We start from the raw sequence: 115,343 nt of genomic DNA, 5'->3' as shown, positions 1-115,343 counted from the left end.
GCGACCCGGGCCCGCGCACCCAGTTCCGCCAGTTCGGCGACCAGCTCCGCAACGCCCGCCGCCGCGTCGCCGCGACGCGATACCAGCAGCAACTGCCGGACCCCGTGCGATACAACCAGATGCCGGGCGGTCACCGCGCCGAGGCCGCTGGTACCACCGGTGATCAGTACGGTGCCGGACCCGAAGGCACCGCTGCGCCCGGTCGCGGTATCGGCGGCCGGTGGCTCGGCCGGGGTCAACCGGGGTACCGACAGCTGCGAATCACGCACGGCCACCTGCGGTTCCCCGGTATCCAGCACGCTGCGCAGGATTGCGGGGTCCAGTCCGCCGTCGTGGTCCAGCAGCAGGAACCGGCCGGGATGCTCGGACTGCGCACTGCGCACCAGACCGGCCACCGCGGCGGCGACCGGGTCCACCGGGGCGCCGGGTAGCGCCGCCGCACCGCGGGTGGCGACCACGAGCCGGATATCGGCCGTCCGTTCGGCGGCCAGCCAGGCCCGCAGCATCGCCAGGGTCGTGTGTACCGCGGCCCGGACCGCGTTCGCCCGGCCGGCCTCCGGCGCAGTGAGGTCGAGCACCTCCGGCGCAGCGGAATCGAGCACCTCCGGCGCGGCGGAATCGAGCACCTCCGGCGCGGCGGAATCGAGCACCTCCGGCGCGGCGGGATCGGGCAGCGACCACACCACGGTATCCGGGAGGACCTCGGCCGCGACGAGTTCCGCCGTATCGGCGAAGTGACGGTCGATGCCCGGTACGCGCACCGCCCCCAGCACCGCCGGTGCCAGGACTCCGCTTCCCGCGGTGGGTGTTCGGGCCGGTACCCAGCGCAGGACCAGCGGTGCCGGACCCGCCTTCGCACCGGCGGCGGCAAGTGCCTCCGGAGTCACCCCGCGCGCGGTCACCGACTCGACCGACGCCACGAACGCGCCGGTGCCGTCGGCGATATCGATACCGATCTGTCCGTCCCCGCGTGAGACCACGCGGGCCCGCGCGGCCGCGACACCGGCCTGCCCCAGCCGAACCCCGGCGAACGAGAAGGGTAGCGGCACCTGCCCGGCCGCGACCTCACCGGTCAAGCCGTCGACGGCCGCGTGCAGGCAGGAATCCAGCAGAGCCGGGTGCACGCCGAAGCCCGCGACCGGACCGCTCGCGCTCTCGTCGAGGGTGACCTCGGCGAAGGTCTCGGTCCCCCGTTTCCAGAGGGCGGTGACGCCCCGGAAGGCCGGACCGTAGTCGAAACCGCGTTCGGCCAGGCGGTCGTAGAAGGCGGTGTCGTCCACCCGCTGGGCACCCGGCGGCGGCCACGCCTGCTCGTGCCACACCGGGGCGGACTCGGGGGCAGCGGCCAGGACACCGCTGGCGTGCAGCACCCACGGTGTCGCGGCAGGCGACTCGGTTCCACTCGCGCGGGAATGGATCTCGAACGCGCGCCGCCCGGAGCCGTCCGCCCCGGCCAGACCCACCTGGATATCCACTTCGGCTCCCGCGGCGATCACCAGCGGGGCGGCCAGTACGAGGTCCGCGACGGTATCCAGTTCCAGTCGCGCACCGGCGGCCGCCGCCATCTCCACGAACGCGGTACCCGGGAGCAGTACCGAACCGAGCACCGCGTGGTCGGCCAGCCACGGATGGGTGCGCAGCGACAGCACTCCGGTGAACAGCCATTCGTCCTTCGCCGCGAGCGGTACCGCGGCGGTGAGCAACGGATGCCCGAACGAACCGGTCGCCGGCTCGGGCGCCGGCTGCGGCCAGTACCGCTGCCGGCGGAAAGCGTAGGTGGGCAGGTCGACCCGGTGTGCCCGGCGCCCGGCGAATACGGGCGCCCAGTCCACCGGCGCGCCCGCCACCGCCAGCTGTGCGAGAACCGACACCAGCCCACGGACCTCGTCGACCGATCGGCGCGCCGCCGCGGCGACCACCGACCTGTCCTCGACATCCGGGGATTCGGCCAGGCATTCGCGGGTCATCGCGGTCAGCACCGCATCGGGTCCCACTTCGACGAAGGTCCGGACCCCCGACCCCACCAGCGCGTCCACGCCGGGCGCGAACCGTACGCATTCCCGTACCTGGTCCACCCAGTGCTCCGGGTCGGTGAGTTCCGCCGCGACCAGCGCGCCGGAAAGGTTCGACACCAGCGGCAACAGCGGTTCCCGGTAGGTCAGGCTCCGGGCCACCGCACGGAACTCGTCGAGCATCGGTTCCATGAGCTCGGAATGGAACGCGTGACTGACTCGCAGCCGGGCGGTCCGCACACCTTCGTCGGTGAACCGCTCCTCGATCTCCTCGATCGCCTCCTCGGTACCGGAGAACACCACCGACGACGGCCCGTTCAGCGCCGCGACCGACACCCGGCCGAGATAACCGAACGCGACCTCGGTCGCCTCGGTCTCGGTCACGGCGACGGCCACCATGGCGCCGCCTTCGGGCAGTGCGCCCATGAGCCGGCCGCGTGCCGCGACCAGTGCGCAGGCGTCCGGCAGCGACCACACTCCGGCCACGCAGGCCGCCGCGAGCTCGCCGATCGAATGCCCGGTCACCAGGTCCGGTACCACTGCGAAGGATTCCAGCAGCCGGAACATCGCCACCTCGAAGGCGAACAACGCCGGTTGGGTCCACTCCGTCCGGTCCAGGACCCCGGCCGGATCCTCGAACATCACTTCCCGCAGCGATCCACCCAGCAACGGATCGAACTCCGCGCACAATTCGTCCAGCGCCGCCGCGAACACCGGGAACGCCGCCGAGAGCGCGCGACCCATCCCCACTCGCTGCGCACCCTGACCGGTGAACAGGAAAGCCGTCCGACCGGCGACCGGGCCGCCCGCGAACACGCCCGGCCTCGCCGTGCCGCCGGCCAGCGCGGTCAATCCCGCCAGCAGTTCGGCTCGATCGGCGCCGAGCACCAGCGCGCGCCGGTTCAGCTCCGCCCGTGAATCCAGCAGCGACCGGGCCACCGACCACAGCTCGGCCGCCGGCCGGTCCGCCAGCAGATCCCGCAGCCGCTGGGCCTGTGCCCGCAGTGCCTCATCGGATTTCGCGGAGACCCGCAGCGGCACCACCCCGATATCGACCGCCCCCGCCGGATCCGTATCGGCTGCCACCGGTGCGGTGGGGGCCTCCTCGACGATCACGTGCGCGTTGGTCCCGCTGATCCCGAACGAGGACACCCCGGCCCGCCGTACCCGGCCGGCCGCCGCGGGCCACTCCCGGGCCTCGGTGAGCACCTCGACCGATCCGGCCGACCAGTCCACGTGCGGGGACAGTTCGTCCACGTGCAGGGTGCGCGGCAGTTCCTCGTGCCGCAGTGCCTGCACCATCTTGATGACACCACCGACACCGGCGGCGGCCTGGGTGTGCCCGATATTCGATTTCAGCGAGCCGATCCGCAGCGGTTCGGGCCGCTCACGGCCATAGGCGCTGAGCAGTGCCTGCGCTTCGATCGGATCCCCGAGCGCAGTACCCGTACCGTGCGCCTCGACCACGTCCACATCCGCCGGCACCAGTCCGGCGTCGGCGAGCGCGGCCGCGATGACCCGCTCCTGTGACGGCCCGTTCGGCGCGGTCAGGCCGTTGCTCGCACCGTCCTGGTTCACCGCCGAACCACGGATGACGGCCAGGACCCGGTGACCGGCACGCTGGGCGTCGGACAACCGTTCCAGCACCAGCACACCCGCGCCCTCGGCCCAGGCGACCCCGTCGGCGGCGGCCGAGAAGGATTTGCACCGGCCGTCGGCGGCCAGCCCGCGCTGCCGCGAGAAGTCCACGAACACCGACGGAGTCGACATCACCGTCGCACCGCCGACCAGCGCCAGCGTGCTCTCCCCGGCCCGCAGCGCGCGGCACGCCGTATGCAGTGCGACCAGCGACGAGGAACAGGCGGTGTCCATGGTCACCGCCGGGCCCTCCAGGCCGAGCGCGTAGGACACCCGGCCCGAAACCACGCTGCCCGCCGCACCGGTAGCGATATAGCCCTCCATCTCGGGCCCCGCCCGGCGGGTCAGTACGTCGTAGTCCTGGTACATCACCCCGGTGTAGACACCGGTATCGCTGCCCCGCAGCGAGGTGGGGTCGATACCGGCGTGTTCGATCGCCTCCCAGGACACTTCGAGCAGCAACCGCTGCTGCGGGTCCATGGCGACCGCCTCACGCGGTCCGATACCGAAGAATCCGGCATCGAATTCGGCCGCGTCCAGCAGGAATCCGCCCTCCCGCACGTACGAGGTGCCCGGATGCGCCGGATCCGGATCGAAGAGCCGCTCCAGATCCCAGCCGCGGTCCGCGGGGAACCCGGTGATCGCGTCCCGGCCCGCGGCCACGAGATCCCAGAGCTGGTCCGGGGATTCGACACCCCCGGGATACCGGCAGGCCATACCGACGATGGCGATCGGTTCCTCGGTACGGGTCCGCCGCGCTGCCCGGGCGACGGTCGTCGTGGCACCGTCGAGTTCGGAGCGCACATAGCGGGCGATGGCCGCGGCGGTCGGATAGTCGAAGGCCAGGGTCGAGGGCAGCCGGAGACCGGTCGCCTTGCCCAGCCGGTTACGGAACTCCACCGCGCCCAGCGAATCGAAACCGAGTTCGCTGAACGGCTTCTCGACCTCGATCAGCGCGCCGGACGCATAGCCCAGCACCGCCGCGACCTGATCGCGGACGAAATCGAGCACGATGGCGTCGTGTTTGTCGGCGGGCGCCCCGGCCAGCCGGCGCGGCAGGTCACCGCCGCCCCCTTCGGCGCGGCGCGACCGCGGAACCAGCGAACGCACCAACCCGGGCAGCAGCCCCGCGCGCACCTGGAGCGACAGCGCCGCCGTATCGAAATCGACGGCGGCGACGAAAGGTGTCGCCGTCCCGCCCGCTCGGTCGAAGAACGCGAGTCCGTCGGCGGCCGCCAGCGAACGCAGGCCCATCCGGGCCATCCGCTCCGTGGCGCCCGCCGCCAGCGTCGCGGTCATCCCGCCGCTCTGCTCCCACGGTCCCCAGGCCACCGATACCGCGGCGAGCCCGGCGTGGGCGCGGCGCCGCGCCAGTGCGTCCAGTACGGAGTTCGCCGCCGCGTAGTTGCCCTGTCCCGGCGAGCCGAGTACCGCCGCGATCGAGGAGAACAGCACGAACGCCGACAGGTCGAGACCGGCGGTGAGCTCGTGCAGATGCAAGGCCGCGTCCACCTTCGGCGCGAGCACGGTATCGATCTGTTCCGGGGTCAAGGTGTCGAGGGTCGCGTCGGCCAGCACACCGGCCGCGTGTACGACGGCCGTCAGCGCCGGGCCGGTGGCCGCGATCTCGTCGAGTACCGCGGCCAGCGCGGCCCGGTCGCCCACATCGCAGGCACGTACCCGCACATTCGCGCCCAGTCCGGTCAGTTCGGCGACGAGTTCGGCCGCGCCCTCGGCCTTCTCGCCACGCCGGGACACCAGGACCAGGTCGGTCACCCCGTGCGCACCGGCGATATGGCGCGCGACCAGTGCGCCCAGCCCGCCGGTCCCACCGGTGATCAGAACCGAGCCCGATCCGAGATCGGTCCCCGGCCCCGGCGCCTCGTACCGGGCCAGGCGCGGCACCAGCAGGGCGCCCGCCCGGACCGCGAACTGTTCGTCCTCGGCACCGAGTGCGGCGCCGATCAGTTCGGCGGTGACCTCGGCACCGGGTTCGGTGTCCAGCAGTACGATCCGCCCGGGATTCTCCGACTGCGCACTGCGCAGCAGACCCCAGGTCGCCGCGGCCGTCAGATCCGGTTCCTCGCCCGGCAGGCCCGCACCACCCTGGGTGACGACCACCAGCCGGGCGGTTCCCGCGGTGGGCAGGCGCAGCCAGGCCCGGACGGCAGTGGTCACCTCGTGGACTCGTTCGCGTATCGCGCGCGCCGGATCCGCCGCATCGACCGGATCCGGCCGGACACACCAGACCACCGCGTCCGGCTGTGGTTCTCCCGCAACGGATCCGGAATCGCCGGCGGTCCGGGCGGCATCGATCAGCGCGGACATATCCGGGTAGGTCCCGGCAAAACCGGCCGTCGCCGGCAGCCCGGCCGCTGTCAGGACGAGAGCGCCCTCGGTCCGCGCCGCGGATTCGGGTGCGGTCCACTGCACCTCGTAGAGCGGGCGCGATCCCGCGGCCCGCCCCTGGCCGAGTACCCGGCTGTTCACCGGGCGGGCCTGTAGCGCCGCCACCGTCAGGACCGGTTCACCGGCGGCGTCGAAGGTTTCGACCCGCAGCGTTTCCGCGCCGGTACGCCGGATCCGCACCCGGACCGCCGAGGCGCCGGGACGGAACAACCGCACCCCGTTGAACGAGAACGGCAGCGGCAGTTCGTCCTGCGGCAGCTCGGCGATCCAGGCGTGCACGCCGGCGTGCAGCGCGGCGTCCAGCAGCGCCGGATGGATCCCGAAACGGGCCGCGTCGGTGTCGAGTTCGGCGGGCAGCGCCACCTCGGCGAGAATGTCCTCGCCTGTCTGCCACAGCTGCCGCACGCCCTGGAAGGCGGGCCCGTAGCCGAAACCGCGGGCGGCGAGTTCGTCGTAGAGGGTTTCGCCGGAGGTCGATCCGCTCTCGGGCAGCGGCTCCGCGTCGTCGATCGCGCCCGCCCCGACCCGCACACCCGGTGCCAGCACACCGCGGGCGTGGATGCTGCCGGAATCACCGGCCGGCTGTTCCCCCGCGACCCGCGAGGCGACCACGAAGCGCCGCCGCCCGTCGGGATCCGGTGCCTCGACACCGACCTGGATATCGACCGCGCTACCGGCGTCCAGCCGCAGCGGTGCCTCCAGCACCAGTTCGTCGATCAGTTCGGTGCCCAGCCGGGCACCTGCCGCCAGCGCCAGTTCCACGAAACCGGTGCCCGGCAGCAGTACCGTGTCGAAGACCTGATGGTCGGCCACCCACGGCTGCGCGTCGATCGCGAGCCGGCCGGTGAACAACCATTCGTCCTTCCCGGGCAACGCCGTCACCGCGGCCAGCAGCGGATGGTCGGCGGCCCGCAGACCGAGCCGGCCCACATCGCCGGTCTCCGCGCCGGCCGGTAACCAGTACCGGGTCCGCTGGAAGGCGTAACTCGGCAACGGAACCCGGTGCGGAGACCGGCCCGCGTACAGCGGTTCCCAGCGCACGGGCGAACCGGCCGCGAACGCGGCGCCCAGGAAGGTGGTGAACCACGCGACCTCGTCGGTGCCGCGACGGGCGGCGGCGGCCACCAGCGACCGCGCATCGATATCGGGTTCGGTGGCCAGGCACTGCCGCGCCATCGCCGACAGCGCGGCATCCGGGCCCAGTTCCAGGAACCGCCGGGTACCGGTCGCCATCAGGGTCCGGATACCCGGTGCGAACCGGACGGCCCACCGGACCTGCCGGACCCAGTGTTCCGGTGTGGTCAGTTCCGCTTCGGCCAGTACACCGCTCATATCGGAGACGACCGGGATCGCCGGCGTGTGATAGGTCATCCGGGCGGCGACCGCGCGGAATTCGTCGAGCATGGGATCCATTCGCGCCGAATGGAAGGCGTGACTCACCCGAAGCCGGGTCGTCTTGCGACCGCGTTCGGCGAAGAGCCGCTCGATCTCCTCGACCGCGTCCTCGTCACCGGAGAGCACCACCGAGTACACACCGTTCACGGCGGCCAGCGACAGCCGCTCGCCGTACCCGGTGAGGGCCGTGGTGGCCTCGTCCTCGGATACCGCGACCGCGACCATCGCCCCGCCGGCCGGGAGGGCACCCATCAACCGGCCGCGAGCGGCCACCAGCGCGCAGGCGTCGGACAGCGACCAGACTCCCGCCACATAGGCCGCCACGAGCTCGCCGATCGAATGCCCCAGCAGCACATCCGGAGTGGGTCCGAACGACGTCACCAGGCGGTACATCGCGACCTCGAACGCGAACAGGGCCGGTTGGGTGAACTCCGTCCGGTCCAGTACCCCGCCGGGATCGGTGAACATCACCTCTCGAAGCGAGCGGCCCAGCAGCGGATCGAATTCCGCGCAGACCTCGTCGAGTGCCGCCGCGAACACCGGGAACGCCGCGTAGAGTTCGCGACCCATCCCCACCCGCTGCGCACCCTGACCGGTGAACAGGAACGCGGTACGCCCACTCCCGGCCGCACCGGCGACCACCCCGGCCGCGTCCGAGGTGTCGCCCTCGGCGAGCGCGGCCAGACCGGCCAGCAACTCCGTCCGGTCCCGCCCCACCACCACGCCGCGGTGGTCCAGCAGGGCCCGGGAGCTGGTCAGGGACCAGGACACATCCCACAGGCCGGTGCCGGTATCGGCGAGCATGTGCTCGTGCAGCGAGCGGGCCTGCGCCCGGAGCCCGGCCTCGGATCTGGCCGAGACGACCCACGGAACGACCGCCGAAGTGATCGTCGGCTCGGCCACCGGCAGATCCGGTCCGGCAACCGCGGGATCGTCCGCCACCGGTTCGTCTCCGGCCTCCGGCGCCGGAGTCTGTTCCACCGCCGGTTCGGCCGGCGGTTCCTCGATGATCACGTGCGTATTGGTGCCACTGACACCGAAGGACGAGACACCCGCCCGGCGCACCCGCTCCCCGGCCGGCCACGGCTCCGCCTCGGTCAGCAACCGCACCGTCGCGGAGTCCCACTCCACATGGGGGGTGGGCGCATCCACGTGCAGGGTGCGCGGCAGGGATTCGTGGCGCATGGCCTGCACCATCTTGATCACACCACCCACCCCCGCCGCCGCCGAGGTATGACCGATATTCGACTTCAACGACCCCAACCGGAACGGACCACTCCCACCCCGCGACCCGTACACATTGATCAACGCCCGCGCCTCGATCGGATCACCCAGCATCGTCCCGGTACCGTGCGCCTCCACCGCATCGATATCGGACGGTTCGAGACCGGCACTCGCGAGAGCAGCGGCGATCACGCGTTCCTGCGAGGGACCGTTGGGGGCGGTCAGCCCGTTGCTGGCACCGTCCTGGTTGACCGCGGTCCCCCGGACCACCGCCAGCACCGTATGCCCCGACCGCCGCGCATCCGACAGCCGTTCCAGCACCAACATGCCGAGACCCTCGGAGAAACCGGTCCCATCAGCCCCCGCCGCGAACGCCTTACACCGCGCATCCACCGACAACGCCCGCTGCCGCGCAAAAGCGATCAACAACGACGGATCCGACATCACCGTCACCCCACCCGCCAACGCCAGCGACGTATCCCCCTGCCGCAACGCCTGACACGCCAGATGCAACGCCACCAACGACGACGAACACGCCGTATCCACCGACAGGGTCGGGCCCTTGAAACCGAAGGTGTAGGACACCCGCCCGGAGAGCACGCAGCTGGCCGCGCCCAGGTAGGCGTGGCCTTCCGATTCGGCCGTCAGTTCCGGCGAACCGACGCGCGGACCGTAGTACTGGTGGAACACACCGGCGAAGAACCCGGTATCGCTACCGCGCAACGAGACCGGGTCTATCCCGGCGTCCTCCAGCGCCTCCCACGACGCCTCCAGCATCAACCGCTGCTGCGGATCCATCACCGCGGCCTCGCGCGGGCCGATCCCGAAGAAACCGGCATCGAAATCCGGTGCGGAGTGCAGGAATCCGCCCTCCCGGGTGTAGATGGTGCCCGGGACATCGGGGTCCGGGTCGTAGAGCCGGTCCAGATCCCAGCCGCGATCGGCGGGCAGCGGCCCCACCGCGTCGGTACCGGCGTCGACCAGTTCCCACAGTTGTGCGGGTGTGCGGACCTCACCGGGATAGCGACAGCTCATCCCGACGATGGCGATGGGTTCGCGGGCCCGGTCCTCGAGCTCACCGATGTGTTTGTTGGCTGCGCGCAGGTCTCCGGTCAGTTTCCGCAGATACCGGGTGAGCCGTTCTTCGTTGCTCATGCTCGGCCGAACTCCTCATCGATCAGATCCAAAAGCTCGTCGCTCGAATGCGCGGCGAGGTCGTCGTATTCGTCGGCCGGCCAGTGGCCGCCCAGATGCGTTCGCAGCCGGTCGCCGATCCCCAGCAACGCGGTGACCGTCGCGTCGTCGGCACCGGCGGTGGCCAGCACCCGGTCGAGAAGGTCCGTGAGCCGGGCCAGATCGTCGGTGGCGGCGGCCGTTTCGGCGGGCGGGGCCGCCGCGACCGTCGCGGCCAGCTGCTCGTGCAGATATCCGGCCATATCCGCCAGCGTCGGATAGTCGAAGACCAGGGTCGACGGCAATTGCAGACCGGTGACCTTGGACAGCCGGTTCCGGAAATCCACCCCGCCCAGCGAATCGAAGCCGAGCTCGTCGAAGCCCTGCTCGGGCCGGATATCGGCAGCCGACGGATGGCCGAGCACCGCCGCGGCCTGGTCGAGCACCAGATCGACGACGGCCTGCTCCCGTTTGTCCGCCGGAATCCGCTCCAGCGCGAACCCCCGGGACCGGTTGCGCTGGGCACCCGGCCGGTCCGGGCTCCGGAGGAACCCGTGTAGTGCGGCGGGCACCGTATCCGCCTGTCCCGTCCGGCGCAGGGTCTGCGCGTCGAAGGACAGCGGCACCACCACCGGATCCGGACCACCGCCGGCGACGGTATCGAACAACCGCAGCCCGTCCGCGCGGCCGAGCGGATGCACCCCGGCACGGGCCAGCCGGGCGATACCGGCGTCATCGAGGGTGCCGGCCATACCGCCGGTCCCCGCTCGCTCCCACAGACCCCAGGCGAGCGCGACCGCCGGCAGCCCGTCGGCCCGGCGCCGTTTCGCCAGTGCGTCGAGGAAGCTGTTGGCGGCCGCGTAATTGCCCTGGCCCGCCGAGCCGAGCACGCCGGCGATGGAGGAGAACAGGACGAACGCCGAGAGATCGGCTTCCCGGGTGGCCTCGTGCAGGATCCAGGCCGCGTCGGCTTTCGAGGTGAGGACATGATCGGTTCGCTCGGCCGTCAGCGAGGCGATCGTCGCGTCGTCGAGCGTGCCGGCCGCGTGGATCACAGCCGTCAGCGGCCGGTCGGCCGGGACCGCGGCGAGCAGCTCCCGCACCGCGTCCCGGTCGGCGACGTCACAGGCCGCGATCCGCGGCAGCGCGCCCGCCGCCGCCAATTCCGCGCTCAGTTCCGCAGCACCCGCCGCGTTCGTGCCGCTCCGCGACACCAGCAGCAGATCCCGGATCCCGTATTCGGCGACCAGATGCCGGGCCAGCACCGCGCCCAGTCCGCCGGTGCCGCCGGTGATCAGCACCGTGCCGGAACCGAATTCCGGTCGGGCCGTGACCACCGTCTCGCGGGCGACCAACCGCGGCACGAACGCGGTCCCGCCCCGCACCGCGAGATCGGCGGCACCGGTCGCGAGAGCCCGCCGGACCACCTCGGCCGGGACCGGCCCGTCGGCGGCGGCCAGATCGAGCAGCACGATCTGCCCCGGGTACTCGGCCTGCGCGCTGCGGACCAGCCCGGCCGCCGCGGCGGCGGCGAGATCCGGTACCTCACCGGGCAGTCCGGCGGCGTCGCCGGTGAGCACCACGAGCCGGGTACCGGCGGCGGCACCGCTGTCCTGCCATGTCTGCAACATCCGCAGTGCCGCATGCACTCGGGCACGGGTCGCATCGGCGATATCACCGCCCGGCGCCGCCGCGTCGCCGGCGAGCGACCACAGCACCGCCGCGGGCAGTTCGCCCGGACGGCCGGCGACCGCGGCCGGATCCGGGAACCGGTCCGCCACCTCGGTCACCGGTACCGATCCGAGCGCCGCGAGGGCACCGGTGAACGGCTCGGCACCCGGCCCCGCCTCGGTCCACTCCGGCCGCAGGGCCGTCGCCGTCGCCGTCGACGAACCCCGCAACTTGTCGACGTCGTAGGTGCGCATCACGGCTTCGTCGATGGAGACCACCGGGTTTCCGTCGGCGTCCATCGCGATGATGGCGATGGCGTCCGCGCCCTTCGACACGGCCATCACCCGCAGCGGGCCCGGTCGCGCCACCTCGTGGAATCGGGCACCGGCCCAGCGGAACAGCAGCTTGCCGACGCTCGGGTCGCCGTCGAGCTCCGGCCACATCAGGCAGGCGAGGCCGGCGTGCCCGAGCCCGTCCATGAGCCCCGGGTGCACGGTGAAATCCTCCGGATCCACGGCGGGATCCAGCGCGACCTCCGAGAAGACGGTGTCACCACGGCGCCAGGCGCGATCGGTACCGCAGAACGACGGGCCGTATTCGAGCCCGGCCGCCGCCGCGATATGCGCCGGAATCCAGTCCGGATCCACGGGTTCGGCGTCGCGCGGTGGCCAGGGTTCGGCGCGCAACCGGTCGAGCAGCGGTTCGGCCACCGGCCGCTCCCCGGCCAGGATGCCGCTGGCATTGCGCACCCATTCCGCGCCGTCACCGGCGACGCGGTAGTGGAAAGTGAAGTGGCGGCGGCCCGTTTCGTCGGCCTCGTCCACCAACACCTGCAGTTCGATCGCGCCGTCCGCCGGCGGCAGCACCGGCGCCTCCAGGGTGAGTTCCTCCACCCCGGCGCAGCCGAATCGCGGGCCCGCGACCAGCAGCATCTCCAGTAGCGCGGTACTGGGTACGACCATCACCCCGTGGCTGGCGTGATCGGCCAGCCACGGATGGGTGCGGGCCGACAACCGCCCGGTGAGCAACCATTCGTCCTTGCCCGCGAGCCGCACCGCATCGGTCAGCACCGGGTGACCCGAGCCGCTCGCGGCGATCTCGGCCGGCGGCCGCAACCAATAACGCTGATGCTGGAAGGCATAGGTGGGCAGCGGTACCCGCGATACCGCGCGCCCCGCATACAGCGGCCGCCAGTCGACCGGCAGCCCGGCCACCTGCGCCCGCGCCAGCGCGGCCACGAACTGGGCGGGTTCGGCCGCGGCCCGGCGGGCCGCGGCGATCACTGTCGATTTCGCCTCGGCACCCGGGATCTCGGCCAGACACTGCCGAGTCATCGCGGTGAGGACGGCGTCCGGTCCGATCTCCAGGAACCGTCGCACCCCGGCAGCAACGAGCGTTTCGACACCCGGCGCGAACCGGACGCAGCCACGCACCTGCGCGACCCAGTGCTCCGGATCGGTGAGCTCGGCTCCGGCGACCGCACCGGTGAGGTTCGAGACGACCGGGATCGCCGGCTGATGATAGGTCAGCCCGGCCGCCACGGCCCGGAATTCGTCGAGCATCGGTTCCATCAGCGCCGAATGGAACGCGTGGCTCACCCGCAATCGGCTGCTCTTGTACCCCGCGTCGACGGCGCGGCGCTCCACCTCGGCCACCGCGTCGGCGGCGCCGGAGAACACCACTGCCGCCGGTCCGTTCACCGCCGCGATCGACAACCGGTCGCCGTATCCGGCGATCAGCTCGGCCGCTGCGGTCTCGCCGACCGCGACCGCCGTCATGGCGCCGCCCGCCGGGAGCGCACCCATCAGCCGGCCGCGCGCGGCCACCAGGCGGCAGGCATCGGACAGCGACCACACCCCGGACACATAGGCGGCCACGAGTTCGCCGATCGAATGGCCGATGACCATATCGGGCACCAGCCCGAACGATTCGACCAGTCGGTACAGCGCCACCTCGTAGGCGAAGAGCGCGGGCTGGGTGAATTCGGTCCGGTCCAGTGCCGCCGGATCGGCCGGCTCGAACACCAGATCCTTCGGCGAACGCCCCAGCAGCGGCTCGAATTCCGCGCAGACCTCGTCGAACGCCGCGGCGAAGACGCGGTACGAACGGTACAGGTCCGCCCCCATACCGATACGCTGCGCACCCTGCCCGGTGAACAGGAAGGCGGTCTTACCCGCGCCGGTGACGCCTTCGGCCACGGTGGCCGATTCGGTCCCGGCGGCGAGATCGCCGAGCCCGGCGAGCAACTCGGCGCGATCCGCGCCCACGACCGCGGCCCGCCACTCCAACTGCGCACGGGTTTCGACCAGCGCGGCCGCGAGATCGCGGGCCGGGGTGTCCGGCCGGGTGGACCACCAGTTCCGCAGCCGCTCGGCCTGGGCCCGCAACCCGGCCTGGGACGTACCCGAAACCAGCAGCGCGACCGGTGACTCCGGCACTTCCCCGGTCGCCGGTGCCGACGGCTCGGCCGAGACACCGGGCGCGGGTGCTTCTTCCAGGATGACGTGCGAATTTGTACCGCTGACCCCGAACGACGAGACCCCGGCCCGCCGGACCCGCCCGCCGGCCGGCCACGGCTGCGCCGCGGTCAGCACCTCGACATCCCCGCTGGACCAGTCCACGTGCGGGCTGGTCTCCTCCGCGTGCAGGGTGCGCGGCAGCATCTCGTGCCGCATCGCCTGCACCATCTTGATCACCCCGCCCACTCCGGCGGCGGCCACCGTATGGCCGATATTGGATTTGAGCGAACCGATACGCAGTGGCCGACCGGCCCGGTCACCGCCGTAGGCGGCGATCAGCGCCTGCGCCTCGATCGGGTCACCGAGTTTCGTTCCCGTACCGTGCGCCTCCACCGCGTCCACATCCGCGGGTTCCAGCCCCGCGTCGGCCAGCGCCGCCGCGATCACCCGCTCCTGCGACGGACCGTTCGGCGCGGTCAGACCGTTGCTCGCCCCGTCCTGGTTCACCGCCGTGCCGCGCACCAGCGCCAGAATGTTGTGACCGTTGCGGCGGGCGTCGGAGAGTCGCTCCAGCACCAGCACCCCGACGCCCTCGGCGAAGGCGACGCCGTCGGCGTCGGCGGAGAACGCCTTGCAGCGGCCGTCCGGCGAAAGCCCGCGCTGCCGCGCGAAATCGACGTACAGATAGGGGCTGGCCGCCACGGTCACCCCGCTGGCCAGCGCCATCGAACTCTCGCCGCGGCGCAGGGCCTGACATGCCAGATGCAGGGCGACCAGCGAGGACGAGCACGCGGTATCGACCGTCATGGCGGGTCCCTCGAGACCGAAGACGTAGGCCACCCGGCCGGATACGACACTGTTGGTGGTGCCGGTGAGCCGATAGCCCTCCAGATCACCCACCACCCGATCGACGTACCCCGAATAGCCCGCGCCGGCGAACACTCCGGCATCGCTACCGCGCAGCGATGCGGGATCGATTCCGGCGTCCTCCAGGGCTTCCCACGACACCTCGAGCAGCAGCCGCTGCTGCGGGTCCATCGCCGAAGCCTCCCGCGGGCCGATACCGAAGAATCCCGGATCGAAATCGCCCGCGTCGTAGAGGAACCCGCCGCGCCGCGTGTACACGGTTCCGGGTTTGTCGGCGTCCTCGTCGAACAGGCGCTCGAGATCCCAGCCACGATCGGCCGGGAAATCACCGGTGGCGTCGCGCCCGGCGGCGACCAGATCCCACAGCCCGTCGGCCGATTCGGCACCACCGGGGAAACGGCAGGCCATGCCCACGATAGCGATCGGCTCGTCCACCCGCGCCCGCCGCACGGCCTTCTTCGCCGGAGCACCGGACTCCGGGACCACCCGGGCCAGTACCAGTTTCGCCACCGCCTGCGGCGTCGGATGATCGAAGACGAGCGTGGACGGCAAGGTCAGACCGGAGGCCTTGCTCAGCCGGTTCCGGAATTCCACCGCGCCCAGCGAGTCCAGGCCGATCTCGTCGAACCGCTGATCGGGGCGGATATCGTTGCCCGAATCGTGGCCGAGTACTGCCGCCACCTGGTCACGGACCAGTTCGAGCACCAGATCCGCGCGCTGGGCCTCGGCTACCTCGGCGAGTGCGGCACCGAGCGTCCCGGCCGCGTGCACCACGGCGCTGTCGGGCTTCGCCGTACGCGCTGCCCGGCGCACCAGGCCGCGCAGCACCACCGGTACTGCGTCCGGATCGGTTTCCCGGCGCACCGCACCCGGATCGAAACGCAGCGGTACCAGCCGGGATTCGGTGCCTGCCAGTGCCGCGTCGAAGAGCCGGCGGCCGTCGGTCTCGCTCAGCGGGCTCAGCCCCAGCCGGTTCCACCGCGCCACCGCGACCCGGTCCAGTCCGCCGGTCATCCCGCTGCCCTGGTCCCAGGGACCCCAGGCCAGCGAGACCGCCGGCGCCCCGGCGGCCCGCCGCCGTTGAGCGAGCGCGTCCAGGAAACTGTTGGCCGCCGCGTAGTTCCCCTGACCGGCCGAACCCAATGCGGCAGCGACCGACGAGAACAGGACGAAGGCCGCGATCTCGCGATCGCGGGTCAGTTCGTCCAGCCACCAGGCACCGTCCACTTTCGGTGCCGCGACCCGGTCCACCTGCGCGCCGGTCAGCGTTTCGACGGTCGCGTCCTCCAGTACACCGGCCGTGTGCAGGATCGCCAGCGGCCGGTCGGATCCGATCCCGTCGAGCAGGCTCCGGACCGCGTCCCGGTCGGCCACATCACAGGCCACCACCCGGGTCCGGGCACCGGCCGCGGCCAGTTCGGCGACCAGTTCCGCGGCGCCCGGCGCGTCGAGGCCCCGGCGTGAGGTGAGCACCAGCTGCCGCACCCCGTATTCGGCCACCAGATGGCGGGCGAACAGCGCACCCAGCCCGCCGGTGCCCCCGGTGATCAGCACCGTCGCGTCCGGCGGTAGCGACCCCGCACCGCTACCGCCGGACGTCGCGGCCCGGACCAGGCGCGGTACCAGCGGTTGTCCCGCCCGGAGCGCGACCTGGGGTTCACCGCAACGCAGCGCCGCGACGAGGCGGTCACCGTCCACCGGCCGCTCCGGCTCCGCGTCGACGAGTACGAACCGCCCGGGATTCTCCGTCTGCGCGACACCGGCCAGACCCCGGATCGCCGCCGCACGCAGATCCGGGACCTCCCCGGGCAGCCCGGCGCCACCGGCGGTCACCACGACCAGGCGTGTCCCGGCGAGACGCTCCTCGGCGAGGAACGACCGGAATGCGGCGAGCGCGTCGCGCACCCCCGCCCGTACCTCGACCGGCGCACCGGGCGCCGCGCTCGCGGCCTGCCAGACCAGGACATCCGGTACCCGCTCGGCCACGGCCGCCGCGGCCGCGGTCGCGAACCGCATCTCGATTCCCGCGGTCTGCGCCTCCCCCAACAGCGCGAGCGACCACGATGTCTGCTCGTCCCCGCCGGTCGCCGCCGGTTCCCAGCGCACCTGATGCAGATTCGCCGCCTCACCGGGCAGCGTGGCGCGGAATTCCGCGACGTCGTACCGACGCATCACGACCGCGTCGACGGAGACGATCGGCTCGCCGGCCGGATCGACGGTCGCCACCGCGACGGTTTCCGGACCGGTCGCGACCGCGATCACCCGCAGGGTCGTGACCTCGGATCGGCGGCCGGCCGCGGATCCGTGGAAGCGCGCACCGCCCCAGCGGAACAGCAGCCGGCCGGTATCGGGGTCGCCGTCGCCGTCACCGCAGAGCAGCCGCGAGAAACCGGCGTGCATGACCATGTCCAGCAGCGCCGGATGTAGGAGATGGCGTCCGGCTTCCGGTGCCGCCGCGGTGTCCAGCGCGATCTCGGAGAACACGGTATCCCCGCGCTGCCAGGCCGCCCGGACGCCGATGAACGCCGGGCCGTACTCGAGACCGGTGTCCTTGGCGATCAGTGCCGGAAGTCGCGCGCTGTCCAGCTGTTCGGCATCCACCGGGGGCCAGGGCTCGTCGCGCAACTGCGCAGACAGATCAGGCGCCTCGGCGGGGACCGCGGCGAGCGCGCCCGTCGCATTGTGTACCCATTCGTCCGCACCCGCGGCGCGGAAATAGAACTCGAACGGGCGGCGGCCCTGTGCGTCGGCGGCCTGCACCAGTACCTGCAACTCGATCTCGTCGTCGCCGGTGGGCAGGATCGGCGCCTGCAGAGTGAGCTCGTCGACCGTGCCGCAGCCGATCCGGGCCCCGGCCACCAGCAGCATCTCGATCATGGTCGCACTCGGCAGCACGACCACGCCGTAGGTCATATGGTCGGCCACCCACGGATGGGTGCGCAGCGAGAAACGTCCGGTGAACAGCCATTCGTCGGAGCCCGCGAGCCCGACCACCCCGGTGAGGATCGGGTGTTCGAACGAGCCGACCCCGGTATCGCCACCGGAGTTCAGCCAGAAGCGCCGACGCTGGAAAGCATAGGACGGCAGGGCGATCCGGCGCGGCGTGCGGCCGGCGAACCAGGTCCGCCAGTCCACCGGCACTCCGGCGATATGGAGCTGCGCCAGCGCGGTGACGAACTGGGTGACCTCGGCTTCCTCTGGTGCCCGATCCCCCGTCGCGACCGGACGGCGCGCGGCCGCGGCCACCGTCGAGGCGGATTCGACCTCCGGATCCTCGGCCAGGCACCGCCGGGTGGCGGCGGCCAGTACGGCATCCGGTCCCACCTCCACGAAACGCCGGACACCGGCCGTGACCGCCGCGTCGACCCCGGGCGCGAACCGGACGCAACCGCGCACCTGCCGCACCCAGTGCTCCGGATCGGTCAGGGTGTCCCGGTCGATCTCACCGGAGACGTTCGACACCACGGCCCGGTTCGGCCGGGCGTAGGAGATACCCGCGGCCACCGTCCGGAATTCGTCGAGCATGGGATCCATCCGTGCCGAATGGAAAGCGTGGCTCACCCGCAGCCGGTTGGTCTTCACCCCCTGGGCGGCGAGCCGGACCTCGATCTCGGAGACGGCGTCCTCGTCGCCGGAGAGCACGGTCGAGGCCGGATCGTTGACGGCGGCGACCGAGATCCGGCCCGGGAAATCGGCCGCCAGTTCGTTCGCCGCGGTTTCGGTTACGGCCACCGCCAGCATCGCGCCGCCCACCGGCAACGCCCCCATCAACCGGCCGCGCGCGGCCACCAGCGCGCACGCATCCGGCAGCGACCACACCCCGGCCGCGTAGGCGGCGGCCAGTTCGCCGATCGAATGCCCGATCAGCACGTCCGGTGTGACACCGAACGATTCCAGCAGCCGCAGGATGGCCACTTCGAACGCGAAAAGCGCGGGTTGGGTGAACTCGGTACGTCCGAGAACACCGTCGGCGTCGGTGAACATCACCTCGCGCAGGGAACGGCCCAGCAGCGGGTCGAACTGCGCGCACACCTCGTCCAGTGCCGTCGCGAACACCGGGAAGGTCCGGTACAGCCCCGCACCCATGCCCGCCCGCTGCGCACCCTGACCGGTGAACAGGAAGGCCGTCCGGCCCGAACCCGTCCGGCCCTCCAGGATTCCGGGTGCCCCGGCCGCCACCTCGGCCAGCCCGGCGAGCAGTTCGCCGCGATCGCGTCCCGGCACCACGGCTCGCTGTTCCAGCAGCGCGCGCGAGGTCGCGAGGGAGTAGGCGAGGTCGTGCGGATCGGCCTCGGGCCCGGCGAGCAGCTGCTGCCGCAGTCGCTCCGCCTGGCCGCGCAGCGCTTCCCCGGATTTCGCCGAGAGTACGAGCGGAACCAGATCCGTCGCTGCGGCCGGCGCGACCGGTGCGGTGTCGTCCGCCGGAGCGGCCGGTTCGGCCGGCGCTTCCTCGAGGATCACGTGGGTATTGGTGCCGCTGACACCGAAGGACGAGACACCCGCCCGGCGCACCCGCTCCCCGGCCGGCCACGGCTCCGCCTCGGTCAGCAACCGCACCGTCGCGGGGTCCCACTCCACATGCGGGGACGGCGCGTCCACGTGCAGTGTCTTCGGCAACACTCCGTGCCGCATGGCCTGCACCATCTTGATCACACCACCCACCCCCGCCGCCGCCGAGGTATGACCGATATTCGACTTCAACGACCCCAACCGGAACGGACCACTCCCACCCCGCGACCCGTACACATTGATCAACGCCCGCGCCTCGATCGGATCACCCAGCATCGTCCCGGTACCGTGCGCCTCCACCGCATCGATATCGGACGGTTCGAGACCGGCACTCGCGAGAGCAGCGGCGATCACGCGTTCCTGCGAGGGACCGTTGGGGGCGGTCAGCCCGTTGCTGGCACCGTCCTGGTTGACCGCGGTCCCCCGGACCACCGCCAGCACCGTATGCCCCGACCGCCGCGCATCCGACAGCCGTTCCAGCACCAACATGCCGAGACCCTCGGAGAAACCGGTCCCATCAGCCCCCGCCGCGAACGCCTTACACCGCGCATCCACCGACAACGCCCGCTGCCGCGCAAAAGCGATCAACAACGACGGATCCGACATCACCGTCACCCCACCCGCCAACGCCAGCGACGTATCCCCCTGCCGCAACGCCTGACACGCCAGATGCAACGCCACCAACGACGACGAACACGCCGTATCCACCGAGACCGCCGGCCCTTTGAGACCCAGCGTGTAGGCGATGCGGCCGGACAGCACACTGTTGGATACGCCGAGATAGGCGTGCCCCTCGGTCTCCGCGGAGATATTCGCCGACCCGACGCGCGGCCCGTAGTTCTGGTGGATCACCCCCGCGAACACCCCGGTATCGCCACCGCGCAGCGACCCCGGATCGATGCCCGCGTCCTCCAGCGCCTCCCACGCCGCCTCCAGCATCAACCGCTGCTGCGGATCCATCGCCGCGGCCTCGCGCGGGCCGATGCCGAAGAAGGCGGCGTCGAAATCGCCGATGGCGTCGAGGAACCCGCCCTCCCGCGTATACACCGTGCCCGGCACATCGGGATCCGGGTCGAACAGCCGATCCAGATCCCAGCCCCGGTCCGCGGGGTAGTCGCCCACCGCGTCCACCCCGCCCGCGGTCAGCTCCCACAGTTGGGCGGGCGTCCGCACTCCACCGGGGTAGCGGCAGGCCATGCCGACGATCGCGATCGGTTCCCGCGACCGGTCGGTGAGCTCGCGCAGCTGCTGTTTGGTGTCGTAGAGCTCTTTCGCGGTCTTCTTGAGATACCGGCGTAGCTCGTCGTTGTCGGCCATCGGGGTGGAGCTCCTGATCGTGCTGGTTCAGCTGAGGTTGTCGATGAAGTCGAACAGCTCGCGGTCGTCCGCGGTGTCGAGGTTTTCTGCGGTGTCGGCGTCCGGATCGAACTCCCCCGGGGCGGTGCCCTCGAGTTCGCGCAACAGCGCGGACAGCCGGTTCACCAGGCCGGTCCGGTCGGCGGGTGCCAGATCGGCCGCCGCGCAACTGTCCGCCAGCGCCTCGATCTCGGCCGTGATCCGCGCTACCGGATCCTCGACCGGGGCGATCTCCCGGCGGAGATGACCCGCCAGCGCCGCCGGTGTCGGATAGTCGAACATGGCGGTCGCGGGCAACTGGGTACCGACCGCGGTGCGCAACCGGTTACGGAACTCCATCACCCCGAGCGAATCGAACCCGATCTCGCTGAACGGTTGATCGGGTGCGGTCGCGTCCGCGCTGCTGTGCCCGAGCACGGCCGCCGCCTGGACCCGGATCACCTCGAGGATGATCCGTTCCTGTTCCGCGGGCGGGCGCCCGGCCAGCTGTGCCGCGAGATCCGGCGACTCCGCGGTGCGCTCGGTCGCGCGTCGCCGTGCCGGGCGGATGAGCCCGCGCATCACGGCCCGCACGTCGGCGCGATCCTGTTCGGCGAGTGCGTCGCGGTCGATCCGCACCGCGGCGAATACCGCGTCACCGCCCGCGAGCGCCGCGTCGAACATCGCCGTACCCTCGGCGGGCCCCACCGGCACCAGACCTTCCCGGCGCAGCCGCGCGAGATCGGCCGCGCCGAGCGCCGCGGTCATTCCACTGCCCTGCTGCCAGGGGCCCCACACCAGCGAGGTCGCGGGCAGACCCAGCAGCTGCCGGTGCCGGGCCAGCGCGTCGAGGAACATATTCGCCGCGGCGTAGTTCGCCTGCCCCGGATTGCCGATCACTCCGGCGATCGAGGAGTAGAGCACGAAGGCCGACAGATCCAGATCCGCGGTGGCCTCGTGCAGATTCCACGCCGCGTCGACCTTCGGCCGCAGCACCGTCGCGAACTGTTCCGGTGTCATACCGGTGAGCAGGCCGTCGGCCAGCACGCCCGCGGCATGCACCACGGCGGTCAGCGGATGCGCCGCCGGTATCGCGGCCAGGACCGCCTCCAGGGCGGCCCGGTCGGCCGCGTCGCAGGCCACCACTTCCACCTCCGCGCCGAGCGCGGACAGTTCGGCGGTGAGCTCGGCGGCGCCCGGCGTGTCCGGACCGCGCCGGCCCGCCAGGATCAGCCTGCGGGCCCCGTACGCGGTGACCAGATGCCGGGCGGCGATCGCGCCCAGACTACCGGTGCCGCCGGTGATCAGCACCGTGCCGCCGGGCCGCAACGGCACGGGAACGGTGAGCACGTTCTTACCGATATGCCGGGCCTGACCGAGATATCGGTAAGCCTCCGGGGCCTGCCGCAGATCCCATGCGGTGGTGCGGGCCGGCGCCAGCGATCCGGCCTCGAAGAGTGCGACGAGCGCGGTGAGGATCTCGCCGAGCCGGGCCGGGCCGACCTCCATCAACATGAAGCTGTGGTAGTCCACGCCGGGATGTTCGGCTGCCACGATGTCGGGGTCGCGGCGGTCGAGCATGCCCATCTCCACGAACCGCCCGCCGCGCGGCAGCAGCCGCAGCGAAGCGTCCACGAATTCGCCGGCCAGCGAGTCGAGCACGATATCGGCCCCGCGTCCGCCGGTCGCCGCCAGGAACTCGGTTTCGAAATCGAGCGTGCGCGAATCGCCGATCGCCCAATCGTCGAAACCGAGCTCGCGTAGCACCTCCCATTTGGGCGTGCTGGCCGTGACCAGCGTCCGCAGTCCCAGATGCCGGGCCAGCTGGATCGCCGCCAGGCCGACACCGCCGGTCGCCGCGTGCAACAGCAGCGTCTCCCCGGGCCGGGCCGCGGCCAGATCCACCAGACCGTAATAGGCGGTGGCGTAGACGATCGGCACCGCCGCCGCCTGTGCGAACGACCAGCCGCGCGGTATCCGCGCGAGCAACCGCTGATCGGTCACGGCGACCGAGCCGACCCCGGGGATCAGCCCGAACACCCGGTCACCCGGCGCGAAGCCGGTGACATCGGCGGCGACCTCGAGCACGACACCCGCGCCCTCGCCGCCGATCCGGCCGTGCGGGTCGGGATAGGTACTCAGCGCGATGAGGACATCGCGGAAGTTCAGCCCGACCGCGCGCATCCCGATCCGGACCTGGCCGGGCGCCAGCGGTGCCGGTGCCTCGGAGTCGTGGATGATCCGGAAGTTCTCCGCCGCCAATGTGCCCTTGTCGCGCAGGGTGAGTGCCCAGGGCCGGGTCTCGGCCGGTGCGACGGCGAATTCCGCCGCGCCCGCGCGCCGGATCCGCGGTACGTAGGCCGTCGCGCCGCGCAGGGCGAGCTGGGGTTCGCCGGTGTGCGCGACGGCCACGGCCACCCCGGACCGGTATTCGGTCCGATCGTCCAGATCGACCAGCAGGATCCGGTCCGGGTGCTCGCTCTGCGCGGTCCGCAGCAGACCCCAGCCGGCCGCCGCGGCCGGATCGACCGCTTCACCCGGGTGCACGCCCACCGCCCGTTCCGTCACCGCCACGACCGCACGGTCGCCGGCCAGCAACCGCCGAATGCGCGCGCCCAGTTCGACCACCGATTCGAGGACCACCGCCGGCAGGTCCGAACTGCCCCGGTCCACCGGCTCGAAGCGCAGTACCGTCACCTCTCGGCCGCCGACGGTGACGTTCTCGCCGTCGGGCACGACAGTCCAGACCCCGGTCTCCGGACTCGCGGCCGCCGCCGGGAGTTCGAGCCAGGCGAATTCGTAACCCGTCCCTTCGGCCGGGCGCCGGGCGGCACCCAGAGCATCGGTGGCCAGCGGACGGAGAGTCAGCGCGCCGATCTCGGCCACGACCAGACCCGCCGGATCGGCCAGTGTCAGCGCGACCCGGTCCCCGTCCGCGGCACCGGCGGAGGTGGCCCGGATCCGCAGTGTGGCGGCCCCCGTCGCGTACAGCGCGACGTTCTCCCAGACGAACGGGACCACGACCGCACCGTCCCCGGCGGCGGGCGCCAGACCGCCGCGCAGTACCGAATGCAGCGCCGCGTCCAGCAGCGCCGGATGCACCCCGAAATCGGCATGTTCGGCGCGCACCGGTTCCGGTAGCGCGACCTCGGCGAACACCTCCGCGCCGCGCCGCCACAGTGCGGTCAGGCCGCGGAAGGCCGGCCCGTACCCGTAACCCTGCTCGGCCAGCTCGGTGTAGGTGTCCTCGACAGTGACCGCTGTCGCGCCCGACGGTGGCCAGTTCGCCAGGTCCGCGTCGAACGCACCCGCCGCCGGCGCGGCGGTGATCGTGCCGGTAGCGTGCCGGATCCATTCGGCCGGATCCGTGCCGGCCCCGGCGGATTCGTTCTCGGCTCCGGCTTGCGAATACACCGAGACCGTGCGGGTCCCGCCCTCGCCCGGACCGGACGCAACCACCCGCAACGTCACCGCCCCGGTCTCCGGAATCGGCAGCGGCGCTTCGATCACCAGCTCCGCCAGTCGCGGGCAGTCGACCGCGGCACCCACGTGCAACGCCATCTCCACCAGCGCCGCCCCGGGCAGCAGTGCCACCCCGGCGACCGCATGATCGGCCAGCCACGGATGTCCGGAGCGGGTCAACCGCCCGGTGAACACCACTTCGGCGGAATCCGGCAGCCGGATCATCGCGCCCAGCAGCGGATGACCCGGATCGGTCATACCCGCCTGCCGGACATCGGGCACCGCGGCCGTCCGCGCCCAGTAGCGCTGACGCTGGAAGGCGTAGGTCGGCAGGTCCACCCGATGAGCGGGCAGTTCACCGAACAGCGGCGTCCAGTCCACCCCGAGCCCACCGATATGCGCCCACGCCAGCGCCGCGACGAACTGTGACACCTCGGAGCCACTGCGCCGCGCGCTCGCGACGACCGTCGACCGGGCCTCGATATCCGGGGTCTCGGCCAGCGTCTGCCGGGTCATGGCCGTCAGCACCGCGTCGGGCCCGAGTTCGACGAACCGGCGCGCACCGGCCGCGACCGCGGCGTCGATCCCGGGCGCGAACCGGACACAGCCACGGATCTGGTCGGCCCAGTACTGGGGTTCACGCAGTTCGCCGGCGGCCACGGCCGCAGTCAGATTCGACACGATCGGCAGCAGCGGTTCCCGGAAGGCGATATCCGCCGCCACCGCCCGGAACTCGTCGAGCACCGGTTCCATCAGTACCGAATGGAAGGCGTGGCTCACCCGCAGCCGGGAGGTCTTCACCCCGGCCGCGGCGAATTCGGCTTCGATCTCCTCGATTCCGGATACCGCGCCGGACAGCACCACCGCGGCCGGCCCGTTCACCGCGGCCACCGACACCTGTGCGCCGTAACCGGCGATCGCCGCGTGCGCGGCCGCCTCGGTCACCGCGACCGCGAGCATCGCCCCGCCTTCGGGCAGCGCCCCCATGAGCCGGCCCCGGGCCGCCACCAGCGCACAGGCGTCCGGCAGCGACCAGATACCGGCCACACAGGCGGCCGCGAGCTCGCCGATACTGTGGCCGATCAGCAGATCCGGTGCGACACCGCAGGATTCCAGCAACCGGAACATCGCGATCTCGTACGCGAACAGCGCGGGCTGGGTGAACTCCGTCCGATCCAGCACCCCACCGGGATCGCCGAACATCACCTCTTTCAACGACTGCGTAGCCGGCGGTGCCGCAGGGTCCGGACCGTCGTGGCCCGCGCTCGCCGGTCCACCCGCTCGCTGCGGCCCGGAACCGGACCACAGCAACGAATCGAATATCGCGCACACCTCGTCCAGTGCCGCCGCGAACACCGGGAACGCCGCATAGAGTTCACGACCCATCCCCACCCGCTGCGCACCCTGACCGGTGAACAGGAACGCCGTCTGCCCGGGCACCGCCGAGCCCTGGATCGTCCCCGGCGCCCCGGCCGCCACCTCGGCCAGTCCGGCGATCAGTTCGTCGCGATCGGCTCCGACGACCACTGCCCGCCGTTCGAGCAGCGCGCGCGATCCGGCCAGCGTCCGCGCCACTGCCCGGATATCGGCATCGGGGCGGGCGGCCACCCAGGCCCGCAGGCGTTCGGCCTGCGCCCGCAGCGCCGTATCCGATTTCGCCGAGAGCACCCACGGCACGACAGTCGGGCCGGGCTGTCCGGGCCGCGCCGCCGACCCGGGGATCCCCGGCACCGCGGCGGGCTCCGCAACCCCGGGCGCCCCGGCGCCACCGGGGATTGCGGCCGGGAGCGCGGCGACCACCGGCGCCTCCTCGAGGATCACATGCGCGTTGGTCCCGCTGATACCGAACGACGAGACACCGGCCCGGCGCACCCGCCCGTTCGCCGGCCACGGCCGCGCTTCGGTCAGCAACCGGACCTCCCCGGCCGACCAATCCACGTGCGGGCTCGGCTCGTCCGCGTGCAGGGTCCGGGGCAGGAGCTCGTGCCGCAGTGCCTGCACCATCTTGATCACCCCGCCCACACCCGAAGCGGCCTGGGTGTGACCGATATTCGATTTGAGCGCGCCCAGCCGCAGCGGTTCGCCCGCGCGATCGTGTCCGTAAGCGGCCAGCAGTGCATGGGCTTCGATCGGATCGCCCAGAGCGGTGCCGGTCCCGTGCGCTTCCACGACATCGATATCGGCCGACCGGACCCCGGCGTTCGCCAGCGCCGCCGCGATCACCCGCTCCTGGGAGGGACCGTTCGGCGCGGTCAAGCCGTTGCTGGCACCGTCCTGGTTGATCGCGCTGCCCCGCACCACGGCCAGCACCTCGTGGCCGAGCCGCCGGGCGTCGGACAGACGTTCCACCACCAGCACCGCCGCGCCCTCGGACCAGGCCACCCCGTCGGCGGCCGCCGAGAAGGATTTGCAGCGCCCGTCCCGGGCCAGTCCGCGCTGCCGGGAGAACTCCTGGAACACCATCGGTGTGGCCATCACCGTCGCACCGCCCACCAGCGCCAGCGAGCTCTCCCCCTGGCGCAGCGCCCGGCAGGCCAGATGCAGCGCGACCAGGGAGGACGAACAGGCGGTGTCCACGGTGATCGCGGGCCCTTCCAGACCCAGCGCGTAGGCCACCCGGCCCGACACCACACTGCCCACCGCGCCGGTGACCACATATCCCTCGACCTCGGGTCCGGCCTGGCGGGTCACGGTCTCGTAGTCCTGATACATCACGCCGGTGTAGACACCGGTATCGCTGCCGCGCAGCGAGGTCGGGTCGATACCGGCGTGTTCGATCGCCTCCCACGACACCTCGAGCAACAGTCGCTGCTGCGGATCCATCGCCGCCGCCTCGCGCGGACCGATCCCGAAGAATCCGGCGTCGAAATCGGCTGCGTCGTACAGGAATCCGCCGCGCCGCGCGTACACGGTCCCGGGCTTGTCCGGGTCCGGATCGAACAGTCGTTCCAGATCCCAGCCGCGGTCGGCCGGAAATTCACCCGTCGCGTCCGTGCCCGCGGCCACCAGATCCCACAGATCCGCCGCCGAACCCACCCCGCCCGGGAACCGGCACGCCATACCCACGATCGCGATGGGCTCGTCCACCGGTACCGGCCGCGCTGTATCAGGAGTTTTCGCCGGGGTACCGGTGGTCGCGGGTGGCGCCACCCGGTCCAGGACCAGCCGCGTCACGGCGGCGGGCGTCGGATGATCGAACACCAGGGTGGAGGGCAGCCGCACACCGGTGGCCTCGGCCAGCCGGTTCCGGAACTCCACGCCGCCCAGCGAATCGAATCCGATCTCGTCGAACCGCTGTTCGGGCCCGATATCGGCGGCCGACGCGTGCCCGAGCACCGCGGCCGCCTGCGCGAGCACCACCTCCAGGACAGCCGCCGACCGCCGGGCCGGGGGCAACCCGGTCAGCCGGTCCCCCAATGCGCCGGTCGCCGCGCCGGACCGGGCGCCGCGCACCGCGGGGCGCAGATAGCCGCGTAACACCACCGGGACCGCGGCCGGGTCCGACTCCCGCCGAAGAGTATCCGGGTCGAATGCGAGCGGGACCAGTCGTGCTTCCGGCCGACCGACAGCCAGGTCGAACAACCGGAGGCCCGCGGCCACGTCGAGCTGTTCCAGCCCCATCCGGCGCCACCGCGCCGTCGCGACGCTATCCAGCGCACCGGTCATGCCGCTGCCCTGATCCCAGGGCCCCCACGCGAGCGCCACCCCCGCCGACCCGGCCGCTCGGCGCCGCTGTGCCAGCGCGTCGAGGAAACCGTTGGCCGCGGCGTAATTACCCTGTCCCGCCGAGCCGATCAGCCCGGCCACCGAGGAGAACACCACGAACGCCGAGACCGGCCGGTCCCGAGTCGCCTCGGCCAGATTCCAGGCGCCGTCGACCTTGGGCGCCAAAACCTGGTCCACCTGCGCTCCGGTGAGTGTGCCGACGGTTCCGTCCGCCAGTACACCGGCCGTGTGGACGATCGCCAAGGGTTGTCCGGGATCGATTCCGGCCACGAGATCGCCCACCGCGGCGGGTTCGGTGACATCGCAGGCGACCACGCGCGCCCGGGCTCCCGCCTGTTCCAGTTCGTCCACCAGTTCGGCGGCCCCGTCCGCCGCCGGTCCCCGGCGTGAGGTGAGCACCAACCGGCGTACACCGTGCGCGGCCACCAGATGGCGGGCGAACAACGCGCCCAGGCCCCCGGTACCGCCTGTGATCAGCACTGTGGCATCCGCGAAGGAAACCCGCTCCGCCGCCGCGGGTCCGACCCGGGTCAGCCGCGGGACCGAGATCTGCGCTCCGCGCACCGCGACCTGTGGTTCGCCGCTGCCCAATACCGCCCGGATCCGCTCGGCATCCACCGGATCGCCGGGCGCCTCGTCGACGAGCACGAATCGGCCCGGATTCTCCGACTGTGCCGAACGCACCAGTCCGCGGACCGCGGCGGCCGCGAGATCCGGATCCTCTCCCGGCAGGCCCGCACCGCCCGTGGTGACGACCACCAGCCGGCTCCCGGCCACGGCTCCTTCGGCCGGCCAGGACCGGAGTACCGCGAGCGCCGCGTGCACTCGGGCCCGCACTCGTTCCGGTTCACCGGACCACCGGCGGTCCGCCGGATCGGCGTCCCGCCACACCACCACCTCCGGGATATCCCCCGCGGCGGCGAGAGCGGCCACCGTCGGCCGGCTCGTCTCGATACCGGAAACGGTCGTATCCCCGAGCACCGCGGCCGATACCGGTGCGGCCGCCACGGCGGCGACCGGCGCCCAGGTCGTCTCGTACAGATCGGCCGTACCGGTCGCGGCGCCGAGCGTCTCGAGGGTGACCGGTCGGAAGGTCACGGTGGCGGCCGTGGCCACCGGCGCGTTCTGCGCGTCCAGCAGGGTCAGCGCGATACGCCGCTCACCGGCCGCGGCTGCGGTCACCGTCAGCCGGACCCGCGCCGACGCGGCACCGGCCCGGTGCAACTCGACCGTGTCCCACGAATACGGCACCAGGATCTGGCCCGGCTCCGCGAGTTCGACAGCGCCGCCGAGGAGCAGGGCGTGCAACGCCGCGTCCAGCAGCGCCGGGTGCACACCGAACCGGGCCGCGGACTGCTGTGCCGGACCGGGTAGCGCCACCTCTGCGAATATTTCGTCGCCGCGCCGCCACAGCGAGGTCAGCCCGCGGAACTGCGGCCCGTAACCGTAACCGTGCCCGGCGAGTTCGGCGTACCCGTCCGCGAGCGACACCGACTGCGCGTCCGCCGGTGGCCAGCTCTCCGGGAATGCCGCCGGTTCGTGTGTCGCGGCCGCCGCGACCAGTGTTCCCGTCGCGTGGCGGACCCAGTCCGCGGGCGCGGACCCGCCGGTGCGCTGTGGCCGGGAATGCACCGATACCGCCCGCGCGCCGCGGGCATCGGGTTCGCCGGCCAGCACCCGCAGTTCCACCGCGTCCTGCGCCGGAAGCGCGAGTGGCGCGGTGACCACCAGATCGGCCAGTCGCGGACTACCGGTCAGCGCACCCAGATGCAGCGCCCAGTCGACGAACGCGGTTCCCGGCACCAGCACGGCATCGCCGATCACATGATCGGCCAGCCACGGCTGCGCCGAGAGCGACAGCCGGCCGGTCAGGACCACGCCGGCGGAATCGGGCAGCCAGACCGCCGCACCCAGCAGCGGGTGCCCGGCCTCGTCGAGACCCGCGGCCACCACATCACCGGAACCGTCGGGGGTCAGCCAATACCGCCGGTGTTCGAACGCGTAGGTGGGCAACGGTGTCCGCCCCGGCGCCGCCCCCGGGAACAGCGGCCGCCAATCGACCGCCACCCCCGCGGTGTGCAACCGCGTCAGCGCCGTCACGAACTGGCCCACCTCATCGGCCGACCGACGGGCAGCCGCCGTCACCGCGACCTCCGATTCGGCGTCGGACCGTTCCGCCAGTGTGCCGCGCACCATCGCCGCGAGGACCGCGTCGGGGCCCACTTCGACGAAGCGGCGTACCCCCTGGGTCAGCGCGGTCGCCACCCCGGGCGCGAAACGGACGCAGCCGCGCACCTGACGCACCCAGTACTCGGGGTCGGTCACCGCCTCGCCCACCGGTTCCCCGGTCAGGTTCGACACGATCGGCAGCTGCGGCTGCCGGTAGGTCACCGCCGCGGCCACCGCGCGGAACTCGTTCAGCATCGGATCCATCCGCGCCGAATGGAACGCGTGACTCACCCGCAGCCGGTTGGTCCGCACGCCCGCGTCGGTCAGTTCGCGTTCGATCTCCGCGATCGCCTCGGCATCACCGGACAGCACCGTCGAGGCCGGATCGTTGATCGCGGCCACCCCGACCCGGTCGGCCCGGACGCCGATGGCGGCCACCGCGTCCGCCTCGCCGAGAGCGGTCGCGAGCATGGCACCGCCCGCGGGCAGCGCCCCCATCAACCGGCCGCGTGCCGCCACCAGCGCACACGCGTCCGGCAGCGACCACACCCCCGCCACATACGCCGCGGCGAGTTCACCGATGGAGTGCCCGAGCAGCAGATCCGGTGTCACGCCGAACGATTCGAGCAGCCGGAACAGTGCGACCTCGAACGCGAAGAGGGCAGGTTGGGTGAATTCCGTCCGGTTCAGCACACCGTCCGGGTCGGTGAACACGAGTTCGCGCAACGAGAGGCCGAGCAGCGGATCGAACGCGGCGCAGAGCTCGTCCCAGGCGGTCGCGAACACCGGGAAGGCGCGGTACAGGTCCGCACCCATCCCGGCACGCTGGGCGCCCTGCCCGGTGAAGAGGAAAGCGGTCCCGCCGGAAACGGTCTGTCCTGCCACGATCCCGGCCGGATCCGACCCCGCGGCGAAATCGGCCAGCAGCGCGACGAGTTGTTCCCGGTCGGCACCGGCGACCCCGGCCCGATGGGAGAATCCGGCCCGCGTCTCGATCAGGGCCCGCGCGACGGCGGCCGGATCGGCGCCGGGCCGCTCGATCAGCCACTGCCGCAGCCGCCCGGCCTGCGCCCGCAGCGCCGCCGGAGATTTCGCCGAGATCAGCAACGGTAGTTTCCCGGGGGTGTCCTCGGGGGCGACATCGACGGTCACGGCCGGTTCGACCGGCGCCTCCTCGAGGATCACATGCGCATTGGTGCCGCTGATCCCGAACGACGAGATTCCCGCGCGCCGGACCCGCGCCGACATCGGCCACGGTTCGGCCTCGGTCAGCAACCGCACCGACCCGGCCGACCAGTCCACATGCGGGGTCGGCGCATCCACGTGCAGCGTGCGTGGCAGGGTCTCGTGCCGCAGTGCGGCCACCATCTTGATCACGCCGCCGATACCGGCCGCCGCGACGGCGTGCCCGATATTCGATTTCAGCGAACCGATCCGCAACGGTTCGGCGCGCTCGGATCCGTAGGCGGCGATCAGGGCCTGCGCCTCGATCGGATCACCCAGCGTCGTCCCCGTCCCGTGCGCCTCCACCGCGTCCACATCCGCGGGCCGCAGCCCCGCATCGGCCAGCGCCGCCGCGATCACCCGCTCCTGCGACGGGCCGTTGGGCGCGGTCAGACCGTTGCTCGCCCCGTCCTGGTTCACCGCGGCACCCCGGATCACGGCCAGCACCTCGTGCCCGCGGCTGCGCGCCTCCGACAACCGTTCGAGCACCAGCACCCCGACGCCCTCGGACCACGCGACACCGTCGGCGGCCGCCGCGAACGCCTTGCAGCGGCCGTCCGGCGCCAGTCCGCGCTGCCGGGAGAAATCCACGAACAGGCTCGGGCTCGCCGAAACGCTCACCCCACCCGCCAACGCCAGCGAGGTCTCGCCCCGCCGCAGTGCCTGACACGCCAGGTGCAGCGCGACCAGCGACGACGAGCACGCGGTATCCACGGTGACCGCGGGACCTTCCAGCCCGAATACGTAGGCGACCCGGCCGGATATCACGCTGTGCGAGGTCCCGGTGAGCCGGAAGCCCTCGTATTCGCCGGTCACACCGCGCCGGTAACCCGAGGAGGACGCACCGACATAGACACCCGCGTCGGTACCGCGCAGGACGGCCGGATCGATACCGGCGTCCTCGAGTGCCTCCCAGGACGCCTCCAGCATCAGCCGCTGCTGTGGATCCATCGCGGCCGCCTCGCGGGGGCCGATACCGAAGAATCCCGCATCGAAATCCGCTGCACCGGTGAGGAATCCGCCTGCCCGGGTGTACACCGTGCCGGGCCGGTCCGGGTCCGGATCGAACAGCCGATCCAGCTCCCAGCCCCGGTCGGTCGGAAACGGGGTGATCGCGTCACGGCCCGCGGCGAGCAGTTCCCACAGATCCTCGGCCGAGGACACCCCGCCGGGGAAGCGGCAGCCGATACCGACGATGGCGATCGGTTCCTCCGACCGCACCCGGGCCGGAACCCGGCTCACGGCCGGGGCCGCGCCTTCCAGCCGAGCGCGCAGCAACCGGGCCACCGCCAGCGGGGTCGGCCGGTCGAAGATCAAGGTCGCGGGCAGGGTCAGCCCGGTCGCCGCGACCAACCGGTTGCGCAGTTGCTGCCCGGTCAGCGAATCGAATCCGAACGCGGTGAAGGGCCGGTCGGGGTGGATCTCACCGGCGGAGTCGTGGCCGAGTACCGCGGCTGCCTCCCGCGCGACGATCCCCAGCAGCAGCGGTTCACGCTCCCGTTCGGTGGCGGCGGACAGCCGGGCCGCGAGTGGGCTGTCCGGTACCGGCGCGGTCTCGTCCTCGGCCGGTATGCCCGGATCCTGTTCCGCCGCATCGATATCCGCGACCGCGGACAACGCCGGCTGCGGTAGCGCCGTGATCGCGGGCGTCCAGCACCGGCGCCGCTGGAAGGCGTAGACCGGCAGGTCCACCCGATCGAATGCCCGGGTTTCCGGCACCGGCACCACATCGAACCCCGCGCAGTACGCCTGCGCCACCGCCGTCGCGAACTGCGCGGATCCGCCCTGGTCACGGCGCAGCGTCCCCAGTACCGCGACCCGGTCGGCCCGGCCCGCCGTATCCGCGCCCAGTTCGATCGCCGGTACCAGCACCGGATGGGGGCTGATCTCGACGAACGCGTTCATATCCGCCGCCAGCAACGCATCGATCGCCGCGGCGAACCGCACCTCCTCGCGCAACCCCCGGTACCAATACCCCGCGTCCAGGGCCGCGGTGTCCAGGAATTCCGCGGTCACGGTCGAGAAGAACGGCACCGTCCCGGTTCCGGGACGTACCGGGGCCAGATCGGCCAGGACCCGGTCCCGGATCTGTTCGACCGCCGCCGAATGCGACGCGTAATCCACCGGAATCCTTCTGGCCCACACGCCTTCGGCGGCACAACCGTCGAGGAATTCGCCGAGCGCGTCCGCCGCACCGGAGACCACGGTCTGTCCCGGACCGTTGACCGCCGCCACCGACAGCCGGCCGCCGAAGGCCGCCAGCCGTCGCGCCACCTCGGGCGCCGACGACCCGACCGAGGCCATCCCGCCCGAACCCGCCAGCACCTCCGCGACGGCCCGGGAACGCAGCGCCACCACCCGGGCTCCATCGGCCAGGGACAGACCACCCGCTACGACCGCCGCCGCGATCTCGCCCTGCGAATGACCGACGACGGCCGCGGGATGCACCCCGGCGGCCTGCCACATCCGGGCCAGCGATACCAGCATCGCGAACAGGGCCGGTTGCACGACCTCCACCCGTTCCAGCGATGCCGCGCCCGGAGCACCGCGCAACACCTCGGTCAGCGACCAGTCGACGTAGGGTGCCAGCGCCGTTTCGCATTCCGCGATCGCCGCGGCGAACACCGCGCTCGACGCCAGCAGCCCGGCGCCCATGCCCAGCCACTGGCTGCCCTGCCCGGGGAAGACGAAGACCGCGCGCCGCTCGGCGGCACGGCCGGTGACCACGGCGTCGGTACCGGATTCGGCCGCGGGCTCGAGCAGTGCGGCCAGACCGGCACTCATCCGGGTGCTGTCGGACCCCACCACTGCCGCCCGCCACTCCAGCGGAGTGCGGGTGTACCACAGCGATTTCGCGATATCGGTCGCGTCGAGCTCCGTGCTCCCGGCCAGCCGTTCCCGCAACCGCGCCGCCTGGTCTCGCAGCGCGGCCGGGGTATGACCGGACAGCACCCAGGTCACCGGTGGTTCATCGGCCGTGTCTGCCCGGTGCTGCGCGGCGGGCACCGTGGCGGGGGCCTCCTGCAGGACCAGATGCGCATTCGTCCCACCCATACCGAAGGACGACACCCCCGCACGCCGCGGCGCACCGGCTCCGGCGCCCGCGACGGACCATTCCTCGGCGTCGGTCGGGACCCGTAACCCGAGTTCCGCCAATGGGATCCGCGGATTCGGCGATACGAAGTTCAGGCTTGGTGCGAGCTCCCGGTGCCGCAGGCACAGGGCGGTTTTGATCAGTCCGGCGATTCCGGCGGCGCTGTCCAGATGGCCGATATTGGTTTTCACCGAGCCGACCCGCAGCCGGGCGGTCTCGCCGCGCCCGGTCCCGTAGATCTGCCCGAGCGCCGCCGCCTCGACCGGATCGCCTGCGGGTGTTCCGGTGCCGTGCAGTTCGACGTAGTCCACGGTCGCCGGGGCTACCGCGGCGGCCGCGAGCGCGTCCCGCAGGACCGCCACCTGCGCGGTCGTACTCGGGGCGCTGAGTACCCGCCGCTCGTTCCCGCTGTTGACCGCGCTGCCGCGGATCACCGCATAGACCCGGTCGCCGTCTGCGACGGCGCGGGCCAGCGGTTTGAGCACCACCATGCCGCCGCCCTCGCCGCGGACGGTGCCGTCGGCGCGGCTGTCGAAGGTGAAGCATCGGCCCGACGGCGAATGGGCGCCGAACTGTTCGTAGCGCGCGCCGCTCAACGGCGACAGGATGAGATTTATCCCGCCCGCCAGCGCGACCGCGGATTCGCCGCTGCGCAGCGACTCACAGGCCAGATGCACCGCGACCAGGGACGAGGACTGGCCGCTGTCCACGACGAGACTCGGACCGGTGAATCCGTAATGGTTGGAGATGCGGTTGGCCGTCACGCCCCGCCCGACCCCGGGCAGCGAATAGCGGCCGATCGCCGCGACCCCCTGCGCGGCCACCAGCTCCGCGAAATCGGTACCCGATCCGGCCAGGAACACCCCGACCCGGCCGCCGTCGCGGTCCCGGTATCCCGCGTCTTCCAGTGCCTCCCAGCTCAGTTCGAGACCGAGCAGCTGCTGTGGGTCGATCGCACGCGCCTCGTTGGGCGATACCCCGAAGAATCCGGCGTCGAATTCCGAAGCCGATTCGAGGAAACCGGCCGTTTCACCCAGACCCGCGCGATCGGCGGGCGCCGCACCGATGGCGTCGCGCCCTTCGCGCAGCAGCCGCCAGAACGCGTCCAGATCGGCGGCGCCGGGCATCCGGCACGACATACCGACAATGGCGATCTCATTCGCCGACTCGACCATGGGTTTCCTCTATCTTGCCGAATTCGCTGAAAAGCTCTGTGGGGTGATCGATATGACCGCCGGCGGCGGCGAACGCCGGAGCAGTCGGCGCCGGACGCGCCGTTCAGGAGGGCGGCTCCCCGGCCGGCTCGCTGATCGAGCCCAGCCATTGCCGCAGCCGATCGGCCACCACCGGTATCGCGGCGTCGATGACGGTGAGGTGGTCCGCCGGAATCTCGACGGTGGCGCCGCGATGCTGCCAGGCCGGGATCGGTTCCGGCAGAGCCAGGCCCGGCATCGCGGTGGTGGCCCGCAGCACCAGGGTCGGGGCGGCGATCGGCCGCGCCGGACGGCTGCCGTAGACCCTGGCGTAATCGGCCATCACCACCAGCGAGCGATCGTCCACGGCGATCAGTTCGTGGCCGCTGTCCAGGGCCAGGCCGAGCGCGCTGGCGAACACCGCGCGATTGCCCGCTTCGTCGTCGGGTGAGTAGGTGTCGATCATCGCGACCCCCAGCGGTGCCCGCCCCCGTTCGGTGAGCCGGCCCGCGAGCCCGTGCGCGAGTGCCCCGCCGATCGAGTATCCGGCCAGGACGAACGCACCGCTCCCGACCGTGTCCAGGGTGATATCGGCGAGCTGGTCGAGTAGCCCGTCCCACGACGAGGGCAGCGGTTGCCCCGGCCGGGTGCCGGGTAGCCACAGCGCGTGCACACCGAACTCGGGCCCGAGTTCGCGGGCCAGTTTCCCGAACTGGTGCGGCCCGTTGCCGATCAGGAAGGACGGCACACAGACCACGGTGGGACCACTGCCGCCGCGGGCGAGCAGCATCGGCTTACCGATATCCCCCGGCTCGGCCGGCCGGTCGAACGCGACGGTCAGTTCCGCGCTCTGCATCAACAGCGGCAGCACCTCGTCCACGACACCGCGCTCGTGGGCGGCCACGACCAATTCGGTGAGGCTGCCCCGCGGACCGGACGTCGTGGCGGGCGCCCCCGTCGGTTCGGGCTCGGCGGCGGCGAGTTTCGCGCTCAGCATCTCCGCGACCGCAGCCGCGGTGGGATATTCGAAGACCAGCGTCGAAGGCAGGGTCAGGCCGGTGATCGCGGCCAGCCGGTTGCGGAATTCGACCCCGCCCAGCGAATCGAAGCCCAGTTCGGCGAACAGGGCGTCGGGGTCCACATCCGCCCCGGAACTGTGTCCCAGCACGAGCGCGGCCAGCGCGCGTATCTCGTGCAGGACCAGGCCGTAGTGCTCGGAAGCGGGCGCCGTCGCGATCCGCTGCGCGAGCGAACCGGATTCGGCCACCGGCAGGTCGGCGGCCGGGGTGCGCACGATATCGCGCAGCACCGGCGGCAGCACCCCCGAACGGGCGAGCGCGGTGAGCGCCTCGGTGTCCAGGAGCGCGGTGAGCACCAGGGAGTGGTCCCCGGCCAGCGCCCGGTCGAACAGGGCCAGACCGGTTTCCGCGCCGATCGGCAGCAGACCGAGCCGGGTGCGGATCTGGCGCACCATATGCTCGGCACCCGCCTCGCCGAGCCCGGCCGCCATCCCGATCGTCCACAGCCCCCAGGCCAGCGAATGCGCGGGCAGCCCGGCCGCGCGCCGCTGATGGGCGAGCGCGTCGAGGAAGCGGTTCGCCGCCGCGTAGTTGCCCTGCCCCTGCCCGCCGAGCAGTGGGGCGGCCGAGGAGAACATCACGAAGGCCGAGAGATCGTGGTCGCGGGTGAGTTCGTGCAGATTCAGCGCCGCATCGATCTTCGGCCGCAGCACCCGGTCCAGTTGATCCGGGGTGAGCGTTTCGATCGTGCCGTCGTCGATCACGCCCGCGCTGTGCACCACCGCGCTCAGCGGATACTCGGGATCGAGTGACTCCAGCAGCCCGGCCAACGCCACTCGGTCGGCGACATCACAGGCGGCGACCCGGACCCGGGCACCCGCGGCGGTGAGTTCGGCGACCAGATCGGCGGCACCCGCGGCGGCGGTCCCGCGCCGGGAGACCAGCAGCAGTTCCCGCACGCCGTGCGCCGCGACCAGATGCCGTGCCACCAGCGCACCCAGTCCGCCGGTGCCGCCGGTGATCAGCACCGTACCGGTACCGAAGGTCACCGGTCCGGTATCGGGCGCCGCGGCTGCCCGCACCAGCCGGGGTACCAGCGCACCGGAGTCCCGGACCGCCACCCGCGGCTCGCCCAGCGCCACGGCCTCGAGCACCGCGCGGGCGGTCAGTGGACTCGTTCCGGTCCGGTCGAGCTGCACGATCCGTCCCGGGTACTCCGCCTGCGCGCAGGCCAGCAGCCCGGAAACGGCCGCAGCGGCCGGATCGCAGATCTCGCCGGGGATCTCGGCGGCGTCACCGGTCAGCGCGACCAGGGTGCGGTCCCGGGTCCGGTCGTCGGCGAACCAGTCGCGGACCGCGGTCAGTGCGGCCGCGACCCGCGCCCGCGCCGCCGCGGCGCCGGCCCCGGGTATATCGGTCTCGTCTGTACGCCAGACCACGATCCGGGGCGAGTCGGGGGCCGCGAGCAGCGCCCCGAGGTCCGGGTATTCCACGGTGGCACCGGAAACGGGCACCGTGCCCACCACGGCCACCACGTCGCGCGGGACCGCGGCCGGAGCCGGAGCGGGGGTCCAGGCGAGGGTGTAGAGCGGTTCGGCGCCGCTGCGGGACCGGTGCAGCATCCGGGTGTCGACCGGGCGGGCCAGCACCGAATCGATGCTGATCACGGCACGACCGGCGGTGTCGACCGCGTCGACACGCACCGAATCGGTATCGACCAGCCCGACCCGCACCCGCACCGCACCGGCGCCGGGCCGGTACAGCCGGACGCCGGTATAGGAGAAGGGCAGCGGCACCTTCCCGGCGTCGGTATCGGCGAGACGATCCAGTGCCGGATGGAAGGTGGCGTCCAGCAGTGCCGGATGGATCCGGAACGGCTGTCCGTCCAGTCCCTCGGGCAGCTGCAGTTCCGCATACACCTCGGTATCGGATGTCCAGGCCGCCCGGACATCCTGGAAGGCCGGCCCGTAACCGAACCCCATCTCGGTCAGGCGTTCGTACAGCCGCACCGGGTCCAATGGTTCGGCCCCCGCCGGCGGCCACGCCCGGCCGTCGAAAGCGGGTACGGCAGCACCGCTCGCGGCCGGGGCCAGGACACCGACCGCGTGGGTCGTCCACGCGGTATCGCCCACCTGATCACCGACGGCACGGGAGTGCACTGCGAAGCGGCGGGCGCCGTCGGCCGCGGCGGCCTCCGCCACGACCTGGATATCCACCGCGGTGTCCGCGTCGAGCAACAGGGGTGCCTCGAGGACCAGCTCCCGGATCGTTTCCGCCGCCAGCCGGTGTCCGGCGTGCAGAGCCAGTTCGACGAACCCGGTCCCCGGTACCAGCACCGTCCCGAACACCGCGTGATCGGCGAGCCACGGCCGGGTCCGGGTGGAGATCTGCCCGGTGAACAGCCATTCGTCCCGCCCCGCCACCGCCTGCGCGGCACTGAGCAGATGTCCCGAGGACGCCCGCGCCGCACCGGATACCGCGTCCAGCCAGTACCGCTGCCGCTGAAAAGCATAGGTGGGCAGCTCGACCCGGTCGGTGTCCCGGCCCGCGAAGAGCGGCTGCCACTGCACCTCGACACCCGCGTTGTGGGCCTGCGCGAGCAGCCGGGTGAACTGGGTGACCTCGTCGGTCGTCCGCCGGGCCGCGGCCGCGACGAGCGATCCCGCCTCGATCTCCGGATGCTCGGCCAGGCATTCCCGGGTCATCGCGGTCAATACCGCGTCCGGACCCAGCTCCAGGAAACGCCGCGCTCCGGCCGCCACGAGCGTGTCGACCCCCGGCGCGAAACGTACACAGGCCCGGACCTGCTCCACCCAGTAGGCGGGTTCGGACGGTTGCGCCCCGGCCGCCGCGTCCGAGGTGGGGACGAAGCGGATCGACGGCGACCGGTAGACCAGGCCTTCGGCCACCGTCCGGAACTCTGCCAGCATCGGTTCCATCAGCACCGAGTGGAAGGCGTGACTCACCCGCAGTCGTGAACTGCGCACACCGTCGCCGGCCAGCGTCTTCTCGACCGCGTCGACCGCATCGGCCGACCCGGAGAACACCACCGACCGCGGACCGTTGACCGCGGCCAGTGACAGGCTCTCCGGATGTTCGGCCAGCAGATCCGCCGCCCGCGCCTCGGTGATCGCCGCGGCCAGCATCGCGCCGCCCGACGGCAGCGCGCCCATGAGCCGGCCCCGGGCCGCCACCAGCGCGCAGGCATCCGCCGCCGACCACAGGCCCGCCAGATGGGCCGCGGCCAGTTCGCCGATCGAGTGTCCGGCGAGCAGATCCGGCGTGATGCCGAAGGATTCGACCAGCCGGAACAGCGCGACCTCGTAGGCGAACAGGGCCGGCTGGGTGAACTCCGTCCGATTCAGCAGGTCGGCCGAATCGGCGGCGAACATCAGCTCACGCAACGAGCGCCCGAGGATAGGGTCGAAATGCGCGCACATCTCGTCCAGCGCCGCCGCGAACACCGGGAAGGCACCGTAGAGCTCCCGGCCCATCCCGGCCCGCTGGGCGCCCTGGCCGGTGCACAGGAAAACCGTACGACCGGGTTTCGGTTCCGTCGCATCCGCCGCGACCGCCCCCGAGGCCAGATCGGCCAGTCCCGCCAGCAGTTGGTCCCGATCGGCGCCGACCACCGCACCGCGGCGATCCCACCGGGTCCGGTTGCCGGCCAAGGTGGCCGCGACGCTCCACAGATCGGTGGTGGGCCGGCCGAGCAGATGGCGCCGCAGCCGATCGGCCTGCGCGCGCAATGCTTCGCCGGTGCGCGCCGAGATCAGCAACGGCACCACGGCGGTATCGACGGCCGGATCGGCCGGCGGAGTCTGCTCGCCGGCCGGTTCCACCGGTGCCTCTTCGATGATGACGTGCGCGTTCGTACCGCTGATCCCGAACGACGACACCCCGGCCCGGCGTGCCCGGCCGGCGACCGCGGGCCACACCTCGGCCTCGGTCAGCACTCGTACCTCACCCGCCGACCAGTCGACATGCGGTGACAATTCGTCCGCGTGCAGTGATTTCGGCAGCAGCTGATGCCGCAACGCCTGCACCACCTTGATCACACCCCCGACGCCCGAGGCCGCCTGCGAATGCCCGATATTCGATTTCAGTGAGCCGATCCGCAGCGGCCGGCCTCCACGTCCCTGCCCGTAGGCGGCGAGCAGCGCCTGGGCTTCGATCGGATCGCCGAGCGCGGTGCCCGTCCCGTGTGCCTCCACCGCGTCCACATCCACCGGCCGCAGGCCGGCATCGGCCAGAGCCGACGCGAGTACCCGCTCCTGTGAGAGACCGTTCGGGGCGGTCAGACCGTTGCTGGCACCGTCCTGGTTCACCGCCGAACCGCGCACGATGCCCAGCACGGTATGTCCGGCGCGGCGCGCGTCCGACAATCGCTCCAGCACCACCACTCCGACACCGTCGGCCCAGGCCACACCGTCGGCGGCGGCCGAGAACGATTTGCACCTGCCGTCCGGGGCCAGGCCGCGCTGCCGCGAGAAGTCCAGGTAGAGCGTGGGCGTCGCCATCACGGTCACCCCACCGGCCAGGACCAGTGACGTCTCGCCCTTGCGCAGCGCCTGACAGGCCAGGTGGATCGCCACCAGCGAGGACGAACAGGCGGTATCCACGGTCACCGCCGGGCCTTCCAGCCCGAGCGAATACGACACCCGCCCGGAGGCCACACTGGCCGCCGAGCCGATGGATACATAGCCCTCCGCGGCGGGCCCCGACTCCTTGGCGATGGTTCCGTAGTCCTGGTAGGCCACGCCCGTGATCACGCCGGTATCGCTACCGCGCAGCGATACCGGATCGATTCCCGCGTGCTCGAGCGCTTCCCAGGAGACCTCGAGCAACAATCGCTGCTGCGGGTCCATCGCCACCGCTTCGCGCGGGCTGATCCCGAAGAACCCGGCATCGAAATCGCCTGCTCTGTCGAGGAATCCGCCCTCCCGGGTGTAGACCTTCCCGAACTTGTCCGGATCCGGGTCGAACAGTCCCGTCAGATCCCAGCCCCGGTCGGTGGGGAAACCGGACACCGCGTCGGTACCGTTGGCGACGAGATCCCAGAGGTCGGCCGGGGATTCGACCCCGCCCGGGTACCGGCAACCCATCCCGACGATCGCGATCGGCTCGTCGAGTTTCTCCCGCAATTTCGCCAGGTCGTCACGAGTCGTCATGAGCTCGACAGTGACCTTTTTCAGATACTCCAACGTCCGGTCGGAAGAGCCACCGGTGCCTTTGTCCATGTACCACATCCACAAAACTCGAAAAGGGGTTGCCAGGAAGCCCGGGCCGGATGGAGGTCCGGTTTCCAGGAAAATTTTTCGTGCAGTTGTGACAGATTCCTGCTACCCCGGCATTTCTAAATACGGAGTAAAGTTCTGCCATTCGTACGGTAGACCGTTCCGGCTCCGCTGCCGGAGCGGTCTCCTCGAGTTCTTCTCGTCCTGCCGCCGAGCGGCGAGTATCTCAACCGCGCAGGACCGGGCGTATTCGTGTGCGGTACGAGGTTCGTCCAGTTTCCCGCACATACAGTGAATCGTCGATGACGGTTACGCGAAATCCATTGCCCGTCCGTTTCGTCCGGGTAAACGACTCAGGGGCAACACCATCGAATTCACGCGCACAACTCGCGGCCATCAGAACCACATTCCCGTCCCAACAACGAAACCACTTCTCGATCGAAATCCCCGGCACCGGAGAATCCGTGAGTCCGCCGACGGGATCCATCGGCTGCGCAATCACAATGCCATCGCGGTCGAATTCCCGCAACCAGCCCGCTACCGGAAACCGACTCTTCCTCCGAACGACACTGCCGCGCAATGTAAAAAATTTCTCGATGTGGACACCGTCGCCCGCCGCGCCGCCCGAACGACGGGCTCCACCGCACTCCACCGGAGCCCCCGGCCGTTCACCCGTGGACCGCATCCGCGGCCCACGGACCGCCGCCACCGTCACCGGACCCGACCGGATGATCGGATCCGTCACCTCGACCTCACGCTCGAACTCTCCACATCGCACACATCTGAAAACCGACCGATTAACCCGGTCACTGATGAGTGTGGCAGAGCGCGCCACGATTTGCAGCTCGGACCCCGGCACAACATCGCCGCAGGACATCCCCTCGACCCCGGAAGCTCGCCCGACCTGCACATTCCGCCTCGCCGCTGGCCGATCGCCACCCACCGAGCCCGGCCGGATATCCGCCTCGATCGGCGGGCGATAGATATTCCGAGCGGGTGACACCGGATCGGCCGCCCACGCATACCGCGCAGGGGCCCGGCCCTGCGACGCGACTCCGGTGTCCCGGCAGCCGAATCGCCGCGGTGCAGTCGTCGGCCGCACACCACAGACGGATCGATCGGGGTACTGCCACTCGCGCGCGGTGGCGACCGCCGTCGTCTCACTGGTCATACTGCTCCTTCGGCGGGTCGTCCCTCACACGCCACCAAGGACAATTTCGCTGATCGTATCGGCCTTCCCACTGCTGGTTATGCCTGAGCATGAGATGCGTCGCACGGTGCCGGACCGGAGCGCACTACCGGACAATTCTTGCCGTGACCCACCGTTGCGCCGACGAACCCGCAGGACGCCGGACGGTCGATGCCACCCACCTACCGCCTGTCTTCTATCGGCTCTGGTGGTCGTTCACCACCGCGCAGCTGGGTAGCGCCGTCGGGGCGGGCGCACTGCCCCTGGTCGCGATCCTGCTGGCCGGTGCCTCGGATCTGCAGGTATCCCTGATGGCGGCCCTCGCCGGTGTCACGGCTGCCGCGGTCGCGCTACCGCTGGGCCCCTTCCTCGAATTCCGGAGCAAGCGCGGCGTCATGACAGCTACCGGCTGGGCGGCATTCGCCGCGCTGGTCTCGGTGCCGATCGCCGCCTGGTTCGACCTGCTCACCTACCCGCAACTGTGCCTGGTCGCCGCGACGCAGACCCTGTGCGGTATCGCCTTCGGTGCCGCCCGCGACGCCCACTTGAAAGTACTGGTCCCCGAACCGCAACGGGTCCGGGCGGCGAGCCGGCTGGAAGCCACCTTCTGGACCGCGACCATGCTGGGCGGCCCACTCGGCGGGCTGCTCGTCGCGGTATTCGGCACCACGACCACGCTCGTGATCGACGCGCTCGGACAGCTGGCCGCCGCGTGCGGTATCCGCCGGATCCGGACGCCGGAAACAATCCCCGCGCGCCCGGACGGCGCGCGCCCCGTCCGATCCGAGATCCGGGCCGGCTGGACCTTCATCGCCGCCCGCCCCATCCTGCACCGGCTGTTCTGGAACGCGATGCTCTTCGGTGGATCCCTGGTGCTCATCACACCGCTGCTGGCGCTGCTCATGCTCCGCGAACTGGGTTTCGCGCCATGGCAGTACGGACTGGCGCTCGGCCTGCCCGGCCTCGGCGGCCTGCTGGGATCGTGGTGCGCACCGCGTCTCGTCGCCCGGTTCGGCGAGCGAGTGATCCTGCTCGGCTTCGGCACCGCACGCACCTGCTGGCCGGGTCTGGTGGTTCTCGCGGGTCCCGGCCCGCTCGGGCTCACCGTGATCCTGTGCGCCGAAACCCTGCTGCTCTTCTGCGCCGGTGTGTTCAACCCGCTGTTCGCCGCCTACCGGATGAACCACACCGCCGACGACCATATGGTGCGGGTGGGCACCGCCTGGTCGATCAGCGCGAAATGCGTGCAACCGGCGTTCATCGCCCTCGGCGGGTTGCTCGCGGCGGCCATCGGAATTCGCGCCGCGATCGGCCTCGCCGCACTGGCGCTGCTCGCCAGTTCCGCCCTGCTGCCCTGGCGGGCAGGCGATATGTATCCGCTCCCGGCAGCGGGCGGATCGCGTTCAGGGCTCGATGAGACCCGCCCGGATGGCGTACCGGGTCAGCGCGAGCCGATCACGTAACCCGAGCTTCTGCAGGACATTGGCCCGGTGCCGGTCCACGGTCTTGACACTGATGAACAGGTCGGTGGCGATCTCACGGGAGGAGAAACCCTCGGCGACCAGTTTGACGATCTCCTCCTCGCGTGGGGTGAGCAGGCTGCGCGGCAGCGGCTCGTCCCGGTCGGCCTGCTGCAACCAGTCGCGGATCAGCGAATTCACCGCACCCGGATACAGATACGATTCACCGCGCAGTGTCGCCCGGCAGGCTTCGAGCAGATCGCGGTCGGCCACCGATTTCAGCACATACCCCGAGGCGCCGACCCGCAACGATTCGAAGAAGTACTGCTCGTTGTCGTACATCGACAACATCAGGATCCGCACCTCCGGTGCGGCGCGGTGGATTTCCCGGGCCGCCTGGATACCGGTCATCCGCGGCATGGCGATATCCAGGATCGCGAGATCGACCGGAACGTGACCGACCCGCTGGACGGCCTCGTACCCGTTGGCGGCCTCGGCGACGACCACCAGATCCGGTTCGGCGTCGAGGATCATCCGTAGTCCGGAGCGGACCAGCGCATGATCATCGGCGAGCAGTACTCGGGCCGGCTCCGGGCTCGTCACGGCGAACTCCTCGCACCTCGATGCGGTACTTCGAGGCATACGTCGGTGCCGTGCCCCGGCGGCGATTCGATGGTGAGGGTCGCGTTCACCAGCAGGGCGCGCTCCCGCATCCCACGGATACCGGAACCGTCGGCGGACACGGCGCCGCGACCGTCGTCGGTCACCCGCAGCACCAGCGAATCGCCGCGCACCCGCAGGCTCAACCCGACCCGGCGCGCATCGGCGTGCCGGGCGATATTGGTCAGACTCTCCTGGGCCACCCGATAGCAGACGAGTTCGATATCAGGCGCGAGCCGCGGTAGTTTCCGGTCGATATCACGCGTCACCCCGATACCGGCGGTCGAGCTGAATTCGCTGCACAGGGCGCTCAGCGCACTGGACAGGCCGAGATCGTCGAGGACATCGGGTCGGAGCCGCCGAGCGATCCCGCGGACCTCGTCCAGGCAGGCGCGCACGGTTTCCTGTGCGCCGTGCAGTACATCCACGACATCGGCGGGCGCGCGGTCGGCGGCACGTTTCATCGACAGCAGCGCTACCGTCAGGCTCTGGCCGATCTCGTCGTGCAGTTCCCGGGCGATTCGCTGGCGTTCGCCCTCCTGGGCGGCCAGCGCCGACGCACTGGCCGCCGCCCGCTCGGATTCGAGCCGGTCGACCATCGCGTTGAAGGAGTCGATCACCCGGGACAGATCACCGTTGCCCCGATCGTCGAGCCGGCCGCTGCGTCGCAGCGGGTCCACTCGGCGCATCGAGACGACCAGCTGGTCCAGCGGCGCCAGGCTCGACCGCAACAGGAAGGCATTGGCCGCCAGTATCACCGCGAGCCCCACGGCCAGCACCGGTATCTCGGTGAGCCGCACCCGGGACGACACCGTCGCCGGTGAGACCGCCAGCACCAGGGTGCCGAGGGTGAACACCAGCCCGTTGATGAGGAAGATCCGCCGGAACAGCGCGTCGACCGGGGTCCGGGTATGCCGCCGGAACAGGCCGTTTCCACCATCCGGACGGTCCATGCCCTCAGTGTGGCCGCCCGCGCGCGGGCTGTCCATGGGGCGTGACACCCATCTTCCGGCCCGGCCGTTACACAGCTCCGGCCACCGGAGATGGGTACCGGCACCGATAGCCGGCGACACCCCGATGCGCCGAGACTCGACCAGGAGACAACCGGCCGCGGGAGGAGCGTTCCACGTGGAGATCGACCGCGGCACCGCACCGGGCCAGGGCACCGTGCACCACCTGCTGACACGCAGCGGTGACCGGTTCGCGCTGGTCACCGGCACCGACGGCACGAAACATATCCACGTCTACCGCACGACCCGCGACGAACCCGTCCACTCCATCGCCCTGGGTCGCGACGAAGCCGATCAGCTCGCCGAACTGCTGCACAGCAGCCCCCTCCCCGACCGGGTGGCCCGGCTGGAACGGTTGATGGAACGGCTCACCGGCGACAGGTCGCGGTCGTGACCACTCTCTCCCCGCACGCGCGACGGGACCATCCGATGCAAGCACACGAGATCGCCGTCCAACTGCCGACCGTCCGCACCGGCGATCCCGTCGCCAAGGCCATGCGGCTGATGGTGGTGAACCGGTTGCCCGGCCTCATCGTGGTCGACGGCGCCCACCGGCCCGTGGCGGTACTACCCGGCACCCAGGTGCTGCGGCTGGCGATACCCAGCTCTTATCAGAACGATCCCGCGCTGGTGCGCACCATCGACGAACTGCACGCCGAACTGTTCTGGCGGGAACCCGGCGATCTGACCGTGGGCGATTGCCTACCGCGACACGCGCCGCGGCCGGCCGTGGTCCACCGCGATGCCACGCTGCTCGAGATCGCCGCCCTGATGGCCCAGCGGCACAGTCCGCTGGTCGCCGTCGTCGACCGCGCGTACACCCTGGTGGGCGGTATCACCCTCGAACGGCTGCTGATCAGCCTGGCCGTCGCCGGCCCCGACGACTGATCCGCCGCGAGCAGGGGAGGTGCGCCGATGAACCAGATCCTGGCGGTCACGGTATTCGTCGGGGCGTTCTGGTTCATCGCCACCGAACGCGCGGACAAGGTCAAGGTCGTACTGATCGCGGCCGGCCTGATGACCGTCCTCGGCCTGGTGCCCGGCGAGGAGGTCTTCTACAACGCCCATGTCGGCATCGACTGGAATGTGATCTTCCTGTTGCTCGGCATGATGATCATCGTCGGCGTCGTCAAACACACCGGCCTGTTCGACTTCCTCGCCATCTGGGCCGCCAAACGCTCCCGCGGCAGCCCGTTCCGGCTGCTGGTGATGCTGATGATCATCACCGCGGTCGCGTCACCGCTGCTCGACAATGTCACCATCATCATGCTGGTCGCGCCGGTCACCATCGTGGTGTGCGGGCGCCTGGGTTTCGCCGCGCAACCGTTCCTGATCGCCGAGGTGCTGGCCGCCAATATCGGCGGTGCGGCAACCCTGGTGGGCGATCCGCCCAATATCATCATCGGCAGCCGGGCCGGCCTGAGTTTCAACGATTTCCTGCTGCACATGGCCCCCGCCGTGGCGGTGATCTTCGCCCTGTTCGTCCTGTTCACCCGCTGGCTGTTCCGGTCGCATCTGCGCGAACGCTCCGAACACATCGAGACGGTGGCGGCCCTGCAGGAACGCCGTGCCATCACCGACCCGCAGCTGCTCACCCGCGCCCTGCTCGTACTCACCGGAGTCGTGGTGGGTTTCGGCCTCCACTCGCTCCTGCATGTGGCCCCGTCGATCATCGCGCTGCTGGGCGCGGGCGCCATGGTGCTGATCTCCGGGCTCGATATCGGTGACATCCTACGCGAGGTCGAATGGGGAACGCTGGTCTTCTTCATGGGCCTGTTCGTGATGGTCGCCGGGCTCGTGCACACCGGTGTCATCGATCTCCTCGGCGACGCCGCGGTCGCCGCCTTCGGCGACAATCCGCTGTTCGCCTCGGCAGTACTGGTTTTCGGATCCGCCGTCGTCGCCTCGTTCATCGACAACATTCCGTATACGACCACCATGGCCCCGGTGGTGGAGGGCCTGGTCGAACAGACTCCCGATCCCGGTCAGGGCCGGGCGCTGTGGTGGGCCTTCGCCTTCGGCGCGGATTTCAGCGGCAACGGCACCGCGGTCGCCGCGAGTGCCAATGTGGTCGCCCTCGATATCGCCCGGCGGGCCGGACACCGGATCACATTCTGGCAGTTCACCAGGTACGGCATCGTGGTCACCGCGCTCAGCGCCGTACTCGCCTGGGTCTATGTGGTGGTCCGGTACTTCTGACCGGCCGGCTACACCGCGACGCGGCCGGTCTCCGCATCGGGTAGCGGCGGAAGTTCCAGATTCTCCCGGAAGGTGGCGCCGCGGTAGTCGGATCCGGCGATATCGCGGCGGCGCAGTTCCGGCAGCAGCCCGTTGGTGACGAAATCACGGGTCCGGGGATCGTCGAGACCTCCGACAGTGACGATATCGAGAACCCCGGCGCGATAGCGTTCCTCGATCGCGTCGGCCAGTTGTTCCGGTGTTCCCGCCGCCGACCAGTGGCCGGTGTGCCGTGCTTCCAGGATCAGTTCGCGCAGCGTACGCCCGGAGGCCGCGAGCCGGGCGAAGATCTCCACCCGGCCCCGGCGGCGGTGCACCGAATCCGATTCGGGTATCAGGCTTTCCGGCAGCGCTCGATCCAAGGGGAGCTCGGAGAGATCCACACCGCCGCCCAGCATATCCTCGAGCAGCCGGCGGCCCGCCTCGAAATCGTAGGATTCCTCCTGCTCACGGACCAGCCGCGCGGCTTCGGCTTCGGTGGCGCCGTAGGTGGCGTGGAACGAACTGAAGATCAGCGGCAGCCCCGCCGGGCGGCCCAGTTCCCGGGCGCGGGCCCGGATCCTGCGGGTAAAGGTGAGAGCGTCGTCGAATGTGGTGAGCGAGGTGAACACGACCTCGGCGTAGCGGGCGCCGAGTTCCACCCCGCCCGCCGACTGGCCCGCCTGGAACTGCACCGGCCGTCCCTGCGGCAGCGGCGGAATGTTCAGCGGACCGCGCACGGTGAAATGGTCACCTCGATAGTCGATCGGACGCACCCGGTCCGGATCGAGTACGGCGCCACCGCGGCCGTCCGGGGTGAGCGCGCCGCGTCCCCACGAATCGAACAGCGCGTGCACCACTTCCAGGGATTCGGCCGCCCGCGCGTACCGGTGTTCCGGGCTCGGCAACTCCTGGTCGCCGTAGTTCTCCTCGCCGAGCGAGGAGGTCACCGCGTTCCAGGCCGAGCGCCCATTGCTCACATGGTCGAGAGTGCCGAACAACCGGGCCAGGTTGTAGGGGTGCTGAAAAGTGGTGGTGACGGTGGCGATCAGACCGATCTGCGTTGTCACCGCGCTCAGCGCCGAAAGGTAGACCAGCGGCTCCTGCGCGCCGATCGCCCCCTGCGCGCCGAAGCTGAGCAGATCGGCGGCGAAGAGCGCGTCGATCCGGTGCTCCTCGGCGACCTTCGCGACCGCGATCGCGGTATCCAGGGTCGAGCGGGCCGGATCCACGGCCGCGGCGTACACATCGGCGCCGCCGCTGACTCCGGTGACCGTTTTCAGATGCCGTCGAGGTCTGCTGCGCGATACCACCTTCCGACGATAAGCCGCTGGTGGGGACACCGGACAGTCTTCCGCTCAGGATGATTCCGGCAGGGCTCGACGCAGCGGCCGAGTGGCGGACCGGCACTGCGCCACGTATTGCGCTACTCCGACGATCCGGATCCGACCCCCGCCGCGCTCAACTGCTCGCTCAGCTACCTGCGCAAAGCCCTGGAGACCGCGGACACCACGCCGGGACGCCTGTTGCGCACCGTGCGTATCGAGCGGGCCCGGGACCGTTTACGCGATCCGGCCCGGAGCATCGAGGAGATCGGCTACCGGTCCGGATTCCGCTCGACCCCCACGTTCCGCCAGAACTTCATCCGGCATTTCGGGATGACTCCCGATCGGATGCGGGAGTTCCTGCGCTCCCCGGAGGCAGGCTCGGGAACACCGTGACCGGCAGCGGACTCGCGGTCACGAATCGCCGGATGCCACCGGGGCCGCTCGCGCAGCGCCTGATCCGCGATCAGGTCAACCGGCGGATATCACCGCGCACTCGGTAGAAACCGCCGCGCGCCGATTCCGCCACCCCGTCCACCACGTAGCGGGTCCCGGCCTGCCGGATATCCCGGGGGAACTGCACGTTCCACTCCCGCCGGTAACCGGGCGAGACGATGTGGACCCGCAGCCGCCCACCCACATCGATACATTCGACGACCACGCCGCCTCCCGCGTCGGTGACCACCTCCACCGTGCTGCTCGGCACCACCGGGGCGAGCTGCGGTGCCTTCACCGAGACGGTCTGCGGGAGCACCCCCTGTTCGGCGTCGCGGACCGCCGTTTCGCTCACATCCAGGCAGGCCAGGGTTCCGGCCGTGGTGACCAGGTACAGCCGGTCGTCGTGATACTGCATCGAATAGGCGGATCCGCAACCGGTGCCGAGTTTCCACAGCCGGCGGCCGTCGGCGTCGAAGCAGTACACCGACGAGTAGTTGTCACCGGCGAAAACGTAGCGCCCGTCCGGTGAGGCCGCACAGGAGTAGACGGCGGCGTCGCACTGGAAGGCCCGGTCGGCGCGGCCGCCCTTGTCCAGCATCCGGACCTGGTTGCGGGCGGTCCCGGCATAGACCGCGCCGGACTCCTGCCAGCCGAAGAGCACCGCGCCACCGGTCCCCCGATGCCACCGGTGGTCACCACTGGCCAGATCGTATTTGGTGACCCCGCCCGAATGCCCGTGATACACCCCGTCCGCGTCGATTCGCACCATCCAGCCCGAATCGCCCTCGCTGCGCCGGGCCCACAGCGATTCCTCCTCGTGGTCGATCACGGTGAGGCCGCCCTGCACATCGGAGACGCCGAGAATGCCGTCGTGGATATCGAGCCAGTAGATATCCACGTCGGCGGCGATATCGTAGGCCGCGCGCGGCACCTTGCCCGACAGGTCGTAGACCCGGCCGTCGTCGCAACCCGCGTAGATCCAGAAGTCGTCGGCGACGATACATTTCACCGCATCCGGCAGGCGGAAGCGGCCGGTGACCTCGCCCGACGGGGTGAGCGTGAAGACGTCGCCGCTCTCGTTGCCGACCCAGCAGCGTTCGGCGTCGATGAAGATACCGAAGGCCGCGGCGCCGGAATCGAAGGTCCACAGCACCGGTGCGGTGCGGGCGGTGGAACGTCCGCTGCTGATCGCCCGCCGGGTGGCCGGCCGCGCCGCCCGGGCGCCCGCGACCGCGGGGGCGTAGCCCTTGCGGACCTTCTCCCCGATCTTCTTCTGGGCCGCCGCCTGCGCCTTCTGTGTATCGGCGAAGGAGCTGACCTTGCTCTGCCCGTGGTCACCGATCCGGCCGTACCGGATCGTCACCTGGGTGCCGTCCACGGCGACCTCGTAGAACTTGTGGGCCGATCCTCCTTCTTCCGACAGTTCGAGATAGGTCGTGGTTGCCGTGGTCATACTCGGTCCCGCTCGTCGTCGTTGTGCTTCGACGCGAAAATTAGCAACCGGCACCGACATACGGAACACCCTCGAACCGGGTCACGACACGCGTGCCGGTGGCGGGGTCGCGGTCCCGCACGGCATCGACCATGACGCTGCTCACATCGCGTGACGAACCGGCGTCCGGTCTCGTCCGGGGTTTGTAGGAACCCGAGAGAAGCGGAGCCCACCCATGTCCCAGCAGCACACCCGTGTGGTCGTGATCGGCGGCGGATACGCCGGAACTCTGGCGGCCAACCGTCTGCGCCGGCGACCGGATCTCGAGACGACCCTGGTCAACCCGCGCCCGGAATTCGTCGAGCGGATCCGGCTGCACCAGCTCGTCGCCGGTACCGCCACCGCAACCGCCGGTTACGACACTCTCCTGGGCGACGGGGTCCGTCTGCTCGTGGATACCGCCACGCGGATCGACACCGCTACCCGCACCGTACTGCTCGCCAGTGGTGCGGATCTGGCCTACGACTACCTGGTCTACGCGGTGGGAAGCACCACCGCGCCGGGATCCGCGGTGCCCGGTGTCGCCGAATTCGCCTATACGGTAGCCGAACTCGAACAGGCCGGGCGGCTGCGCGACGCCGTGGCCCGAGCGGCCGGGAACGCCGTCGTCACGGTCGTGGGCGCCGGTCTGACCGGGCTCGAAACAGCCACCGAACTCGCCGAACAGGGCCGGACCGTGCGATTGATCTGCGGCGGTGTGCCCGGACCCGCCCTCAGCGCGCCGGGACGTCGTTCGGCGACCGCGCGATTGCGCCGGCTCGGTGTGCAGATCCACACCACCGCGGTCGTCACCGAGGTACGGGCCGATGCCGTGGTCCTCGACAACGGCCGGATACTGGCGAGCGCGGTGACCATCTGGACGGCGGGTTTCGGGGTTCCCGAGCTGGCGCGCGCCAGTGGCCTGAGCACCGATGCGCTGGGCCGGTTGCACACCGACGAAACGCTCACCAGCGTCGACGACGATCGGGTGGTCGCGGCGGGAGATGCCGCGGCGCCCTCGGGACGGCCGCTGCGGATGAGCTGTCAGGCCGCGATCCCGCTGGGGGCCCAGGCAGCCGACACCGTGCTGAGCCGTATCGCCGGCGCTTCGCCTGCTCCGATCGACCAGGCATTCGTCGGTTCGGCGGTGAGCCTGGGGCGGCACGGCGGGCTCATCCAGATCGCACGTCGCGACGACACACCGGTGAACCTCTTCTTGGCCGGGCGGATCGCCGCCGTCGTCAAAGAGACGATCTGCCGGGGCACACTGTGGCAGATACGGCGCGAGGCGACGAAGCCCGGCTCCTCGATCTGGGTGAAGGGCGGCCGCGGGCCTGCCGGTGCAGTGTCCGGCCTGCGTTCTGGGACGTGAGTTCCGAGCGCTGCGCACGCCGGGCACGGCCGCCGAGTGTCGTGTCCCCAGGGATAGGAATTCAGGAGTGCCACAGGTTTGCTATAACTCCAGGACAATGCGCACGGCAAGGCCCGAGAGGCACAGTGGTTCGCGCTCTTTTCACACTGACCAGCCCGCACCACCCCGTTATGCTCACCATCGTGCGGATAATTTGCCTGGGTAATTAAATGGCGACGCGATGGCCTATCACCGAATTGCGATGTGCCACTTGATAGCCGGGCAGTATCGGTGCGGACATCGGCGGTAATGGCAGTGCGGGCATTGCCTGGATTCCGGAGCACTCACACGGCGCTCCGGTAGCGGGAAGAGAACAGATGGAAGTTATCGAACGCGACCTCCTCGACCAGATCACCTCTGTGGTGGTCGACGGGGCGGTGCACAATATCGGCCTGCTCAAGGACTTCCACCGGAATCCCACGCTGGCGGCGTTCGTTCCCGATCTCGCCCGGGTCTCCATCAGCTGGGTACGACTGCAACCCGGCGAAGAACTCTCGGTACACGAACATCCGACCAAGAGCATGATCATCATCGCCGAGGGCACCGGCCGGACGATGGGCGATGCCGTCACCGATATCCGGTCCGGCGATATCGTCGTCGTGCCCCCGGGGTCCCGACACGGTTTCGTCGGCACCGAACCGAGCGGATTCTGGGCGCTGTCCATGCAGTTCGAGGGCACCGGCCTGTACGAGGACCCGGACAACGCCCGGGTCACCTTCGCCGCCGACCGACCCGATATAGCCGCGGTCCGCGCCGAGAACGACAAGTACATGCGAGCCTACGAGGACAACGAACTCGTCCGGCTGATCCGAAATATCGATGCGCAACCGGCCGCTGTGCGCGAGAGCCTGCTCGATCATCTACAGGGGTGGTCCAATGCGTTCCAGCGCGTTATCGCGGCCCGGATCGTCGGCGAGGGCGACAGCCCCGCCCGCGACCTGGCCGATGAGCACCTGGTCGAGGAGGTCGGCCATCATCGCCTGCTGGCCGAGATCCGCGACGGACGCGATCCGCGCTGGGACCCGGTGATCGCCGCGGTGTCCTCGTGGTTTCTCGACCGGATGACCACCGGTTCCAGCGTGGAGCGCACCGTGCTGGCGCATCTGGTCCTCGAGGGCAGCGGCATGATCTTCCACGCCGCCGGTGTGCATGCCTTCGCGGCCAGCGAGTACTTCCGGTTGCACGACGGTGCCGACGCCGAACATCTGGAAATGGGCTACCGCGAACTCGCCGAACGCCGCGACTGGACGCCGGACCAAGTAAGTGACACCCTGCGCCGGGGCTGGCAGATGATGGAGTTGTTGTGCGACCGGATCGCCGACCGTGCCCGAGTCGCCGACCTCGCCGGCCATGTCCGCTGAGCGATCACCGTTCGCGGATCTGGAACTGCGCATCCTGACCGCGATATTCCAGCGCGACAAGATCGCGATGGCCGAGCTGATGCACCCCGGCGGTTACGGATTCGACGCGACGATGGGGCTGGTGAGCCAGCAGTCGCTGATAGCGGGAATAGACGCATTGGCCCCGGGCGCGCATTACGTCGCCGACGATATCCGGGTGGTCGACGCCGGTCCGCACGCCACGGCACTCACCTACCGGCTTCGGCAGTGGGGCGAATTCGGCGGTTCCACGCTGCCCGCGGTCGTGTTCTGCAGCAGTGTCTGGCGGAACGGGCCGACGGGCTGGCAGGCCGTGTTCCATCACGAGACACCAGCCCGTACGACCTGACAGCTCGAAGGTTCGACCATGGAGACAACACACAGTCCGCGGATGCGGACCGCCGTGCACTCGCCGCAGGAGCACTCCGATACCGGACCCTGGCGGCGAGCGTGGTGCCGGCTATACGACACCCCGGCCGGTGATGTCCGGCTCGGGCGGATAGTGCACTGGCGCGCCGTGGCCGAGCACCTCGGCACCGGCGTGACGCTGGATCGAGATCGCGCCCTGGTCACCCGCGGCTTCTTCTATCAACCCCATACGCCGCCGCCCGATATCGCCGATATCCGCGCGGACCGCGCGGCGGCCGCGCGGCTCGGCGCCCGCTGGGTGCTGTATCCGGTGATCCGGCTCGACGCGGTCGGCGTGCTCGCCGACCTCGGGGCCACCGTCCTGCCGTGGTTCCTCGAAGCGGAGTACGTTGCGCGCGACGAGATCGACCGGGATCTGCGGACCCTGCTGGGCGGAAAGCGGTTTCGCGATCTGCGCCGGCTGGTCCGCCGGGCGGACGAACAGTACAGCTGGGAAGTTTTCACCGGCGCCGAGATCGACGACGAGGTGCTGTCCTCGTTCGACCGGCTGCATCGGATGAACCTCGCCAAATACGGGCACCGGCACAATCATTTCGCGCTGCCGATCCTGCGGGATCTGGGCGCCTCCGCGCTGCGCGATCGGTTGACGGTGTTCCGGCGGCGCGGAGCCGACGGTGCACCCGTACAGGCCGTCCTGGCCTTGCGCGGCACCGATCCCGGCACGCTCGACCTGCTCGTACACGGGATAGACCACGCGATCGTGCCGGCCACACAGAATCTGTACGCGGCCGCGCTGTATCGCATCTATCGCTGGGGGCAGGCACGCGGTGTCCGCAGGTTCGCGCTGGGCCGCGGCGCCGAGCGCGTGAAACTGGATCTGGGCGCGAATCGGTTCCATGTGGTGGCCAACGCGCTGCTCCACGCCGACGGAGCCGATCCCGCCGCGGCGGGTGCCGGACCGCTGCGCGATGCCGCGCGGGCCGCGATCGAACGCCCGCTGCGCGAACTGGGATCGATCACCGGGCGCCGGGGTCGGACCGGCACGGTCCGGTTGCCGGGCGGTGCGCTGTGAGCGGCCTCGCGACGGCGGGCGCCGTGGCAGCGGTCTGGCTGGACGGCGAACTGGTCGAACCCGCAACCGCCACCCTGCCGGTGCTCAGTTTCGGCCTGCACAACGCCATCTGCGTTTTCGAGGGGATCCGGGTACATGCCGGCCGTCCCTTCGCGGTATCCGAACATGCCGAGCGATTACATCTCTCGGCCGATGCCGTGGGGATGCCGCTGCCCTGGTCGGTGGCAGAGGTCGAGTCGGCCGTCGAGACCGCGGTGGCGGCCGCCGGATGCGCGGAGGCGTATGTCCGGCCGGTGGCCTGGCGGGGTGCGGAGAAGATCGGTATCGATTATTCGGGCACCAGTGTCCATCTGGCGGTGGGTGTGGTCCGCTGGCCGGCGGCCACCGGAGCACGGCCGCCCCTGCGCCTCACTGTTTCGCAGTGGCGGCGGCCCGCCCCGACGATGGCGCCGGTACAGGCGAAGACATCGGCGAATTATCTCGTCGGCTCGCTGGCGCTCGCGCAGGCCCATCGGGACGGCTACGACGACGCGGTACTGCTCGACCACCGCGGCTATATCGCGGAGGCCACCGGAGCGAACATATTCCTCGTCACCGAGGGCGAGCTCATCACCCCGGTCGCCGATACCTTCCTCGACGGGATCACCCGCCGGACGGTGCTGCGCCTGGCCGAGCGGATCGGGATCCCGACCCGGGTCACCCGGGTGACCCGCGCGGATCTCGCCGCAGCCGACGAGGTCTTCCTCACCGGCACGGCATCCGGCGTGGCCCCGGTAGCGCAGGTCGCCGAAACGACCTACCCGGCGGCGCGGCCGTGTACCCGGATCCTCGCCGATGCCTACCTACGGCTCGTTCACGACCATCGCACCGAGGAGACGCCACGAATACCATCGGCATAGTCGGTACCGGAATATCGGCCCTGCACCTGGCCCTGCTCCTCCAGCAGCACGGGGTACCCGCCACCCTCTACACCGACCGGACCCCGGCCCAGATCCGCGACGGCCGCCTGCCGAACAACGTATGCCGTTTCGGCCGGACCCGGGAGCGCGAGCGAGCACTGGGAATCGACCACTGGAACTTTCCGGATTTCGGCATGAGCTGCGCGCATGTCCGCGTCCGCGACGAGCCACCCATCGCCTTCCGCGGCGATCTGCGCAGCCAGGCCGCGTTCGTCGACTTCCGGCTGTATCTTCCGCGGTTGCTCGCCGACTATCGCGAGCGCGGCGGTGCGGTGGTCGAGGTCGCGGACGCCCGGACCGCACTGACCCGTTTCGGCGCGGACCACGCGTTGATGGTGGTGGCCACCGGAGGCCGCGGCCTGGCCGACGAACTCTTCCCGCGGATACCGGAACGCAGTGCCGACCGCCCCGAGCGACTGCTGCTGGCAGGCCTGTTCCACGGTGTGGCCCACACCGATCCGATGGGAATGCATCTGGAGATCGTTCCCGGCGTCGGCGAAATCTTCCAGACACCGGTGCATTCGCTGATCGGACGGGTCGCGGGCATCACCTTCGAAGCCGTGCCGGGCGGTCGTTGGAGCGATAGCGTCGGCCGCAACTATTACAACGACGCCCGGGCGTGCGCCGACGCGGTGCGAGAGCTGACCGCCGGTACCGAGATCGCCGAACGTCTCGATCCGCGGCAGTTCGCGCTCACTCGCCCGCTGGACCTGTTGCAGGGCACGGTCACCTCCACCGTGCGGGTGCCGTGGGCTCGGTTGGGGCCCGGCCGGTATGCGGTCGCGGTCGGTGACGCCGCCGTGCTCAACGACCCGGTGACCGGGCAGGGCGGCAATCTCGCAGTCGCGGCGGCATGGGAACTGGGCCGGGCCATTGTCGAGGAGCGGATCTTCGACGAACGCTTCTGCCGTGGTTGGGCGGACCGGATGTGGGAGATGAGCCGGGATGTCACCGAATGGACCGCCTCGGCGCTCGGCCCACCACCCGATCAGGTGTTCGACGTATTCCGTGCGGCCGCGAAACACCAAGAGGTCGCGGACGCCTACCTCGACAACTTCGACGATCCGCGGGCGATGTGGTCGGCGATGGCGACGGCACCACGCGCGGCCGCCTTCCTGGACCGGGTGACCGCGGGAATCGGCGCGCAGGTGCCCGATCGCGCCGTCGTCGACCGGGAGCGCCGTCTGCTCGACGCACTCGGATCCGGTCGACCGCACGCGATTTCGGTTCTCATGGCACCCGACGGCGTACTGGTCGACGAGCACGGCTGCCACTCTCCGGCCGACCGGCCGGTCGATCCGGGCGCGTCCGGCCCGCCGGTCGGCCTGTCGGTGGTCCGGCTGGCCGATACCGCCGAGCTGGTCACCTACCGGCAGCGGGATCGGCACTGTTCGACGGTGTGGCGACGCGATCCCGTGACCGGCTGGGCCGCCGCCGTCCACCACCGGTCCCCGAACCCCGAGGAGCAGTAGTGTCCGTGCGCTCGATACCGGTCCGCGGCGAAGTGCTCGCGCCCGGACAACCGGGTTACGACGAAGCCAGGCGCATCTGGAAGGGCTTGGATCGCAGGCCGTCTCGTATCGTCCGGTGTGCCGACACCGCGGACCTGCGGAACCTGGTCGGCTATGCGGCCGGGCAGGGACTTCCGCTCGCGATAGCGGGGGCCGGCCACGATATCGCCGCCCGCTCCATGCCCGACGACGCGATCGTGGCGTCCACCGCCGCCCTGACCCACGTGGCGATAGACACCGAACGGCACCTGGCCGTGGTCGCGCCGGGCGCCCGCTGGGGAGATGTGGTGACGGCGGCCGCGCGGTACGGTCTCGCGACCACGGGCGCGTCGGTCGCCACCGTGGGCGTGGCCGGATTCGCGCTGCACGGCGGGCTCGGCTGGCTCATGCGTGGACTCGGCACCGCCTGCGACAACATCCGCGAACTCGAAGTGGTGACCGCCGACGGAGAATTACGGCGGGTCGCTCAGGACGACGAACCCGATCTCTTCTGGGCAATGCGCGGCGCGGGATCGAATTTCGGCGCCGTCACCTCGCTGACCCTGCAGCTGTACCCGATCGACCGGGTAACGGCCGGAATGATGCTGTACCCGGGCGAGGCCGCCGCCGGTGTACTGGACGCCTACCGCACCATCACCGCCGGCGCCGGCGACGAATTGGTGACGCATTTCTATTACAACGGAAGCCCGGACGGTTCCCACAGCACCGGGATCGGGCTGTGTCACACCGGCGATCCGGCGGACCTCGCGGCGATTCTGGCACCGCTGGCACCGCTGGGCCGGCCGATCCACGATTCGGTGCGGGAAATGGGCATCGACGAGTTGCAGGCGGTGCACGACAGCAGCACCCCGCGCGGCGCCCGCTACCATCTGCGCGCCCACTACCTGACGGAATTGGACGACAGCGTCTGCGCGACCGTGCTCGCGGGCTGTCGTACCGTCACCGCGCCCTTCACCCAGATCTTCGTGGAACACATGGGCGGTGCTGTCGCCCGGGCGCCGCTCACCGGCAGCGCATTCGGCGGACGGCACGCGGGCTACTCGTTCCTCGTCATCAACGGCTGGGACTCCCCCGCCGAAGATACCGACCGGATCGCCTGGACCCGCGGATTCGGGGACGCGATCGCCGCGCACGCGGCACCCGGCGCCTATGTCAACTATCTGGACTACGACGAGGATCACCGGATACCCGGCGCCTACGGTGCCGCGTATCCCCGGCTGCGAGCGCTCAAACGCCGCTATGACCCGGCCAATATGTTCAGGTTCAACCGCAATATTCCACCGGAGGCCGACGATGCCGCTCACTGACAAGGTCGCCCTGATCACCGGGGCATCGCGCGGTATCGGGGCGGCGACTGCCGTCGAACTCGCCGGTCGCGGCGCGACGGTCGTCCTGGACTACCAGGACGAGAGCTATCGCGCCGAGGCCGAGGAGGTCGCGGGCCGGATCACCGCGGCGGGTGGCCGGGTCCGGCTGATGGCGGCCGATATTCGTGACGACCGGCAGCGCCGGGCGCTGATCGGCAGTGTGGCCGAACACGAAGGGCGACTCGATATCCTCGTCAACAATGCCGCAATCTATACCCGGCGGGCAACCGAGCAGATCGACGACCAGCACCTCACCGACCATCTGCACAACAATGTGCACGGCGCGATTCTCACGACGGTAGCCGCGACGGGGCAGGGGCTGCTCGGGACGGGCGGGCGCATCGTCTACATCTCCTCGGGTCTGGCCCGGCGCCTGGCCCCGACGAGCACCGCCTACGCGGCGTCCAAGGCGGCCGTAGAAGCGGCAGCGCGGTGCCAGGCCGCCGAATTCGGTCCACGCGGGATCACGGTCAATGCGCTGGCACCCGGAATCGTCGAGACCGCGCAACTGGCGGGCAGCCTGCCACCGGGGCCCGAACGTGACGCCCTGATCGCGGCGACCGCGCTGGGCCGGATCGGACAGCCGATCGATATCGCTCGCGTGGTCGCCTTTCTGGCCTCCCCGGACTCCGGATGGATAACCGGACAGGTCATCGATGTGGACGGCGGTCTCCGGTAACGCGATACCCGGTGCCCGCTCCGCGCCGGCGGGTATCGCGCCGAGCGGAACGGTAACCGGGCAGATGTCACTATCCAGGATCGGCCCGAATCCAATAGCGGTCGTCCGGAATAGGACCTGCCGGTACCGGTGTTGCCGCGGCCATGGCACTCAACGCACCGATCGGGATAGCTCTCACTCCGCGGCCGTTCGCGCCGAACGCGGTCGACGATGTCCTCGACCGAGCCCGTCACCTCCAGCAGCTCGGAATCGATCGCGCCTGGTTCGCCCAGCGTTTCGACGTCGATTCGCTGTCGCTGGCGGCGGTGGTCGGCTCGGCGGTACCGGGCTTGCATGTCGGGACCTCGGTGGTGCCGATCAATCCACGCCATCCGCTCGTGGTGGCGAGCCAGGCACAGACGGCCCACGCGGCGAGCCACCGCCGGTTCACCCTCGGGATCGGGCTGGGGGCCCGGGCGCTGGAAGAGCCCGCGTTCGGGATCACCACCGAGCGTCCGATCCGCCGGTTGCGCGAGTACCTGACCGTCCTGCGTTCGGTACTCACCACGGGAACAGCCGATTTCACCGGACAGACCGTCACCGCCGCTCCCCCGCTACCGGCGGCCGTCGCCGGCGGTGACCGTCCCGATATCGTCGTCGCGGCCATGGGCCCGCAGGCCGTCGCCGCCGCCGGCGAGCTCGCCGACGGGATCGTCCCCTTCCTCGCCGGGCCGCGCACCCTCGCCGGCGAGATCGTGCCGCGCCTCACGAAAGCCGCCGCGGCCGCCGGCCGGCCGCGGCCCCGGGTGATCGCGGGTGTGGCGGTGGTGGTGACCGCGAACCCCGACCGGGCCAGGGCCCGCGCGGCCGAACAGATGGCCTTCTACGACCCGATCCCGTCCTATCGCGCGGTCCTGGACAGCGAAGGTGTCGCCACCGCGGCCGAACTGGCGATCATCGGCACCGAAGCCGAGGTCGAGGCGCAACTGCGCCGGTACGTGGAGGCCGGCGCGACCGAACTGCTCGTCACCCAGACCGAGCTCGGCGGTGCCGAGGACGAACTGGCGACCTGGCGTTTCCTCGGCGCGCTGGGCGGTATTGCGACCTGACCCGGCCGCCGGATTTCGATCACGCCGCGCGCAACCCTGCCCGCCACCGGCCGCACCGGATATCGTCCTGCTCCTGCCGTTCGCCGACGATCGGCTCGGTGCCCTGGCCGGGCGGAAGTGTGGAGTGTGGCGTGACCGATCTGGGGCGATTCGGCAGGGGTGCGCGATGACGGCGACCGATATCGCGCCGGCCGCCTCCGCCGCGGAACCGGCTCCGCTCCCGCACCGCGACGGCTACCGGCGGTGGGTCCGGCCGGTGGCCACCCGGTCGGCCGCGCTGGTCCTGGTGCTGGTGCTCTGGGTCCTGGTGACCGTCGCGGGCCTCGTCGACCCGCTGTATCTGCCGTCGCCCCAGGCAGTCTGGGACGCCTTCGTCCGTGCCAACAGCCGGCACCCGATCGCGCCGGGTGTCGACCGGATCGTGGTCGGTGAGCAGAACTACTATCTCTGGGAGCATCTGCTCGCCAGCCTGCAACGCATAGGTGCCGGAGTCGGCCTGGCCGTCGTGGTCGGACCGCTGACCGGTTTCCTGATGGGCATGCTGGCACCGGTGCGGCTGCTCACCGAACCGATCCTGAACTTCCTGCGCGCCCTGCCCCCGCTGGGCTATATCGGGTTGCTGATCGTCTGGTTCGGCATCGGCGACGTCTCGAAGATCTGGCTGCTGTTCCTGGCCGCCTTCCCGCCCATCGCGATCGCCACCCTGAACGGCGTCACCGGCGTCAGAAAGGACTATCTCCACGCGGCGCGTTCGCTGGGTGCCGGCCGGGTCCAGGTGATCACCCGGGTGGTCCTGCCCGCGACCCTGCCCGAGGTCATCAGCGGTATCCGTCTCGCCACGGCGTTCGCCTGGACCACCGTGGTCGCCGCCGAACTCAACAACGGCATCCCCGGTATCGGCGGACTCGCCTATATCTCCGGCACCCAGCTGGACACCCCCCTGACCATCGCCTGCATCATCGTCATCGGCTGCGCGGCGCTGGTCCTCGATTCGCTGCTGAAACTGGCCGGTGACGTGGCGGTTCCCTGGAAAGGCAGAGTATGAAACGCACACTTCGCGCGGTCCTGGCGCTGGTCGTCGCCCTCGGCGCCGCCACCACCGCGGGCTGCGTCGAATCCGGTCGCGGCGACAGTGGCGCGCAGAGCGGGGAAACCGCCTGCCCGTTCGCGCCGGACACCAGCGTGACAGCGACCGCCCGCATCGGCTACCAGGCGATCCCCAATGCCGACCTCTACGTCAAGGACCGCGGACTGCTGGAGGCGTGCCTGCCGAACGCGACCGTCACCTGGAATCAGTTCTCCTCCGGCGCCGATGTGGTACAGGCGTTCGGCGCGGGAAGTATCGATATCGGCACCCTCGGGTCCAGCCCGGCGACCAAGGCGGTCTCCGCGCCGCTGAACCTGCCGGTGCGGGTGCTGTGGATCCACGATGTGATCGGGAAATCGGAATCGCTGGTGGTCCAGGACAAGGCGATCACCTCGCTCGCGGGTCTGCGGGGTAAGCGGGTCGCGACACCGTTCGGCAGTACCGCGCACTACAGTCTGCTCGCCGCGCTGGGCAGGGCCGGCTTGTCCGGTCAGGTGAACCTGGTCAATATGCAGCCCGGCGCGATCCCCGGCGCCTGGACCGGTGGCCAGATCGACGCCGCGTGGGTCTGGGATCCGACGCTGTCGAAGCTCACCGAAGCCGGCGGCACCGTGCTCACTTCCAGCGCCGAGACCGCGGCCCAGGGCGCCCCGACCTTCGATGTCGCCGCCGCGACAACGGCCTTCCTGGACCGGAACAGCGCCTTCGCCGCGGTATGGGCGAAGGTCCAGAACTACGCTGTCGGCCTCCTGCGCGACAACCCGCGGGAGGCCGCTGTACCGCTGGGCGCCCAACTCGGTATCGCCCCGGACCGGGTGCAACCGCAGCTGGCCGGATACACCTACCCCACCGCCGCCGAGCAGGCCGGACCGGAATACCTGGGCGGTCGTTTCGCCGGCGCCCTGCACAACACCGCGGAATTCCTGTTGAGCCAGGGCGGTATCGAGGTGGTCGGCAGCGAACGTGACTACCGTGATGCGGTCTATCCGGACGCGGCGCGAGCAGCGGCGCAATGACAACGACCGCGCACCGGGTGGCCCTGTCCTCGGTCAGCATGAGTTACCCGGGCGGGGACGCACCCGTCCAGGTTCTCGCACCCACCGATCTGACCGTCGCCGACGGTGAATTCGTCTGTGTGGTCGGTCCGTCGGGCTGCGGTAAGACCACCCTGCTGCACATCCTGGCCGGATTCACCGAACCCACCGGCGGCACGATCCGGGTCGGCGGGGAACCGGTCACCGGGCCGGACCCCGATCGCGGCGTGGTCTTCCAGCAGCCGACCCTCTACCCCTGGTTGTCGGTGCGGCGAAACGTCGAATTCGGTCCCCGGGCTCGCGGTATCGCGCGCGCCCGGCGCCGGGCCGAGGCCGACCGGCTGCTGCGCCTCGTCGGGCTCGACCATCTCGGCGACCGGCGTCCCTACGAACTGTCCGGCGGTCAGCAGCAGCGTGTCCAGATCGCCCGGGTCCTGATCAACGACCCGCAAATCATCCTCATGGACGAACCCTTCGGCGCCTTGGACGCCCTCACCAGGGAAAAGCTCCAGAACGAACTGCGCACGCTGTGGCGCGAACGCCGTAAAACGGTCCTGTTCGTCACCCACAGCATCGACGAGGCGCTCTTGCTGGGCACCCGGGTGATCGTTATGGGCGCGCAGCCCGGCCGGATCATCTACGACGAACCGACCGCCTTCCGGACAGCCTCCGGCGAAGCAGATTTCACGGCGGTACGCGCGGACCCCGGCTTCACCACCATGCGCGACGAAGTCGCCCGGCATATCTACACCGCGCACGCCTGAGCGGATGCCGCTCGTCCCGACCGATCGGTGCGCGATGTCCGCGATGTCGTAGCGGCCCGGCGATCACCGGGCGCCCCTTCCGTATCCGGTTTCCGCGCCGAGTACGGCCACCCGGACCACCTCTCCGCGCCTGGTTCGGCGCGTAACCGCCGCATACGACGGCCGACGGGTCTCCCGGACCGACTGCCGCCCTCATTCGCTACAGGGATCTCCCACGCATGAGGCATTATCGAAGTCTGGGTCCACTTGATCGGCCGGCCCGTCGATGGATCCAGGATCGGGATCGGGGATGGCCGACCGGGCCGGAACCCAGCTGCGAGCATCCGTGGTCCGGCCCGTCGGGGTAGTGAGGTCGAGTTGAACAACGGGATTCTCAGGGCCACCTCGCGGGTCACCGACGGGTTGGTCGGCAAACTGAAAGACGCGTCCGATCACATCGCGAACCGCGTGTACCGGGATACGTTCGTCAACGGTATCGCGAAGAACGCCGATCACCTGTCCGAGGCCGATATCCACAGCAGTGGTCAATTCGGCAAAGATGGATTCGATCGTACCGACGCCGCCGGCACGGCGCTGAATCGAACCGGGGGTTCGGCCGATGAATACCTGAAGAGGATGTACGGGGATCGGTATCATACGGACGGCTCGGACCAGGCGCGCGAGTACGCGCGTTCGCTGGCATCATTACCCGACCTCTACCATCGCACTGTCGCGGCTCATATGAAGGAATATCCCGATGGGGGGATATGGCTCGGCGACGCCCGCTTGCACGACCTCGGCCATACAGCCTGGTCGGCAACGAAACTCCGGGACCAGCGGCCCGGCGGATGGCCGGAGGGTACGACCTGGGACGATGTCGGCGGCATGTACAGCGATAGTTTTCGGGCGCTGCTCGTCGGAAAAACACAACACTCCAGAGAAGACACCGCGCCGCACGAATTCGGCCACGCTTTGGACGATGCTCTCGGGAGGCCGAGTAAGGAACCGGTGTTTTCTCAGTTCCACACCATGGTGCTTCGCCACATCCAAGCGACGAGCCCCAACATTGCCGAGTATTTTGCCCGGCCCGGCGAGGCCGGGAAGCGCGAGCTGTTCGCCGAGGGTATCGCCTGGCGCGACAGAAACCTGCAGAATCAGCCCGACGGCGTCAACAGCATCGAACAACCGGAGTTCTACGGCTCGGTCGCCGCGGGTCGCCATCTGACGTCCTTTTATCGGGCGCTGGAGCGAGAATTGGGGATCACGCGATGAATGGCGAGCACCCGTTGGCCCGGCGTCTCGACGACGGGCGCATACTGCTGCGCTACTTCGGGCAAGATCTCGACGGCGATATCGACGGCTCGATCGTCATCGGCCCCGAGGACCCCACCTACCGTGACTGGGATGCCGAGATCGCGCGCTGGGAGCAGAGCCCGCAACCGGTCGACGACACGAACGACTACATACCCATCGACTACGAAAACCTGAACATACTTCCGAGAAAACGTCCAGACGATCGCGACTGCTCCACATGATCGCCGAGCCGCCGTGATCGGAGTCGGGCACCGTCCGGCCGCCTGCCGGTATGGGCTGCGGCGCGGCCCGGCCGGTCGCCTGCGCCATCTCGGCCTGCCGGTCCGGACACGAACCCGGGCGATCCGATCGGATGTCGCGCCCAGGCCGCTCGGTCGACGACCGAGCGGCGTAGCGGAGCGCGGCTCAGATCGCGATACAGGCGGAGCCGGTGTCGATGCCGGTACCGACGTCGACCACCTGCCGGGTTTCGGGCCATGCGTCGGGCTGTACGGCGTAGATGTAGGTGATGCCCGGCCGTGACGGCGTCCAGGACACCTTGGCCTCGCCACCGGAGGGCATCGCGTCGGCGAAGCCGGTGGGACCCTGGCCCTCCTCGAAGAAGTACACCCGATCGGTGTTGTCGTCGACCGTCACGCTCACGGTATAGGTACAGTTCGTTCCGTAGCGATGGGCACCGACGGTGGCCGACGGCAGAATGCCGATACTGGTGACAGTCGCCGAGGCCGGCGGTGCGACCAGGGCCGTCGCGCTCGCGACGATTCCGACCGCAGCCGCGCCGACAGCGAAACGGACTGCTCCGGGCGCTTCGATAAAACGTGTCATCGTGGATCCATCTCCTGCATAGGGAAACTCCGAAAACTCTTGTCCTCGAAGCCGAGTGCGACAGATGTCGACGCCCCCGCCGGACAATCGGCACGACGGACCGCTCCGTTACCGACCGTTGCGCCACCTCGCGCACCGTCCGGCCGGGGGCGCGGCCGACCGATGGCCGCGACGCTTCTTCCGCGCCGCGAGCGCGATCGGGGACGACTCCGAAACGGCCGAACAGACGATTCTGTCCGATACGGACCCTCTCGTCCGGTCTCCGATATCGGGACAGGCGGAGGTCACGGAAAAGGCGTAGTGCAGAATTTTCGGCACCGGCAGGAGTGGTGTTGGAATTCGGAAGATTGAAGAACCTGGTACGCGGGCTGCGCGACGGTCTGGTGGATACGACGCGGGGGATGAGCACCGGCGCCGCGGGTATCAGCCGGAAAGGTGCGGGATTCGCGCGCGACTCCGCGCACCTGCCCGCAGCCGATCGCGACGGTGCGGAAGTCGTGTCGAAGCTGGATTCCGCCACCACCGAGCCGGGCCGGGGCCGGGTGAGCGACCGATCGGACCACCGAGAGCCACCACCGAGCCCCGTCGCCACCCAGATCACCGAGCGTGACGTCGAGGTGATGCGGAGAATTACGGCCGGGACAGGTTTCTTCGAGAGAATCAACCGGGGACTCCGGAGAGGTACCCTCGACCGAGCCGACCGGGAATTCGTCGAACAACTCCGTACGGCAGTCGCGAAATTGCGGACCTATTCCGGGAAGGTATATCGCGGCGCGCAACTCTATCCGGATGATCTGGCGCGTTATCAAAAGGGCAATATCGTCACAGAGCCCGCCTTCACCAGCACCAGCAGACTCAAAAGCCGTGCCTTCGGCGGGAATACGCGTTTCACGATCCGCTCGAGTACCGGAAAGCGTTTGGAAAGATACTCCTCGAAACCCCACGAGAAGGAGGTGATCTTCCCACCCGGCACCCGTTTCGAGGTCGTCGACGTGCGCTACAACAAGCACTGGTGCAGGACCGAGATCGAGATGGTGGACCGGGGTATACCCGGGTAGGCGACGGACGGCCGGACAGGTACGAGGCGCGATTTCCGCCCACGGAAGGATGTCCGGCAGTTCACCCGCTCCTAGGCTTGTCGCCATGACCGGCACCGCGGGTTCACTACCCCGCTACTTTCCGAAATGGATGGATCGGCTGGGCGCCCGGTTCCTGGACCCGTTGATGCGGCGGCTCGCCCCGTCCCTGCCGGGCTTCGCCGTGGTCGAACACGTCGGCCGGCGGACGGGCAGGCAGTACGCGACGCCGGTCAGTATCTACGGCAAGGACCGGCTGCTGGCAGTCGTACTGTTGCACGGCGAGACCGATTGGGTCAGAAATGTCGTCGCCGCCGGGCACGCCCGGGTCCGGCACCGCGGCGATACGCTCACCGTGCGCGACCCTCGTATCGTCGGGCCACGGGAGGCCACGGCCGAGGTGCCGCGTCTCGCGCGCCTGGGCAATCGGATCGCCGGGATCATCGTCTTCCGTATCGGCTGATTCCGGGCCCGCGGCGCGATGTCCATCGATCGCCCGGTCCGATTACCGCCAGCGGTCCGTTCGTCGATACTCGACAGTGGACCCTATGACCGGAACTTCCACACCATCTGCGGTGCTCGTCCTCGAAGGTATGTATCGCGCCGAAGCGGAATATCTCGCCGCCGGTGGTCCCGGCGCCGCCTCGTTCGGCATCCTCGAACCGTTCTTCGCCCCCGATGTGGAACTGCGGCAGGCGGACAGTCTTCCGTACGGCGGAATCTGGCGAGGTCACGCGGGTTTGGAGCGTTTCTTTCGCGTGATGAGCGCGACCTGGGACCGATTCGAGATGGCCGAGCAGACGATCCTCTCCGATACCGACCCGCTCGTCGTCCTGACCCGCGTCCAGGCGCGCTCGCGGGCTACCGGCCGCGATATCGATTTCCCGATCCTGCAGACGATCACTGTCCGCGGCGGCCGGATCAGCGAAGTCCGTCCGTTCTACTGGGACACCGCCGCGATCGCCGATGCCTGTTCACCGGTAACCGGTGCCCCCGGCCCGGAGCACCAGGCATAGACACCGGCACCTGATTCGTCGCACGAAGTACCGCCGCGCGGTTCCGGATCCGGACAGTCGCCCGGCGTACGGGCAGCGCCGGTCCGAACCGGTCTCGCTCGGTCTGCCGGGAACTCACTCGAACGCGCGGAGGTTCTCCTCGGCCCACTGCCGGAAGGCCCGCGCGGGTGATCCGGTGATCCGCGGGACCGTGTCACGAACGCGCGGCAGCTCGTCGCCGACATCGCCGCCGGTCACATCGAGAACAGCATCGGCGCCGTCTGCTCCGAACACTGCTGCCATCGCCGGGCGCGCCTGCGCCCGAGTGATCTCGACGATCTCGATATCCCGGTTCAGCAGCGTGGCGATGGTCTCGAGCTGCCGCCGCGCGGTGATGGGCGCGGGTCCGGTCAGGGCATACCGTCGTCCCCGGTGGCCGGGCTCGGTCAGCGCGGCACCGGCCACCGCCGCGATATCGCCCGGATGAACCGTGGGAAGTCCGATATCGGGGTACGGCAACCGAACCGGTTCGTGCGCGCGGATCGCGGGCGCCCACAGCAGGGCATTCGAAGCGAACTGGGTCGGACGCAGGATCGTCCAGTCCATTCCGCTCGCCTCGAGCAGTTTCTCGACAGCCGCGTTTTCGTCGGCGGGGCCGAGATGGGGATGGGTCTGCACGGTGATCGAGGACACCAGCACCACATGGCCGACCCCGGCGCGGCGGGCGGCGGCGAGGATCTCGGCATCCGGGCCGATCCGGGACAGCAGGAACACCGACCGCACCCCGTCGAACGCGCGCTCCAGGGCGGAGGCGTCGGCGAGATCGCCCTCGACGGCTTCGATCCCCGCCGGGTATACCGCCGCGGCGATATCGCGGGTGAGCGCGCGGACCGGCGCGGCGCCGGACGCGGCAAGCCATTTCACCAGCGAACTCCCGATGTTCCCGCCGGCCCCGGTGATCAGTATCATGCGTTTCTCCCTGTGCGGTGTTCTGTTCGCACCAACGCTAAAACCTCAACCTTAATCAAGGTCAACTGCACATCGCGCGCACGCTGGTCACCGGTGCCGACCAACAGCGGCAGAGCATTCGCACCGAGTGCGTCCGGCCCGGAATCCGATCTGTCTGCGCGTCCATGCAGCCTCACACCGGACGGGCCGCCGCCCACGATCACCGGGCAGCGGAGAACCACTCAGAACAGACCGAGGATGTCATCCAGGTTCTTCGCGAGCGCCGAGTGGATTTCGCCGTTGGCCCTCATCTCCATCAATTCGGCACGGGTCAGCCACGCCGCAGCTACGGTCTCATGACCGTCCACCGTCAAACCGGACTTTTCCGGAACAGTCGCGGCATGAGTGGTATAGGTCCAGCCCTTCGGGCCGCGCGCCACATGCTCGCCCACCGGCTTCGCGGTGTCCAGGTACTTCTGGTCGATATCCTTCAGTTCCTCGACCGTCTCCCGCGCAGCGCCCTGGGCCGTCGTTTCCAGCTCGTTCTTCGCTCCTCCGGGAAGCTGCCAATTGTTCTGCGAGAAACCGGGACCGGTCTTGGTCATCAGGAAGGTCTCGACACCGTTGTCGTCGACGTGTCGAAAGATCAGACCCGCCGCACCGAACTTGCCCCATACTCCGGGAACGACGTAGCCGTCGCCGCTCCTGCCCCGATCGGCAGCAGCAAGGACCTGGAATGGGCTCGGTTCCGCATTCTCGGATGAGGTTTCTACCTTCGAACTGGAAAACGACTTCGGGGGCCCGGAGGCTCTGTTCATGCGGCCCACATCGGCGGTCCTCGGCGGCCGGATCTCGCGTCGGGCCGGAGGCGAAGTCGTCGACCGACTCGGAGAGGTCCTCCGGTTCACAGCTCCACACCGCTCGGAGCACCGCACAGACCATCGGCTCACCGGCACTGTTCGGACCCGCGTTCCGCATTGTTCCCACAGCGGCGGGCGAAGGGACACGCGCGGGGCGGGTGGATCTCGAACCGAGGATTGACCGGTAACGAATCCGATCACTGTCACCACGCTGCCGACCGGCGAAAATCTGCTGATCAGCGAACATTTCCCCATAATCTGTCGGTCGACGATCCCGCGGGCCCGGGCCAGGGTAACACCAGCGATACGGCCGTCGAAATGCGCCGGAGAAGGCTGTGATCCGCCGTACGGCGGTTCAGGTCTGCTCGGTGAACTGGTCTCGGGCGCGCAACCCCAGGCGCCGATAGACGGGCCCACCGCCGGTGGATGCTTGCAAGACCGCGATGCGCTGGTCTCGGTCGCGAGCCGTTCGGAGTACCGCGAGCGTTGTCGCACCCGTAGCCACGGCGGCGGCAGGCGGCCGGCGCTTTCCAAGGCGCTGTTACGTCGGCCGATCGAACGGCGTCTTGTGTTCGTTCACGGCAATGACGCCACTCTCAGACAGCTAGGACGAATTCATGGAACCCCGTTTCACCCTCACCGATAATGCCCTCGGCGCGAGATTCGCCAAGCGATTCGGCAATGCCAGCATGGTCATCCTCCAGTCGGCGCTGCCCAAGGCCACTCAGGATCTGATCGCGCTGCGGGTGAGCCAGATCAACGGCTGCGCTTGGTGCACCGACGTGCACAGCAAGGATCTCGCGCACGCCGGCGAACCGGCGGTGCGCGTCGGGCTGGTCGCCACGTGGCGCGAGGCCTCGGTGTACACCGAAGCCGAGCGAGCCGCGCTCGCGTTGGCCGAAGAGGGCACCCGCCTTGCCGACTCCTCGCCGGGGGTGTCCGACGAGACCTGGGCGCAGGCGCGGCGGCACTACGACGATGACGGGATCGCCGCGCTGGTCGCCCTGATCGCACAGATCAACGCCGCCAACCGGCTCGGCGTGATCGTGCGGCAGCAGGGCGGCTCCTACGAGCCCGGCCTGTACGCCGATATCACCGGCTGATCAGCGGGAACCGGTCCGGCCCGGGACGCGACCGACCGGGCCGACGGCAGCCCGGGCCGAAACCGGCCCTTCCACATCGAATTCCGGCCAATCGGTTGCGAGCGAACGGCCGAACACCGTTGTTCAGCAGACGGTTTCATCGACCGATGCGTACCGGCCGGACAGCGGATACGTGGGTTGCTTCATACAACTACAACTGCCGACAGATCTTGCGCGCTACCGGCGCAGACAGCCCGACGGGTACGGCCGCACCTACCGCCGCGGCTCAGCACGAGAGAACACCCCCCGCAACCCGGGCGAACACCTCACCTGACGGCCTCGACACGCCGAAACGATCCCGCGGTCGGCACTTCTCAACACATCGACAAGTAATGAACACCCATTTCATCTGCAGCACAAGGCAATACAGCAGATACGGTGACTTGCTGCCGCCTGCTGGATCGGAGAGAATGCCGCCGCCGAGACCGAGAGATGTGAGGTGATCGCCTGTTGGGCAGCGGCGAACCCGCCGCAACAATGCGGCAGGTGACGAACCGGATCGACACCGCTTTGTACCGCTCCACCGAATGGTTCAGCGGCAGACTCGACGAGACCGCGCGCCTGACAGAGATCACACCGCGAACCTTCTCCGGGAAAGATGTGTCGGCAGCGAGTCGCGTTCGGCTGCTCGGCGACCAGGGATCCGGAACAACCGGCAATGGCCCGCCAGAGCGCTTCCGCACCGGTCCCGAGCGGGCCACGGGCGCGGACCGACCCTCGAGACCGCACACCCGGTGGGACCGAGCAGATGAACCTGCCGCGGCGCGCGAACTGCACACTCGCACCACCGCCGGCGATCCGGTGGATGTGGCCACCGGCGAAGTCCTCCTCGCCGAAACGGATGTCCTGCTGCCGGGCGTGCTGGCGATGCGCTTGATGCGCATCCATCTGTCTTCCTACACGGCGGGCCGGAGCTTCGGCCGGAACTGGGCGTCGACACTCGATCAGCGGCTCGAAGTGGGAGATCAGCACATCGCAGTGTTCGGAGAAGACGGATCGATCCTTCTGTTCCCCTACCCGTGCACAACGACCCCGGTCACTGCCGATACACCGACAACGTCGTACGCACTGAGCTATACCGAACCCGGTGACTATCAGCTGGAAGACGCGCGCACCGGACTGCGCCGATCGTATCGACGGGGCACGGCAGACCGGGCAAGGCATGGAATCTACCCATTGGTAGCGCTGGCCGACCGCCACGGAAATCAGATCACTTTCCGGCGCAACGTATTCGGCGATGTGGATTCGATCGTGCACAGCTGCGGATACCGAGTAGTGGTGAAAACGGATCCGTGCGGCACGGTTCGCGCTTTCGACCTGGTCGATCCGACCGCGCCTGCGGCGACGGTGCGCATACGAACCTTCGACTACAACCCGCACGGCATGCTACGACAGGTGTCGAGCGCGCTCGACACCGAAATGTCATTCGAGTACAGCGACGACGCGCAACTGACCGCGTGGACCGATGGCGCCGGCTACACATACCGCTTCCACTACGACGAGCGCGGTCGCTGTGTCGCGCAGGGTGGTAGCGATGGATCGCTGGCAGCCACGTTCCGTTATCGACCGACCATCGACGGCGGCCAGATCACCGAGTACCGCAACTCGCTCGGCGCGATCACCACTTTCCATATGGATGCCTTGCTGAGGGTCACGGCAGTCACCGACCCGACAGGCGCCGTCACCGCTCACTCTTTCGATCAGGCCGGGCGGCCCGTCGTCCGCACCGATCCGCTCGGCGGGATCACCCGGATCGAATACGGCATGCACGGGGATATCACCTCGGTCACTCGAGCCGACGGCTCCACCATGTCGGCGACCTACTGTGCTCCCGGGCTGCCCTCGCGGATAACGCAATACGACGGCCGATTCTGGTCGTATACCTACGGGTCCACCGGACGACCCGACACCGTCACCGACCCATGCGGCGCTACGACGCACTACCGCTGGCACCCGAACGGTGCCCTTGCCGCGGTGGTCGATCCAGCGGGCGGGGTGACCCGTTACGATACCGACTCGGCCGGATTACCGATCGCGGTCACCGACGCGCTCGGAACCGTTCATCGATACCGCTACGACGCGTTCGGCAGGTTGACCCACATCGTCGACCCGAGTGGTGCTCACACGCGGATGGAATGGACCCGCAATGGCAAACTCGCGCGCAGAATCTTCCCGGACGAGACCGTCGAAACATGGCGTTACCACCACGCCGACACCGCGATCGAGCACATCGACCCGATGGAACGCACGACCCGGTACATCTTCGGTCCGTTCGGTCGGCTCACCGCCCGAATCGGCGCCGATCGAGCGACCACATCCTTCGAATACGACACCGAACTGCGACTCACAACGATCACCGATCCGCTGAACAGGCGGTGGCGGTACACCTATGATCCAGCAGGTCGTTTGGTATCGGAGCGCGATTACGACGGAAGAACACTCGGTTACCGCTACGATCCGGCCGGCCGACTGATCGCCAAGGTCAACGGAGCAGGTGAACAGACCACCTACCATTACGACCGGCTCGCCAATCTCGTGGCTCAACACAATGACGCCGGTGCAGCATGTTTCACTTACGATGCGATGGACCGACTCGTCGTAGCGGCCAACGCGGACGCGACGGTCACGTTCGACCGGGACGCCCTGGGCCGGATCACCGTCGAGACGTGCAACGGTCGCACCGTGCGCTCGACCTACGATGTGAACGGCCACCGCACCGGTCGGATCGGTCCGACAGGCGTTCCGGTCCGATGGCAGCGCGACAGCGTCGGCCGCGTCGTGCGCACCACCGTCGGCACCGACACAATCACCTCCACCTATGACGCGCTCGGCAGGGAATCGCGCCGCCGACTCGGCGACATGCTGATTCTCCGACAAGAATTCACCCCCGCAGGCATGCTCGCCCGGCAGATCATCGACCCTCCGCAAGAGCGGAGCACCGCAGATCACCGGCACGGTCTCGAGGACATCCTCCTCGACCGCGCCTATAGCTACCGCATCGACAACACCGTCGCGCACATCAGCGACAGAGCTGAGGGTGTACGCCGATATTCACTGGATGCCGGCCACCGGGTCACCGCGGTCAGCGGGCCCGGCCGGACAGAGACCTACCGCTACGACGACGCCGGAAACATTGTGGGCATCGGGCTTTCCGGTCACGCCGACAGGAGCCCCACTCCGTGGCACGCCGCAGCGAACGCGAGTATCGACGACCTCTGCTACACCGGAACCCGGCTCGAGAGGGCAGGCGCCGTCCGATACCGCTACGACGGACAGAACCGGCTCGTCCAGCGGGTGGACCCACACACACCGTCGGAATCGCGCTACCGATGGGATTGTGACGATCGGCTCCGCGCGGCCACGGCATCCGACGGCACCAACTGGACCTACCATTACGACCCGTTCGGGCGGCGGATCGGAAAGACCCAGCACTCCAGCGACGGCCGAACCATCCTCGAGCGCATCGTGTTCAGCTGGGACCGAGATCAGCTCGCCGAACAAACGACATCGACCGGCGCGACGACGACCTGGACCCACGATCAGCGTACCGGCGCGCCGACGAGCCAGCGACACCACACCACCGGCGACGGCGGCTACACGTTCCACTGCATCGTCACCGATCTCGTGGGAACCCCCACGCATCTCGTCGATCCGCGCACCCATCGGATCGTCGGCCGTGCGAAAGTCACCCTCTGGGGTGTCGCCACCTGGATGGGTGCCGATACCCCGCTACGGTTTCCCGGTCAGTACTGCGACACCGAGACCGACCTTCACTACAACAGGTTTCGGTACTACGATCCGCGGACAGCGCGATATATCAGTACCGATCCGCTCGGGCTCGCGCCCGCACCCGACCCCACGGCGTATCCCAGCGATCCATTACGCGAGAGCGACCCGTTCGGTCTCGATCCGAAGCAGGTCGATCTCTTCCACGGAACCGATGCGATCAACGCCGCGGCGATCAGAGCCAACGGGGTGGACCCGAGTCGTCCCTCTTACCCCCGTGACTTCGGTTGCGGTTTCTACACCACTCGGGAAAGGGGGCAGGCCGACGAGTGGGCGTCCTGGTACGACTCACCGGTGGTGCTGCATTTCCGGCTCAGTCTGCAAGACCTGAACACGCTGCCTTCTCGGCTGTTCACCATCGATGATCGAGAGCTGGCCGAGTTCGTCCGGCACTATCGAAGCGGCGCGACCGACACCCCCTACGACATGGTAGAAGGGCCGCTGCTACTCAACCCGAAGCCGTTCCTACAGGGCGCGCCGCCGGTCTGGGCCGGAAACCAGGTAGTGTTCTTCAACAACACCGGCCCGCTGCTGGACTCCGCACTGCAAGCATGAGGCATCGTCGTGACCGAGTTCCTGACACCAGCCACCCCCGAGGTGCTCGAGCTGTTCGCCGATACCGCCACCGAAATGGTGTTGTTGTTCGGCATCTCGCGGGCCGAAGCGGTCGCCAGGATCAACGCGAAGTGGGAAGGCCGACAGTTCCTTCGACCGAACGAACTGATCCTGCACCAGGACGGCCGCTACTGGGCACAATTCATCTACTGCGGCGGACACGTACCCGATTGGTCCGCCACCGCCGATCGTTCGGCCTGGATTCCCGTCCCTCGACCACCGCTCGATTCCCCGAACTGGACCCTCGGCCCCCCACCGGATCCCAGCCATATTCGGGACACCTGAATCATCCATAAGCACTGACCGGGCCGCCCGACCGGATCCGGCGAAAACGACGTCGTGTGGGCCAGCGAGATCACCGCTGCGACTTACGGAGAAGCTGACATGTATTCGCGCGCGATGCGCGATGATCACTCCGAACGGCTGCCGGGATGGTCGGTGGCCGATCATACGTGTACCACCTCGACGCCGTCGGCCTGGCGGTACGGGCTCGGCGTCAAGGGTTGTCGCCGTGCGGTTCTTGCTCTGCCTCGGTGTGGCGGTTCGTCGATTCGGGCCACGCGATCGCCCAGACCAGCACCGCCAGCGGCAACCCGACCGCGACCGCGAACCCGAGAGCGATCAACGCCCGGACCGCACGGCGGACCAGCGCGCGAACGACAATCTGGGTAGCACCGTTTCCACGTCGGCCACGTCCATGACCCGGTTCAGCTCCAGGGGGCCGAGGTGTTCCGGACCGGGCATCACGACGGCATCGACGTCGGCCGCGCGTACCTGGTCGAACAGCGGGAGCACCGAAGACACCTCCGGCCAGATCACCAGGTAGCCGAGGTGGCGCGCCAGACGTTGCACCTGTGCCCGGTCCCATGCCAGCGAAGTACTGACGTCCAGATCCACGTATCCGAGTGCGGTCGGCCGGTTGCGCATCGGGTGCCCCCTGTCCCTGTGTCCCCTGCGGTCGCTGGTGTGCGCCCGCCGCCGGGGACTCGAACGACCGGCGTCGGGGCGTAGGTGAATCGTGCGCGCCGCGTATCGGGCGCGCCGGTGGACGCGAACCACTCTGCAAGGTAGGGAGATTCCCCCTACTCGAGACGCTGGTGAGGTCCCACCAGCAGCCTTATCCTGGGGTTACCTCTTCGCGGGTGACATCTCCCCCGGCCGACGGGCCGGGGGTATCCGCGAAGTAGATCCACCCGCGAAGAAGGCAGGCCGCCATGCCGACCCCTGACGAACTCGCCGCACGCGCGATTGGCGAGCGCATCCAGAACATCCGCACCCGCACCGGCCGCACACGTGCCGTTGTCGCCGGTCTGGTCGGCCGGTCCGAGGACTGGCTACGTGATGTCGAGAAAGGCCGTCTCCAGCACCCGCCGGGGCTGGACATGTTGCTACGGATCGGGCAGGCGCTCGGTGTACGGGACTTGACCGAGATAACCGGCGACCATGAGTTGCTGGTCGGCATCTCGCGCCGCGCCGGCCACCCCGTCGTGCCGGCCATCCGCGAAGCGATAGAGGGTGTCGACCTCGCACCGGCACCGTCACCGGTCGACCCCGCCGAACTCGCCGCGCGGGTCGACCGCGCCTGGCGATTGTGGCACACTTCGGCGACGCCGCGCGCCGATGCCGGCGCGATGCTGCCCGAACTGATCCGCGACGGCCGCCGCGCGCTGCGCACACTCGACGGCCAGGAACGCCGCGCCGCCGCCGCCGCACTGTCAGGTGCCTACGCTCTGTCCGAACAAGTCCTCGCCTGGGTCGCCGACGCGCCGCTGTTGTGGCTCGCCGCCGACCGGTGCATGTCGGCCGCCGAGATCGCCGACGACCCGGTATCGCTCGCGGCAGCGTCGTGGGTACTCGGCAATGTCTGGCGCTCGACGGGCCGCGAGGAAGACGCCTACCGTCTTGCGTCCGGTGCTGTGGCACTACTGCAACCCCACCTGGAGGGCGACCAGGACGCACAAGCGCTCTGGGGTGCCTGCCAACTGCACGGCGCGATTACCGCCGCCCGCATCGGCCGCGAAGGTGACGCGCTACGCGGTATAGACCAGGCAATGGGAATGGCGCGTGCACTGCCAGCTGGATCGGCGCACTCGTGGACCCTGTTCGGCGTTGCGAACACTGAAATCAGTGCTGTGTCGGTGCAGGTCGACCTACGCAGGTCCGGCGGAGCCTTGGACGCAGCAACAGCCGTCGACCCCGATGCGGTGCCGTCGGTGGACCGACGGTCGCGGCTGTGGCTCGAGCTGTCCCGCGCATACGCGCAACAGCGAGATTGGCTCGGCACGCTCGGCGCGCTGCGTACCGGCACCGCCGTCAGCGAAGAGTCGATGAGGTGCCATCCGTTGGCGCGGTCGCTGGCGGCCGACTTGGTCACACACGGCGGTCGGCTGAACGAGCGCGAATCGCGGGCGCTCGCGGCGCGGCTCGGCGTCACTGCCTGAACCCGACACCACCTCGAAAACAATCAGTGGGATAGCAGTTCGGCAACCGCTTATCCCACTACTGTCCCGCGACCGCTTTTCGATCTCTCGGTCACAGCTCGAATAATCCAGATCTTTGCTTTGTGGGGCGGGTGGGGCTCGAACCCACGACCAATGGATTATGAGTCCACGGCTCTAACCGACTGAGCTACCGCCCCTCGCTGCGACCTGGGGCCGCAACTGTCGGATGGTACCCGGTCGGCGTGACGGGGGCCAGTCGATCGGCCGGGGCGGCTCTTGTGAGCCATCGGGACGCACCGGCGACGTCAGCGTGAGATCGTTACCGAAGCGAAGGAGGGCATGTGGCCGGGTTGTTCGTACGGGTATTGCAGGCGCATCAGTGGTTGTACGAGCAGAGCGGCGGGCTGGTGGGGCATCGGCTGCTGTTCGGGAATCCGACCCTGTTGCTGCGGACTGTGGGGCGGAAGACGGGCCGGGAGCGGACGGCCGCGCTGACCTACGCCAGGGACGGTGCGGACTATCTGGTCACCGCGTCGAACGGCGGGTCGCCGCGGCCGCCGGGATGGCTGGCGAATCTGAAGGCGCGGCCGGAGTGCGAAATCCGAGTCGGGCGGCGCGCGTTTCCGGTTCGGGCCCGAGCCACTCTGCCCGACGATCCGGAGTACGCGCGCCGCTGGGGGTTGGTGGACGCGGTGAACAAGGGCCGGTACAGCGAGTACCAGCAGAAGACGAAGCGTCCGATTGCGGTGGTGGTGCTATCGCCCGCGAATGCGAGTCAGTCGGAGTAGCTCTCCGAGCCGGCCCGCACACGCGCTCTCGGCGGACGAAGGTCCTCCGGCGGGCGGCTGGCGAGATGGACAACGGAGGCAACGAGAATCAGGATTGCGAGCACTACCAATGCGGTAACCACGGCACGCACAGTAACGATCGCAAGATGGCGCCGCACCCGATAACCGTCTACGGCGTGTCGGAGGGATCCCGTTCAGCGAGCAGCGAATACGATTCGTTTCGGTTTCTTCCGTCACACCGGGTAATGGTCGAATATTTTGGGGCGCAATGTGAATCGGCTCGATACAGTGTGAAATCACCGGGTTTCAACATATATCAAATCGGTATAAATTGGACGGACTGCGGGCTTTTCGGCGCAATGAGTCCGGGGGACGGATCCCCGCGCGCGACCCGCCCGTGCGTGCAGTCTCACAATCCACCTCGGCGCATCCGCCCGAAACATTACACGCAACTACAGGTTACAGCCAACAGGCCGAGTCCGCGGGGACAGGGTTCGAATACTCGGCGGATCGGTCAGCTGCCGCCTCCACCTCCGCCACCACAGCCCCCACCGCCGCCTCCGCCCCCACAACTACTGCCCCCACCGCAGCCGCTGCCGGACGAGCCGCTGTCACCGGAACTCCAACCGCCGGAACCGCTGTCGCTCCCACCGCCGGAACCGCCGTCGGCGAACCAGACACCACTGGACGAGGAGTATCCGCCGCGCCGCCGGTTGTTGCCGCGCGGCGAACTGGTCTTGACGATCACCACCACGATTCCCACCACGATCGCGATACAGCCGAACCCGAATACCAGCAGAATGATCAACGGAGCCAGATCCATTACTCAACGGTAGCGGAGGAAACCCTCTAGTACAGAGGGTTTTTCAGCCGGAGCGCACGTCCGGTGACCCGAATTCGGCTCCGGATGCGCACGACGGATCCACGTGCCGAAATTCCGGACTCCGTGCATGAAATGCCCGCGGGGCGTGAGGGGATAATGGCAAGGTGTTCACCTTCGCTCCGTTCCGACGTCCCCCCGCTGTCGACCCGGCCGCGGTGGAGCGCGCGGTCGGGGAGCTCGAACTCCCCGAGGCCGTCTACAAGACCTGCCCGTGGGAACCGCGCGACCTGGTGTCCACCGGCCTGCGCCAATGGTTGCGCTGCTGCGGCGCGGCGATGGCGGACGGCCAGGTGATCGGAATGCCGTCGCATGCGGTCGACGAGGCGTGGCACGGCTTGATCCTGTGCACCCGGCGGTACGCGCGGTTCTGCGACCGCGCCTACGGACAGTTCCTGCACCATTACCCGGACGGCGACCCGACGGCGGATACCGGGCACGGCGATATGGCGAGTCAGCTCGGCCGGACCGTGGTGGCGTGGTCGCTGGTGGCACGGCCGGGTGAAGAGTGCGTGCTGTGGGATCTGGATTCCCGGCTGGGGCTGGAACAGCCCTGGGGTGTCCCCGCGACGCGAGTGGCGGCGATCGAGACCACTCTGCGGCAGCACGCCGCCGGCGAGTGATCCGCTACCGGTCCGCTATATACGCCCTAATCGGGCAATCCGGATTAATCAGGCCGATACTTCTGCGGTATCTTCGGCGGGGTGAGTTACTCAGCCGTCGCAGCGGCCACCACCGAACTTGCCCTGATGCCGGGTTTTCTGGACCCGGTCAACCTGCTCAATTCCTTCGGCACCTGGGTGCTGCTGGGCCTGCTCGTCGTGGTGTTCATCGAATCGGGCCTGCTCTTCCCGCTACTTCCCGGTGATTCGCTGCTGTTCACGGCGGGACTCATCGCGGCGTCGAAATCCGCGGAGATCGAACCCTTCGCACCGATCGGGCTGCTCCTGGTCCTGATCCCGCTGGCGGCGATCGCGGGCGACCAGGTGGGCTACCTGATCGGCACCAAGGGCGGTACCGCGCTGTTCAGAAACGACGACGCGAAGATCTTCAAGAAGTCCTATATCGACGAATCGCATGCGTTCTTCGAGAAGCACGGGCCGATCACCATCGTGCTCGCCCGGTTCGTGCCGATCGTGCGGACCTTCGCGCCGCTGGTGGCGGGCGCGGCGAAGATGAAGTACTCGGTGTTCCTCACCTACAACGTGGTCGGCGGGGTGCTGTGGGGTGCGGGCGTCACGATGCTGGGCTACCTGCTCGGTCAGATCGCGATCGTGCGCGACAATGTCGACCTGATCTTCGTGCTCATCGTGGCCGTTTCGGTACTGCCGATCGCATGGGAGGTGGCCAAACGCTACCGGTCCGGCGGCGGGAAATCCGCCACGGCGGGCGACGACGAAACGGCCGATCACCCGACCGCCTGACCTCGCAGGCGGCCGGGGCTCCGGTCAGCGCACCAGGCGGCGCAGCAGCTTGTTACCGAACAGCGTGCCGATGGTCTTCTCCAGCGTGGCGGCGGTGGCCTCGCTGTAGGGGTACCAGATGCTCTCCTTCTTCTGGCCCCACCGGTCGAGCAGCACCGGTTGCGGGTGGGTGAAGCCGCGCAGTGCGTCGCGGCCGTTGACCGCGCCCAGACCGCTGTCCTTGCGGCCACCGAACGGCGCCTCGGCGACGCCGTAGATCACCGACGCGTCGTTCTGCACCACCGAGCCGGTCTTGAGCTGTTTGGCCAGGCGCACGACCTTGGCCTTGTCCTTGGTGAACACGCTGCCGCTGAGACCGTACTGGCAGTCGTTGGCCAGCCGCACCGCCTCTTCCTCGTCCCGGACGCGCATGATCGCCACGATCGGTCCGAAGGTCTCCTGCTGCATGATGTCCATATCGTGGGTGACGTCCACGACGACCGTCGGCTTGAAGAACACACCGTCGGCCGTATCGGATTCGCCGCCGAGCAGGATGGTGGCGCCCTTGGCCAAGGCATCCTCGACATGCTTCTCGACGATCTCGAGCTGCCGGTCCCAGAACAGCGGGCCGACATCCTTGCCGACGGCGCCGTAGGTGACCTCGGCGGCGCGTTTGCGCACCTCTTCGATGAACTTGTCGGCGATGCTCTCCACGACGTAGATCCGCTCGACGCCGACGCAGACCTGGCCGGTGTTGAACATCGACAGGTACACCGCGCCGAGTGAAGCCCGATCCAGATCGGCATCGGCGCAGACGATCATCGCGTCCTTGCCGCCGAGTTCCATGGTGCAGGGGATGAGCCGCCCCGCGCACGCGGCGGCGATCTTCTTTCCGGTGGCGACGCTGCCGGTGAACGAGATCTTGTCGATATCACCGTCGACCAGCGCCGCGCCGGTCTCGCCGTCACCGTGCACGACCTGCAGGACATCCTCGGGGACACCGGCCTCGTGCAGGACCTTGACCGCCCATTCGCCCGAATGCGGGGTGACCTCGGAGGGTTTGAGGACTACCGAGTTGCCGGCGAGCAGTGCCTGCGCGACCGGGTTCAGGGAGAGGATGAACGGGCCGTTCCAGGGGGTGATCACCCCGACCACACCCAGCGGCTGATAGTTGATGACGAGTTTCTTCAGCGGCAGCATGTAGCCGTGCAGGCGGCGCTTCTCGTCGGCCAGATCCTTGGGCGCGCGACCGCTCCAGTGGTTCAGGAAATCGCAGGCGGGCACCATTTCCACGGCCAGCGCCTCGACTCGCGGTTTACCGGTCTCCTGCATCACCGTTTCGACGATCTCGTCGCGGCGGGCCAGCAGCACCGATACCGCGTTACCGATGATCGCGGCACGTTCGGCGACCGGCCGGGCGGCCCAGCCGGGCTGGGCGGCGCGCGCCGTGGCCAGGACCGCGGCCACATCGTCGGCCGTGCTCACCTCGATCTCGCCGACGCGCTCACGGGTAGCGGGGCTGCGCAGCTCGAGCCGCCGGCGACCCTCGGCGGTCGGCTCCAGCTGTTCAACGATGGCCATGGTGATCTCTCCTCACCGGAGGAATTGGAACAGGTTCTACTTGATTCGGAGCTTACGTCATACCTGTGGGCGACGCACCGGGGATCACCCGAACACTCCAGGACTTCCCAGAATGGATCTATCAAGCGATTCAATCAAGTGATTGACATAGACCGTCGCACGCGACACGATCGAAACGTGGTCCAGTGCCGGACCGCGCACCCGATCGGCAGGAGACCGATGACAGCCGAGCCTCCGGACGCGAGTCTCACCGCGCCCTACAGCATCGAATTCCCGTACAACCGAACTGTCGGCGAGAAGATCGGCACGTTCCTCGGCGGCCTGCGCGACGGCGAGCTCTACGGGGTGCGCGCCGCCTCCGGCGCGGTGCTCTGCCCCGCGCTGGAGTTCGATCCGGTCACCGCCGCCCCCACCGGCGAACTGGTCCGGCTGACACCCGCGGGCACGGTCACGAACTGGACCTGGGTACCCACCCGGCCGGGCGACGATATCGAAGCCGATCATTTCGCCTGGGCCCTGATCACCATCGACGGCACCGAAAACGGTTTCTTCCACGCCGTCGATACCGGTGGCGATCCGTCCCGCCTCACCCCCGGCCTGCGGGTGGCACCCCGCTGGCGCGCGGAACGGGTCGGCAGTATCCGCGATATCGTCTGCTTCGAACCGGTGGAGGCGTGATGAGCACCCTGCCCACTCCTGTCGAATCCTTCACCAGTCCACACAAAGTGGACTACACCTTCGTCGCCGGAACCGGCCGCTCGGCGTTCCTGCGCGGCTTGCAGGAACGGCGGCTACTCGCCCGGCGCTGCCCCGGTTGCGAACGCGTCTACCTGCCCGCACCCGAATTCTGCTCGCGCTGCCTCGCCGAACTCTGCGAGCCGTTCGAACTCGACGGCACCGGGGTGGTGAAAACGTTCTGCGTGGTGAACTTCCCGTTCCCCGGACAGATGATCGACCCGCCCTATCTGGTGGCCTATATCCAGGTGGACGGCGCCGACACCACGCTCATGCATCTGGTCGGTGATGTCGAACCCGCCGATGTGCATATCGGCCTGCGCGTGGAACCGGTGTGGTGCGCCGAGGAGGACCTGGACACATCCATGAACAGCATCCGCTACTACCGGCCGATCACGGGAGGTTCCGATGCGTGATATCGCGGTGGTGGCCTTCGCACAGTCGCCGGGCATGTCGGCCGACCGGCAAGACGATATGGCCGAGATCCTGCTGCCGGTGATGCGCGAGGCGCTCGCCTCGGCAGGCATCGAGCGCACCGAGGTCGATTTCTGGGCCTCAGGGAGCCACGATTTCCACGAGGGCCGGACCTTCGCCTATATCGAATCGCTCGACGCGGTGGGCGCGTGGCCGCCGATCTCGGAATCCCATGTGGAGATGGACGCCGCCTGGGCCGCCTACGAGGCGTGGTCCTGGTTGCAGCTCGGCGAGGGCGAGATCGCGGTGGTCTACGGGGTCGGCCGCGGATCACTGGCCGCCGATCTCGACCAGGTGGCCGGCACCCAGCTCGACCCCTACTTCCTGGCTCCGCTGCGGCCGCATCAGGACGCACTCGCCGCCCTCCAAGCGCAGGCTCTGATCACCGCCGGGGCAGTCGACGAGAAGCAGCTGGCGGAGGTGGTGGTCCGGGCGCGGGCCGCCGCGGTGGGCAATCCGGGCGCGCAGGTGTCCGGGGACGTGACGGTGGACGAGTTGCTGGCGGCCCCGTATCTGGCTTCACCCCTGCGCGAGCACGATCGCGGGCCGATCGGTGATGCCGCCGCGGTGATCGTGCTCGCGGCCGGCGATACCGCGCGGCGGCTGGCGCAGCGTCCGGCCTGGGTGCGCGGCGCCGACCACCGGATGGATACGCACTATCCGGGCACCCGCGATCTGACCCGGATCGACACAGTGACGCTGGCAGCGGAGAAAGCCGCGGCACAGGCCGGTTTCGCGGCACGCGAGGTCCAGATCGCCGAGCTGCACACCGAGTACAGCTATCAGGAACCGTTGCTCACGCAGGCACTCGAATTGTCCGAGGCCACGGTCAATCCCGGCGGCGGGCCACTGGTCGCCCGGCCCACCACCGCCACCGGTCTCATCCGGATCGGCGCGGCGGCACAGCACATCCTGACCGGTCGCGCGGACCGCACGCTGGCACACGCCACCAGCGGACCCGCGCTCCAGCAGAACATGATCTGCCTATTGGAGGGAGACCGGTGAAACTCGCGGTCGTCGGAATCGGACAGAGCAAACAGGCCAAGAAGCGCAAGGTCACCATCGGGGCGATGGTGCGCGAAGCCGTCGACGAGGCCATGGCCGACGCCGAACTGGAATTCGGGGATATCGACGCGATCGTGCTGTCGAAAACACCCGACCTGTTCGACGGTGTGATGAATCCGGAGCTGTATCTGGCCGATGCCATGGGCGCGCGCGGACTACCGGTGACCCGGGTGTTCACCGGGGGCAGTGTGGGTGGACACGCCGCGATCTACGGCGCGCATCTGGTGCAGGCCGGGCTGGCGCGGCGGGTGCTGGTGGTCGCGTACTCGAAAGAGTCCGAGGGCGATTTCACCTGGGCGCTCTCGCGCGGACTGCCGTTCAGCGCGCAACTCGGCGCCGGGGCGGGCGCGCATTTCGCGCCGGTGATCCGGGAGTACATCCGCCGGTCGGCGGCGCCCGAGCACATCGGCTGGCAGATCGCGGTCAACCACCGGCTCAATGCCACCCGCAATCCGTACGCGCATCTCCAACTGCCCGATATCACCGTGGAGCAGGTACGCGAATCCCGGATGCTGTGGGACCCGATCCGCTTCCTGGAATCCTGCCCGTCATCGGACGGTTCGTGCGCGGTGGTGATCACCGGCGAGGGCGACGCACACCACACCGGCCGGCCGGCCGCCTGGATCCACGGGATGTCCTGGCGTACCGAGACCGGGCATTTCGCCGGACGCGACGAAGTGAACCCGGAGGCCGGGCGGCAGTGCGCCGCCGAGGCCTACCGGCAGGCCGGGATCACCGATCCGGCGCGCGAGATCGACACCGCCGAGCTGTACATCCCCTACAGCTGGTTCGAACCGATCTGGCTGGAGAACGTCGGGCTGGCCGAGGTCGGCGCCGGATGGAAGGTGGTCGACTCCGGCCGCACCGCGTTCGGCGGTGAGCTGCCGATCAACCCGTCCGGTGGCGTACTGTCCGGAAATCCCACAGGCGCAACGGGTCTGATCCGGTTCGCCGAGGCCGCCATGCAGGTACGCGGTACCGCGGGCGAACATCAGGTGCCCGACGCGCGCCGGGCCGTCGGGCACGCCATGGGCGGGGCCGCGCAGTTCCACGCGCTGTGGGTGGTCGGCTCCGAACCACCGCAGTCCTGATGCGATACCTCCGCCTTCGCAACGGCCTCCACGGGCCGCATCTACCAGTCTCCGAGGAGAGCCAATGAACGAGCAGGTGTACGTCGCCGGCGTCGGCATGACGAAATTCGAGAAGATCCAGTCCCGGGACTGGACCTATCCGGAGATGGTCGCCGAGGCGACCGGTCAGGCCCTGGCCGACGCCGGAGTGACCTACGACCAGGTCCAGCGCGCGGCGGTCGGCTACGTCTTCCAGCCGTCCACGGCGGGTCAGCGGGCGCTCTACGATATCGGGCTCACCGGTATCCCCGTGGTGAACGTGAACAACAACTGTGCCACCGGATCGACCGCCCTGGTCCTCGCTCGTGAATGGGTGCAGACCGGGCTGGCCGATATCGTGCTCGCAGTCGGCTTCGAGCAGATGACCAAACAGGCGATGGCCGGGGACGGCAGTACGCCGAAGGTCACCACGATCGACCGGCATATCGACGCACTGAAGGCCTCGGCCGGTTTCGGTTCGGCCCCACTGACCGCTCAGTTCTTCGCGGCGGCCGCGACCGAACATATGTTGCGCTACGGCACCACCCGCGAACAGCTGGCCCGGGTGGCGGTGAAGAACCACGAGCATTCCACCCGCAACCCGAAAGCCCAGTTCCAGGACGCTTATACGCTCGAGCAGGTACTCGGCGACAAGATGGTCTCCGATCCGCTGACCCGCTCGCAGTGCTCGCCCATGTCCGACGGTGCGGGTGCGGCAGTGCTGGTGAGCGAGCGCTGTGTCCGTGAGCACGGGCTCGACCGCGCGGTGCCGATCCTGGCCCAGGAGCTGGTCACCGATACCGGTGCCTCGTTCGAATCCGGGTCGATGATCGATGTGGTGGGCGCTCCGATGGCCCGGGTGGCCGGACAGAAGGTCCTGGCGGCCGCGGGCGTCGGTATCGGCGATATCGACGTTCTGGAACTGCACGACTGCTTCTCGATCAACGAGCTGCTCACCTACGAGGCACTGGGTATGTGCGGCGCGGGCGAATCCGGCGATCTGGTGGAGTCGGGGGCCACCACCTACGGCGGCCGCTGGGTGGTCAACCCGTCGGGCGGGCTCATCTCCAAAGGCCATCCGCTCGGCGCCACCGGGCTCGCCCAGTGCACCGAACTGGTCAACCAGGTACGCGGGGACGCCGGGGAACGGCAGGTGGCGGGCGCCCGGCTGGGACTCGCCCATAATCTCGGTCTCGGCGGAGCCTGTGTGGTGACCCTGTACGGGGCGCCCGGCGCGGTCTCCTAGAGTTTCGATCATGACGCGAGGCCGGGGGAAGGCGATGGACGAGGCGGCGCAACCCGGCGCCCCGGCCGCGTCGGGGACCGATACGGCCGACGATCCCGATTCGGTGCTGCCGACCGACCAGCGGTTGATCCTGGCCGCGGAACGACTGTTCGCCGAACGCGGAATCGACGCGGTATCGCTGCGGTCGGTGATGGCGGAGGCCGGCGCGAACGTCGCATCGGTCCACTACCATTTCGGCTCCAAGGATGCGCTGGTCGAGGCGCTGATCAGCCGGCGCAGCGAACAATTGCACACCCGCCGCGCCGAACTGCTCGACGCGGTCGAGGCATCGGGGGCACCGGATGTCCGTGCACTCGCCGACGCCTTCGTCCGGCCGGTCGGCGAGCTGGCGGCGGGCGGTGGTACACCGTGGATCCGCCTGGTCGCGGGCATCATGAGCGGTAATCATCCCGCGCTGGCCCGACTGACCGAAGGGTTCGCCCCGCAGGCCCACCGGTTCAATGCCCTGCTGGAGCGGATCGCCCCGGATACCCCACCGCGCACGCGGCGGTTCCGGCTCACCCAGGCGATGAACCTGACCTTCCAGACCCTCGGCGATCCGGACGGTCTGCGCGGGATGCTCGCGCTCAGTGGGACCAGGCTCTCCCCCGACGAACTGCTCACCGAACTGATCGATACCGTCACCGCGATTCTCACCGGCCCCTCGGACCGGTGAGATACGCGGTCGGGGGCGTGCGCGATTGCCCGGCGCCGGTACTGCACGACCGGGTTCCGGCCTGCCCGGTCACGGCCCGGCCGGGCACGAGAGTCGGCGCCGACCGGCCATCGGCGGTGCCCGGACAGCGCCACCCGACGCGGCCGCGCCCGGCCGCCCCGGTCCGCCCGCTTCACCTCGCCATCGAATGTCGCGTCCCGGCTCAGAGGCGTTCGGGCGCGGCGATGCCGAGCAGATCCAAGCCGTGCGCCAGCGTGCGCGCGGCCAGATCGCACAGGGCGATCCGGTTGCCGCGCACCGGTTCCGGTGAGGTCAGGACCGGGCAGGCGTCGTAGAACGCGGTGAATGCGCGCGCGAGGTCGTAGAGGTATCCGGCCAGGCGATGCGGTTCGAGGGTCACGGCGACCTCGTCGAGGACGGTCGAATAGCCGTCCAGGACCAGCGCGAGTTCGCGTTCGGCCGCCTCGAGCGGTACCGCCGGATCGATCGCGGCGGCGGATTCGCCCGCTCGCCGCAGAATCGACCGGATACGGGCGTGCGCGTACTGGAGGTAGACGCCGGTATTGCCGTTGAACGCCGTCATCCGTACCGGGTCGAAGGAGTAGTCCTTCACTCGCGAGGTCGACAGATCCGCGTACTTCACCGCACCGATCCCGGCCTGTTCGGCGATCGAATCCAGTTCGTGCGCGGGCAGATCCGGATTCTTCTCGGCGACGACCTGCCGGGCACCGGCGACAGCGTCGTCGAGCAGATCCATCAGGCGCACCGTCCCGCCGGACCGCGTTTTGAACGGTTTCCCGTCCGGTCCGAGAATCGTGCCGTAGGCGACATGGTCGACCTGGACCGCGTCGGTGAGCCAGCCCGCCCGCCGGGCCGCCTCGAAGACCAGCCGGAAATGCAGCGACTGCCGGGAATCGGTCACGTAGAGCAGGCGGTCGGCGTGCAGTTCCGAGATACGGTAGCGGATGGCGGCGAGATCGGTGCTGTCGTAGCCGTAACCGCCGTCGCTCTTGCGGGCCATCAGCACCGCGGGTTCGCCGTCGGGGCCGGTGACCTGTTCGGACAGGACCACGACCGCGCCGTCACTGTCCACCGCGACACCGGAGTCCACGAGTTCGGCGACGGTATCGGTGAGCACAGCGTTGTAGAAGGATTCTCCGACGTAGTCGTCCGGGGTGAGCAGCACACCGAGCCGGGCGTAGATGGCCCCGAACGCCTTCTCCGATTCCGCGACGATATCTCGCCAGCGCGCCACCGTGTCCGCGTCGCCGCGCTGGAGCGCCACCACCCGGACACGTGCCCGGCCGGCGAACTCCGGGTCGGCGTCGAAGCGGGCGCGGGCGGCCTTGTACAGGGCGTCCAGCGCCGACACCGCACTGGTCGCCGAGTCGATATCCGCGGTATGCCAGCGCAATTCGGGATGCTCGTCCAGATACTGGATGAGCATCCCGAACTGGGTGCCCCAGTCCCCGAGATGATTGACCCGCACGACATCGGCGCCACGAAACCCGAACACCCGCGCGAGGCAGTCACCGATGATGGTGGTGCGCAGATGCCCGACGTGCATCTCCTTGGCCACATTCGGCGCGGAATAGTCGATCACCACGCGCCGTCCGGTCTCCGGGGCTCCCACGCCGAGCCGGTCATCGGCCAGCCGGGCCGAGATCTGCTCCCAGATGGCATGGTCGGTGAGGTCGATGTTGAGGAATCCGGGGCCGCTGCGTTCGACCGCGGCCAGCGCCGAACCGTCGGCCCGATCGAGTTCGGCGGCGATGGCCGCGGCCAGTTCGGCTGGGACGGTACGGGATTTCTTCGCCAGCGCGAGGGCGGCGTTGGATTGGAAGTCGGCGCGTTCCGACCGGCGCACCACCGGATCGGCGCCCGCGAACTCCGGTCGGACTCGGACCAGGGCCTCAGATACGGCAGTGCGAACATGTCCGAGCAGCGGCACGACACCGGTGGAGGGCACCCGAGATCCTTTCGTGGGAGGGAAAGGCTCAGTATCGCAGCAGCACTCACCGGACAGCGCGCTCGCCACGGGATACGGCGGTCGGCGCGGCGTGGGCCCGGCCCACGATCGGGCGGCCGGACGCTCCGGCTGTCCGGTCCCGGGAAGATACCCGGTTAAAAGCGTGGGCCGCGCTGTCGCCCCGTCGCGAGCCCGACCATGTTCCGGCGCGACCGATCCGCTGCCCGCGGCGGACCGCCCGCGACCGGTGCGCTGCCCGGCGGTAGCGGCAGCGCACCGCGGTCGTCAGTTGACCTGGCGTCCTTCGCCCCAGTACTGGGCGCGCAGTGCCTTCTTGTCCGGCTTCCCCAGCGGGCTCACCGGGATACTCTCGGCGAAATCGACCGTTTTCGGCGTGTACACCGCGCCCTTCCGGTCCTTCACCAGCGCCTGGAGTTCCTCGACCGCGACGCTCTGCCCGTCACGCAGGACGACCACCGCCTTGACCGCCTCGCCCCATTTCTCGTCCGGGACGCCGATCACAGCCGCTGCGCTCACTGCCGGATGTGCCGACAGCACATCCTCGACCTCGCGCGGGAACACATTGAAACCGCCGGAGACGATCATGTCCTTCTTACGGTCGACGATGTAGAGGAAACCCTCCTCGTCCTGCCGGGCGATATCGCCGGTGTGCAGCCAGCCGAATTCGGTGGCCTCCGCGGTCTGTTCGGGTTTGTTCAGATACCCGTTCATCACCAGCGGTCCGCGCACGCACACCTCGCCGGGTTCACCCCGGGGCACTTCGTTGCCCTTCTCGTCGAGCAGCGCCACCGACAACCACGGCACCGGACGGCCACAGCTGGCCAGGCGCTCCGGTTTGTTCAGATCGTGGTCGGCGCGGCGCAGCACCGAGATGGCCATCGGGCTCTCGGCCTGACCGTAGAACTGGAAGAAGATCGGGCCGAACCGCTCGACGGCCTCGGCCAGCCGGGTCGGCGAGATCGCGGAGGCGCCGTAGAACACCGTTTGCAGACTGGACAGGTCGTACTTGTCCAGGTCGGGGCTGTCCAGCAGCGCGTACAGCATGGTGGGCACCAGCATGGTCGCGGTGATCTTGTACTTCTCGATCGCCTCGAACACCTTGGTGGGCTGGAAGTACGGCAGTACCACAATGGAACCGCCCTGCTGGGCGGTCGGGTTCCAGAACGCGGCGCCGGCATGGCTGAGCGGTGTACACACCAGGAACCGGACCTCGTCGGGCCATTCCCATTCGGTCATCTGGATACGCAGCATGGTGGTGCTGCCCCGGAAACTCATCTCCACGCCCTTGGGCTTGCCGGTGGTGCCACCGGTGTAGGCCAGGCTCATGGTCTCGTTCGGATCCACCTGGGGCCCGCGCACTTGTTCCGGAGTGAAATCGGCGGCCAGTTCGATGAGGTCGATACCCGACTCGGACGGGCCGAACGAGAACAGGTTCCGCAGCCCGGGCACCTTATCTCGCAACTGCGCGGCCCGTTCGTCGAAACCGGCCGGGTCGAAGATCAGGGTTTCCACGCCCGCGTCCTCCAGGACGTAGGCGTGATCGTCGAGCGAGCCCATCGGATGCAGGGCCATCGCCCGCGACCCGTTCACATTGTTGGCGCCCTGGGCGAAGATCACCTCGGGCCGGTTGGCCGAGAGCACTGCCACCGGCGAGCCGACTCCGAGACCGGAAGAGGCCAGCGCCTGGGCGAAGCGGCTGATCTGATCGCGCACGTCGCGGTAGGTCAGAGTCGCGTCGTCGATATGGACCGCGGTGCGGTCGGCATAACGTTCGAGAGCTTTGCCCAGCAGATCCACCGCCAGCGGCTCGCGGTAGAGCAGGGCGGTGTCGTCGACGTGCGGTTCAGTGTTCATTCGTCTGCCTTTCGGGCCGGCCGTAGAAGCGGCCCAGCGAAAATTGACCGGCGCCCCGGCGCGGCCCCGGGCCGCGGGCACCGCCACATGGCGCCGCGGCCCGTGAGCCACCCACGGGGCTCGCAAACCGCGGAAACTATAACACGTTCTACTTTGATTCCGTGGCTGATCCACCGGATGCGGATATCCCGGCGAGCGCCGTCCGGCAGGCCGCGACATAGCCGCGCACCAGCGGACGGACATCGTCGCCCCGCCAGGCCAGCGCCAGTTCACTCGGACTCACTCCACGCACCGGCCGCACGACCACTCCCTCGTGTGCGATCAGCGGCGCATTACCCGCCGCCAGCAGCACCACCCCGTCGCCTGCCCGCACCGCTTCGTAGGTCTCCTCGGTACTCGAGATCTCACCGCCGATGATCGGCGGCCGCCCACCGCGCTCGTCGGCGGCGAGGAAATAGTCCCGCAGAACCCGCGCCGATTCGGGTAGCGCGAGAAAGGGTTCGTCCAGCAGATCCGTGAAATCCACCTGTGCGCGCCCGGCGAGAGCATGCGATTCGGGCAGCGCGACCACCCGGGGTTCCCGCGCCACCACAATCCATTCGTACCGACCCGCATCGGCCAGCGGCAGCCATACATACGCCACATCGGTGGACCCGTCGGCCAGACCGGCGGTCGGGTCGAGCCAGCCGATCTGGCGCAGGACGGGTCTGGCGGCGGGATGGGCCGCCGCGAAGCGGGCCCGCACCGCCGGGAGCAGACCCCGGCCCGGGCTGGTGCTGATACCGATCGCCAACGTGGTCCGCTGCCCGGCCTTGGCACGCTCCACATCGGCCCGCGCCACCTCCCAGGCGGCGAGCATGCGCTGCGCGTGCGGTACGAGCGCCTCCCCCACCGGGGTCAATCGCACCGAACGCCCGTCCCGATCGAACAGCGGCGCGCCCAGTTGCTGTTCGAGTGCCCGGATCTGTTTGCTCAGCGCGGGCTGGGAGACGAACAGGCTCTCGGCGGCGCGGGTGAAGTTCAGTTGTTCGGCGACCGCGGCGAAATAACGCAGATCCCGTCCGTGCACATCCATAACCAATGGTTATCACGGCAGGTCTTGGACAACATCGGCGTGGTTCCAGCAGGATTGCTCTCGTACCCCGAACACGAGGAGAACAACAGTGAGCAACCCGAAGATCTGGCTGGTGACCGGCGCGAGCAGCGGCTTCGGCCGCGCGATCACCACGGCCGCGATCGAAGCCGGCGATACCGTGATCGCCGTGGCGCGGCGCACCGCCGCCCTCGACGATCTCGTCGCGGCGCATCCGGATCAGGTCGAAGCTCTCGCACTGGATGTCACCGACACCGCGCGGATCGATACGGTGATCGCCGATATCGTCGCCCGCTACGGCCGGATCGACGTCCTGGTCAACAATGCGGGACGCACCCAGGTCGGCGCGGTCGAGGAGACCACGGACGGCGAACTGCGCGATCTGTTCGATCTGCACTTCTTCGGACCCGCCGCGCTCACCCGCGCGGTGCTGCCACAGATGCGGGCGCAGGGGTCCGGGGCGATCGTCATGATGAGCAGTGTCGGCGGGCAACTGTCCTTCGCGGGCTTCTCCGCCTACAGCGCCACCAAATTCGCGCTGGAGGGCTACTCCGAGGCACTGGCCGAGGAGGTCGCGCCCTTCGGGATCCGGGTGCTGGTCGTGGAACCGGGCGCGTTCCGCACCGGACTCTTCGGGGCCGGTGCCGCCTATTTCAGCACCGAGAACGCGGTCTACGACGAAACGGCGGGCGCCACCCGGCGGATGGTCGAGAACGGCGACGGCACGCAGCCCGGTGATCCGGCGAAAGCCGCGGCCGCGATCCGCACCGCACTGGCGGCCGAACGTACACCGCTGCGCCTGCCGCTGGGTGCGGACTCCGTGGATGCCGTACTCGCTCACCTCGACTCGGTCCGCGCCGAAGTGGTCGAATGGGAGAAGGTCGGGCGGGCGACCGCGTTCGAGTGACCCCGGCGACCGGCCGGGGCCGGGCCGACCCCGCAGTCACCCGTCATGAGCCTGCGAGACCGCCGGGACATCACTACCCATCGCCGGATCCCGCCCCGGACCGGCAGCCGGTCGCGACCGATCAGTCGCGCGTGGTCTTCCCGTCCACCCGCCGCCAGATACCGAGCGGATTCGCGGTACGAATCTCGTCGGCGAGCAACTCCTCCGGCACGTTCTGGTAGCTCACCGGACGCAGGAAACGTTCGATGGCCAGGGTTCCCACCGAGGTGGTGGCGGGAGCGGTGGTCGCCGGGAAGGGGCCGCCGTGCACCACAGCGTGACCGACCTCGACACCGGTCGGCCAGCCGTCGAACAGCACCCGGCCGGCGATCAGCTCGAGCTCCGCCAGCAACGGCCGGGCGGTCTCCCGGTCGGTAGCGGCGGCATGCACCGTGGCGGTCAACTGCCCTTCCAGTGCGCCGGCCAACGCGATCAACTCCGCGGTATCCGCGGCCCGCACGATGATCGAGCTCGGACCGAACACCTCGTCCTGCAGTGCGCGGTCGGCGCGGAATCGCTCGGCGGTGGTGACGAACAGATGCGGGTCACCGGAGCAACTCGTGGTTCCGGCGGTACCGGTTCCGGCCAGTCGTACGCCGTCGGCACCGGTCAGCCGTTCGACCCCGGCGGCGAACGCGGCAGCGATCCCCTTGTTGAGCATAGGTGCCCCGGCAGTGGACCCGATGGCCTCGGTGGCCGCCGCCACGAACTCGTCGGCACCCGGGCCGTCGGCCAAGAACACCAGCCCCGGACTGGTGCACAGCTGCCCGACACCGGTGGTCAGCGAGCCGATGAATTCGGCGCCCAGGCTCGCCCCACGTTCGGCCAGTGCCCCCGGAAGAACGAAGACCGGGTTCACACTGGACATCTCGGCGAATACCGGAATGGGTACCGGCCGGGCCGCGGCGGCCGCGGCCAGCGCCAAGCCGCCCTGCCGGGAACCGGTGAAACCGACCGCGCGGATATGCGGGTCACCGACCAGGGCCAGGCCGGTCTCGACGCCACCGTGCAGCAGCGCGAAAGTGCCGTCGGGCAGGTCGTGCGCGCGAACCGCCGCAAGTACGGCCCGGGCCACCAGTTCGGAGGTACCCGGATGCGACGGATGCGCTTTGACGATCACCGGGGCGCCGGCCGCCAGCGCAGAAGCGGTATCGCCGCCGGCGACGGAGAAGGCCAGCGGGAAATTGCTCGCCGCGAAGACCGCGACCGGGCCCACCGGGATACGGCGCTGGCGCAGATCGGGTTTCGGCAGCGGGGTGCGCGCGGGATCGGGACGGTCCAGCCGGGCACCGGTCCAGCTTCCCTCCCGGACCACCTCCGCGAAAAGACGCAATTGGCCCGTCGTGCGGCCGATCTCACCGCGGATACGCCCTTCGGGCAGCCCGGATTCGGCGATGGCCCGCCGTGCCAGTGCCTCCCCGAGGTTCTCGATCTCGGTGGCGATGCCGTCCAGGAAGGCGGCCCGCCGGGCGAGATCGGTGGCGCGGTAGTCCGCGAAGGCGGCCCATGCCGCGGCCGCCGCCCGCGCGACGGTCCCGGAATCAGCTGCACGGTATTCCGGTTCGAGAGTGACGCCCGTGGCCGGGTTCACGGCCCGGAACGCCCCGTCGGTACCGGGTACCTCGCCGGTTCCGAGCAGGTTCGCGCCGGTGAGATGTACGGTTCCGGTGCTGGTCATCAGCTCACCTTCTTCACGAGGTCGGCCAGTTCGGCGATTTCGGTGTCGTCGAGATCGGTCAGCGGACTGCGCACCGGGCCCGCCGGGCGGCCGATGACCTTCATCCCCGCCTTGATGATGCTCACCGCGTAGCCGGGTTTGCGATTGCGTAGATCGCAGTACGGGATCACGAACTCGTTCAGCGCGTTCAGGACGAACGCGGTGTCCCCGCGGCGCAGCGCGCGGTAGAAGTCGAGCGCGAACTCGGGGACGAAGTTGTAGATCGCCGACGAGTAGGTGGTGACGCCCAGCGCCAGATAGGGCAGGGCGAACATCTCGGCGGTGGGCAGTCCGCCGACATAGGTCAGGCGGTCGCCGACCCCGGCGTAGATCCGGGTCATCTGTTCGATATTGCCGATACCGTCCTTGAACCCGACCAGGTTGGGGCAGCGGTCGGCGAGTTCGGCGACCGCCGATTCGGAGTAGGCGGCGTTGGCCCGCGAGTAGATGATGACGCCCAGGTCGGTGGCCGCGCAGACCTGGCGCACATGGTCGACCAAGCCCTCCTGGCTGGCTTCGGTGAGATAGGGCGGCAGCAGCAGTACGCCGCTCGCGCCCGCGCGTTCCGCCGCCCGCGCCATCTCCACCGCGGTCGCGGTGCCGTATCCGGCCGGGGCGATCACCGGCAACCCGTCCGGGGCCTCCTGCACCGCCGCGGTGACGACCTGTTCGACCTCGGCCGGGGTGAGCGAGAAGAATTCGCCGGTACCGCCCGCGGCGAAGAGGCCGGATGCGTCGTACTGGCCGAGCCAGGCGATGTTGTCCCGATACGCGGCCTCGTCGAACGAACCGTCGGCGCGCAGGTGGGTGACCGGGAAGGAGAGAAGGCCGGAGCCCAGCTTCCGGGCGACTTCCTGGGGAGTGGCTGTGGTCATGGCGTGCGCTCCTGTTCGGGGGTGTGCTGCCCTCACCCTAGGAACCCCCTATGATTCACGTCCAACACTGATTACATATCTATCAATACAAGGTCGGTATCGGATGTTCACTTTTGTCCAGCTCACCCATTTCGTCGCGGTGGCCGAGGAGTTGCATTTCGGCCGGGCGGCGGAACGCCTGCGCATGACGCAGCCGCCGCTGAGCCGGCAGATCCAGCTGCTGGAGAAGGAGGTCGGCGCCGAACTGTTCGATCGCTCCAACCGCACCGTGAAACTCACCCGCGCCGGGCGCGCCTTCCTGCTCGACGCCCGCCGTCTGCTCCAGCAGGCCGAGCGGGCGGCGCTCGCGGTGCGCCGCGTCTCGGCCGGCACCGGCGGGGTGCTGCGCCTGGGCTTCACCGGCGCGAGTGTGCACTCCGGGCTGCCCCGGGTGCTCACCGCGACACGGGCCGCACTACCCGACGTCGATGTGGAATTGCGCGAAATGGTGACGATGGACCAGGTGGAGGCCCTCTCCGAGGGTGCGCTCGACCTCGGCATGGTGCGCCCGCCGATCGCGCGACCGGATCTGAGCACCCGCACCTTCGTCCGCGAGGGACTGATCGCGGCACTGCCCGCGGACCACCCACTCGCGGCCGGTGACGGAGCCGTTCCGGTCACCGCGCTGCACGGCGTCGACATGGTGATGCACGCGCCGGTCGAGGCGCGCTATTTCCACGATCTGATCACCACCGTCCTGCACGCGGCGGCCGTGATCCCGGTGATCACCCAGTACATGACCCAGATCCACAGCATTCTCGCGCTGGTGAACCTGGGCTGGGGCGTGGCGCTGGTGCCCGAATCGGCCACCGGCATGCGGTTCGATCATGTGATCTACCGGCCGCTACAGGGAGTAGATACCCGGGTCGAGCTCGATCTGGTCTGGCGGCAGGGCAACGAGAATCCCGCCTTCACCCGCCTGATGGCGGAGTTGGCCGGCGCGGACGGCGCGAGCCTCGCCATCTCCGATACCCATCCTGTATCGATTCATCCGTAATTGGTGTTGGACCGGAATCACCCGAGGTCTCTACATTCGGTGCTGTGAGGCGAGTCACCCGGCCTCAGACGTATTCCCACGGCACTGCGTAGCGCGGTGGTGGTTCGACCGAAAGGAGTGGACGATGTCGTTCACTCGACAGCCGACGGCGGAGCTGGAAACCGCTGTGTCGAAATTCTTTCGACGCGTCGTACCGCTGTTCATCTTCATGTTGATCTGCAATCAGATCAACCGTTCCAATATCGGCTACGCCCGCGAATATCTCGAGGCCGATATCGGCATCGGGGCCGCCGCCTACGGTTTCGGAGCAGGCGTCTTCTTCATCGCCTACGCACTGTTCGAACTGCCGAGCAATGTGATGATGGAGAAGTACGGCGCCCGGATCTGGCTCACCCGGATCATGGTCAGCTGGGGCCTGGTCTCGGCCGCCATGATGTTCGTCCAGAACGCGACCATGTTCTACGTGCTGCGCTTCCTGCTCGGCGCGGCCGAGGCGGGATTCTTCCCGGCGGTCATCTTCTACCTGGCCAAATGGTTGCCGAACAGCCATCGCGGCCGGGCCACCGCACTGTTCGTCGCGGGCTCCTCGGTCGCCGCGGCCGTATCCGGACCGCTGTCGGGTCCGCTGCTCTCCCTCGACGACGCCCTGGGACTGCACGGATGGCAGTGGATGTTCGGAATCGAGGGAACGGTCTCGGTGATCGTCGGGATCATCGCCTACGCGTTCCTCGACTCGCGTATAGAGGATGCGAAATGGCTGACCGCGGGCGAGAAGAAAGCGCTCGTCGACACCATCTCGGCCGAAGAGATCGCCAAAGCCGCCGATTCCGGAGTCGCGCACAAGACATCGCGGTGGCGCATGCTGCTCGATCCGAAGCTGGTGCTCTTCTGCTGGATCTATTTCGCCATCCAATTGTCGATCTACGCGAATACGTTCTGGCTGCCCTCGATCATTCGCCGGATCGACGGCCTGAACGATGTGACCGTCGGCCTGCTCTCCTCATTGCCGTGGATCTGCGCGGTGGGCGCGATGTATGCCTCGGCGCGCGTCGGCGACCGTACCGGCAACCGGCGGCCGCTGCTCATCATCGCGCTGCTCACCGCGGCGGTCGGCACCTATCTCGCCGCCATCGCCTCCCCGTGGCTCGCCCTCGTATTCCTGTGCGTCGCCGCCATGGGCTTCAAGAGCGCCAGCCCGCTGTTCTGGTCGATCCCCCAGTCCGGCCTGCACCCCCTGGTCCTGGCACCCGCCATCGCCATCATCAACTCCCTCGGCAATCTGGGCGGATTCGTGGCGCCCTACGGGTTCGGCCTGATCAAATCCGCGACCGGTGAGGTCACCTGGGGTCTGTACGCGCTCGCCGCCGCCTCCGTCCTGGCCGCGGCCTCGGTCCTGCTGATCCGCAGGACGCACGCGGACGCCGCGGCCGTCCCGATCTCCGTGGAACCCGCAACGCCCGAATCCCGCCCGGCGCCCGATATCGGCGGCACCGCCGCAGTCACCACCCTGGAGAAGAGTTCATGACCACCCGCACCCCTCGTATCACCGAGATGCGTGTCGTCCCCATCGCGGGGCACGACAGTATGCTGCTCAACCTCAGCGGCGCGCACGCCCCCTACTTCACCCGCAATCTGGTGATCCTCACCGATTCCGACGGACGGACCGGCGTCGGTGAAGTGCCGGGCGGCGAGCGGATCCGGGCCACCCTGACCGAGGCGCGTGATCTGGTGATCGGCCGCGCCGTCGGCGGATACCACGCGGTACTGGCCGATATCCGGCGCACGTTCGCCGCCCGCGATGAGGGCGGGCGGGGAAACCAGACCTTCGATCTGCGGGTCACCGTGCACGCCGTGACAGCGGTGGAGTCGGCACTGCTGGATCTGCTCGGCCAGTACCTGGAGGTTCCGGTCGCCGCCCTGCTGGGCGAGGGGGTGCAGCGAGACCGGGTACCGGCGCTCGGTTATCTCTTCTTCGTCGGCGACCGCGCGCGCACCGATCTCCCGTATCGGTCCGGCGCGGACGAGCCCGCCGACGCCGACGAGTGGACCCGGCTGCGGCACGAGGAAGCCCTCACCCCGGACGCGATCGTCGCGCTGGCCCGGGCCGCGCGGGCGCGCTACGGGTTCCGCGATTTCAAGCTGAAGGGCGGTGTCCTGCCGGGCACCGAGGAAGCCGCTGCCGTCCGCGCACTGGCCGAGGAGTTCCCGGACGCCCGGATCACCCTCGACCCGAACGGCGGCTGGCTGCTGCGCGAGGCTGTCCCGCTGTGCCGGGAACTCACCGATGTCCTCGCCTACGCCGAGGACCCGGTCGGCCCGGAGGGGTCGTTCTCCGGCCGTGAGGTGATGGCCGAGTTCAAACGGGCGACCGGCCTGCCCACGGCGACCAATATGATCGCGACCGATTGGCGCGAACTCGGGCATACCGTCCGCACCGGAGCCGTGGACATTCCGCTGGCCGACCCGCATTTCTGGACGATGGCGGGATCGGTGCGGGTCGCGCAGCTCTGTGCCGCCTGGGGACTGACCTGGGGTTCGCATTCCAACAACCATTTCGATGTATCGCTGGCCATGTTCACTCAGGTCGCGGCCGCCGCGCCCGGCGAGATCACCGCGATCGACACCCACTGGATCTGGCAGGACGGTCAGCGCATCACCCGCGACCCGTATCGGATCGTCGACGGCGCGCTGAGCCTGCCGCAGCGGCCCGGCCTCGGTGTGGACCTCGACGAGGAGCGGGTGGCGGCCGCCCATGAGCTCTATCTGACGGAGGGGCTGGGCGAGCGCAACGATGCCGCGACCATGCAGTACCTGATCCCCGGCTGGCAGTTCGACAGCAAGCGGCCCGCTCTGCACCGCTGAGGCCGCGGGCCGGCCCCACGCGGGCCGGCCCCGCCCCGCCCTCTTGCGGCGAATAAACAGGGATAGTTAATATCCCTGTTATGAAGATGGGCGAGGGCGTCGAATGGAGCCTGCACTGCTGCGTGACGCTGACCTGGCTCGACGATCGGTGGCCGGTCCCGATCGCTCGGCTGGCCGCCTGGTTCGACCTGCCGGTCGAGTACTTGAAGAAGCGGTTGCAGGCATTGGTCCGCGCCGGAATCCTCACCTCCACCCCGGGCGTGCGGGGCGGGTTCGGTCTCGCCCGGCCGGCGGAACGGATCACGGTGCTCGAGGTGGTCACCGCTGTCGAGGGTGGGGTGGATCCCTTCCGCTGCACCGAGATCCGGCAGCGTGGCGGCAGCGGGCGCGCCACGGGCGCGGAGTTCACCCGGCCGTGCGGTATCGCGCTGACCATGCGGCGCGCGGAGCTGGCATGGCGGCGTGAGCTCGCCGACCGGACCATCGCCGACCTCGCGGCCGCGGCACCGGCCAGCTCCGTGGAGCGCACCCGGCAGGGATTCGCCGACCCCTGATCGGCGGGGCCGGGGTCGCGCGCCGGGCTGTCGCGGGGCCCGAATAGAGACATTTGATATCCCGATTATTCTCAGGAGGAGCCATGACCGGAACGGTGATATTGGGCGGCGGGTTCGCCGGAGTGTGGAGCGCGGCTGCCGCGGTCCGGGTCGCTCGCGCGGCCGGACGGGAGCTACCCGTCACTCTCATCGCTCCCGGCGACGATCTGGTGATCCGGCCACGCCTCTACCAAGCCCGGCCGGATCGGATGCGAATACCACTGGATCGTATCCTCGGTCCCGTCGGTGTCCGGCGGATCGCGGCGGCCGCGACCGGGATCGACACCGCGCGCCGGACCGTCACCGTCACCGAACGCGATGGCGGTGCACGCGAGATCGAGTGGGAACGGTTGATCCTGGCCACCGGGAGCCGGCTGGTCGAACCCACCGTGCCCGGCGCCGATCTACTGTTCGACGTGGACACCATTTCCACCGCAACGGAACTGGACGAACATCTGCGCAGCCTGGACGGCCTCCCCCGGGGCGAGGGCCGCCTGACGGCGGTGGTCGTCGGGGCCGGTTTCACCGGGCTCGAGATCGCCACCGAGCTGGTCGATCGGCTCGGCGCGCTGCCCCGGGCCCTGGACGAGCAGGTCCGGATCGTCCTCGTCGAACGCGCCGATACCGTCGGCCCCGATCTCGGCCCCGGCCCCCGCCCGCGGATCCTCGAAGCGCTGGCCGCCCTCGGCGTGGAGTTACGGCTGGGCGTGAGCGCGGCCGCGGTGGAGCCCGCGGGAGTCGTCCTCTCCGACGGGTCCCGGCTCGCGGCCCGCACGGTGATCTGGACCGCCGGCGTCCAGGCGAGCCCGCTCACCGCCGAAATCCCGGCCGGCCGCGATCGGCTGGGCCGGCTGGAAGTCGACGAGCGACTGCGGGTCGTCGGGGTGCCCGGCGTGTACGCCGCCGGCGATACCGCCGCCGCGCCGGCCGAACCCGGGCAACAGGTGTTGCAGTGCTGCCAGCACGCGCTCCAACTCGGTAAATTCGCGGGCCACAACGCCGCCGCCGATCTGCTCGGACTCCCGTCCGTTCCCTTCGCGCCGGCACCGTATGTGACCTGCCTCGACCTCGGTACCGCCGGGGCCCTGTTCACCGAGGGCTGGGACCGCCGGGTGGTGGCGACCGGGGAGACCGCCAAAGCGCGCAAGCGCAAGGTGAACGAGCTCTGGATCTATCCGCCCACCGACGATCCGGCCGAACTGCTGCGGCAGGCCGACTACCGGTTCTCGGTCCGGCAGATCACCGCCTCCGGCGCCTGAACCGGCGGCCCTCACCGCGCGGCGACCAGCTCCCGGTCCGGTACGGCGGCGGTGGGCAGATGCGCCCGCGAATGCCATGCGATGACCGTGGTTCCCGACAGTGCCACCAGCACCAGTCCGCCCAGCAGTACGGGATAACCGGCGGCGGGGCTGAGCAGGCTCAGCAGCGACGGCAGCAGGAATCCGAGATAGGCCAGCGCGTAATAGGCTCCGGTGAGTGCGGCCAGTTCGTCCGGCGCGGCCAGCCGCTGTAGTTCGAGCAGACCGGAAACCAGCGCGATACCGTATGCGCACCCCAGCGCCAGCGCCGCGGCCAAGGCCAGGACGGGCGAGCGCACGATCGCGGCGAGCACGCTGACCACCAGTCCGGCGGGCAGTACCGACATGGACACCACCACCCCGCGCGCGCTGGTGGTCCGGTCGAGCCGTTTGGCGAAGGGTTGCACCAGCACCCCGACCGTGAGGGTGGCGACCGTGATCGTCGTCGAATAGATCAGGCCCCACTCGCCGACGCGGTCGCTCACCAACTGCGGCATGACCGCGTAGGCCACCCCGGCCGAGCCGAAGATCCACGGCGCCATCGGTAGCACGACCCGCCGGAAACGCGGATGGCGCAGCCCCGAGAAGCGGCCGCCCGTCCCCGTACCGGCGGCGCGCGTCTCCGGGGTCCGCAGCACCGCGGGCAGCACGGCCGCAGCCAGCAGTACATGCACGAAGTAGGGCAGGACCATCGGGGCAGGCCCGAACTGCGCGAGCAATCCGGCCACGCCCGCGCCGAAACCGAAGCCGAGGGTCAGCCAGAGCGCGGCCCGCCGTGCTCCCGCCGCCGGGCCGCTGCCGCTACATGCGGCGAGTTCGGTGACCCAAGTGGTGCCCACCGCCATCGCGACGGCCACACCGAATCCGGAGACCAGGCGGCCGGCCGCGATCCAGCCCACGCCGTACACTCCGGCCGCCAACAGTGGACCGGCTGCGAGGGAGGCCACCACCCCGGCGACCGCCACCGGCCGCCGGCCGAACCGCGCCGACAGCGATCCGCTGAGCAACAGGCCGGGCACCAGACCGAATACATAGGCACCCAGCAGCACGTTCACCGTGAGCGCGGAACAACCCGCCTCCCGGTACATCACCAGCAGCGGCGTGAACTGGTTACCGCCCCAGGCGCAGACGAAGATCGCCGCCACCGCGCCGCGCCACGAACCCGGCTTCATCGCCGGTGGGTCCCGTCCAGGTGCGCGCGCAGCGCGGTGGCGAACGCGGCCTCGTCACCCGATTCGATGATCGCGATCAGGTCACCGTGCTCATGCAGCACCACGGGGGTATGGCCCGGCACCGGCCCCAGGGCGGCCACGTTCATCCGGCGCTGCCGATCGGCCAGGCCGGTGTAGAAGCGGATGAGCAGCGCGTTGTCCCCGGCCGCGACCAGCGTGCGGTGGAAGAGCTCGTCGGCCTCGGCGAAGGCGTTCAGATCTCCGAGCTCGGCGTATCCACGCTGGACCTCCAGCGCGTCCCGCATCCGGGCGAGTGCGGCCGGGACCTTTTCGGGGGTGCGCAGCAACCGGCGAACGGCCGCTGTCTCGATGGCTTCCCGCGCGTCCAGCACATCCTCGGCCTCGCCCGGCGGGACCGGAGCCACGATGGCACCTCGTTTGGGTACCAGGGTGAGCAGTTCCTCGGCCTGCAACCGGACGAACGCCTCCCGTACCGGTGTCCGGCTGAGCCCGAGCCGGCCGGCGATCTCGGTCTCGCTGAACAGATGACCGCCGGGGAGTTCACCGGAGAGTACGAGTTCCTTGGTGAGCCGGTAGGCGCGGTCGGCCGCACTCTGTCCGGGGGTTTCGGCGGGGAACGAGGAAGTCTGCACGTCAGCCACTGTATCTGATAGATACAACCTTGCATGCAAGCATGCACTCGTTGTGCCCGCGCGGATGCGGCCGCCGGCGGGTTCCGACCCGGCGGTACGGTCGGGACGAAGATCGAACAGCCGGCGCGGCCACCGTGCGGAAGAACGGACGACGATATGAACGAGGCCTTCTACCTGCCCGATCCGGCGGACCCCGAGCGATTCGTCTCCACCGAGCTCACCCGCGGCCCGTGGTCGCCGGACGCCCAGCACGCCGGACCGCCGTCGGCCCTGCTCGGCCACGTGATCGAGCGGTGCGAACCACGACCGGGTTTCCAGGTCGGCCGCGTCGCCGTGGAGATCCTCGGCCCGGTCCCGCTGGCCCCGCTCACCGCGCGAGCACGCCTCGTCCGCCCGGGACGCAGCGTGGAACTCGTCGAAGCGACACTCGCCAGCGACCGCGGCCCGGTGATGCGCGCGAACGCCTGGCGGTTCAAACTGGCCGATCCCGAACTGGAGATCCCCGAACACCTGCTACCGACCGGAGCCCGGCCCGGACCCGATCGGACTCCCGGGCCCGAACCGTTCCCCTCCACCCAGAAGGTGGGCTTCCACACCGGGATCGAATATCGGTACGTCACCGGCTCCTTCCGCGAACCCGGCCCGGCCGTGTGCTGGATCCGCTTGAAATACCCGATCGTCGCGGGTACGACGCCCAGCCCGCTGGAGCGCACCCTCGCCGCCGCCGATTCCGGTAACGGGGTGAGCGCGGTACTCGACTGGGACCGCTACCTGTTCATCAACACCGATCTCACCGTGACCCTGCACCGCCAGCCGGCCGGTGAATGGGTCTGCCTCGACGCCGTCACTCTCCCGCAGCCGCACGGGATCGGCCTGGCCGAATCCGCGCTCTTCGACGAGAAGGGCCCGCTGGGCCGCAGCACCCAGACCCTCTTCCTCGGCCCACGCTGACCACTGCGCGGTCTCTCGCGCGGACCTATCCGCCCGCCGGGGTGCCGGTGTGTTCGATCCCGGCCCTCGCCACGGCCGGTTCGCCGAACTCGCGCCGGACCGCCGCGCCCACTCGGTCGTCCGCGCCTGTCGCGAGCAGGTCGATCAACGCGCCGCGCAGTATCGCGAGCACCCGGGTGCGTTCGGCCCGGCCCGCGTCGGTGTCCCGGATACCGGCGGGCTGCGCTGCGGCCAGCACCGCCAGCCAGTCGGCGACGGTTTCCCGGGCGAACTCGGCCCACGGACCCGACGGTTCGACCAGAGACCGGACGTAACCCTCCAGCCACAGGGTGAGCAGAGCGCGGCGGGCGGGGTCGGACAACCAGGTCCACAGCGCCGCCGCCACCCGCGGCAGGCGATCGGGTGGCGGGTCCGCCGTGGGCATATCGACGGCGGCCAGCACCGCGAGTTCTTCGGTCCGGGCCCGGGCGAGCAGCGCCCGGACCAGGTTCTCCTTGCTGCCGAACAGGTACAGCAGGACCCGTGGACTGGTCCCGATCGCCGTCGCCAGCGGTCGCAGCGACATCTCCGCCAGCCCGTGCGCCAGTACGTACCGATAGGCCGCTTCGAGAAGTTCGGCCTGCCGGGCCGAGGGAGTTGCGTCCGTATCCGCCATACGTGCATTCTGACACCACTGAAACAGTCGTTTCAGTGGTGGGCAGCCCATGCCGTATCCGGAGGACGGACATGATCGAGACAGACGCCGGCGACCGACCCGGCCCGGTGATCCGCCCGCTCGGGCAGCCGGGCGATCTGGGCTGGATGGTGCAGGCGCACGGTGAGCTCTATGCCACCGAGTTCGGCTGGGACAGCGGCTTCGAAGCGCTCGTGGCCCGGATCGTCGCCGATTACGCGGCCGAGCACGACCCCGGCAGCGAAGCCGGCTGGATCGCCACCCTCGACGGTGAACGGGTCGGGTGCGTGCTGTGCACCCGTGCCGACAACGAAACCGCGCAACTGCGGATCCTGCTGGTGGACCCGAAAGCCCGCGGGCACGGCCTGGGTGGCCGACTGGTCACCACCTGCCTGGACTTCGCACGCACCAGCGGCTACCGCAGGATCACCCTCTGGACCAACGATGTGCTCACCGCGGCGCGCCGGATCTACCGGGCCGCCGGATTCGAACTCGACGACGAATACCGCCATCACAGTTTCGGCCGTGACCTCGTCGGCCAGAACTGGTCACGCGAGTTGTGCGGCCGAGCCGGCGGAAGCACAGGCTCGCCTTCGCGCAGCAACGATGACGCTAGCGGGGAGGTTCGTGCCCGGCGAACACACGAGTGACGCAGAAGGTACCCGGCAGTTCGTCGGCGTCGGCCTCGTACGGTCCGGCGTCCGTCGGCCGAGCTCCGGGACCGACAGTGCCGAACTCCCGCGCGGTGCCGCCCGCGGTGCGGGCACGACCGACCGCCGCGGGGATCCCCCACGGACCAACGGGTAGGGCACCCACCGCGACCGGCGGCGCGACGGGAGTTGTCGTCCACAGCGCGCGCCCGGGCGTCGCCGGGGCAGAACCGCTCGGTCCCACAGTCCCGCTCGCGGCTCCGGCTCCGGCTCCGGCTCCGGCTCCGGCTCCGGCTCCGGACCAAGCTGCCGGAACGAAAGACGGCACGACCCACCCGGGTATCTCGAGGGTCGGCGCGGCGGAATCCGCCTTTCGCACATCACATTCCGCGGAGCGCGAGCCGGCCGGGCGACCGGGCGCGCTCCGGCCGGTCCACGGTGTAGTGCGCGGAGTCGCCGCTCCCGTAGCCGCGACGATATTTCCCGTGCCGGAGCGGGCCGGTGGTGGTTCTGGCGGCCGCGGAACGGATACCGGTGCGCCGACTTGCAGAGGCGCGGCCGGCACCGGCGAACTCCCGGCGGCCGCACTGCCCGGCGCGGCCACGGCGGAGGACGCCGCCGGCGCGGCACAGAGCACGACCGGGGGCGCGGCGGATGGCACCGGCGCGAAGGGTCGCTCGGGTGGAACGAGCGGCGCGGTGGGCAGTACGGGCCGGGGCAGGCCCTCCTGCCCTTTCCGGTAGATGTCTTCTTTCCGGTAGTCGTCGAATTCCGTGCGCAGGGCGGCCAGTTCGCCGGTGAGATCCGCTACCCGCCCGGCCACCCGGTCGCTCGCGGCCACGGCCTGGGCGAGGATCTGCCGGCCCCGGCCGAAAGCGTCGTCGAGCAGGTCCAAGGCGTGGTTCTGCGCCGAAATACCGGACTGCGGCGTCTGCGCGGCCCGGATGTTCACCGTGTCGATGAGCGAACCGACCGCCGTCCGCCCGTCGTCGGAGATTCGGCGGGCACCGCTCGCGATCAGCTCCACCGCACGCGCGTCGAGTTCCGCGAAACCGGCTGTCATCGCGTTCAGGCGCCGGGCCCGCGCGGCGTATTCGGCGATACCGGCGTCGGCACCGGGTAGCTCCGCCGGAAGTTCCGGAGCGGGCGGCGCTTTACCCGGACCGGTCCCGAAGCTGCGCCAGACCTCGCACAGATAGCCGGGCAGATCGCGATACATCTCGCCCACCGGGCCGGTGAGCTCCGCCGGCATCCGCAGATTCGCCATCCGCACCGGACAGCCGCCGTTGCCGATATCGGTGGTGGCGATCTGCACCGGCGGCCGCGCCTGCGCCGAAACCTCGTATCCGCCGATGGCGCCGCCGAAGGCGGCGACGGGTCCGCCGCCGTAGCCGTTCCAGGGCAGCAGCACCTTGCTCGCGACCCGGTCGACCCGCCGCGCGGCCCCGGCGGACAAGGTCCGCGCGGCAGCCGAGGTGATCCCGTCGCGCAGCAGTACCCCCGCGAGGTCGGTCGCCCAGGCCCCGCCCGCCGCACCGATCCCGGCGACGACGGCTTCCTCCAGCGCGGCGCCGGTGCCCTTGTCATCGCCCCAGGTGGCACCGGCGAAGGAACCGGCCGCCGATCCGAGCATCGCGCCGGGCGGTCCCAGCAGGGCTCCGCCGAGCGCACCGCCGACGAACGCCCCGCCGTCGGCCCAGGAGAAACCGAAAATGCCCACAGGGCACGCTATTTCCGGAGAATCGCCCCGGCCCGAGCCCTGACGGGCTCCTTACGGGCCGCCCGCTTTTATTGACGCGGCCACCCGTCCGGGCCGAACCGCCGGGGCAGATCAGGGTTCCGATATCGGGAATCGGGCGATTCCCGGTACCTCGCCCCGGGTCGAGCACCCGCTATTCGGTATCCCCGGGGAGCCGCCGGGTGAGGGCGACCACCGGTACCACCCGGCCGGCCGACTGCTCGTACTCGGCCAGCGCGGGCAGTATCGCAACCATCGCGCCGTGCAGGCGATCGCGTTCGGGTCCGGCGTCGATGACCTCGGCGTCGGCTTCGAAGAGTTCGACTCCCACCTGTACCGATACCGCCGGATGCGCACGGAGGTTGTGGAACCAGGCCGGGTTCCGGGGTGCACCGGCATTCGAGGCGACGATCACCAGCCGATCGCCGTCTCGCAGATACAGCACCGGTTTCGTGTGCGGTAGGCCGGATTTCGCACCGATCGTGGTGAGCAGGAGCAGGTCGAAGCCCGCGAAAGGCCCACCGACCCGCCCCTCCCCCGCACGAAATTCCTCGATGACCTCGTCGTCCCAGGCGGCCATGGCTGCGTCCTCCGCATCGGGTTGCGCGTCGCGCCGATCAGCGGTGCGCGACGGCCGGGGCGGGGTTCGGTTTGCCCAGCACCCGGTTCAACCAGAATGCCCCGCGCAACCCGTGGAAAACAGCCATGCCGAGCGCGCCGGCACTCGATGCCGCGAATGCCGCCCATGGATGTGCGGGAAAATCGGCCCAATATCCCAGCAGCGCCGCGATGACGAAGCCGAGCGTTCCCGCCACCGCGTTCCGCACGGGCGCGTTTCCGGTGACATCGGGAAACTCCTCACCCGAACAGCGACGCCGCACCCAGGAGCGCATAGTGCGCGCGGCCACCCGCCTGTTCGCCGAGACCGGCTACGAGCGCACCACCATCCGCGCCGTCGCGACCGCCGCGGAGACCGACCCGAGCCTGGTGATGAGATATTTCGGGTCGAAAGAGGAGCTGTTCGCGCAGGTAGCGGTCCCCGAACCCGACGCCCCGGTCAGCGGCACCCCGGAGCAGGCGGCCGAACAACTGCTCTCGGCCCTCGCGGCGAAGATCGACGGCGAACCCGATATCGCGACCCTGGCCGCCCTCCGGACCATGCTCACCCACTCCGATACCGCCGAGAACGTGCGCGCGGCCATGTCCGCCCGGCAACGCCAAGCCGCCGCATATCTGGGTCCCGACGACGCGGAACTACGTGCGGGATTACTCGGCGCGATCACCATAGGCGTCGTCATCAGCAGGCACCTGCTGCACTTGGACTCGGTCGAGGACGCCGACCCCGACCGCATCGTGGCGCTCTTGCGCCCGGCCTTCCACGAGATCGCCCACGGGGGTGCGGACGGCACCGAGGCCTGAAGACCGGCGCACAGAGCTTGTCGCACAGCCGCTTTCGCGCATCATAGGACGCCGGAAACAAGAACCGGGGCGCCCGGTCACACCGGACGCCCCAGCTTTCGTTCGAATGGCCCCGAAACACGGTCCCGGCACCTCGCGACAGTCCGCCGCAGCGGTTACGGGCAGATCAGGCCGGCTGTCCGGCCTTCTGCTCGGCCAGCATGGTCAGCGCGATATCGACGATCATGTCCTCCTGCCCACCCACCAACCGGCGCCGCCCGGCTTCCATGAGCAATGTGCGGACATCGATGCCGTACCGTTCGCTCGCCGCTTCCGCGTGCCGCAGGAAGCTCGAGTACACACCCGCGTAGCCGAGAGTGAGCGTCTCCCGGTCCACCCGCACCGGCCGGTCCTGGAGCGGCCGGACCAGATCGTCGGCAGCGTCCTGGAGCGCGAACACATCACAGCCGTGCTTCCAGCCCAGTACATCCGCGACCGCGACGAACGCCTCGATGGGGGTGTTGCCCGCGCCCGCGCCGTGCCCGGCGAGCGAGGCATCGACCCGGGTCACCCCGTTCTCCACGGCCACCACCGAATTGGCCACCGACAACGACAGGTTCTCGTGCGCGTGGATGCCGAGTTCGGTGCTCGGATCGAGTACGTCCCGGTAGGCCAGGATCCGGTCGCGCACACCGTTCATGGTGAGCCGGCCACCGGAATCGGTGACGTAGACGCAGTGCGCCCCGTAGCTCTCCATCAGCTTGGCCTGCGCCGCCAGCTGTGCGGGCTCGGCCATATGGCTCATCATCAGGAAGCCCGAGACATCCATCCCGATCTCGCGGGCGGTGGCGATGTGCTGGGCGGCGACATCGGCCTCGGTGCAGTGGGTGGCGACGCGTACCGAACGCACCCCCAGTCCCCAGGCGCGGCGCAGATCCTCGGCGGTGCCGACACCGGGTAGCAGCAGGCTGGTCAGCCGCGCGTTCTTCAGGCTCGCGGCGGCGGCCTCGAGCCAGGTCCAGTCGCTGTGCGAACCCGGCCCGTAGTTGACCGAACCCCCGGCGAGTCCGTCACCGTGCGCGACCTCGATGGCGTCGACACCCGCGGCGTCGAGCGCCGCCACGATCTTCCCCACGTTCTCCGGGGTGATCCGGTGCCGGATAGCGTGCATACCGTCGCGCAGGGTCACGTCCTGGACGAAAACGGTCGGCACGGCTTCGGGCGAGCTCATCGTGCGTTCTCCTTGTCTGTCTGGCAAGAGTGATACCGGCGATCGGCCGGCATGCCGTGGCGGCGGCCGAACCCGCTCGTGCTGTGGCTCATGCCGGCTGCTGGGTGTTCTGGGCGATCCGCTCGGCGACCTGCAGTCCGGCCGAGGTCATGATGTCGAGATTGCCGGCGTAGGCGGGGAGATAGTGCGCCGCCCCCTCGACCTCCAGGAACACCGATACCCGATGGGTCGGGAACGCGACATTGTCCTTGGCCAGCAGGGTGTGCACCGGCTGGTCCGCCGGAATCGGATCGATCTGCACTTCCTGCTTCAACCGGTAGCCCGGGACGTAGGCCGCGACATCGTCGACCATCTTCACCACCGAGGCCTTGATCTGCTCGTGCGAATCCGCGTCGGGGGCATTCACCAGGCAGAAGACCGTATCGCGCATGATCAGTGGCGGTTCGGCCGGATTCAGGATGATCACCGCCTTACCGCGTTCGGCGCCGCCGACGGTCTCGATGGCGTGCGCGGTGGTCTCGGTGAACTCGTCGATATTGGCGCGGGTTCCGGGACCGGCGGATTTCGAGGCGATGGAAGCCACGATCTCGGCATAGGGCACCGGAACCACTCGCGACACCGCGGCCACGATCGGAATCGTCGCCTGACCACCACAGGTCACCATGTTCACGTTCGGCGCGCCGAGGTGTTCCTCGAGGTTCACCGCCGGCACTACGAACGGGCCGATCGCGGCGGGGGTCAGGTCGATGAGGCGTTTACCCAGGGGCGCCAGCCGCTCGTGGTTCTGTTTGTGCGCCTTGGCCGAGGTCGCGTCGAAGACGATCTCGATCTCGTCGAAGTTCGGCAGCGCGATCAGGCCCTCCACCCCTTCGTGGGTGGTGGGCACCTTCAGCCGGGCGGCCCGGGCCAGGCCGTCGGATTCCGGGTCGATACCGACCATGGCGCCCATCTCCAGGAACCGGGAATGGCGCAGGACCTTGATCATCAGGTCCGTGCCGATATTGCCCGATCCGATGATCGCGACCTTGGTGCGTGTGTTGTTGTCACTCACTGGGATACCTCCGAAGCGGTGGTGAACGAAGCTGTGACCGTCCCGAGGCCGGAGATGGCGGCGGTGACGGTGGCGCCGGGATGCAGCGGCCGCATCGGGCCGAGCGCTCCCGAGAGGATCACCTGTCCGGCGCGCAGGGGCTCGCCGAAGGTGCGGGCCTGCCGGGCGAGCCAGGACAGGGCATTGAGAGGGTCGCCGAGGCAGGCGGCGCCGTTCCCGGTCGACACCTCTTCGCCGTCGATCCGCATACTCATGGTGACGTCGACCGGTTCGAAATCGTCGAGGGTGCGACGTTCGGTCCCGAGCACGTAGAGCCCGCTGGACGCGTTGTCGGCGACGGTGTCGGCGAAGGAGATGTTCCAGTCGGTGATCCGGCTGTCGACGATCTCGAGTGCGGCCACCGCCTCGGCCACGGCCGCGCGGCACTGTTCGATATCGAGCGGCCCGTCGGCGAGATCGGCGCCCAGAACGAACGCGATCTCGGCCTCGGCCCGGGGTTGCAGTAGCCGGTCGATGGGGATCACATCCCCATCGGAGTAGGCCATATCGGAGAACAGGACCCCGAAATCGGGCTGATCCACGCCCAGCTGCTGCTGGACGGCCGCCGAGGTGGCGCCGATCTTGCGGCCCACCACGGTGATCTCCGGGGACACCCGGGCGGCGTTGAACCGCTCCTGGATCCGGTAGGCGGTGGCGACATCGTCCGGACTGATCAGCCCCTCGCGCAGCGGGGCGCAGGTCCGGCGCGTCTCCGCGGCGGTTATCAGGCGTTGCGCGGCGCGCGCGACGATCGACTCGTCGACACCGGGCCCGCTGTCGCTGATGCTGTCGACAGTGGTTGCCACCACGACCTCCGTTCTCCTCTTCGTTGGGGTGTGCCACCAGTGCACACCCTCGAAGCGCAGCTGAACAGTAAAATGGTCCACTGAACGGACCACTCCGCGAAAGAAGTCAGCCATGCCGGAACATCAGCTCGACGAGCGCTCCGTCCTGGGCCGCGCGCTGCTGATCCTCGAGTCGTTCGGGGTGGAAGATCAGGCCGTGGGACTGTCCGAGCTCACCCGGCGCACCGGTCTCCCGAAGGCCACCGTGCACCGGATATGCCGGGACCTCGCGGCCGCGCGGCTACTGAGCTCGGCGCCGGACGGCTACCGGCTCGGCCGCGGGCTGTTCGAGCTGGGCATGCGGGCGGCCACCGAACGAACCCTGCTCGAGGTCGCGGTGCCTTTCCTGCAGGATCTGTTCACCCGCACTTCGGAAACGGTGCATTTCGGTGTACGCGACGGCGACGAGGTGGTCTACATCAGCAAGATCGGCGGCCACCGCCAGGCCCGGGCCCCGTCCCGGATCGGCGGCCGGATGCCGCTGTACTGCACCGCGATCGGCAAGGCACTGCTCGCCCACTCCGGGTCCGAGACGATCGACCGCATCCTCGCCGGACCGCTCACCCGGCGCACCCCACGCACCGTGGTCGCGCCCGGCCTGCTCCGGGCACAACTCACCCAGGTCGTCGAACGCGGGCTGGCCTACGAGTACGAGGAGTCCGCGACCGGCATCGTCTGTGTGGCCGCACCCGTCCTCAGCGCCGACGACCGCCCACTCGCGGCGATTTCGGTCACCGGTCCGGTCGCCCGGTTCAACCCCGAGGCGCACGCCGCATCGGTCCATGCGGCAGCGGCCGGTGTGGCGTCCATTCTGGCTCGGCGCGCGGAGCGTTTGTGAGCCGAATACCGCTGCGGTGCGGCGATATGGGCGCATTGCAACGGGTTCGCTACCCCCACGGAACAGCGGGGGACCCACCGCTGTTCCAGGTAACGTCGTCGAGCGATCTGTTTTCGCCGGAAGCAACACATCGGCGCCCGGAACCCAGGAGAGGCCATGCATACGCCCGCAGGGTTGTTGTGCCGAGGCACCGCGGACCTCACGGCGAATATTCGGGGCGCCGGACAGACCTACGGTGAAATCATCCGGCAAGTCGCCCAGGGATACCGCGAATCCGCCCGCCGCATGATCGACGCAGAGGGCACCGGTGGCCTCATGTTCTCGGTCGGACGAGATATGCGGCAACTCTCGCCGACCCCGGTATGGCTACGCGGCCGGGTCCTGCAGACCGCGGCCGAGCGCGCGGCGGGCCGGCCGACGCTTGTGCGGTTCCGCTCGGATTCGGTCGCCTACAGCGTGTTGTCAGACGACGAGGGCATGCCGGTCGGGCTGTCCTTCGACAGCAGGGACGGCGATGAAGCCAAACGGGCCGCGTACGCGAAAGCGGCCGACCGGCAGGGCGATCGCCAGTACGAGGTCGGCACCGACGACGACTCCCGGCAATGGGAGAAGGACGGCCAGTGGGGGATCGACCGTGCGAATACCAGGACGGTGTCCGCGCCGTGGTTCGATCCCGACCGTCCCGGCGGGCCGACCCTCATCGGCGGACACGCCGGACCGTCCAGGTTCCACATCGAAACCGACGAGGCCTACACCATGGACGGTCACCGGTTGGAACGGCCGGAACTCACCGTGGACGGCAATACCCTGGGCACACATCTGGTCACCAATCCGGATTTCTGGGTGATCCACACGGCCCAGGGCGGGGGGCATGTCGTGTACCACTCCGTCTGCAGCCCAGGAGGAACCACACAAACGGGACTCCGGAGCAACTACAACAACGGCGTGTACGGCGAGACCGGAGACTGGGGACCGGTTCGCCACCACGGCACGACGCTCAGCGGCTCCGCGGAGGTCCTGCACCGACACGGTGTCGACGCCCCGGTCCACGGCGCGAACGGCGAGACCTCGACACAAGCACACCTTCCCGACGGGAGGCCGGACGGTCGGCCGGTACCTGGATCGGACAGTGGTTTCGACTGGAACCCGGTCCCGGACCGGTCCTCGATCGTCGTCCTGTCCGAGAAGGACGCCAACGGCAACCTCGTGGAGGGCGCCTTCCTCACGGTCCACCCACCATCGGCCTCCGGCACGCATACCTAGGCGCCGCCGCGGCTAGGTACGGACACCTCCGTCCTCGCCACCGGCAGGTTGTAGGCCGCCGAACCTCCGTCGAAACGGTTGAGGAACATGTACTCGACTGCCGCTACGAGGATTTCACCGAATGCCCGCGCTTCCGCGCCGAGATCCTGGCGTCCTGCGGCGGCAGCTGCTGACCTGGATCGCGATGGATCCGTTCATCTTCGGTGGGCAACACCCACCGAACGGTCGACCGCACACACCCGAAAAGCGCGCCCCGGTGCGGGGCGCGCGGCACGGCGGCGCACCGGAGGGACA

At 69.5% G+C, this 115,343-nt stretch carries 72 protein-coding genes, 1 tRNA gene and 3 pseudogenes (1 of these 76 running past the window's edge); 46 read left to right on the top strand and 30 right to left on the bottom strand.

Going from position 1 to position 115,343, the window contains the following annotated elements:
* From ACWCPQ_RS08850 to ACWCPQ_RS08830, 5 genes and pseudogenes are all read right to left on the bottom strand, one after another.
* Positions 1 to 9,833: pseudogene (locus ACWCPQ_RS08850) on the bottom strand (SDR family NAD(P)-dependent oxidoreductase); its annotated part reaches 1,162 nt to the left of the window's first position; the annotation flags it as partial.
* Positions 9,830 to 20,674 (bottom strand): type I polyketide synthase, encoded by a 10,845-nt coding sequence (locus ACWCPQ_RS08845; RefSeq protein WP_449896372.1) that lies wholly within the window; start codon positions 20,672 to 20,674, stop codon positions 9,830 to 9,832. The gene ACWCPQ_RS08845 and the pseudogene ACWCPQ_RS08850, both read right to left, overlap by 4 nt.
* Positions 20,675 to 20,701: 27 nt before the next feature.
* A pseudogene (locus ACWCPQ_RS08840) lies at positions 20,702 to 35,515 on the bottom strand (SDR family NAD(P)-dependent oxidoreductase); the annotation flags it as partial.
* 130 nt (positions 35,516 to 35,645) lie between these two features.
* Positions 35,646 to 41,708 (bottom strand): annotated as a pseudogene (locus ACWCPQ_RS08835) (SDR family NAD(P)-dependent oxidoreductase); the annotation flags it as partial.
* 334 nt (positions 41,709 to 42,042) lie between these two features.
* Entirely contained in the window at positions 42,043 to 42,987 is a 945-nt protein-coding gene (locus tag ACWCPQ_RS08830) for a hypothetical protein (RefSeq protein ID WP_449896370.1), read from the bottom strand.
* Positions 42,988 to 43,130: 143 nt separating this feature from the next.
* On the opposite strand from ACWCPQ_RS08830, the gene ACWCPQ_RS08825 reads away from it, so the two are divergent.
* Positions 43,131 to 44,468, top strand: a complete 1,338-nt coding sequence (locus ACWCPQ_RS08825) for an MFS transporter (RefSeq protein ID WP_449896368.1) — start codon at positions 43,131 to 43,133, stop codon at positions 44,466 to 44,468.
* Here the strand turns inward: ACWCPQ_RS08825 and ACWCPQ_RS08820 are convergent.
* Both ACWCPQ_RS08820 and ACWCPQ_RS08815 read right to left on the bottom strand, forming a co-directional pair.
* Positions 44,409 to 45,107, bottom strand: coding sequence for a response regulator (locus ACWCPQ_RS08820; RefSeq protein ID WP_449896366.1), 699 nt, complete (start codon positions 45,105 to 45,107; stop codon positions 44,409 to 44,411). The two genes, ACWCPQ_RS08825 and ACWCPQ_RS08820, sit on opposite strands and share 60 nt — an antisense overlap.
* Positions 45,065 to 46,078 carry a histidine kinase gene (locus ACWCPQ_RS08815; RefSeq protein ID WP_449896364.1) on the bottom strand — a complete coding sequence of 338 codons (1,014 nt, stop codon included), beginning with the start codon at positions 46,076 to 46,078 and terminating at the stop codon, positions 45,065 to 45,067. The genes ACWCPQ_RS08820 and ACWCPQ_RS08815 overlap by 43 nt, the downstream gene beginning before the upstream one ends.
* A 175-nt stretch (positions 46,079 to 46,253) precedes the next feature.
* On the opposite strand from ACWCPQ_RS08815, the gene ACWCPQ_RS08810 reads away from it, so the two are divergent.
* The 3 genes from ACWCPQ_RS08810 to ACWCPQ_RS08800 are packed head-to-tail and all read left to right on the top strand — an operon-like array spanning position 46,254 to position 48,334.
* The gene (locus ACWCPQ_RS08810; protein ID WP_449896362.1) at positions 46,254 to 46,529 is read left to right on the top strand and encodes a hypothetical protein; all 276 of its coding nucleotides are present in this window, start codon (positions 46,254 to 46,256) and stop codon (positions 46,527 to 46,529) included.
* On the top strand, positions 46,526 to 47,023 hold the full coding sequence (locus ACWCPQ_RS08805; protein ID WP_449896360.1) for a CBS domain-containing protein: 498 nt from the start codon (positions 46,526 to 46,528) through the stop codon (positions 47,021 to 47,023). The genes ACWCPQ_RS08810 and ACWCPQ_RS08805 overlap by 4 nt, the downstream gene beginning before the upstream one ends.
* Positions 47,024 to 47,050: 27 nt before the next feature.
* A complete protein-coding gene (locus ACWCPQ_RS08800) occupies positions 47,051 to 48,334 on the top strand; it encodes an SLC13 family permease (RefSeq protein ID WP_449896358.1) in 1,284 nt (427 codons plus the stop codon).
* Positions 48,335 to 48,342: 8 nt separating this feature from the next.
* On the opposite strand, the gene ACWCPQ_RS08795 is transcribed toward ACWCPQ_RS08800, so the two are convergent.
* Entirely contained in the window at positions 48,343 to 49,665 is a 1,323-nt protein-coding gene (locus ACWCPQ_RS08795; protein WP_449896356.1) for an NtaA/DmoA family FMN-dependent monooxygenase, read from the bottom strand.
* A 108-nt stretch (positions 49,666 to 49,773) separates the two neighbouring features.
* Between ACWCPQ_RS08795 and ACWCPQ_RS08790 the strand changes: the two genes are divergently transcribed.
* On the top strand, positions 49,774 to 50,073 hold the full coding sequence (locus ACWCPQ_RS08790) for a helix-turn-helix transcriptional regulator (RefSeq protein ID WP_449896355.1): 300 nt from the start codon (positions 49,774 to 49,776) through the stop codon (positions 50,071 to 50,073).
* A gap of 70 nt (positions 50,074 to 50,143) precedes the next feature.
* On the opposite strand, the gene ACWCPQ_RS08785 is transcribed toward ACWCPQ_RS08790, so the two are convergent.
* A complete protein-coding gene (locus tag ACWCPQ_RS08785; RefSeq protein ID WP_449896353.1) occupies positions 50,144 to 51,568 on the bottom strand; it encodes a WGR domain-containing protein in 1,425 nt (474 codons plus the stop codon).
* A 214-nt stretch (positions 51,569 to 51,782) separates the two neighbouring features.
* Between ACWCPQ_RS08785 and ACWCPQ_RS08780 the strand changes: the two genes are divergently transcribed.
* The 14 genes from ACWCPQ_RS08780 to ACWCPQ_RS08715 all read left to right on the top strand — a co-directional run bounded on the left by ACWCPQ_RS08780 (position 51,783) and on the right by ACWCPQ_RS08715 (position 65,820).
* The gene (locus ACWCPQ_RS08780; RefSeq protein ID WP_449896351.1) at positions 51,783 to 52,958 is read left to right on the top strand and encodes an NAD(P)/FAD-dependent oxidoreductase; all 1,176 of its coding nucleotides are present in this window, start codon (positions 51,783 to 51,785) and stop codon (positions 52,956 to 52,958) included.
* Positions 52,959 to 53,314: 356 nt separating this feature from the next.
* Positions 53,315 to 54,358 carry a cupin domain-containing protein gene (locus ACWCPQ_RS08775; protein ID WP_449896349.1) on the top strand — a complete coding sequence of 348 codons (1,044 nt, stop codon included), beginning with the start codon at positions 53,315 to 53,317 and terminating at the stop codon, positions 54,356 to 54,358.
* Complete coding sequence (locus ACWCPQ_RS08770; protein WP_449896347.1) at positions 54,348 to 54,725, top strand: DUF4440 domain-containing protein; 378 nt, start codon at positions 54,348 to 54,350, stop codon at positions 54,723 to 54,725. The genes ACWCPQ_RS08775 and ACWCPQ_RS08770 overlap by 11 nt, the downstream gene beginning before the upstream one ends.
* Before the next feature lie 18 nt (positions 54,726 to 54,743).
* The gene (locus ACWCPQ_RS08765) at positions 54,744 to 55,817 is read left to right on the top strand and encodes a GNAT family N-acetyltransferase (RefSeq protein WP_449896345.1); all 1,074 of its coding nucleotides are present in this window, start codon (positions 54,744 to 54,746) and stop codon (positions 55,815 to 55,817) included.
* A complete protein-coding gene (locus ACWCPQ_RS08760) occupies positions 55,814 to 56,716 on the top strand; it encodes an aminotransferase class IV (RefSeq protein WP_449896343.1) in 903 nt (300 codons plus the stop codon). Before ACWCPQ_RS08765 ends, ACWCPQ_RS08760 begins: the two co-directional genes overlap by 4 nt.
* 194 nt (positions 56,717 to 56,910) lie before the next feature.
* Complete coding sequence (locus tag ACWCPQ_RS08755; RefSeq protein ID WP_449896341.1) at positions 56,911 to 58,248, top strand: styrene monooxygenase/indole monooxygenase family protein; 1,338 nt, start codon at positions 56,911 to 56,913, stop codon at positions 58,246 to 58,248.
* The gene (locus ACWCPQ_RS08750; protein WP_449896339.1) at positions 58,248 to 59,594 is read left to right on the top strand and encodes an FAD-binding oxidoreductase; all 1,347 of its coding nucleotides are present in this window, start codon (positions 58,248 to 58,250) and stop codon (positions 59,592 to 59,594) included. The genes ACWCPQ_RS08755 and ACWCPQ_RS08750 overlap by 1 nt, the downstream gene beginning before the upstream one ends.
* Complete coding sequence (locus tag ACWCPQ_RS08745; RefSeq protein WP_449896337.1) at positions 59,581 to 60,333, top strand: SDR family NAD(P)-dependent oxidoreductase; 753 nt, start codon at positions 59,581 to 59,583, stop codon at positions 60,331 to 60,333. The genes ACWCPQ_RS08750 and ACWCPQ_RS08745 overlap by 14 nt, the downstream gene beginning before the upstream one ends.
* Positions 60,334 to 60,476: 143 nt before the next feature.
* Positions 60,477 to 61,421, top strand: coding sequence for a TIGR03564 family F420-dependent LLM class oxidoreductase (locus tag ACWCPQ_RS08740; protein ID WP_449896335.1), 945 nt, complete (start codon positions 60,477 to 60,479; stop codon positions 61,419 to 61,421).
* Positions 61,422 to 61,587: 166 nt separating this feature from the next.
* Positions 61,588 to 62,466, top strand: a complete 879-nt coding sequence (locus tag ACWCPQ_RS08735; RefSeq protein ID WP_449896334.1) for an ABC transporter permease — start codon at positions 61,588 to 61,590, stop codon at positions 62,464 to 62,466.
* Entirely contained in the window at positions 62,463 to 63,524 is a 1,062-nt protein-coding gene (locus tag ACWCPQ_RS08730) for a taurine ABC transporter substrate-binding protein (protein WP_449896333.1), read from the top strand. Before ACWCPQ_RS08735 ends, ACWCPQ_RS08730 begins: the two co-directional genes overlap by 4 nt.
* On the top strand, positions 63,521 to 64,306 hold the full coding sequence (locus ACWCPQ_RS08725; protein WP_449896331.1) for an ABC transporter ATP-binding protein: 786 nt from the start codon (positions 63,521 to 63,523) through the stop codon (positions 64,304 to 64,306). Before ACWCPQ_RS08730 ends, ACWCPQ_RS08725 begins: the two co-directional genes overlap by 4 nt.
* 357 nt (positions 64,307 to 64,663) lie before the next feature.
* On the top strand, positions 64,664 to 65,557 hold the full coding sequence (locus ACWCPQ_RS08720) for a hypothetical protein (RefSeq protein ID WP_449896329.1): 894 nt from the start codon (positions 64,664 to 64,666) through the stop codon (positions 65,555 to 65,557).
* The gene (locus ACWCPQ_RS08715; protein ID WP_449896327.1) at positions 65,554 to 65,820 is read left to right on the top strand and encodes a hypothetical protein; all 267 of its coding nucleotides are present in this window, start codon (positions 65,554 to 65,556) and stop codon (positions 65,818 to 65,820) included. Before ACWCPQ_RS08720 ends, ACWCPQ_RS08715 begins: the two co-directional genes overlap by 4 nt.
* Before the next feature lie 184 nt (positions 65,821 to 66,004).
* Here ACWCPQ_RS08715 and ACWCPQ_RS08710 read toward each other — a convergent pair whose 3' ends face one another.
* Complete coding sequence (locus ACWCPQ_RS08710; RefSeq protein ID WP_449896325.1) at positions 66,005 to 66,424, bottom strand: hypothetical protein; 420 nt, start codon at positions 66,422 to 66,424, stop codon at positions 66,005 to 66,007.
* A 332-nt stretch (positions 66,425 to 66,756) separates the two neighbouring features.
* Here ACWCPQ_RS08710 and ACWCPQ_RS08705 point away from each other — a divergent pair, with 332 nt between their 5' ends.
* From ACWCPQ_RS08705 to ACWCPQ_RS08695, 3 genes are all read left to right on the top strand, one after another.
* Entirely contained in the window at positions 66,757 to 67,482 is a 726-nt protein-coding gene (locus ACWCPQ_RS08705; RefSeq protein ID WP_449896323.1) for an ADP-ribosyltransferase domain-containing protein, read from the top strand.
* A gap of 85 nt (positions 67,483 to 67,567) precedes the next feature.
* Positions 67,568 to 67,963: a nitroreductase family deazaflavin-dependent oxidoreductase gene (locus tag ACWCPQ_RS08700; RefSeq protein ID WP_449896321.1), complete on the top strand. Its 396-nt coding sequence runs from the start codon at positions 67,568 to 67,570 to the stop codon at positions 67,961 to 67,963.
* Between the two features lie 85 nt (positions 67,964 to 68,048).
* Complete coding sequence (locus ACWCPQ_RS08695) at positions 68,049 to 68,516, top strand: nuclear transport factor 2 family protein (RefSeq protein ID WP_449896319.1); 468 nt, start codon at positions 68,049 to 68,051, stop codon at positions 68,514 to 68,516.
* A gap of 114 nt (positions 68,517 to 68,630) precedes the next feature.
* Here ACWCPQ_RS08695 and ACWCPQ_RS08690 read toward each other — a convergent pair whose 3' ends face one another.
* On the bottom strand, positions 68,631 to 69,464 hold the full coding sequence (locus ACWCPQ_RS08690) for an SDR family oxidoreductase (RefSeq protein ID WP_449896317.1): 834 nt from the start codon (positions 69,462 to 69,464) through the stop codon (positions 68,631 to 68,633).
* A gap of 221 nt (positions 69,465 to 69,685) precedes the next feature.
* On the bottom strand, positions 69,686 to 70,261 hold the full coding sequence (locus tag ACWCPQ_RS08685; protein ID WP_449896801.1) for an NUDIX domain-containing protein: 576 nt from the start codon (positions 70,259 to 70,261) through the stop codon (positions 69,686 to 69,688).
* 659 nt (positions 70,262 to 70,920) lie between these two features.
* Between ACWCPQ_RS08685 and ACWCPQ_RS08680 the strand changes: the two genes are divergently transcribed.
* The 3 genes from ACWCPQ_RS08680 (at position 70,921) to ACWCPQ_RS08670 (ending at position 76,131) form a co-directional block, all read left to right on the top strand.
* Complete coding sequence (locus ACWCPQ_RS08680; protein WP_449896315.1) at positions 70,921 to 71,406, top strand: carboxymuconolactone decarboxylase family protein; 486 nt, start codon at positions 70,921 to 70,923, stop codon at positions 71,404 to 71,406.
* 525 nt (positions 71,407 to 71,931) lie between these two features.
* Positions 71,932 to 75,786, top strand: coding sequence for a DUF6531 domain-containing protein (locus tag ACWCPQ_RS08675; RefSeq protein ID WP_449896313.1), 3,855 nt, complete (start codon positions 71,932 to 71,934; stop codon positions 75,784 to 75,786).
* Between the two features lie 9 nt (positions 75,787 to 75,795).
* Positions 75,796 to 76,131, top strand: a complete 336-nt coding sequence (locus ACWCPQ_RS08670; RefSeq protein ID WP_449896311.1) for a hypothetical protein — start codon at positions 75,796 to 75,798, stop codon at positions 76,129 to 76,131.
* Between the two features lie 336 nt (positions 76,132 to 76,467).
* Here the strand turns inward: ACWCPQ_RS08670 and ACWCPQ_RS08665 are convergent, their stop codons facing one another.
* On the bottom strand, positions 76,468 to 76,773 hold the full coding sequence (locus ACWCPQ_RS08665; RefSeq protein WP_449896309.1) for a hypothetical protein: 306 nt from the start codon (positions 76,771 to 76,773) through the stop codon (positions 76,468 to 76,470).
* Between the two features lie 287 nt (positions 76,774 to 77,060).
* Here ACWCPQ_RS08665 and ACWCPQ_RS08660 point away from each other — a divergent pair, with 287 nt between their 5' ends.
* A complete protein-coding gene (locus tag ACWCPQ_RS08660) occupies positions 77,061 to 78,287 on the top strand; it encodes a helix-turn-helix domain-containing protein (RefSeq protein WP_449896307.1) in 1,227 nt (408 codons plus the stop codon).
* 123 nt (positions 78,288 to 78,410) lie between these two features.
* Here the strand turns inward: ACWCPQ_RS08660 and ACWCPQ_RS08655 are convergent.
* Positions 78,411 to 78,484, bottom strand: a tRNA-Ile gene (locus ACWCPQ_RS08655).
* Between the two features lie 144 nt (positions 78,485 to 78,628).
* Between ACWCPQ_RS08655 and ACWCPQ_RS08650 the strand changes: the two genes are divergently transcribed.
* Entirely contained in the window at positions 78,629 to 79,075 is a 447-nt protein-coding gene (locus tag ACWCPQ_RS08650; RefSeq protein ID WP_449896306.1) for a nitroreductase family deazaflavin-dependent oxidoreductase, read from the top strand.
* A gap of 514 nt (positions 79,076 to 79,589) precedes the next feature.
* Here ACWCPQ_RS08650 and ACWCPQ_RS08645 read toward each other — a convergent pair.
* Entirely contained in the window at positions 79,590 to 79,898 is a 309-nt protein-coding gene (locus ACWCPQ_RS08645; protein ID WP_449896305.1) for a hypothetical protein, read from the bottom strand.
* A 164-nt stretch (positions 79,899 to 80,062) separates the two neighbouring features.
* Between ACWCPQ_RS08645 and ACWCPQ_RS08640 the strand changes: the two genes are divergently transcribed.
* Both ACWCPQ_RS08640 and ACWCPQ_RS08635 read left to right on the top strand, forming a co-directional pair.
* Positions 80,063 to 80,578, top strand: a complete 516-nt coding sequence (locus ACWCPQ_RS08640) for a hypothetical protein (protein ID WP_449896303.1) — start codon at positions 80,063 to 80,065, stop codon at positions 80,576 to 80,578.
* Positions 80,579 to 80,704: 126 nt separating this feature from the next.
* Positions 80,705 to 81,379: a VTT domain-containing protein gene (locus ACWCPQ_RS08635; protein ID WP_449896799.1), complete on the top strand. Its 675-nt coding sequence runs from the start codon at positions 80,705 to 80,707 to the stop codon at positions 81,377 to 81,379.
* A gap of 24 nt (positions 81,380 to 81,403) precedes the next feature.
* Here the strand turns inward: ACWCPQ_RS08635 and ACWCPQ_RS08630 are convergent, their stop codons facing one another.
* Entirely contained in the window at positions 81,404 to 82,939 is a 1,536-nt protein-coding gene (locus ACWCPQ_RS08630; RefSeq protein ID WP_449896302.1) for an aldehyde dehydrogenase family protein, read from the bottom strand.
* 219 nt (positions 82,940 to 83,158) lie between these two features.
* Between ACWCPQ_RS08630 and ACWCPQ_RS08625 the strand changes: the two genes are divergently transcribed.
* From ACWCPQ_RS08625 to ACWCPQ_RS08600, 6 genes are all read left to right on the top strand, one after another.
* Positions 83,159 to 83,617 (top strand): DNA-binding protein, encoded by a 459-nt coding sequence (locus ACWCPQ_RS08625; RefSeq protein ID WP_449896300.1) that lies wholly within the window; start codon positions 83,159 to 83,161, stop codon positions 83,615 to 83,617.
* Positions 83,617 to 84,090 (top strand): Zn-ribbon domain-containing OB-fold protein, encoded by a 474-nt coding sequence (locus ACWCPQ_RS08620; RefSeq protein ID WP_449896298.1) that lies wholly within the window; start codon positions 83,617 to 83,619, stop codon positions 84,088 to 84,090. The genes ACWCPQ_RS08625 and ACWCPQ_RS08620 overlap by 1 nt, the downstream gene beginning before the upstream one ends.
* Positions 84,083 to 85,153 (top strand): lipid-transfer protein, encoded by a 1,071-nt coding sequence (locus tag ACWCPQ_RS08615; protein WP_449896296.1) that lies wholly within the window; start codon positions 84,083 to 84,085, stop codon positions 85,151 to 85,153. The genes ACWCPQ_RS08620 and ACWCPQ_RS08615 overlap by 8 nt, the downstream gene beginning before the upstream one ends.
* Positions 85,150 to 86,304 (top strand): thiolase domain-containing protein, encoded by a 1,155-nt coding sequence (locus ACWCPQ_RS08610; protein WP_449896295.1) that lies wholly within the window; start codon positions 85,150 to 85,152, stop codon positions 86,302 to 86,304. Before ACWCPQ_RS08615 ends, ACWCPQ_RS08610 begins: the two co-directional genes overlap by 4 nt.
* Before the next feature lie 64 nt (positions 86,305 to 86,368).
* Positions 86,369 to 87,568, top strand: coding sequence for a thiolase C-terminal domain-containing protein (locus tag ACWCPQ_RS08605; protein WP_449896293.1), 1,200 nt, complete (start codon positions 86,369 to 86,371; stop codon positions 87,566 to 87,568).
* Between the two features lie 10 nt (positions 87,569 to 87,578).
* A complete protein-coding gene (locus ACWCPQ_RS08600; RefSeq protein ID WP_449896291.1) occupies positions 87,579 to 88,283 on the top strand; it encodes a TetR/AcrR family transcriptional regulator in 705 nt (234 codons plus the stop codon).
* A gap of 202 nt (positions 88,284 to 88,485) precedes the next feature.
* Here the strand turns inward: ACWCPQ_RS08600 and argS are convergent, their stop codons facing one another.
* The 3 genes from argS to ACWCPQ_RS08585 all read right to left on the bottom strand — a co-directional run bounded on the left by argS (position 88,486) and on the right by ACWCPQ_RS08585 (position 93,202).
* Positions 88,486 to 90,252 carry an arginine--tRNA ligase gene (argS, locus tag ACWCPQ_RS08595; RefSeq protein WP_449896289.1) on the bottom strand — a complete coding sequence of 589 codons (1,767 nt, stop codon included), beginning with the start codon at positions 90,250 to 90,252 and terminating at the stop codon, positions 88,486 to 88,488.
* Positions 90,253 to 90,537: 285 nt separating this feature from the next.
* Entirely contained in the window at positions 90,538 to 92,127 is a 1,590-nt protein-coding gene (locus ACWCPQ_RS08590) for an AMP-binding protein (protein WP_449896287.1), read from the bottom strand.
* A 148-nt stretch (positions 92,128 to 92,275) separates the two neighbouring features.
* Positions 92,276 to 93,202, bottom strand: coding sequence for a LysR substrate-binding domain-containing protein (locus tag ACWCPQ_RS08585; protein ID WP_449896286.1), 927 nt, complete (start codon positions 93,200 to 93,202; stop codon positions 92,276 to 92,278).
* 88 nt (positions 93,203 to 93,290) lie between these two features.
* Here ACWCPQ_RS08585 and ACWCPQ_RS08580 point away from each other — a divergent pair, with 88 nt between their 5' ends.
* Positions 93,291 to 94,127 (top strand): oxidoreductase, encoded by an 837-nt coding sequence (locus ACWCPQ_RS08580; RefSeq protein ID WP_449896284.1) that lies wholly within the window; start codon positions 93,291 to 93,293, stop codon positions 94,125 to 94,127.
* 121 nt (positions 94,128 to 94,248) lie between these two features.
* On the opposite strand, the gene ACWCPQ_RS08575 is transcribed toward ACWCPQ_RS08580, so the two are convergent.
* On the bottom strand, positions 94,249 to 95,844 hold the full coding sequence (locus tag ACWCPQ_RS08575) for an aldehyde dehydrogenase (NADP(+)) (protein WP_449896282.1): 1,596 nt from the start codon (positions 95,842 to 95,844) through the stop codon (positions 94,249 to 94,251).
* Positions 95,844 to 96,758: a 5-dehydro-4-deoxyglucarate dehydratase gene (gene kdgD / locus ACWCPQ_RS08570; protein ID WP_449896280.1), complete on the bottom strand. Its 915-nt coding sequence runs from the start codon at positions 96,756 to 96,758 to the stop codon at positions 95,844 to 95,846. The genes ACWCPQ_RS08575 and kdgD overlap by 1 nt, the downstream gene beginning before the upstream one ends.
* A gap of 103 nt (positions 96,759 to 96,861) precedes the next feature.
* On the opposite strand from kdgD, the gene ACWCPQ_RS08565 reads away from it, so the two are divergent.
* The 5 genes from ACWCPQ_RS08565 (at position 96,862) to ACWCPQ_RS08545 (ending at position 102,508) form a co-directional block, all read left to right on the top strand.
* Positions 96,862 to 97,794: a LysR substrate-binding domain-containing protein gene (locus ACWCPQ_RS08565; RefSeq protein ID WP_449896278.1), complete on the top strand. Its 933-nt coding sequence runs from the start codon at positions 96,862 to 96,864 to the stop codon at positions 97,792 to 97,794.
* 124 nt (positions 97,795 to 97,918) lie between these two features.
* Complete coding sequence (locus tag ACWCPQ_RS08560; protein ID WP_449896276.1) at positions 97,919 to 99,319, top strand: MFS transporter; 1,401 nt, start codon at positions 97,919 to 97,921, stop codon at positions 99,317 to 99,319.
* Entirely contained in the window at positions 99,316 to 100,656 is a 1,341-nt protein-coding gene (gene gudD, locus ACWCPQ_RS08555; RefSeq protein ID WP_449896274.1) for a glucarate dehydratase, read from the top strand. The genes ACWCPQ_RS08560 and gudD overlap by 4 nt, the downstream gene beginning before the upstream one ends.
* Positions 100,657 to 100,736: 80 nt before the next feature.
* On the top strand, positions 100,737 to 101,210 hold the full coding sequence (locus tag ACWCPQ_RS08550) for an RrF2 family transcriptional regulator (RefSeq protein ID WP_449896272.1): 474 nt from the start codon (positions 100,737 to 100,739) through the stop codon (positions 101,208 to 101,210).
* Between the two features lie 83 nt (positions 101,211 to 101,293).
* Positions 101,294 to 102,508, top strand: a complete 1,215-nt coding sequence (locus tag ACWCPQ_RS08545; RefSeq protein ID WP_449896270.1) for an NAD(P)/FAD-dependent oxidoreductase — start codon at positions 101,294 to 101,296, stop codon at positions 102,506 to 102,508.
* Between the two features lie 11 nt (positions 102,509 to 102,519).
* On the opposite strand, the gene ACWCPQ_RS08540 is transcribed toward ACWCPQ_RS08545, so the two are convergent.
* Positions 102,520 to 103,719 (bottom strand): MFS transporter, encoded by a 1,200-nt coding sequence (locus ACWCPQ_RS08540; protein WP_449896268.1) that lies wholly within the window; start codon positions 103,717 to 103,719, stop codon positions 102,520 to 102,522.
* The gene (locus ACWCPQ_RS08535; protein ID WP_449896266.1) at positions 103,716 to 104,372 is read right to left on the bottom strand and encodes a GntR family transcriptional regulator; all 657 of its coding nucleotides are present in this window, start codon (positions 104,370 to 104,372) and stop codon (positions 103,716 to 103,718) included. Before ACWCPQ_RS08535 ends, ACWCPQ_RS08540 begins: the two co-directional genes overlap by 4 nt.
* A gap of 156 nt (positions 104,373 to 104,528) precedes the next feature.
* Between ACWCPQ_RS08535 and ACWCPQ_RS08530 the strand changes: the two genes are divergently transcribed.
* The gene (locus ACWCPQ_RS08530; RefSeq protein ID WP_449896264.1) at positions 104,529 to 105,323 is read left to right on the top strand and encodes a thioesterase family protein; all 795 of its coding nucleotides are present in this window, start codon (positions 104,529 to 104,531) and stop codon (positions 105,321 to 105,323) included.
* Positions 105,324 to 105,348: 25 nt separating this feature from the next.
* On the opposite strand, the gene ACWCPQ_RS08525 is transcribed toward ACWCPQ_RS08530, so the two are convergent.
* On the bottom strand, positions 105,349 to 105,978 hold the full coding sequence (locus tag ACWCPQ_RS08525; RefSeq protein WP_449896262.1) for a TetR/AcrR family transcriptional regulator: 630 nt from the start codon (positions 105,976 to 105,978) through the stop codon (positions 105,349 to 105,351).
* A 71-nt stretch (positions 105,979 to 106,049) separates the two neighbouring features.
* On the opposite strand from ACWCPQ_RS08525, the gene ACWCPQ_RS08520 reads away from it, so the two are divergent.
* A complete protein-coding gene (locus ACWCPQ_RS08520) occupies positions 106,050 to 106,646 on the top strand; it encodes a GNAT family N-acetyltransferase (RefSeq protein ID WP_449896260.1) in 597 nt (198 codons plus the stop codon).
* Here ACWCPQ_RS08520 and ACWCPQ_RS08515 read toward each other — a convergent pair.
* The 3 genes from ACWCPQ_RS08515 to ACWCPQ_RS08505 form a co-directional block, all read right to left on the bottom strand.
* Positions 106,609 to 108,366 (bottom strand): hypothetical protein, encoded by a 1,758-nt coding sequence (locus tag ACWCPQ_RS08515; protein WP_449896258.1) that lies wholly within the window; start codon positions 108,364 to 108,366, stop codon positions 106,609 to 106,611. The two genes, ACWCPQ_RS08520 and ACWCPQ_RS08515, sit on opposite strands and share 38 nt — an antisense overlap.
* A gap of 172 nt (positions 108,367 to 108,538) precedes the next feature.
* On the bottom strand, positions 108,539 to 108,964 hold the full coding sequence (locus ACWCPQ_RS08510) for a nitroreductase family deazaflavin-dependent oxidoreductase (RefSeq protein WP_449896257.1): 426 nt from the start codon (positions 108,962 to 108,964) through the stop codon (positions 108,539 to 108,541).
* Positions 108,965 to 109,001: 37 nt separating this feature from the next.
* On the bottom strand, positions 109,002 to 109,211 hold the full coding sequence (locus ACWCPQ_RS08505) for a hypothetical protein (protein WP_449896255.1): 210 nt from the start codon (positions 109,209 to 109,211) through the stop codon (positions 109,002 to 109,004).
* Positions 109,212 to 109,224: 13 nt separating this feature from the next.
* Here ACWCPQ_RS08505 and ACWCPQ_RS08500 point away from each other — a divergent pair, with 13 nt between their 5' ends.
* Positions 109,225 to 109,803 carry a TetR/AcrR family transcriptional regulator gene (locus tag ACWCPQ_RS08500; protein WP_449896254.1) on the top strand — a complete coding sequence of 193 codons (579 nt, stop codon included), beginning with the start codon at positions 109,225 to 109,227 and terminating at the stop codon, positions 109,801 to 109,803.
* A gap of 166 nt (positions 109,804 to 109,969) precedes the next feature.
* On the opposite strand, the gene dmpG is transcribed toward ACWCPQ_RS08500, so the two are convergent.
* From dmpG to ACWCPQ_RS08485, 3 genes are all read right to left on the bottom strand, one after another.
* Positions 109,970 to 111,013, bottom strand: coding sequence for a 4-hydroxy-2-oxovalerate aldolase (gene dmpG / locus ACWCPQ_RS08495; protein ID WP_449896252.1), 1,044 nt, complete (start codon positions 111,011 to 111,013; stop codon positions 109,970 to 109,972).
* 88 nt (positions 111,014 to 111,101) lie between these two features.
* Positions 111,102 to 112,064, bottom strand: coding sequence for an acetaldehyde dehydrogenase (acetylating) (locus ACWCPQ_RS08490; RefSeq protein ID WP_449896250.1), 963 nt, complete (start codon positions 112,062 to 112,064; stop codon positions 111,102 to 111,104).
* Positions 112,061 to 112,909 (bottom strand): 2-keto-4-pentenoate hydratase, encoded by an 849-nt coding sequence (locus ACWCPQ_RS08485; protein ID WP_449896248.1) that lies wholly within the window; start codon positions 112,907 to 112,909, stop codon positions 112,061 to 112,063. The genes ACWCPQ_RS08490 and ACWCPQ_RS08485 overlap by 4 nt, the downstream gene beginning before the upstream one ends.
* A gap of 112 nt (positions 112,910 to 113,021) precedes the next feature.
* On the opposite strand from ACWCPQ_RS08485, the gene ACWCPQ_RS08480 reads away from it, so the two are divergent.
* Together ACWCPQ_RS08480 and ACWCPQ_RS08475 are read left to right on the top strand one after the other, a co-directional pair.
* On the top strand, positions 113,022 to 113,786 hold the full coding sequence (locus ACWCPQ_RS08480; RefSeq protein ID WP_449896247.1) for an IclR family transcriptional regulator: 765 nt from the start codon (positions 113,022 to 113,024) through the stop codon (positions 113,784 to 113,786).
* Between the two features lie 156 nt (positions 113,787 to 113,942).
* Positions 113,943 to 115,049, top strand: a complete 1,107-nt coding sequence (locus ACWCPQ_RS08475) for a hypothetical protein (protein WP_449896245.1) — start codon at positions 113,943 to 113,945, stop codon at positions 115,047 to 115,049.
* Positions 115,050 to 115,343 lie beyond the last annotated feature (294 nt).

The sequence above is a fragment of the Nocardia sp. NPDC001965 genome (genome assembly GCF_053594175.1).
This window is presented reverse-complemented; position numbering and strand designations above follow the sequence as displayed.

Bases quoted from the DNA above. Each gene is read 5' to 3' on its own strand.
- ACWCPQ_RS08845 (WP_449896372.1), bottom strand. From the start codon at position 20,674: ATGGCCGACAACGACGAGCTACGCCGGTATCTCAAGAAGACCGCGAAA.
- ACWCPQ_RS08830 (WP_449896370.1), bottom strand. From the start codon at position 42,987: ATGACCAGTGAGACGACGGCGGTCGCCACCGCGCGCGAGTGGCAGTAC.
- ACWCPQ_RS08820 (WP_449896366.1), bottom strand. From the start codon at position 45,107: ATGCCTCGAAGTACCGCATCGAGGTGCGAGGAGTTCGCCGTGACGAGC.
- ACWCPQ_RS08815 (WP_449896364.1), bottom strand. From the start codon at position 46,078: ATGGACCGTCCGGATGGTGGAAACGGCCTGTTCCGGCGGCATACCCGG.
- ACWCPQ_RS08800 (WP_449896358.1), top strand. From the start codon at position 47,051: ATGAACCAGATCCTGGCGGTCACGGTATTCGTCGGGGCGTTCTGGTTC.
- ACWCPQ_RS08785 (WP_449896353.1), bottom strand. From the start codon at position 51,568: ATGACCACGGCAACCACGACCTATCTCGAACTGTCGGAAGAAGGAGGA.
- ACWCPQ_RS08780 (WP_449896351.1), top strand. From the start codon at position 51,783: ATGTCCCAGCAGCACACCCGTGTGGTCGTGATCGGCGGCGGATACGCC.
- ACWCPQ_RS08775 (WP_449896349.1), top strand. From the start codon at position 53,315: ATGGAAGTTATCGAACGCGACCTCCTCGACCAGATCACCTCTGTGGTG.
- ACWCPQ_RS08770 (WP_449896347.1), top strand. From the start codon at position 54,348: ATGTCCGCTGAGCGATCACCGTTCGCGGATCTGGAACTGCGCATCCTG.
- ACWCPQ_RS08765 (WP_449896345.1), top strand. From the start codon at position 54,744: ATGGAGACAACACACAGTCCGCGGATGCGGACCGCCGTGCACTCGCCG.
- ACWCPQ_RS08755 (WP_449896341.1), top strand. From the start codon at position 56,911: ATGAGCTGCGCGCATGTCCGCGTCCGCGACGAGCCACCCATCGCCTTC.
- ACWCPQ_RS08745 (WP_449896337.1), top strand. From the start codon at position 59,581: ATGCCGCTCACTGACAAGGTCGCCCTGATCACCGGGGCATCGCGCGGT.
- ACWCPQ_RS08740 (WP_449896335.1), top strand. From the start codon at position 60,477: ATGGCACTCAACGCACCGATCGGGATAGCTCTCACTCCGCGGCCGTTC.
- ACWCPQ_RS08735 (WP_449896334.1), top strand. From the start codon at position 61,588: ATGACGGCGACCGATATCGCGCCGGCCGCCTCCGCCGCGGAACCGGCT.
- ACWCPQ_RS08730 (WP_449896333.1), top strand. From the start codon at position 62,463: ATGAAACGCACACTTCGCGCGGTCCTGGCGCTGGTCGTCGCCCTCGGC.
- ACWCPQ_RS08725 (WP_449896331.1), top strand. From the start codon at position 63,521: ATGACAACGACCGCGCACCGGGTGGCCCTGTCCTCGGTCAGCATGAGT.
- ACWCPQ_RS08715 (WP_449896327.1), top strand. From the start codon at position 65,554: ATGAATGGCGAGCACCCGTTGGCCCGGCGTCTCGACGACGGGCGCATA.
- ACWCPQ_RS08710 (WP_449896325.1), bottom strand. From the start codon at position 66,424: ATGACACGTTTTATCGAAGCGCCCGGAGCAGTCCGTTTCGCTGTCGGC.
- ACWCPQ_RS08700 (WP_449896321.1), top strand. From the start codon at position 67,568: ATGACCGGCACCGCGGGTTCACTACCCCGCTACTTTCCGAAATGGATG.
- ACWCPQ_RS08695 (WP_449896319.1), top strand. From the start codon at position 68,049: ATGACCGGAACTTCCACACCATCTGCGGTGCTCGTCCTCGAAGGTATG.
- ACWCPQ_RS08690 (WP_449896317.1), bottom strand. From the start codon at position 69,464: ATGATACTGATCACCGGGGCCGGCGGGAACATCGGGAGTTCGCTGGTG.
- ACWCPQ_RS08685 (WP_449896801.1), bottom strand. From the start codon at position 70,261: ATGAACAGAGCCTCCGGGCCCCCGAAGTCGTTTTCCAGTTCGAAGGTA.
- ACWCPQ_RS08680 (WP_449896315.1), top strand. From the start codon at position 70,921: ATGGAACCCCGTTTCACCCTCACCGATAATGCCCTCGGCGCGAGATTC.
- ACWCPQ_RS08665 (WP_449896309.1), bottom strand. From the start codon at position 76,773: ATGCGCAACCGGCCGACCGCACTCGGATACGTGGATCTGGACGTCAGT.
- ACWCPQ_RS08660 (WP_449896307.1), top strand. From the start codon at position 77,061: ATGCCGACCCCTGACGAACTCGCCGCACGCGCGATTGGCGAGCGCATC.
- ACWCPQ_RS08645 (WP_449896305.1), bottom strand. From the start codon at position 79,898: ATGGATCTGGCTCCGTTGATCATTCTGCTGGTATTCGGGTTCGGCTGT.
- ACWCPQ_RS08635 (WP_449896799.1), top strand. From the start codon at position 80,705: ATGCCGGGTTTTCTGGACCCGGTCAACCTGCTCAATTCCTTCGGCACC.
- ACWCPQ_RS08630 (WP_449896302.1), bottom strand. From the start codon at position 82,939: ATGGCCATCGTTGAACAGCTGGAGCCGACCGCCGAGGGTCGCCGGCGG.
- ACWCPQ_RS08625 (WP_449896300.1), top strand. From the start codon at position 83,159: ATGACAGCCGAGCCTCCGGACGCGAGTCTCACCGCGCCCTACAGCATC.
- ACWCPQ_RS08620 (WP_449896298.1), top strand. From the start codon at position 83,617: ATGAGCACCCTGCCCACTCCTGTCGAATCCTTCACCAGTCCACACAAA.
- ACWCPQ_RS08615 (WP_449896296.1), top strand. From the start codon at position 84,083: ATGCGTGATATCGCGGTGGTGGCCTTCGCACAGTCGCCGGGCATGTCG.
- ACWCPQ_RS08605 (WP_449896293.1), top strand. From the start codon at position 86,369: ATGAACGAGCAGGTGTACGTCGCCGGCGTCGGCATGACGAAATTCGAG.
- ACWCPQ_RS08600 (WP_449896291.1), top strand. From the start codon at position 87,579: ATGACGCGAGGCCGGGGGAAGGCGATGGACGAGGCGGCGCAACCCGGC.
- ACWCPQ_RS08590 (WP_449896287.1), bottom strand. From the start codon at position 92,127: ATGAACACTGAACCGCACGTCGACGACACCGCCCTGCTCTACCGCGAG.
- ACWCPQ_RS08585 (WP_449896286.1), bottom strand. From the start codon at position 93,202: ATGGATGTGCACGGACGGGATCTGCGTTATTTCGCCGCGGTCGCCGAA.
- ACWCPQ_RS08575 (WP_449896282.1), bottom strand. From the start codon at position 95,844: ATGACCAGCACCGGAACCGTACATCTCACCGGCGCGAACCTGCTCGGA.
- kdgD (WP_449896280.1), bottom strand. From the start codon at position 96,758: ATGACCACAGCCACTCCCCAGGAAGTCGCCCGGAAGCTGGGCTCCGGC.
- ACWCPQ_RS08565 (WP_449896278.1), top strand. From the start codon at position 96,862: ATGTTCACTTTTGTCCAGCTCACCCATTTCGTCGCGGTGGCCGAGGAG.
- ACWCPQ_RS08560 (WP_449896276.1), top strand. From the start codon at position 97,919: ATGTCGTTCACTCGACAGCCGACGGCGGAGCTGGAAACCGCTGTGTCG.
- gudD (WP_449896274.1), top strand. From the start codon at position 99,316: ATGACCACCCGCACCCCTCGTATCACCGAGATGCGTGTCGTCCCCATC.
- ACWCPQ_RS08550 (WP_449896272.1), top strand. From the start codon at position 100,737: ATGAAGATGGGCGAGGGCGTCGAATGGAGCCTGCACTGCTGCGTGACG.
- ACWCPQ_RS08545 (WP_449896270.1), top strand. From the start codon at position 101,294: ATGACCGGAACGGTGATATTGGGCGGCGGGTTCGCCGGAGTGTGGAGC.
- ACWCPQ_RS08540 (WP_449896268.1), bottom strand. From the start codon at position 103,719: ATGAAGCCGGGTTCGTGGCGCGGCGCGGTGGCGGCGATCTTCGTCTGC.
- ACWCPQ_RS08530 (WP_449896264.1), top strand. From the start codon at position 104,529: ATGAACGAGGCCTTCTACCTGCCCGATCCGGCGGACCCCGAGCGATTC.
- ACWCPQ_RS08525 (WP_449896262.1), bottom strand. From the start codon at position 105,978: ATGGCGGATACGGACGCAACTCCCTCGGCCCGGCAGGCCGAACTTCTC.
- ACWCPQ_RS08520 (WP_449896260.1), top strand. From the start codon at position 106,050: ATGATCGAGACAGACGCCGGCGACCGACCCGGCCCGGTGATCCGCCCG.
- ACWCPQ_RS08510 (WP_449896257.1), bottom strand. From the start codon at position 108,964: ATGGCCGCCTGGGACGACGAGGTCATCGAGGAATTTCGTGCGGGGGAG.
- dmpG (WP_449896252.1), bottom strand. From the start codon at position 111,013: ATGAGCTCGCCCGAAGCCGTGCCGACCGTTTTCGTCCAGGACGTGACC.
- ACWCPQ_RS08480 (WP_449896247.1), top strand. From the start codon at position 113,022: ATGCCGGAACATCAGCTCGACGAGCGCTCCGTCCTGGGCCGCGCGCTG.
- ACWCPQ_RS08475 (WP_449896245.1), top strand. From the start codon at position 113,943: ATGCATACGCCCGCAGGGTTGTTGTGCCGAGGCACCGCGGACCTCACG.